Annotated in this window: 95 protein-coding genes and 3 rRNA genes; 65 read left to right on the top strand and 33 right to left on the bottom strand. The window is 59.1% G+C overall.

Annotation, left to right across the window (positions count from 1 at the left end):
• Positions 1-178 precede the first annotated feature (178 nt).
• From FJE54_RS00485 to FJE54_RS00470, 4 genes are all read left to right on the top strand, one after another.
• A complete protein-coding gene (locus FJE54_RS00485; protein WP_139650589.1) occupies positions 179-541 on the top strand; it encodes an arsenate reductase family protein in 363 nt (120 codons plus the stop codon).
• Between the two features lie 21 nt (positions 542-562).
• Complete coding sequence (locus FJE54_RS00480) at positions 563-1,189, top strand: IMPACT family protein (protein ID WP_139650588.1); 627 nt, start codon at positions 563-565, stop codon at positions 1,187-1,189.
• Positions 1,190-1,266: 77 nt separating this feature from the next.
• Positions 1,267-1,779, top strand: coding sequence for a flavodoxin family protein BilS (gene bilS, locus FJE54_RS00475; RefSeq protein WP_139650587.1), 513 nt, complete (start codon positions 1,267-1,269; stop codon positions 1,777-1,779).
• A gap of 2 nt (positions 1,780-1,781) precedes the next feature.
• Positions 1,782-2,033 carry a TfoX/Sxy family protein gene (locus FJE54_RS00470; protein ID WP_139650586.1) on the top strand — a complete coding sequence of 84 codons (252 nt, stop codon included), beginning with the start codon at positions 1,782-1,784 and terminating at the stop codon, positions 2,031-2,033.
• Between the two features lie 20 nt (positions 2,034-2,053).
• Here FJE54_RS00470 and FJE54_RS00465 read toward each other — a convergent pair whose 3' ends face one another.
• On the bottom strand, positions 2,054-3,148 hold the full coding sequence (locus tag FJE54_RS00465) for a response regulator transcription factor (RefSeq protein WP_180326476.1): 1,095 nt from the start codon (positions 3,146-3,148) through the stop codon (positions 2,054-2,056).
• Positions 3,149-3,762: 614 nt separating this feature from the next.
• On the bottom strand, positions 3,763-5,655 hold the full coding sequence (locus tag FJE54_RS00460) for an FAD-binding protein (RefSeq protein ID WP_180326475.1): 1,893 nt from the start codon (positions 5,653-5,655) through the stop codon (positions 3,763-3,765).
• A 179-nt stretch (positions 5,656-5,834) separates the two neighbouring features.
• Between FJE54_RS00460 and FJE54_RS00455 the strand changes: the two genes are divergently transcribed.
• Together FJE54_RS00455 and FJE54_RS00450 are read left to right on the top strand one after the other, a co-directional pair.
• Positions 5,835-7,163: an HsdM family class I SAM-dependent methyltransferase gene (locus tag FJE54_RS00455; RefSeq protein WP_139650583.1), complete on the top strand. Its 1,329-nt coding sequence runs from the start codon at positions 5,835-5,837 to the stop codon at positions 7,161-7,163.
• Entirely contained in the window at positions 7,156-8,220 is a 1,065-nt protein-coding gene (locus FJE54_RS00450; protein ID WP_139650582.1) for a restriction endonuclease subunit S domain-containing protein, read from the top strand. The genes FJE54_RS00455 and FJE54_RS00450 overlap by 8 nt, the downstream gene beginning before the upstream one ends.
• Before the next feature lie 110 nt (positions 8,221-8,330).
• On the opposite strand, the gene FJE54_RS00445 is transcribed toward FJE54_RS00450, so the two are convergent.
• Both FJE54_RS00445 and crcB read right to left on the bottom strand, forming a co-directional pair.
• Positions 8,331-9,254 carry a DUF368 domain-containing protein gene (locus FJE54_RS00445; protein WP_255467141.1) on the bottom strand — a complete coding sequence of 308 codons (924 nt, stop codon included), beginning with the start codon at positions 9,252-9,254 and terminating at the stop codon, positions 8,331-8,333.
• A complete protein-coding gene (gene crcB / locus FJE54_RS00440; RefSeq protein WP_139650581.1) occupies positions 9,251-9,655 on the bottom strand; it encodes a fluoride efflux transporter CrcB in 405 nt (134 codons plus the stop codon). The genes FJE54_RS00445 and crcB overlap by 4 nt, the downstream gene beginning before the upstream one ends.
• A gap of 92 nt (positions 9,656-9,747) precedes the next feature.
• Between crcB and FJE54_RS00435 the strand changes: the two genes are divergently transcribed.
• Positions 9,748-10,197 (top strand): GNAT family N-acetyltransferase, encoded by a 450-nt coding sequence (locus FJE54_RS00435; protein ID WP_139650580.1) that lies wholly within the window; start codon positions 9,748-9,750, stop codon positions 10,195-10,197.
• Between the two features lie 507 nt (positions 10,198-10,704).
• Here the strand turns inward: FJE54_RS00435 and FJE54_RS00430 are convergent.
• Genes FJE54_RS00430 through FJE54_RS00410 form a run of 5 tightly spaced genes read right to left on the bottom strand, consistent with a single transcriptional unit; the run spans position 10,705 to position 15,739 of the window.
• Entirely contained in the window at positions 10,705-11,517 is an 813-nt protein-coding gene (locus FJE54_RS00430; RefSeq protein WP_139650579.1) for an energy-coupling factor transporter transmembrane component T family protein, read from the bottom strand.
• Between the two features lie 9 nt (positions 11,518-11,526).
• Complete coding sequence (locus FJE54_RS00425) at positions 11,527-12,192, bottom strand: Gx transporter family protein (RefSeq protein WP_139650578.1); 666 nt, start codon at positions 12,190-12,192, stop codon at positions 11,527-11,529.
• A 24-nt stretch (positions 12,193-12,216) separates the two neighbouring features.
• Complete coding sequence (locus tag FJE54_RS00420) at positions 12,217-12,723, bottom strand: NusG domain II-containing protein (protein WP_139650577.1); 507 nt, start codon at positions 12,721-12,723, stop codon at positions 12,217-12,219.
• A 36-nt stretch (positions 12,724-12,759) separates the two neighbouring features.
• Positions 12,760-13,809, bottom strand: coding sequence for an FAD:protein FMN transferase (locus FJE54_RS00415; RefSeq protein WP_139650576.1), 1,050 nt, complete (start codon positions 13,807-13,809; stop codon positions 12,760-12,762).
• 28 nt (positions 13,810-13,837) lie between these two features.
• On the bottom strand, positions 13,838-15,739 hold the full coding sequence (locus tag FJE54_RS00410) for an FAD-dependent oxidoreductase (protein ID WP_139650575.1): 1,902 nt from the start codon (positions 15,737-15,739) through the stop codon (positions 13,838-13,840).
• Between the two features lie 391 nt (positions 15,740-16,130).
• Here FJE54_RS00410 and FJE54_RS00405 point away from each other — a divergent pair, with 391 nt between their 5' ends.
• The 4 genes from FJE54_RS00405 to FJE54_RS00390 all read left to right on the top strand — a co-directional run bounded on the left by FJE54_RS00405 (position 16,131) and on the right by FJE54_RS00390 (position 21,108).
• Positions 16,131-17,567, top strand: a complete 1,437-nt coding sequence (locus tag FJE54_RS00405; protein ID WP_180326473.1) for a helix-turn-helix transcriptional regulator — start codon at positions 16,131-16,133, stop codon at positions 17,565-17,567.
• A 127-nt stretch (positions 17,568-17,694) separates the two neighbouring features.
• Positions 17,695-19,212 carry an efflux RND transporter periplasmic adaptor subunit gene (locus tag FJE54_RS00400; RefSeq protein ID WP_255467140.1) on the top strand — a complete coding sequence of 506 codons (1,518 nt, stop codon included), beginning with the start codon at positions 17,695-17,697 and terminating at the stop codon, positions 19,210-19,212.
• A 4-nt stretch (positions 19,213-19,216) separates the two neighbouring features.
• On the top strand, positions 19,217-19,915 hold the full coding sequence (locus FJE54_RS00395) for an ABC transporter ATP-binding protein (protein ID WP_139650573.1): 699 nt from the start codon (positions 19,217-19,219) through the stop codon (positions 19,913-19,915).
• Positions 19,912-21,108, top strand: coding sequence for an ABC transporter permease (locus tag FJE54_RS00390; protein ID WP_139650572.1), 1,197 nt, complete (start codon positions 19,912-19,914; stop codon positions 21,106-21,108). Before FJE54_RS00395 ends, FJE54_RS00390 begins: the two co-directional genes overlap by 4 nt.
• Before the next feature lie 52 nt (positions 21,109-21,160).
• Here FJE54_RS00390 and FJE54_RS00385 read toward each other — a convergent pair whose 3' ends face one another.
• Positions 21,161-21,730, bottom strand: coding sequence for a TetR/AcrR family transcriptional regulator (locus FJE54_RS00385; RefSeq protein WP_139650571.1), 570 nt, complete (start codon positions 21,728-21,730; stop codon positions 21,161-21,163).
• A gap of 134 nt (positions 21,731-21,864) precedes the next feature.
• On the opposite strand from FJE54_RS00385, the gene FJE54_RS00380 reads away from it, so the two are divergent.
• Both FJE54_RS00380 and FJE54_RS00375 read left to right on the top strand, forming a co-directional pair.
• Positions 21,865-22,836, top strand: a complete 972-nt coding sequence (locus FJE54_RS00380; RefSeq protein WP_139650570.1) for a poly(ethylene terephthalate) hydrolase family protein — start codon at positions 21,865-21,867, stop codon at positions 22,834-22,836.
• Positions 22,837-23,100: 264 nt separating this feature from the next.
• Positions 23,101-23,742, top strand: coding sequence for a MerR family transcriptional regulator (locus FJE54_RS00375; protein WP_139650569.1), 642 nt, complete (start codon positions 23,101-23,103; stop codon positions 23,740-23,742).
• A gap of 210 nt (positions 23,743-23,952) precedes the next feature.
• Here the strand turns inward: FJE54_RS00375 and FJE54_RS00370 are convergent, their stop codons facing one another.
• Positions 23,953-24,351: a YbaN family protein gene (locus FJE54_RS00370; RefSeq protein WP_139650568.1), complete on the bottom strand. Its 399-nt coding sequence runs from the start codon at positions 24,349-24,351 to the stop codon at positions 23,953-23,955.
• Between the two features lie 234 nt (positions 24,352-24,585).
• On the opposite strand from FJE54_RS00370, the gene recN reads away from it, so the two are divergent.
• The 7 genes from recN (at position 24,586) to FJE54_RS00335 (ending at position 31,788) form a co-directional block, all read left to right on the top strand.
• On the top strand, positions 24,586-26,268 hold the full coding sequence (gene recN / locus FJE54_RS00365) for a DNA repair protein RecN (protein ID WP_139650567.1): 1,683 nt from the start codon (positions 24,586-24,588) through the stop codon (positions 26,266-26,268).
• Between the two features lie 339 nt (positions 26,269-26,607).
• The gene (locus tag FJE54_RS00360; RefSeq protein ID WP_139650566.1) at positions 26,608-27,081 is read left to right on the top strand and encodes a MarR family winged helix-turn-helix transcriptional regulator; all 474 of its coding nucleotides are present in this window, start codon (positions 26,608-26,610) and stop codon (positions 27,079-27,081) included.
• A gap of 588 nt (positions 27,082-27,669) precedes the next feature.
• Positions 27,670-28,290 carry a tryptophan transporter gene (locus FJE54_RS00355; RefSeq protein WP_139650565.1) on the top strand — a complete coding sequence of 207 codons (621 nt, stop codon included), beginning with the start codon at positions 27,670-27,672 and terminating at the stop codon, positions 28,288-28,290.
• A 38-nt stretch (positions 28,291-28,328) separates the two neighbouring features.
• On the top strand, positions 28,329-29,189 hold the full coding sequence (locus tag FJE54_RS00350) for an energy-coupling factor ABC transporter ATP-binding protein (protein WP_218971879.1): 861 nt from the start codon (positions 28,329-28,331) through the stop codon (positions 29,187-29,189).
• On the top strand, positions 29,186-30,040 hold the full coding sequence (locus tag FJE54_RS00345; protein WP_139650564.1) for an energy-coupling factor ABC transporter ATP-binding protein: 855 nt from the start codon (positions 29,186-29,188) through the stop codon (positions 30,038-30,040). The genes FJE54_RS00350 and FJE54_RS00345 overlap by 4 nt, the downstream gene beginning before the upstream one ends.
• Positions 30,040-30,786, top strand: a complete 747-nt coding sequence (locus FJE54_RS00340; RefSeq protein ID WP_139650563.1) for an energy-coupling factor transporter transmembrane component T family protein — start codon at positions 30,040-30,042, stop codon at positions 30,784-30,786. Before FJE54_RS00345 ends, FJE54_RS00340 begins: the two co-directional genes overlap by 1 nt.
• Positions 30,787-30,954: 168 nt before the next feature.
• Positions 30,955-31,788 (top strand): deoxyribonuclease IV, encoded by an 834-nt coding sequence (locus FJE54_RS00335; RefSeq protein WP_139650562.1) that lies wholly within the window; start codon positions 30,955-30,957, stop codon positions 31,786-31,788.
• A 134-nt stretch (positions 31,789-31,922) separates the two neighbouring features.
• On the opposite strand, the gene FJE54_RS00330 is transcribed toward FJE54_RS00335, so the two are convergent.
• A complete protein-coding gene (locus FJE54_RS00330; protein ID WP_180326472.1) occupies positions 31,923-32,834 on the bottom strand; it encodes a LysR family transcriptional regulator in 912 nt (303 codons plus the stop codon).
• A gap of 318 nt (positions 32,835-33,152) precedes the next feature.
• Between FJE54_RS00330 and FJE54_RS00325 the strand changes: the two genes are divergently transcribed.
• The 6 genes from FJE54_RS00325 to FJE54_RS00300 all read left to right on the top strand — a co-directional run bounded on the left by FJE54_RS00325 (position 33,153) and on the right by FJE54_RS00300 (position 40,111).
• Positions 33,153-34,811, top strand: a complete 1,659-nt coding sequence (locus FJE54_RS00325; protein WP_139650560.1) for an FAD-dependent oxidoreductase — start codon at positions 33,153-33,155, stop codon at positions 34,809-34,811.
• 239 nt (positions 34,812-35,050) lie between these two features.
• On the top strand, positions 35,051-35,929 hold the full coding sequence (locus FJE54_RS00320; RefSeq protein WP_139650559.1) for a response regulator transcription factor: 879 nt from the start codon (positions 35,051-35,053) through the stop codon (positions 35,927-35,929).
• Between the two features lie 258 nt (positions 35,930-36,187).
• A complete protein-coding gene (locus tag FJE54_RS00315; protein WP_255467139.1) occupies positions 36,188-37,099 on the top strand; it encodes an ATP-binding cassette domain-containing protein in 912 nt (303 codons plus the stop codon).
• Positions 37,092-37,976, top strand: coding sequence for an ABC transporter permease (locus FJE54_RS00310; RefSeq protein WP_139650557.1), 885 nt, complete (start codon positions 37,092-37,094; stop codon positions 37,974-37,976). Before FJE54_RS00315 ends, FJE54_RS00310 begins: the two co-directional genes overlap by 8 nt.
• A gap of 4 nt (positions 37,977-37,980) precedes the next feature.
• Positions 37,981-38,868 carry a sensor histidine kinase gene (locus FJE54_RS00305; RefSeq protein ID WP_139650556.1) on the top strand — a complete coding sequence of 296 codons (888 nt, stop codon included), beginning with the start codon at positions 37,981-37,983 and terminating at the stop codon, positions 38,866-38,868.
• Positions 38,869-39,370: 502 nt separating this feature from the next.
• Positions 39,371-40,111, top strand: coding sequence for an alpha/beta hydrolase (locus tag FJE54_RS00300; RefSeq protein ID WP_139650555.1), 741 nt, complete (start codon positions 39,371-39,373; stop codon positions 40,109-40,111).
• 46 nt (positions 40,112-40,157) lie between these two features.
• On the opposite strand, the gene FJE54_RS00295 is transcribed toward FJE54_RS00300, so the two are convergent.
• From FJE54_RS00295 to FJE54_RS15905, 5 genes are all read right to left on the bottom strand, one after another.
• Positions 40,158-42,596: an ABC transporter permease gene (locus tag FJE54_RS00295; RefSeq protein ID WP_139650554.1), complete on the bottom strand. Its 2,439-nt coding sequence runs from the start codon at positions 42,594-42,596 to the stop codon at positions 40,158-40,160.
• Between the two features lie 9 nt (positions 42,597-42,605).
• Positions 42,606-43,376, bottom strand: coding sequence for an ABC transporter ATP-binding protein (locus FJE54_RS00290; protein ID WP_139650553.1), 771 nt, complete (start codon positions 43,374-43,376; stop codon positions 42,606-42,608).
• 66 nt (positions 43,377-43,442) lie between these two features.
• The gene (locus FJE54_RS00285; protein ID WP_180326471.1) at positions 43,443-44,660 is read right to left on the bottom strand and encodes a sensor histidine kinase; all 1,218 of its coding nucleotides are present in this window, start codon (positions 44,658-44,660) and stop codon (positions 43,443-43,445) included.
• Positions 44,657-45,352: a response regulator transcription factor gene (locus FJE54_RS00280; RefSeq protein WP_139650551.1), complete on the bottom strand. Its 696-nt coding sequence runs from the start codon at positions 45,350-45,352 to the stop codon at positions 44,657-44,659. The genes FJE54_RS00285 and FJE54_RS00280 overlap by 4 nt, the downstream gene beginning before the upstream one ends.
• 71 nt (positions 45,353-45,423) lie before the next feature.
• Positions 45,424-45,588, bottom strand: coding sequence for a hypothetical protein (locus tag FJE54_RS15905; protein WP_180326470.1), 165 nt, complete (start codon positions 45,586-45,588; stop codon positions 45,424-45,426).
• A gap of 177 nt (positions 45,589-45,765) precedes the next feature.
• Between FJE54_RS15905 and FJE54_RS00275 the strand changes: the two genes are divergently transcribed.
• From FJE54_RS00275 to FJE54_RS00265, 3 genes are all read left to right on the top strand, one after another.
• Positions 45,766-46,119 (top strand): hypothetical protein, encoded by a 354-nt coding sequence (locus tag FJE54_RS00275; protein ID WP_139650550.1) that lies wholly within the window; start codon positions 45,766-45,768, stop codon positions 46,117-46,119.
• A gap of 6 nt (positions 46,120-46,125) precedes the next feature.
• A complete protein-coding gene (locus FJE54_RS00270; RefSeq protein ID WP_139650549.1) occupies positions 46,126-46,317 on the top strand; it encodes a helix-turn-helix transcriptional regulator in 192 nt (63 codons plus the stop codon).
• A 197-nt stretch (positions 46,318-46,514) separates the two neighbouring features.
• Entirely contained in the window at positions 46,515-46,949 is a 435-nt protein-coding gene (locus FJE54_RS00265) for a YjdF family protein (RefSeq protein ID WP_139650548.1), read from the top strand.
• 125 nt (positions 46,950-47,074) lie between these two features.
• On the opposite strand, the gene FJE54_RS00260 is transcribed toward FJE54_RS00265, so the two are convergent.
• The 3 genes from FJE54_RS00260 to FJE54_RS00250 all read right to left on the bottom strand — a co-directional run bounded on the left by FJE54_RS00260 (position 47,075) and on the right by FJE54_RS00250 (position 49,646).
• Positions 47,075-47,959 carry an SPL family radical SAM protein gene (locus FJE54_RS00260; protein WP_139650547.1) on the bottom strand — a complete coding sequence of 295 codons (885 nt, stop codon included), beginning with the start codon at positions 47,957-47,959 and terminating at the stop codon, positions 47,075-47,077.
• Between the two features lie 548 nt (positions 47,960-48,507).
• Entirely contained in the window at positions 48,508-48,855 is a 348-nt protein-coding gene (locus FJE54_RS00255) for a nuclear transport factor 2 family protein (RefSeq protein ID WP_139650546.1), read from the bottom strand.
• 11 nt (positions 48,856-48,866) lie between these two features.
• Positions 48,867-49,646 (bottom strand): SDR family oxidoreductase, encoded by a 780-nt coding sequence (locus tag FJE54_RS00250; protein ID WP_139650545.1) that lies wholly within the window; start codon positions 49,644-49,646, stop codon positions 48,867-48,869.
• A 254-nt stretch (positions 49,647-49,900) separates the two neighbouring features.
• On the opposite strand from FJE54_RS00250, the gene FJE54_RS00245 reads away from it, so the two are divergent.
• Together FJE54_RS00245 and FJE54_RS00240 are read left to right on the top strand one after the other, a co-directional pair.
• The gene (locus FJE54_RS00245) at positions 49,901-50,230 is read left to right on the top strand and encodes a TfoX/Sxy family protein (RefSeq protein WP_139650544.1); all 330 of its coding nucleotides are present in this window, start codon (positions 49,901-49,903) and stop codon (positions 50,228-50,230) included.
• A complete protein-coding gene (locus tag FJE54_RS00240; protein WP_139650543.1) occupies positions 50,227-50,646 on the top strand; it encodes a pyridoxamine 5'-phosphate oxidase family protein in 420 nt (139 codons plus the stop codon). Before FJE54_RS00245 ends, FJE54_RS00240 begins: the two co-directional genes overlap by 4 nt.
• Positions 50,647-50,778: 132 nt before the next feature.
• On the opposite strand, the gene FJE54_RS00235 is transcribed toward FJE54_RS00240, so the two are convergent.
• The 5 genes from FJE54_RS00235 to FJE54_RS00215 form a co-directional block, all read right to left on the bottom strand.
• Positions 50,779-51,669, bottom strand: coding sequence for an SPL family radical SAM protein (locus tag FJE54_RS00235; RefSeq protein WP_180326469.1), 891 nt, complete (start codon positions 51,667-51,669; stop codon positions 50,779-50,781).
• A gap of 161 nt (positions 51,670-51,830) precedes the next feature.
• A complete protein-coding gene (locus FJE54_RS00230; protein WP_139650541.1) occupies positions 51,831-52,502 on the bottom strand; it encodes a GyrI-like domain-containing protein in 672 nt (223 codons plus the stop codon).
• A 28-nt stretch (positions 52,503-52,530) separates the two neighbouring features.
• Entirely contained in the window at positions 52,531-53,001 is a 471-nt protein-coding gene (locus tag FJE54_RS00225; RefSeq protein WP_139650540.1) for a GyrI-like domain-containing protein, read from the bottom strand.
• A 96-nt stretch (positions 53,002-53,097) separates the two neighbouring features.
• Positions 53,098-54,012, bottom strand: a complete 915-nt coding sequence (locus FJE54_RS00220) for a helix-turn-helix transcriptional regulator (RefSeq protein ID WP_139650539.1) — start codon at positions 54,010-54,012, stop codon at positions 53,098-53,100.
• A 3-nt stretch (positions 54,013-54,015) separates the two neighbouring features.
• The gene (locus FJE54_RS00215; protein ID WP_139650538.1) at positions 54,016-54,639 is read right to left on the bottom strand and encodes a GNAT family N-acetyltransferase; all 624 of its coding nucleotides are present in this window, start codon (positions 54,637-54,639) and stop codon (positions 54,016-54,018) included.
• 311 nt (positions 54,640-54,950) lie between these two features.
• On the opposite strand from FJE54_RS00215, the gene FJE54_RS00210 reads away from it, so the two are divergent.
• The 6 genes from FJE54_RS00210 (at position 54,951) to FJE54_RS00185 (ending at position 65,748) form a co-directional block, all read left to right on the top strand.
• Positions 54,951-56,066, top strand: coding sequence for a serine hydrolase (locus FJE54_RS00210; protein ID WP_180326468.1), 1,116 nt, complete (start codon positions 54,951-54,953; stop codon positions 56,064-56,066).
• A 607-nt stretch (positions 56,067-56,673) separates the two neighbouring features.
• A complete protein-coding gene (locus FJE54_RS00205) occupies positions 56,674-57,672 on the top strand; it encodes a serine hydrolase (protein ID WP_180326467.1) in 999 nt (332 codons plus the stop codon).
• A 557-nt stretch (positions 57,673-58,229) separates the two neighbouring features.
• The gene (gene pheS, locus FJE54_RS00200) at positions 58,230-59,291 is read left to right on the top strand and encodes a phenylalanine--tRNA ligase subunit alpha (protein ID WP_139650535.1); all 1,062 of its coding nucleotides are present in this window, start codon (positions 58,230-58,232) and stop codon (positions 59,289-59,291) included.
• Between the two features lie 13 nt (positions 59,292-59,304).
• The gene (pheT, locus tag FJE54_RS00195; protein WP_139650534.1) at positions 59,305-61,800 is read left to right on the top strand and encodes a phenylalanine--tRNA ligase subunit beta; all 2,496 of its coding nucleotides are present in this window, start codon (positions 59,305-59,307) and stop codon (positions 61,798-61,800) included.
• A gap of 1,103 nt (positions 61,801-62,903) precedes the next feature.
• On the top strand, positions 62,904-63,653 hold the full coding sequence (locus FJE54_RS00190; protein WP_139650533.1) for a DUF2087 domain-containing protein: 750 nt from the start codon (positions 62,904-62,906) through the stop codon (positions 63,651-63,653).
• A 973-nt stretch (positions 63,654-64,626) separates the two neighbouring features.
• Complete coding sequence (locus tag FJE54_RS00185) at positions 64,627-65,748, top strand: helix-turn-helix domain-containing protein (RefSeq protein ID WP_139650532.1); 1,122 nt, start codon at positions 64,627-64,629, stop codon at positions 65,746-65,748.
• Between the two features lie 52 nt (positions 65,749-65,800).
• Here FJE54_RS00185 and FJE54_RS15900 read toward each other — a convergent pair whose 3' ends face one another.
• Positions 65,801-66,052 (bottom strand): hypothetical protein, encoded by a 252-nt coding sequence (locus FJE54_RS15900; protein WP_180326466.1) that lies wholly within the window; start codon positions 66,050-66,052, stop codon positions 65,801-65,803.
• A 268-nt stretch (positions 66,053-66,320) separates the two neighbouring features.
• Between FJE54_RS15900 and FJE54_RS00175 the strand changes: the two genes are divergently transcribed.
• The 6 genes from FJE54_RS00175 to FJE54_RS00150 all read left to right on the top strand — a co-directional run bounded on the left by FJE54_RS00175 (position 66,321) and on the right by FJE54_RS00150 (position 73,289).
• Positions 66,321-67,001, top strand: coding sequence for a response regulator transcription factor (locus FJE54_RS00175; protein WP_139650530.1), 681 nt, complete (start codon positions 66,321-66,323; stop codon positions 66,999-67,001).
• Positions 66,989-68,602, top strand: a complete 1,614-nt coding sequence (locus FJE54_RS00170; protein ID WP_139650529.1) for a sensor histidine kinase — start codon at positions 66,989-66,991, stop codon at positions 68,600-68,602. Before FJE54_RS00175 ends, FJE54_RS00170 begins: the two co-directional genes overlap by 13 nt.
• 57 nt (positions 68,603-68,659) lie before the next feature.
• The gene (locus tag FJE54_RS00165) at positions 68,660-69,478 is read left to right on the top strand and encodes a TVP38/TMEM64 family protein (protein WP_255467138.1); all 819 of its coding nucleotides are present in this window, start codon (positions 68,660-68,662) and stop codon (positions 69,476-69,478) included.
• Positions 69,479-69,815: 337 nt separating this feature from the next.
• Entirely contained in the window at positions 69,816-70,958 is a 1,143-nt protein-coding gene (locus FJE54_RS00160) for a class II glutamine amidotransferase (RefSeq protein WP_255467137.1), read from the top strand.
• On the top strand, positions 70,951-72,456 hold the full coding sequence (locus tag FJE54_RS00155) for a glutamate synthase-related protein (protein WP_139650527.1): 1,506 nt from the start codon (positions 70,951-70,953) through the stop codon (positions 72,454-72,456). Before FJE54_RS00160 ends, FJE54_RS00155 begins: the two co-directional genes overlap by 8 nt.
• A gap of 5 nt (positions 72,457-72,461) precedes the next feature.
• Positions 72,462-73,289, top strand: coding sequence for a GltB/FmdC/FwdC-like GXGXG domain-containing protein (locus FJE54_RS00150; protein WP_255467136.1), 828 nt, complete (start codon positions 72,462-72,464; stop codon positions 73,287-73,289).
• A gap of 275 nt (positions 73,290-73,564) precedes the next feature.
• Here the strand turns inward: FJE54_RS00150 and FJE54_RS00145 are convergent, their stop codons facing one another.
• From FJE54_RS00145 to FJE54_RS00135, 3 genes are all read right to left on the bottom strand, one after another.
• A complete protein-coding gene (locus FJE54_RS00145) occupies positions 73,565-73,993 on the bottom strand; it encodes an FKBP-type peptidyl-prolyl cis-trans isomerase (RefSeq protein ID WP_139650526.1) in 429 nt (142 codons plus the stop codon).
• 123 nt (positions 73,994-74,116) lie between these two features.
• The gene (locus tag FJE54_RS00140) at positions 74,117-74,548 is read right to left on the bottom strand and encodes an FKBP-type peptidyl-prolyl cis-trans isomerase (RefSeq protein ID WP_139650525.1); all 432 of its coding nucleotides are present in this window, start codon (positions 74,546-74,548) and stop codon (positions 74,117-74,119) included.
• 113 nt (positions 74,549-74,661) lie between these two features.
• The gene (locus tag FJE54_RS00135; RefSeq protein ID WP_139650524.1) at positions 74,662-76,098 is read right to left on the bottom strand and encodes a response regulator transcription factor; all 1,437 of its coding nucleotides are present in this window, start codon (positions 76,096-76,098) and stop codon (positions 74,662-74,664) included.
• Positions 76,099-76,325: 227 nt separating this feature from the next.
• Here FJE54_RS00135 and FJE54_RS00130 point away from each other — a divergent pair, with 227 nt between their 5' ends.
• The 4 genes from FJE54_RS00130 to FJE54_RS00115 all read left to right on the top strand — a co-directional run bounded on the left by FJE54_RS00130 (position 76,326) and on the right by FJE54_RS00115 (position 82,966).
• Positions 76,326-78,971, top strand: coding sequence for a molybdopterin-dependent oxidoreductase (locus FJE54_RS00130; protein ID WP_139650523.1), 2,646 nt, complete (start codon positions 76,326-76,328; stop codon positions 78,969-78,971).
• Positions 78,972-79,033: 62 nt separating this feature from the next.
• Positions 79,034-79,861 (top strand): 4Fe-4S dicluster domain-containing protein, encoded by an 828-nt coding sequence (locus FJE54_RS00125; RefSeq protein WP_139650522.1) that lies wholly within the window; start codon positions 79,034-79,036, stop codon positions 79,859-79,861.
• 90 nt (positions 79,862-79,951) lie between these two features.
• Positions 79,952-81,439, top strand: a complete 1,488-nt coding sequence (locus tag FJE54_RS00120; RefSeq protein ID WP_139650521.1) for a uracil-xanthine permease family protein — start codon at positions 79,952-79,954, stop codon at positions 81,437-81,439.
• 207 nt (positions 81,440-81,646) lie between these two features.
• Complete coding sequence (locus FJE54_RS00115) at positions 81,647-82,966, top strand: uracil-xanthine permease family protein (protein ID WP_139650520.1); 1,320 nt, start codon at positions 81,647-81,649, stop codon at positions 82,964-82,966.
• A 129-nt stretch (positions 82,967-83,095) separates the two neighbouring features.
• Here the strand turns inward: FJE54_RS00115 and FJE54_RS00110 are convergent, their stop codons facing one another.
• Complete coding sequence (locus FJE54_RS00110; protein WP_255467135.1) at positions 83,096-84,406, bottom strand: glutamate-cysteine ligase family protein; 1,311 nt, start codon at positions 84,404-84,406, stop codon at positions 83,096-83,098.
• A gap of 127 nt (positions 84,407-84,533) precedes the next feature.
• On the opposite strand from FJE54_RS00110, the gene FJE54_RS00105 reads away from it, so the two are divergent.
• From FJE54_RS00105 to FJE54_RS00060, 10 genes are all read left to right on the top strand, one after another.
• The gene (locus tag FJE54_RS00105; protein ID WP_139650519.1) at positions 84,534-86,381 is read left to right on the top strand and encodes a nucleoside-diphosphate sugar epimerase/dehydratase; all 1,848 of its coding nucleotides are present in this window, start codon (positions 84,534-84,536) and stop codon (positions 86,379-86,381) included.
• Positions 86,382-86,522: 141 nt separating this feature from the next.
• The gene (gene argC / locus FJE54_RS00100) at positions 86,523-87,587 is read left to right on the top strand and encodes an N-acetyl-gamma-glutamyl-phosphate reductase (protein WP_139650518.1); all 1,065 of its coding nucleotides are present in this window, start codon (positions 86,523-86,525) and stop codon (positions 87,585-87,587) included.
• 22 nt (positions 87,588-87,609) lie between these two features.
• Positions 87,610-88,887 (top strand): bifunctional glutamate N-acetyltransferase/amino-acid acetyltransferase ArgJ, encoded by a 1,278-nt coding sequence (gene argJ / locus FJE54_RS00095; RefSeq protein WP_139650517.1) that lies wholly within the window; start codon positions 87,610-87,612, stop codon positions 88,885-88,887.
• Positions 88,884-89,882 (top strand): acetylglutamate kinase, encoded by a 999-nt coding sequence (argB, locus tag FJE54_RS00090; protein WP_139650516.1) that lies wholly within the window; start codon positions 88,884-88,886, stop codon positions 89,880-89,882. The genes argJ and argB overlap by 4 nt, the downstream gene beginning before the upstream one ends.
• Before the next feature lie 100 nt (positions 89,883-89,982).
• Positions 89,983-91,197, top strand: a complete 1,215-nt coding sequence (locus FJE54_RS00085; protein WP_139650515.1) for an acetylornithine/succinylornithine family transaminase — start codon at positions 89,983-89,985, stop codon at positions 91,195-91,197.
• Positions 91,198-91,402: 205 nt separating this feature from the next.
• Complete coding sequence (locus tag FJE54_RS00080; protein ID WP_139650514.1) at positions 91,403-91,831, top strand: arginine repressor; 429 nt, start codon at positions 91,403-91,405, stop codon at positions 91,829-91,831.
• 235 nt (positions 91,832-92,066) lie between these two features.
• The gene (locus FJE54_RS00075) at positions 92,067-93,425 is read left to right on the top strand and encodes an argininosuccinate synthase (protein WP_139650513.1); all 1,359 of its coding nucleotides are present in this window, start codon (positions 92,067-92,069) and stop codon (positions 93,423-93,425) included.
• Positions 93,426-93,461: 36 nt separating this feature from the next.
• On the top strand, positions 93,462-94,853 hold the full coding sequence (argH, locus tag FJE54_RS00070) for an argininosuccinate lyase (RefSeq protein WP_139650512.1): 1,392 nt from the start codon (positions 93,462-93,464) through the stop codon (positions 94,851-94,853).
• A gap of 304 nt (positions 94,854-95,157) precedes the next feature.
• Positions 95,158-97,473, top strand: a complete 2,316-nt coding sequence (locus tag FJE54_RS00065) for a transglycosylase domain-containing protein (RefSeq protein ID WP_139650511.1) — start codon at positions 95,158-95,160, stop codon at positions 97,471-97,473.
• 34 nt (positions 97,474-97,507) lie between these two features.
• Positions 97,508-98,011, top strand: coding sequence for a hypothetical protein (locus FJE54_RS00060; protein ID WP_139650510.1), 504 nt, complete (start codon positions 97,508-97,510; stop codon positions 98,009-98,011).
• A gap of 412 nt (positions 98,012-98,423) precedes the next feature.
• Here FJE54_RS00060 and FJE54_RS00055 read toward each other — a convergent pair whose 3' ends face one another.
• Positions 98,424-100,658 (bottom strand): penicillin-binding protein, encoded by a 2,235-nt coding sequence (locus tag FJE54_RS00055; protein ID WP_139650509.1) that lies wholly within the window; start codon positions 100,656-100,658, stop codon positions 98,424-98,426.
• Between the two features lie 191 nt (positions 100,659-100,849).
• Here FJE54_RS00055 and FJE54_RS00050 point away from each other — a divergent pair, with 191 nt between their 5' ends.
• The 5 genes from FJE54_RS00050 (at position 100,850) to FJE54_RS00030 (ending at position 106,925) form a co-directional block, all read left to right on the top strand.
• A complete protein-coding gene (locus tag FJE54_RS00050; RefSeq protein ID WP_139650508.1) occupies positions 100,850-103,309 on the top strand; it encodes a U32 family peptidase in 2,460 nt (819 codons plus the stop codon).
• Between the two features lie 218 nt (positions 103,310-103,527).
• Positions 103,528-104,745, top strand: a complete 1,218-nt coding sequence (gene tyrS, locus FJE54_RS00045) for a tyrosine--tRNA ligase (RefSeq protein WP_139650507.1) — start codon at positions 103,528-103,530, stop codon at positions 104,743-104,745.
• 261 nt (positions 104,746-105,006) lie between these two features.
• Complete coding sequence (locus tag FJE54_RS16120; protein WP_218971878.1) at positions 105,007-105,585, top strand: hypothetical protein; 579 nt, start codon at positions 105,007-105,009, stop codon at positions 105,583-105,585.
• 15 nt (positions 105,586-105,600) lie between these two features.
• Entirely contained in the window at positions 105,601-106,089 is a 489-nt protein-coding gene (locus FJE54_RS00035) for an RNA polymerase sigma factor (protein ID WP_180326465.1), read from the top strand.
• On the top strand, positions 106,086-106,925 hold the full coding sequence (locus FJE54_RS00030) for an anti-sigma-I factor RsgI family protein (protein ID WP_139650505.1): 840 nt from the start codon (positions 106,086-106,088) through the stop codon (positions 106,923-106,925). Before FJE54_RS00035 ends, FJE54_RS00030 begins: the two co-directional genes overlap by 4 nt.
• A 19-nt stretch (positions 106,926-106,944) precedes the next feature.
• Here the strand turns inward: FJE54_RS00030 and FJE54_RS00025 are convergent, their stop codons facing one another.
• Entirely contained in the window at positions 106,945-108,369 is a 1,425-nt protein-coding gene (locus tag FJE54_RS00025; protein ID WP_139650504.1) for a TfoX/Sxy family DNA transformation protein, read from the bottom strand.
• A 142-nt stretch (positions 108,370-108,511) separates the two neighbouring features.
• The gene (locus FJE54_RS00020) at positions 108,512-109,276 is read right to left on the bottom strand and encodes an SAM-dependent methyltransferase (RefSeq protein ID WP_139650503.1); all 765 of its coding nucleotides are present in this window, start codon (positions 109,274-109,276) and stop codon (positions 108,512-108,514) included.
• A 486-nt stretch (positions 109,277-109,762) separates the two neighbouring features.
• Here FJE54_RS00020 and FJE54_RS00015 point away from each other — a divergent pair.
• The 3 genes from FJE54_RS00015 (at position 109,763) to rrf (ending at position 114,743) form a co-directional block, all read left to right on the top strand.
• A 16S ribosomal RNA gene (locus FJE54_RS00015) occupies positions 109,763-111,270 on the top strand.
• 293 nt (positions 111,271-111,563) lie between these two features.
• A 23S ribosomal RNA gene (locus FJE54_RS00010) occupies positions 111,564-114,529 on the top strand.
• 100 nt (positions 114,530-114,629) lie between these two features.
• Positions 114,630-114,743: ribosomal RNA gene (rrf, locus tag FJE54_RS00005) — 5S ribosomal RNA — on the top strand.
• The 16S, 23S and 5S rRNA genes sit together here, the layout of an rRNA operon.
• The last annotated feature ends 600 nt before the right edge of the window (positions 114,744-115,343 follow it).

Here is a 115,343-nt window from a genome sequence, read left to right as displayed (position 1 = left end):
TACTTTGCTATCATGAAAACCAAAAGCAAGGCGGGGTTCGCCCCGGTTTTACGCGGAATAGAATCGGGCGATCGAGACGAGCCGTGCGTAAGCGGCCTCGACCGGGCGATCGAGCGAGCTGTACGTAAGCGGTCTCTCCCGATCGGCCCCTGAGCCCCGTATCGAAGAAAGGATCGAAATGGCCAATATCGCCTTTATCTGCTATCCGAAATGCTCGACGTGCAAGAAGGCGCGAGCCTGGCTCGATGCCCATGGCATCTCGTATACCGAACGCGACATTTCGCTCGAAAATCCCACAGCTGGCGAGCTCAAGGAGTGGCACGCTATAAGCGGGCTTCCCATCAGGAGGTTCTTCAATACGAGCGGTATGCTGTACCGCGAACAGAATATCAAGGCAAAGCTCGATCAGGGCATGACCGATGAAGAGGCCTTTGAGCTTTTGGCTACGAGCGGCATGCTCGTCAAGCGCCCGCTTGTGGTGGGCGAGGGACTCGTGCTCGTAGGCTTTCGCGAGGCCGAATGGGAGCAGGCGCTTTCGTAGCGTCTCGAAGCAGGAACGCGAATGGCCGATCAATCGTACAAAACCATCGAGAGCCGCGCTGAGGCGGAGCTTATCGAAAAGAAAAGCCGCTTCATCGGTCAGATTGCTCCTGTTAAGACCGAGCAAGAAGCGCTGGCTTTTCTCGAAGAGGTGAGGGCCGCCCATCGCATGGCGCGTCACAACGTGTACGCCTACGTGCTGCGCGAGGGCGGGCGCGTGCGCTATTCCGACGACGGCGAACCACAGAAGACGGCCGGTTTGCCGACGCTTGAGGCCCTCATGCATGCGGGGCTCGTCGATGTGGTGCTGGTGACCACGCGCTACTTCGGCGGGGTGCTGCTCGGGACAGGCGGCCTCGTTCGAGCGTACACGGCTGCCGCCCAGGCTGCCGTCGCCGCAGCAACCGTCAAAACCATATCGCGCTGCGTCGATATCGAGACGACTATTCCCTATGCGCTTTATGATCAGGCTATACGCATTGCCGATGCAAGTGGTGCGAACGTGGAGCGCAGCGAATTCTCCGACGAAGTGTCACTCGCGTTTCGCATGCTCGACGGCACGCAAGCCCCTTTGATCGAAAAGCTCGCCGAGCTTTCGCGCGGACAATCCCCGATCGAGGTGAGCACGCCGTTCGACGCCGCCTTTTGATGCTCGGTTAACGATTGGGTTGCGTGCGTTCCCCTTGTTTCACGACGCTGCTATCATAGCGATGTTAGGAGCAAACCATGAAATACCTCATCACCTATGCAAGCGCCACGGGCAATACCCAAATGCTCGCCCAAGCTGTTCGCGACGCGCTGCCGCCGGGAGACCTCGTAAACTTCGGTTCCACCATGATGATCGGGCCGCACGATATCGTGGAGGCGAAGCGGGCCTATGTGGGCTTTTGGACCAACCGCGGCACCTGTCCCGATGCGGTTGCGGAATTCCTCCAGAGGCTTGCGGGCAAAGAAGTGTTCCTATTCGGAACCGCAGGGTTCGGTGAAAGCCAAGATTACTTCGACGGCATCCTTGCGCGCGTGCGGGAGCACGTGCCGAACAGCGCACGCATTGTCGGCGAGTTCATGTGCCAAGGCTCGATGCCCTCGGGCGTACGGGAGCGCTATGAGAGGATGCTCGACGATCCCGATCAGGAAACGAGAGCGCGGTTTCTCATCGAGAACTTCGATCGGGCGAGCAGCCATCCCGACGAAACGGACCTTGAGAATCTCAAGCAGGCGATAGAAAGGGCACGGTAGCTATGAAGCTGACCGATCTTCCCAACATCGGACCGAACGCCGAGAAGCAGCTCACCGAAGTGGGTATCGCAACGGCCGAAGCGTTGGTCGAGGCAGGTGCCGAGCAGGCGTGGTTGCAGGTGAAAACCATCGATCCGGGTGTATGCCTGCATATGCTCTATGCGCTCGAAGGCGCTGTTGAGGGCATTCCGAAAAAGGAGCTTTCCCCCGAACGCAAAGCCGAACTCAAGGCGTTTTTCGACGCGGAGAAGTAAGGGGAGCGCAGCAAGGGCTTCTATATCGAATCAAGAAAGTCGTCGCTTTTCACAAGTTCTAGTTCGCGATTCACTCGATCGACGAGGTCTTCGCGTGTATGGATCGAAAGTTTTTGGTAGATGTGCTTTATGTGCGTCTTTACGGTCTCGTCGCTGATGACGAGCAATTCGCAAATTTGAGGACGGTTGTATCGTTGTGCAAGCAAGCTGAGCACCTCGATCTCTCGATCTGACAGCCCGTTTGTCCGCCCGATTGCCGTACAGCATAAAAGCAGGTCAGCTTGTCCGTACTCGCACGGATTCTGCTGTTTGATCCCAGGCTTGATGAGGCTGAATCCCATCTGGAAATCTTTGCTGCCAAGAAAAAACAAAGCCATGATGAGAATGCTGAATAACGTGAGCAGCGAAAGAGTGCTCAACGCTTCGTGGCTTGGCCATTGGCTGGTGAACAGATGGCCGAGTTGCGATCCGACTATTTGGCCGATCTGGAGAAACAGCATACCGCAGGCGAACATCCAGCTAGCCGGTATGTCTTTTCTGATGCCGAGATATGCCCAGAGTGTCCAAAGAATAATGTAAAAATGTTGGAAACCGAGATTGTGCACAGGCATAGCCCAGCCTTGCATACCGCTTACGGTGAGGAAAATGAATCCGAGGGCCATCAAGGGAAGCGCAATCTGATAGGTAAGCCTTCGAAAATCAAGTTTAAATATCACAGCGGTCACCAGCACGATAAGGCCGGCTGCAACGAATGCAAGCATGTTCATGACCGTATCGGGATGGTGGCTCACAAAATACTCAGAAGAGAACAGACCCCTCATAAGCCCGAAACAGCAGCCGAAAAAAACCGAGGTGACGACGATGCGAACGGGTAGTTTGATAGGGGGCCGAACGTCGATAACGGGCTTTTCCGACTGTTCAAGGCATCTTTTTACGGCAACGAAGAATGCGGCAGATACGATCGGCAGCGCTATGGCTATTCCTCGGCCCCCCATGCGGGGAAGCCATGTGACAACAATGCTGATAAGCCCCCCGATAATCGAGGAAAGAACGCAGCACAAAAGCACCTGCCGTGTCTTTACCCGACTGAGGTTTTCGCCCCACAGCACCATCATCGTAGCACTTCCAATGCCAGTGGTAACAGACCCCGCAAGCGTGCCGAATCCGGGTTGATCGGCCGACAAAAGCAGGCATCCGACACTCATGAAAGCACATGAGGCTATCGGGAGCCAGGTGAAGCGATAAAGCGGATTGACATACCGGCAAAACGCGAAGAAAAAAGCAAGGGTTGCGGCATTGGCAACGAGCGAGAGGAAAAAAAGCGTCGAAGACGAATCTGCCTCGTCGAAAATCGTGGACCCGCTGAATGTCGGAGACCAGAACACCATCCAAACCCATATTTGAAACGACATAAATCCGAAGAGCTGGCAGGTTGATTTACGGCTCCATGGGAACGTCGCGATTTGGTCCGTTACGTTCGACGCAGACGATTTCTGCGATGTGTGCAAAGGCGGTGCTCCGCCCCTGTTTGCGGAGCCGCGAACAGGCTGTTTCACGGTGCATTACCCCCTGAACATGCATCATCATCCCCTATGAAGCATCCTTGTATCACATTATAGGGCACCCCGCGTAAATTGCCAGCAAACAAAGTCTGGGTGTGCGGCAAACGAAGGCGGGCCGCCGAGGCGACCCGCCGCGCAAGGTGCACTAGCGCGCGCCCTTCCGTCTGCTACAGCTCCGCAAGCTCCTTGCCGAGTTCGCGTCCCAGCGTGAGCGCCATGCCGATGCTTACGCCCGGCGAAGGCTCGGAGTACTGGATGGAAAAACGCCCGCCTGAATTGTTCCCGGTAGCGTACAGGCTGGGAATCGGTTCGCCTTTTGTCGAAAGGACGTGTTGCTGCACATCGATGTTGAGGCCATTCAAGGCGCACGTGCCGACCATCGGCTTCTCGCTCACGTTGTACATGCCGTAGTACGGAGGCTGATCGATCGACATGAGTAGCTGCGGGTCCTTGCCGAAATCCTCATCGACTCCGTTGGCGCAAAAGCCGTTGAATCGCTCGATCTCATCGAGAATTTTTGCTTTGATATCGCCTTTGACTCCCATGTAGTCGAGCAGTTCCTCAAGGCTGTTTGCCGCCCAACACGTTACTTCGCCGTCGTCGGTTCGCGGTTCGCCTGCCGCACCGGCTGCGATCCAGCCGTCGAGGCGCTTGCGCCAGCGTTCGATCTGATCAGGCGTTGAGTACGGCATGAAGTGCTCGGCAGACATGCGCGGCAAGAATTCGGGCCACTTATCGTCCCAGATATGGATGTACTTTTCTTCAGGCAGGTGCTCGACGCGGTTCGTCATGCCTACGATGCCCATCATGCCCTCGTCGGTAAAACGGCGTCCGTCAGAGGCCCTTACGCAGAACCAAGCTGTTCCGATAGGATCCATGTCGGCATGCTCGGGGTTCGGGCCTAGATCGTAGCTTGCGCCCCATTTGAGCTCATTGGGGGCATACGTCTGGCTGTTGAAGACGATGTCGGGCCAGATTTTGCAATGGGGGCCAGGCTCGATTACGCCGCCTGCCCACATACCCATCTTAATGCCGCTTCCATCGCGGCCGAATGCGCTCGTGATGCCGGTCGGGTCGAGTCCGCGCGCCTGCCACTCCTCGCGCATTTCGTTTTGCAGCGATACGTACATTTCGGGATTGCCGCCGTAGTCTCCGCCGGCGAGCACAACTGCTTTACTTGCGTTGAACTGCTTGTACGCTCCGTCTGCATCCTTCGCGATGACGCCGGTCGCTTTGCCGGAGTCATCCTGGACTACAACGACGCCGGTGTGCTCCCAACGCCAGTCAACGCCACGATCGACGGCTTTCTGCACGAGCACCGGCCAGCCGTTCGGGGCCGATGCGTTGATGAGGCGCAAGCAGGCAACCCAGGTTTTGAAACCGTGGATATCGCCTCCGTTTTCAAAGTACGTAGCGTTGCCTCCGGGGAAGTTCGGTACTTGTGCCGACGCTACGAATTCGGGGTCGAGTTCGCTTACGAGCCAGTCGAGCATGCTGCCGCTGTGGTCGATGTACTTTTTGATGATGCGGGGGTCAGAACGGTTTTGAGTTCTCTTCTGAATGTCGACGAGGAACTCCACCGGATCGATGTGCGGTACTCCCATGCTTGTCATGAAGTCAGAGTTGAGCGTTGCGATGTCGGCCATTCCATACCACGACATCGAATCCTGCGGCTGTGTCTCAAGTACAACCACTTTCGCACCGCCGTCGACGGCTGCAAGAGCACAGGGAAGCCCCGAGTTGCCGCCGCCTACGATGACGATCTCGGTATCGACCGTTTCTGCAATGTCGGCAGAATCGATCTCGGGTTTTTCCCCAAGCCAAGGATGCTGCGCCGAGAACGAAACGCTTTCAGGTGCGTTCGACGCTGCTGTTTTGCCCCCATCGGAAGACGGTGTTTGTTCCGATGGGCTGCAACCCCCGAGAATTCCAGCGCCGGCAGCTAAAGCTCCGAACCCTGCCGCCGCTTTGAGGAAGTCGCGTCGTTCAAGCGAATGCCTCTGATCTGGTACCGTTATTCGTTCTTGATCTGGCTGGTGGTGTCTTCCTTGTGCATCCATGATGCCCCTTTCTCCCTTGGCCTGAAACGATCCCCTCATGAATCGGCGGCCTTTCCGATATGGTAGGGGTGCTGAGTAAGCCTTTCGCCACCCGCAGACGGGGGATATCACATTGATTTGCCAATCCCCCGTCGCGGGGGATTGGAATTCGTCGGCAATTCCATAAGCTTGAGAGTCGAATGGGAATCGGGGTGAATTCGATGATTTCGTATGTTGAAGAGGTCCTTACAGACTATGCCGACGCCGCTGAGACGGTGAACGAATTTTTCGGACAGCTGCTCGATGCATTGTCGGAAGAAGCGCTGCGGATGCACGGAAGCGAAATCATAGACATGCTTTCGGCGAGGCAACGAGATAGCGGAGTCGATGCGGAGCGGGCTTCGGACTGCGGAGCGGGTGTGTTGAGATCGGACTTTCGCTCTCTCAGCCTTGCGAAAATAGCCAAGTCGATCGAGTGCCTGCCAAAAGAAGCCCTATCCGAACTTGTTATGAACTCCGTCAAACGAAGGCTTTCGCCCGATGGTGCGGAAATGGGCTCTCCTTTGTGCGTTATCGCCCTTACCGAGTGCATGGCCTCGGTTATTTGTGCGAGAGTGTTTGCGATGGATGCCGAACGGCTGTGCGCGACGGACTTCGGAGGCGATGGCGCGGCCCTGCAACAAGAGCAGCCGGGTCCCGTCGTATTTGATTGCTATCCGCGGGATGGGCTGTTATTGCAGCGCGTCGGACGGCGCATCGGTGCTCGCGAGCTTAACGCGTCAAGCGGTTGCGCATTGCGGGAAGCATCTTCTACGGTGTTCGATCTTGTTGTATCAATGCCGCCTTTGAATCAAGGTTCATGGTGCGAAGAAGAGGCGGGAGTGCTCCACGAAGGAGATGGAACGTGGCTGTTCGGGCGACCTCCTGCGCATAAGGCGAATTTCGCTTGGATCGAATCGGCTGTATCGCAGATTGCCGATGGTGGGAGGGCTTGTCTGATCATGCCGAACGATGTGATGTGGACGGTGCAACCAGAGGAGTCTGAGATAAAAAGAAGGTTTATCGAGACTGGCTCTCTCGAGTGCGTGGTGGCGCTTCCTTCGCGCTTGATGCCCGGCACATCGCTTGGGTTATGCCTTTTGGTTCTTGCGAAAAAACGGCGTGATCGTTCGGTCTTGATGGTCGATGCAAAAGACCTGATATGTCGTACGAGACAAGGATCGCCTCGAACTATGTCCGATGACGGCATCCGTATATGCTCTAGCGCATACGACTCATGGCTGGCGGCAGACGGATCGTACGCCGACAAAGTGGGTGTATGCCGATCTGTGGCTCCTGAATCGGTTGTACGCAAGAAGTTCCTGCTTGCTCCCGAGCTCTACGTTTCAGAACGCTTTGGCGAAGAGCAGGACGGTAGTGGATCGGTCGATACACGTCTCGCTGCACTCCGCGAGATCGATGCACGCATTGAATCGGCGAGTTCAGACCTCTACGATGCAGTTCGAAAGTTGAGGGATGCCGATGCGTAAGCGGTTGTCCGAAATGGTCGTTTTCGTTGATCCCGACCGAGAGCTTCCTTCGGGGTACCGCATCGAGCAAGGATCGGGCCCTTACCCTTATTATGGCAAGGCATCCGACCGAGGACTAACGACGGTCGACGATTGGAATATAGACGGCGTCCACCTTGTGATAGCGGATGGAGTGCGGAGCAGATCCCAGAAGAACACGTTTCTCACCCATGTCGTGCGGGGAAGGGCGTTTGTCGACAGCGGTTATCTTGCGTATGGAATCGAGGCAGCAAGCGACGCGGCTTTTCTGCAGCGGGTGCTTGCAAACACCGATACGACGGGGATTCTGCTTGACTATTTCTCTCCGAATTGTCATATCGATCGGGATGCGCTTATGGGGATCGAGTTTTACTATCCTGGTGAACAAGAAGCGGCGCACCTCGCCTGTGCGTTTTCTTCATGTAACGCAATCGCGCAGGGGGCAGCGGATTTCGAACGGAATGCGTTGCTCTTCCTTGACGATGCCTATACGGCGCTGATCAACCGCTCGAGTTCGCTTTGTTCGAACGTCTCGCCGCGCACAGTCGCGTTTCGTGAGGCGGTTCTTCCATCGTCAGGGCGCGACTTGCCGCTTTGCGATCGCGTTACGGGCTGTTTTCCTATCGTATCTCCTTTCGGTGTGATGGGCATGCATAATCGGGCGCTTGCTTCTGGGCCCGCGATCGTTTTGGGCCTTAAAGGTTCTTTGCCATGGATCCTGTGGTCCGAGAAACCATGCTGGCCTGTTGGAAAGAGCATGTACGTTGACGATTCGTCGACCGACCTGCCTTTGGCGACCGTGTTCTGCGCGCTTCGCGCTTGGGCGAATGAGATACGGGCGGGAGATATCTCCGATCTCGATCATCTTAAGCAAACGCTTTGCGCCGTTTCTTTGCCGACAGCCGATGGTGCCGTTGAGCGTTTCGAACAAGCAGTTCGGGCGGTGTTGCACATGGTCGAGCTTTACCGCGAGAAAGCTCAAGCGGTAACGGGTGTGCGCAAAAACTATCTCGACCTTAAGGCAACCGGATTGATGTAATGTATTGCCTATCTGTTTGTGCATGTTTGGGTTGCTTGCCGAGGTGCGGGCGCTGTAAAAACGAATGTGCGTTGCGCTAGTCGAGGATCGCTATTGCGTTCTCGGTGGACTCAGTGCAAGCTTTCCTCTGCAGGTGAATCGTCGAGCTTCCTCTTGAGCAATTGCAGCCCGCCCACTACCAAGCCGCCGACAATGAAGAACACGATGCTGAACTCGGCGACGCCCATGGCTGGTTCGGGGATTTTCAGCGTGAGCGGCCCTTGGGTGATCGAGTACAGCGAGCCTACCATCATGCCGATGATGAAGTAGATCGTCTGCGATCGGTACTGCCGCAAGCAGAACCGGATGAGCCGCACGAACAGTAGCACTCCGCAGACGACGCCGAGCACGAACACGAGCAGGATGGGGGCATAGGCGAAATCGAACCCCATAACGCTGCGGACGGCACCCATGATGGGGACGTAGAGTCCGAATATTAAAAGGAGCGTCGAACCGGAAATGCCGGGCAGCACCATGGCTGAAATGGCGATCATGGCGGCGAAGAACACGTACGCGACAAGCCCGAAGTCGAGGTGCGCGATAGACACGTCGACACCGGCACCCGAAGCGGGGCTCAGTACGGTCACGATGACGACGAGCGCGATGCCGCCGAGTGTGAACAGGAGGTTGGCCAAGCGTCCCTTGAGCACGCCTTTCTCCTCAAGCGCGACGATCGGGATCGCGAACACGATGAATCCCATGAACAGCGAACTCACCTCGTAGATGTGCGAATCGAAAAATCCGGTGAGCACCGCCGCCGAAACGCCGAACCCGACTATCCAACCGAGGGCGAGTTTGGCAAGAAACTTCACCGCCTCGATGCGACCTTGCTTCGTGCCGTGAAACAGATCGTCGAGCGATCCGATGAAACGGTCGTAGAATCCGAGCAGAAACGCGACCGTTCCGCCCGAAACGCCCGGCACGCTGTCGGCAAGGGCCATGCAAAAGCCCCTGATGAAGTTGATGACGACCCCTTTGAGCGTCCGCATGTTCATGCTTTCCAGATCATCTGTGCGAGAAGGCGTCCGGCGACTACTCCGATGAGGCAGAATGCAAGGCTCGCGGCGACGTAAACGAGTCCGAGGCCCGTTGCTCCCGATTGGATGAGATCGATGCTCTCGAGGCTGAAGGTTGAAAAGGTGGTGAAGCCCCCGAGTATGCCGGTGATGCAAAAGAGCTTCCATGTTCCGCTTGCCGCAAACTCGTTCTGCATGAAGAAGTGCGAAGCGAAGCCAATGGCGAAGCATCCGAGAACGTTGACGAGCATCGTAGCAACGGGAAATCCCGCAAGCGCGTGTTCGGTTGGGATGAGCGTTTGCGTTGCGAGTGCGGCGCCGTAGCGTGCCGTGGCGCCTAAGGCGCCTCCGGCTGCAACGGCGAGAATGTTGAAAAGCATAGCCTAAGCTTTCTTGTCATAGGGTACGATGCAGCCTAGACATTGTAGACGAAGACTCGCGGTCGCCACGCTTTTTGACGAAAGAGGATTAAATGGAGATAAAACCGGTAGCGAAACCCGAGCGCACCGAGCGGCTCGTCGAAGAGCTCGCCCGTCTGTGGGAGGCATCGGTGCGTCCGACCTACGCGTTCTTATCCGAAACCGATGTCGTAGACCTGCGTCCGGAGGTGCGCGCGGGGCTTGCTGCTATCGATTGCCTTGCGGTGGCGTTCGACGACGAGGCGCACGTGATCGGCTTCGTCGGCGTCGAGGGCGACAAGGTCGAGATGCTGTTCGTTGCGCCCGAAGCGTTCGGCGCGGGAGTCGGCAGAAAGCTGCTTGAGCGCGCAACTCGGGAGCTCGGTGCGCGAAAACTCGACGTGAACGAGGGCAATCCCGGTGCCCGAGGCTTTTACGAGCATCTGGGTTTCGAGGTGGTAGGCCGCTCTGAAGTCGATGATCAAGGAAGGCCGTTTCCGCTGCTGCACATGGAGCTCCGGTAAGGCGCTTGCACCTGAGGCATGCGCGGGTATCGGCTTAATCCGACGCGCATTCGGGCGAGACTGACAATGCAAGCGCCTCTGCGGCCGATCGTTCGCAGAGGCCGCTCGAAGCGTTCAAGCTTTCTGCTACATCCCGAAAACGCATTCATGTTGGCAGAGATTTACGATTGTGAACCCATGAAGGTAAGAAGAGAAGTTGTTTACCTGCAACTCTCGTGCAGATGAACAAAAATATCAGTTGGAAACGAGCCCCAATCACCGCTTTGAGAGTTCACGATCGCAAATCTTTGCCAATTTTTAAGGAAAAACGAGATTTTCCCTCCGAGTCATGAGCGAAATTATGCCCGATGCGGAAGACATCACTTCGAATCGCGAGGTGAAACTGTGCTCACAGCGGAAGCCATCGTTTGGCGACGATGCCTTCCAAGATCCGCCTGCGCGCGCCTTTGGCAGACGGACGAATCCTTCGCCGTTTGCTCAGAGTGCGCACCGTCCCGCGCATCCGTCTTACAGGAACACCGCGATGCAGGCGAGCAACGCAACGCCAAGCGCTCCGATAAACGAATCGGCTCGCTTGATTCGGGCAACGTGCAGATGGGTGCGCGCATTGCCCGTATAGCAGCGGGCATCCATGGCTGCTGCGAGGGTATCGGCGCGCCGAAACATGCTGATGAACAAGGGAGTTACGATAGGGATCCAGGCTTTCGCCCGTGCGAGCAAACCGCCTTCATCGAGGCGAAGGCCTCGTGATTGCTGCGCTTTCGCAATGCGCTCGGCCGCTTCAACGGTCGAAGGGATGAACCGAAGCGTCATCGCGCAGACGATGGCAACATCCTCAACGGGAACCTTGAGGCGGGCGAGGGGCCTCAAGAGCGAGCGGATCGCGTCGACGATATCGACAAGCGAACTCGTGTAGGTGATGAGCGAGGTGGCGGCTATAAGCAGCACGATGCGCAGCGCGAAGAAAAGCCCGCTCGCAAGCCCCTGCAGGCTGATCCCGAATGCTCCGATGAGCGCGACGGCGCCGACGTCGGCACCTGCCGAGGTTCCGGCATCGAACGTGATTGTGTTGAGGGCGATGGTGAAAACCAGGATGCAGAGCACCGGTTTGAGACCGCGGAATGCGAGCGAGAGCGGAAGGTGCGCAAGCGCGTATCCCACACCCGCCAATGCGCCGCAGATGGCGAGCCCGATCCATCCATTTGCGAGGAACAGGGCAATCGCATACGCACCAGCGAGGACGAGTTTCACGCGCGTATCCGTGCGATGCACGGCGCTTTCGCTCGCTACGTACTGTCCGATGGTTATGCGTGCACCCATGCCGATGCCCTAGAAACGTTTCGAGGCGACTGCAGCCGTCTGCCGTTCGGGTAGGGCTTCGCTCGCAAGTGCTGCTGTCCGCAGTTCGTCCGAGGGGCGTTTCCCTGCGATGGCGGCTGCGTGCCGTTCGGCCAACCGCCCGCTGTCTTTTCCGGCGGCTTTCTTCGAGTCGGCGGCGCCCTTCACGGCCGGGATCGCCTTGAGAACTCCGAGCGCAATCGTGCCGGTGGCGACTCCGGTTATGCAGGCGGCGATGACCATGACGGGCAGATTCACGAGCAGTGCGGTCGTCTGCATGACGGCGATGGCGACGCCCATCTGTCCGAGGTTATGCAACAGCGCCGCGATAACGCTCACGACGACGAGCGAGAATCTGCCGAAACGCCATGCGGCAAGCATGCCGAGGTAGGCGAGGGTGCTCCCGGCGAGACTGTAGAGCGCCATCGAAGGAGCTCCGACAATGAGCGAAGTCACGCCCACTTTGAGCAGCATGACGGCGAACGCCCAGCGCGGACCCATCACGTACAGCGCGATGAGCACCGCAACGTTGGCGAGTCCAAGCTTTACGCCGGGTATGGCAACGGGGACGGGGATCATCGCTTCGAGGTATCCGAGCACTACCGTGAGTGCTACGAACAGTGCGATATAGGCCAGATGCTTTGATTTTTCGCTCATGGGTTCCCTCCAGAATGCTTTCGCTTAGCCCGCTATGCCGTCGATCATCGGACTGCCTGTGTGGTCGCGGTCGTTGAGCGCAGAGGCTTCGGCGTCGCCGTTTGCGCTGCCCGCATCGCCTCCGCCTTCGATCGCCGAAACTGCTTCGTCGTCGGTGCCTTCAACCGTCACGATGAGCTTATGGGGCAAGCACACGATGATCTCTCCCGGATTGCTGATCGCCCCTTGCTCGATGCAGTCGTGACCGGGACAGTCGGCGTCGCCCATATGGGCCTCGCCGTGCTCGACGACAATGACGTTTGTACCCAAATCGGTTTTAATCGGGTAGGTTCCGTCTTCATCGAGCGAAATCCGATGCGTTCCTCCTATGCCGTCGGTAACGATGGCGAAACGCGCATCGGCACCGGCCGCGAAGGCGAACTGCATGCAGCCCCATGCCGCAAGGGCGATCGCAAGCAGTCCCGCCACGAAAAGCAGGCTGCGCCGCGTACCGCTCTTTACCGTTGCCGTGCCCCCCTCGTTTCCGTTCATAGTCCTATCAGCTCCTCATCTTTCCTATCGTGCGTGTTACGCGATAGCTTCCCACGCCATGCCCGACGAAGCCGTCGTTGAGCCGTCGGTGCCGACGAACAGCGCTTCGAGCCCCTCGTGCGCCTCGATGAACTCCATGCCCGCATCGAGCCCGAGCAGAAACGCGGTCGTCGTGTACGCGTCGCCGTCAAGCGACGAGGCGCTCGTGATGGTCACGCTCGCGAGCCCGTTGTCGGCGGGCATGCCGGTGGCGGGGTCGAGCAGGTGATGGTACGTGCGGCCGTCGAAGGTGAAGCTGCGCTCGTTGACGCCGCTCGCCACCACCGAGGTATCGGTGACGGAAATAACGGCGAACGCTTCGCCGCGCGCTCTGTTCGGATCCTGCAAGCCGACCTGCCAGGGTGAGCCGTCGGGCTTCGTGCCGAGCGCGTAAGTGTTGCCGCCGAGGTTGATGAGCGCGCTTTCGCAGCCGTTATCGGCAAGCAGGCGCGCGATGTCGTCGGCGATGTAGCCTTTGGCGATGCCGCCGAGATCGATGCGGGCTAGGGGATCGAGCACCCTCACCGTGGTGCCGACCAGCTCGATCGCGCGGTAATCGACGTGGGTGAGCGCCTCGTCGAGCGCGCTCTGCTCGGGCACGATACCCTGTTTGAAATCCCACAGATCCACAACGCCGCCTATGGTTATGTCGAAGAGGCCGCCCGATGCCTCGCTGTATGCAAGCGCTTGCGCGATAACGTCGGCCGTTTCGGGATGCAGCTCGATTGCGTCGCCCGCAGCGTTGTCCACGAGGTCGACGTCGCTTCCCGAAACGGTCTTCGAGAAGATGTTCTCGAAATACATGAGGCGCTTTTCCGCTTGCGCGAGGACGCTCTCAGGACAGCATGCCTCGATGCGCACAAGCGTATCGAACAGAAACGCCTCGAGTTTCGAAAGGCAGCTCGCGCTTGACGGCTCCCCTTGAGAGGGAGCGCCGAGCCCCGCGGCACTGGCAGCTGCTGAAGTGCAGCCGCCGAGTATGCCGGCGAGGCCCGCCCCCACAAGGGAGTAGGTAGCAAGCGAGATGAATGATCTGCGGGTTAGCATGCTCGCACCTCTGCTCACTCGTGTGTGCTTACTGCTCGGCGATGGCTTCGGCAGCGAGTTTGCCCGACGTCAAGGCCCAGCCGTTGTTCGCGCCAGAGGGGGAGTTCGATCCCATGACGCCGCCGACGACTTCGCCCGAGGCGTAGAGGCCCCCGATGGGCTCGCCGCTCTTGTTCATCACCTGCAACGAATCGTTGACCACAAGCCCGCCCATGGTGGTGGCGTAGCGGGGCTTCTGCTCGACGAGGTAGTAGGGGCCTTCGCCGATCTTCATCTGGAGGTACTCGCCCGTACGGCCGAATTCATCGGTACCCGCGTCGACGCCAGCGTTGTACGCATCGACTGTAGCCTGAAGCGTGGCGGGATCCATGCCGAGCACGCCTGCAAGCTCCTCTATCGTCTCGCCGTGGGCGAAGATGGGGGTGGTGGAACCGTTGGCCTCAAGGTAGCTTTCAACGGCCTGCGTGTTGAATCCGGTGTCCTTGAGCTTAGTGCTCCACACATCGAAGTTTTCCTGATCCATCAAGAGGTAGAGCATGGAATCGGTCTGCTCGAGCTCGACTTCGAGGATCTCGTGGTTCGAAGCCTTCTCGTTCACGACGCGCTCGCCCTCGGCGTTCACGAGGATCGTGCTCATGGGCCACACGAGCAGGTTGCCGTCGATCGTGGACTTGGCGCGTCCGGGTGAAACCTCAGCACCGTTCGGATAGAGTTTCGCATACTCCATAAGACGCGTGTCGGCGTCGATGCCCGCGGCGGTGGCCATCGTGAGACCGTCGCCGGTTGAGCCCATGAGGCCGTAGTACAGCGAATTCTGCAGCTCTTCGGTCAGGTACTCGTCGCTGTTGCCGTAGCCGCCCGTGGCGAGTACGACCGAATCGGCTTCGAGGACGTAGGTTGTACCGTCTTTACCGACTGCGTTTACGCCGACGACCGCACCGTTCTCTTCGATGAGGCTTTCCGCAGTCGTGTCAAGCAGCACGTCGGCACCCGATGCGCTCACAGCTGCACGAAGCGACTCGGTAGCTCCTGCGCCGCCGCCCGCGTAAGCGAGCTCGCGGTTATGGCTGTATTCGGCCAGATCGTGCAGGCCGCCTTCCATGTTGTACTCGACGCCTGCGTACTCGTGGATCCAGTCGGTGGTTTCGCCGACGTTGTTCGCGTAGAGCTCGATGAGCTCGGGCACGCAAATATCCTCGCCGTTTTTCTGGAAGTCTTCTACCATCGATTCGGCGCTGTCATCGGTGACGCCTGCTTCGGCCTGCAGTTTGCTGCCCGTGACGACCTGGTTGCCGCCGCTTACGGATATCGATCCGCCGAGGCGGTAGGTCTTCTCGACCAAGATGACGCTCTTACCGAGTTCCTGCAGGCGGATAGTTGCGGCCATGCCTGCACCGCCGCCGCCGATCACGATGGCGTCGGCTTGCTTCTCAACGGTTTCGGTCGACTTCTCTTGGGCAGGCACCTTTTGGAGCTTGCTCGCGTTGCCGCCGGCCTGTTCGACGCAATCGGTGATGGCCGCCATGAGCCCGAGGCTCGATACCGTCGCGCCCGACATCGTGTCGACGCCGAGGCTCTGGTATTCGATGACCGCCGCCGGGATGGTCTCGAGTGCGCCTGCGGCTACGGTTTCGGTTTCGGATTGGGAGACGACCTTGATGTCGGTGATGGCGTTTTCGCTGAACGTGACCTCGACGGTGATGTCGCCGCCGTTGCCGGTTCCCGTGCCCGTGTACGTGCCGGGCGTGTAGCTTTGCTCTGCCGCCTGGCCCGATCCCGTGTCGCTGCCGTTGTTGCCGCTCGGGGCGCAGGCGACGAGCCCGGACAAAACGAGCACCAAACTGAGCGCGAGGGCCGCGAAACGCGGAAGCGCGCCTCGGGCGGTTCCATGCGGTGTGCGGCTGTGCGCCGTTCCCTGTTCGGTCTTCATCGTACCTCCTTATTGCTTTCTTACCTTCGGATTGCTTCCCTTCTTGCGGCGGGTTTCCGCCGCGAGCCCATCCTAGGGGCGTACGGGATCGGCGGTAAGAACCCCAAACGGGTCGAATGCGGTATTTCCTCCCACCCGAAACGGGTCTTATTGCGAAAAAGAGCAGGTAGTTTGAAAGTCTTTAGGGTTGCTTCTGTGATCCTCGAACGTGACGCACATTTCTCTAATGCGCCTTCGGCTTAGCTTCCGGCGCGGCTTACGCGGTGCCGTTTCCCGTCGCGTCAGCTTTCGCTCTTGTCGATGGCGCGGGACGGTAATGGTACAATCGTGCGCGATGCAAACGCGAGCCGCCAAGGCGGATTCAGCGCGACGGCACGAGAGATGGGAACCGATGCAGTTCGTCAGAACAATACGCCCGTGCAACCTCGGATTGATGTGCATCCATATCTGGATCTACTGTTCGACGCACCGTACGGTTCCAAGCGACGGCATGCCGCTCATGACGGTCATGTACCTCGTGCTGTCGGTCTCGCTCGTTGCGATGGTGTTTCTCGGGAGCACGCGAACCCTGTCCGAACAGATGAAGCACCGCATCGATGGGGCATCTGCCGTATGCATGGCGGCTGCGGCCGTGCTGCTTACCCTGCACCTGCCTGTGTCGGGCGCGGCGACCACCTTCGCCGGTGCTGTGCTCGGCGGCCTCGGAGCAGGGTGGACGTATGCGCGTTGGGCCGAATTCTACGCCGAGCTCGACATCCACTATGCAGCTCCGCTCGTGCTGCTCACCATGGCGCTCGGTTCCCTTGCGAAAACCGCGGTCGACCTGCTGCCTCCCGCGCCCGCAGCCGTTATCCTTGCCTGCATGCCCATCGCGGCCTACGTGACGCTCTACCGCTCGTTCGGCACCGCGCGCCCCGCGCCCGAACCGTACCGCTATTACAACAGCCGCACCGTTCGGTCGCTGTGGCGCGTCGGGTTCGGCGTTGCGGTGTACAGCTTCACCGTCGGGGTCATCCAATCGACACCGCTTGCGCAGATAGCCTCGACCGGAACCGTCGCCATCGTCGCCAAGCATGCAGGCGAAATCGTCGTGGCGCTTGCGCTCTTGGCGTGGGTGGTTGCACTCAAGCGGGGGCTCTCGTTCGGCAGGATATGGAATCTTGTGCTCGTGCTCATGGCCACAGCGCTCATCTTCGCCCCGTATCTCGACGAGGCGCTCGGCGGCTATCTGTTCACGTTCGTCGGCGTTGCGCAAACGTTTGTGATCATCATCTTGTTTCTGGCGCTCGCCGACGTGGCACGGCACAGTTCGTACAGCACTATCACCGTGTTCGCTGCCGGATGGCTCGCTTATACCCTCCCGTTTGCGCTCGGCGATATTTTCGGCGAATCGATGCAGGCTCTTGCTCCCGATGCCACGCTTGCAATGGCCGCTATCGTATGGGTGCTCGTCATCGTGACGCTTCTGTTCTTCGACGAATCGTCGGCGGGCAAACGCCTTATCTTCACCGAGCTGAACGATGGGGGCGACGAGGATACGCCGGCGAAACGCTTCGGCGCCCAGCAGCAGGCGCTTAACGAAGAGAAGGCGGCCGATATGCTCGCGCTGCGCTGTGCCGCCCTTGCTCAGAATCTTAAGCTGACGCCGCGCGAGCACGAGATCCTCGAATTGATGGCACGCGGTAGGAGCAAAACCTACATCGCCGAGGCGTTCTTCATTTCCGAGAATACGGTGCGCGGCCACGTGAAGCACCTGTACGCGAAGCTCGACGTGCATTCGAAGCAGGAGCTCGTCGATCGGGTCGAGCAGGTCGAGGTTCGTCTGTAGCCTTGTGGCCCTCGGGCTGCGCCCGGCGTCCAATCTGGCACGGGGGCTATCTTTTTCGCGTACAATTCTCTATGCTTAGCGCAATGGCGCTATGCGCGAACCGACGCTGCGCGAAGAGGAGATGCCTGTGACGACGCCCTACGACCATGCACGTGCCGGGAAGCAAGACGAGGGCGATATGATCGATATCGAACCCGTCGCAGAAGGAATCGAGTGGAACCCAGAGGTTGGGCCGGGCGGACAGGTTTCGTTCGCCGACGGGGGAGCGGGCTGGACCGAAAGCGCCCTCGACAGCGCGGCGCTTGCCGATATGCAGGCGTTCCGCGATCTTAAAACCAAGCGCAAGAAGCAACGCAAAAAGCGGATCATCGCGGCAGTATGCAGCGTGCTCGCCCTCGCCGTGCTCGCGGCGGGCGGCGTCGCGTGGTACATGGCCGATCAAGCGAGCAGGGCGGTTGACGATTTCGCCCTGCAAACCGCGTTCGTCGAGCGCGGGACGTTTACCGATACCGTGTCCGCATCGGGCAGCTTGAAGCCGGTTGCCTCGGTAAGCGCTACGCCCGAAATAGACGGAAACATCGGGGAAGTGTACGTTTCCGAAGGCGATACCGTTTCGGAGGGCGATGCGCTCTATACGATCGTGAACGACGATCTCGACAAGGCCGTCGCCCAGGCGCAACAGGGCATCGACGAGGCGTACAACGGCATAGCCCAGGCTCAAAACGCCGTCAACGACGCGTACCGCGCGAAAAGCTCGGGGGAGCAGCAGGCCGCTTCGCAGGCGAAGGCGCTTGCTGATGCCAAGGCGGCAGGTGTCGAGGGAGCTGCCGATATGGGAGAACCCGTGTTCGACGCGGCGAGTGCCGATGCGGCCATCAGGCAGGCGGAGCTTGCCCTCAACAGCGCGAACCTCGCGCTGCAGAGCGCGCAGACTACCTACGACGAAGCGGTTGCCCGAGCGGCTAAGCGCACGGTCACCGCATCGATCAGCGGTAGCATCATCGCCGTCAACATCGAGCCGGGCGAAGCGCTCGGCGCTGCTGCGGGATCGTCTACCACGCCGGTCCAGATAGCAGACCTTTCGCAGATGACGGTGTCGATAGCCGTGAGCGAGGTCGATATCCTCAAGGTGAGCACCGATCAGCCGGCTACCGCCACGTTCACGGCCGCCCCCGATCTCGAGTTGCCCGCGCAGGTCATGCGTATCGCCACGGCCGCCATCGGCTCGGGCAACTCGCAGGATATGTACGGCTCGTACGGCGGCGCGGTCACCTACGGGGTCGATCTGCTCATCGACGAGCCCGATCCGCGTCTCAAGCCGGGTATGACCGCGAAGGCCACCATCGTTACAACCACGATCGAGAATACGCTGCTCGTACCCATCTCGGCTCTGCAATCCGGGGGCACGGGACCGAACGCGGTCTTGGTTGTTACCGACAGCGAAACGATGGATACCAAGCTGGTGGAGGTGGAGGTGCTCGCTTCCGACGGAATGATGGCTGCCGTGAAAGCTTCGGCGCTGAGCGAAGGCGATATGATCGTCGCTGGCGGCAGCATGGGCGGCAGCATGGATGGGGGCATGAACGGCGGCATGAGCGGCGGGGTGGTTGCCGAGCCTGCAGGTGTCGAAGTCATGGTAGGGTAGCTCCATGCCGAACGTTGTCGAAGCGCACGGACTTCATCGCATATATGAGAGCGCATCGGGCTATACGCACGCGCTCAGAGGCGTTTCCCTCATCGTCGAGCAAGGTGAGTTCCTTGCCATCATGGGGCCGTCGGGCTCAGGCAAATCGACGCTTATGAACATCCTCGGGTGCCTTGATACGCCCACATCGGGACGCTATGTGCTCGAAGGTATCGATGTATCGGTGTACACGCAAGACGAGCTTGCCGAGGTGCGGGCGGCCCGGCTCGGGTTCGTGTTTCAGTCGTTCAACCTCCTGCCGCGTGCGACCGTGCTTCGCAACGTGATCGTACCCTTGCTCTACACGGCGTGCCCGCGCAAAGAGCGCGATAAGCGGGCGCGTGCGGCGCTGCGCAGCGTATCGCTCGACGAAACGCTCTACGATCACCGCAGCAACGAGCTTTCGGGGGGTCAGATGCAGCGCGTTGCCATCGCGCGGGCGCTTGTGAACAACCCGGCGCTCATCTTGGCCGATGAGCCCACGGGCAACCTCGATACCGCGACGGGAGAGATGGTGCTCGATACGTTCAAAGGATTGCGCGATCAGGGTAAGACCATCATCCTCATCACCCACGAACCCGAAGTGGCCGCCCATGCCGACCGCATTATCCACATCCGCGACGGCAGGCAATCCGAAGAGGGAGCAGCAGGAGGACCGCGATGAAGTTCCTCGATCTGCTGTACGAAACGTGGCATGCGCTTGCGGCGAACAAAGGGCGCTCGTTTCTCACGGTGCTCGGCATCGTCATCGGTATTTCTGCGGTTATTGCGATGACCTCGCTCATCGGGGGCATCCAGAACATGCTCCTCGGCGAACTCGGGTTTGCGCAGGCCAGACAAGTTTCCATTAGCGTGCCCTCGCCCCAGCCGATCACGTTCGACGATCTCGACCACCTTGCCGAAAGCCTGCCCGAATACGAGTTCATCACCGGCTCGACGCAAACCTCGGGCGGCGAGATGACGCTTGCCGACGGGCAGATGACCTATCCTATGGTCGTCGGCGTGAAGCCCGATTACTTCACGGCGAACGGATCGAAGCTCAAAGCGGGCCGGTTCTTCTCCGAGAGCGAAGAGGCGAACGGCGCGCGGCTCGTGGTCATCAATGCGGGGTCGGTCAAGGATCTGTTCGGCAGCGCCGATGCTGAAGCGGTCGGGCAGACGGTGCGCATCGGAAACGACGACTTCACGGTAGTCGGCGTTCTCGAGAGCACTTCGTTCATGTCCTACGGCCTCGCATTCTACATGCCCTACACCACCACCGAAACGCGTCTCGGCAACACCTACGGCATCTCCGAGATCACCGGGTTCGCCCGAGAGGGCGTCGATATGGAAGCCCTCACCGTGAACACGCAAACCGTCGTCGCCCGCTACTTCAACCTGGATTCCCCTGAAGAGGTGTACGTGTTCGCGCTCGATTCGATCATCAAGGAGATGGAAACTACCATGGCGTCCTTCTCGCTTCTGATGGGGGCGGTGGCATCGATTTCGCTGTTCGTCGGCGGCATCGGCATCATGAACATGATGCTTACGAACGTGACTGAGCGCATCCGTGAAATCGGCCTCCGAAAATCGCTCGGTGCGCGCCGCCGCGACATCACGAAGCAGTTTCTGCTCGAATCGATCATGCTGTGCATCTTAGGCGGCGTGTTCGGCATCGCATTCGGGTTTTTAGGAGCCTGGGGCTTAAGCGGCATCATAGCCGCCGTACAGCCCGGCATGACCATCTCTCCGACGCTTTCGGTTGGGGTGGTTGCCGGGGCGGTGGGCGTGTGCGTGCTCATCGGCGTGGTATTCGGCTACTATCCCGCCCGCCGCGCCGCGAAACTCGATCCGGTGGAGTCGCTGCGGTACCAGTAGGGCTAATCTGAAGGTCTGGCGGCGGCGTAATGTCATGCGAGTTCACGCGATTTTACGATACTCGAGACAAAAGCGTATCTAAGACATGCTTTTGTAACTGATCGGGGGTTTCATCGAAATCGTATTGCATCCATCGGTGAATAATTCCAAAATATCCATAGGTAAAAAAAGACATAAGATAAGACTGGCTTTTGCTGCTGGTTTCGTTCATCGGCATCAACGAATCGAACGCCCGCATAATCGCAGTAATGAGTCCGTGTCGGTTAAGCAAGGAGAAGAGCTCGCGATTTTCGTAAACGTAATTCGTGAGTGCAAACCCCCTATCCTCTTTCACCTCTTCTTCACGCAATTCCGCATAGCACTCCCATTCGTAGATGATTTTGAACACTAGCAAAACCTCTTTGCTGTCTTTATTGCCGAAATGCCGATAGAAAGTTGTTCTGCCGACATCTGCCGTCGCGCAGATGGCGCTAACGCTGATGCTTTCGAAATCTTGCGACTTCATAAGCTTTACGAGAGCGTCAGCGAGGCAGAGCTTCAAAAACGCTGTCTGATTCCTTTTCACGAAGACACAAACCCTTCTCTTTTGTTCCGCATAATGATCGGTGATCGTCTTTCTCATCTCATTTTGTTGACAATCGACAAGTGCGGCGTTATAACTCGACAGTACTGTTGATCAGGTGCTGCAAAGAGTATATCTATTTCGCACGCGCTTCAATCTTTAGCGTTTCATTTTCTGTTTCTGATTGGGAGATTATGTCCAACGCGGTAAAGATCGCACTAGCAGTCCTCGTAGGCATCATCGGTCTTGTTGTGCTTCTGGGCGCGGTGGTTCTGGTTAAGAATCAAATAGAATCGCGAACGCCTTGGCTTGCGGATGATTATTATGCAAAGTTCCAATCCGACATGGATATTGAGAAACGGTATGCTGCCTTCGGTTCCCATGATATATCCCATTTAGTGGTGAAATCCGACGATGCTGCGATAGGGAATATACGCATCTGGTTTCCAAGCGAGCTCAAGCACAGCACCCTTGAATACCCCGTGGTTGTCGTTGCTAACGCAAGCAACATGGCTGCCTTGAATTACGAGCCCTTTTTCGAAAGACTTGCGTCATGGGGGTTTATTGTTGTCGGAAACGACGACCGGCAAGCGGGAACAGGGCTATCAACCTCTAAGACCCTTGAGTGCGTTTTGGAATTGGATGGGAATCCCGAAAGCGTTCTCAACGGGAAAATCAGTCATGAGAACATAGGCGCAGTTGGATACTCTCAGGGGGGCGCAGGTGCGATAAATGCGGTTACTGCCTATGAAACGAGCAGCAAATACAAAACGCTGTTTACGGGAAGCGCAGCGTATTCTTTGCTCGCCGAGAACATGGGGTGGAGATACGATGCTTCTAAGATAACGGTACCTTACTTTATGGCGGCGGGGACAGGCGCTTCTGATGACCGAGGAATCGAAGATGTCGAAGCGGAATACGGCGGTGTTGCGCCACTGGCTTCTCTTGTCGAAAACTATACTGCGATAACCGACGATGTTTTCAAGATCCGCGCGAGGATCGCGGGAGCTGAGCACGGTGATATTCAGGTACGTGCGGACGGGTACATGACAGCGTGGATGCTTTACTGGCTCCAAGGAGACGGAGAGGCAGGCAAAGCGTTTTTCGGGGATTCCGCCGAGATTGCGAGAAACGCAAATTGGCAAGATGTTGAGAAAAATCATTAGCATGTGCTGCGTTGCAAGGTGACGCGCCGCTCGGTGCCTTCAACATTTTTACGCTGGTTCTCGCTGTTTAATCCCAACCTGGATTTGTCGTGTAAACGGTACCAATCGGCTTTCGGACAAACATCATGCGTTGGTGTTGACCCTTACGTAACGTTATAGATTATGCTTAGATGCATGGATGGACGATGGTGCTTTTCGGCGCTGCCTTACTTCCATCTAAATCGTATGGCGAAAGACTGAATTACTAAGGAAAGAGCAACTGTAATGAGTGGAAGTCCTTGTACGGCGCATGAGGCCGGCGATCCCGTGCGCTACTCGGTGCACGAACTTGCGAAGCTTTCGGGCGTGAGCGTGCGCACGCTCCATCACTACGACGCCATCGGGCTTCTGTGCCCGAAACGCGCCGAGAACAACTACCGTGTGTACGAGGCGTGCGAGGTGGATCGGCTTCAGCAGATTTTGCTGTACCGTGAAGTGGGCCTCGGCCTCGCCGACATCAAGGCGCTGCTCGACGACCAGGCGTTCGATGTCGAACGTGCGCTCGAAGATCACCTCGCCCGCCTCGTCGAGCAGCGCGAACGAACGGATGCCCTGATCGCAAGCGTTGAGAAAACGCTTGCGAGCAAGAAAGGAACAATAACGATGAACGATACGGAGAAGTTCGAGGGCTTCAAGAAGAAGCTCGTCGAAGAGAACGAACGTACCTACGGAAAAGAGGCGCGCGCAGCAGACCTTCATCGACAGTGGCTCACGGCGTTCTGGAAAGACGGCCAGTACAGCGCCGAAACCCATAAGGGCATCACCGAGATGTACGTTGCTGATGAGCGCTTCAAGCGCTACTACGAAGCGATCGCGCCGGGTGCCGCCGAGTTTCTCCGCGATGCCGTGGCAGCGTACTGTTCGTAGGCTTGACAATCGGGGGGCTGCAGGCTTCCTCGCGATCGCGCGAGTCGGGCTTTTCCGCCGCCAAACCATACTTGGGCGGTGGCGGACGGCCTTTATCCGGATCGCGGCTGCCTCGAAAAACATCGTCGCCCGAAAAACACGCTTTTGGCGGCGAATCCGTGTTTTTCGGGCGACGATGTTTGTGCGTCGAACGTTCGCGCAGCTGCCTGCCTATTCCGCCTCTTCCTTCTCGAGATCCAGCTTAGGCAGCGATGTCGTGGGGATCTTGAAGCACATGAGGTACAGAAGCCACAGCGCCACCAAACCGAGCACGAGCCAGATGTACCAGCGCTGGACGAGAAACGCGCTGATGCCCATAAGTAAAAACGAAATGGTCAGGATGCGCACCTTGACCGATGCGGGGATGCCGCCTTCTTCTTTGAACGGGACGACGTATTTCTTGTACACCTTGGTGGATTGAATCCACGCGTGGCAGCGGGGCGAAGACTTCGCGAACAAAAACGTTGCCAAGAGCAGAAACGGGGTAGTCGGCAAAACGGGTATGAACACGCCGACGAACCCGGCGATGCAGGCAATCCATGCGCAAGCGAGAAGGAGGTAGCGTTTCATGGGTTCCTTTCGTCGGGCGGGCAAAAGCGGCCTCAGCGGACTTCGAGTATAGCAAATGCCGCGTGGATTCTCATCGGGGAAACCCCGCGAGCGGTCGTATCCTGCTAAACTTCCTCTATCTGAAAACTAAACCCGCCGCACATGCACCCGAGAGGTTTCGATGCGGAGCGGCTCGACCGTTTCGGCCCAGCGGATACGCGGCGCCGGGGCACCGCAAGTGTGAGGAGTCACGGAATGATCGACGAGATACATGTGCAGAATGTCGCGTTGATACGGGATGCCCATCTCGTGCCCGCGCGCGGGCTGACCGTGCTTACCGGCGAGACGGGTGCAGGCAAGACGGCGCTCCTTTCCGCGTTGAAGCTCTTGTGCGGTGAACGTGCCGATGCGGGCTTTGTACGGGAGGGATCGCGCTCGCTTCTCGTCGAAGGTCGGATGTTTGCGGAAGGCGACTTGGACGGTACGGTGGTGTCGCGCAAGGTGGGCTCCGACGGCCGCTCGCGGGTTTCGATCGATGGCTCGATGGCCAGCGTGGGCGAGCTTGCCGAGCGCGTAGGGGCTACGGTCGATCTGTGCGGCCAACACGAGCATCAGCGCCTGCTCAAGCCGCAGACGCACGTGGGCATGCTCGATGCATGGGCTGCCGATTCTATCGGGCCGGTGCTCGCGGCCTACCAGGAGGCGTTTTCCCGGGCGCGGGATGCCGCAGATGAGCTCGCCCGTATCGAGGAAGCGGGACAGGCTTCGTCGGCGAAGCTCGAAGAAGCGCGTTTCGTGCTTCAGCGGATCGACGAGGTGAATCCGATTGCGGGGGAATACGAGGAGCTCGCAAGCGCCCTCGCACGCTCGGAGCATGCCGAATCGCTTGCGCGAGCGGCCGATACGGCGCACAAGGCGCTTGCGGGTGAAGCAGGGGCCATCGACGCGGTGAACGCCGCCGCCGCGGCGCTCGATTCGATGAGCGGCGTTGACGAGCAGTTCGGGGCGCAGGCATCGAGTTTGCGGGAAGCCACCTACGTACTCGAAGATGTCGCCCGCGAGGCGCTCGCGTATCGCGATTCGATCGAATACGATCCCGATATCCTTTCAGAAAACCAGGATCGCATGGGTGCCCTCCAAGGGCTCATGCGCACGTACGGCCCGCGCCTCGAAGACGTACTCGAGCGCCGTGCAGAAGCCGCCGAGCTGGTATCGCTTGTCGACCGCTCGGCAGAGCACATAAGCGCCGCCCGAAAAGCGCTCAACGAAGCGGAATCGGTGCTTGCCGACGCCGCAAAAGCGCTCGACGCCGCCCGCAAGAAGGCCGCGCCCCGTTTCGCCAAGGCGGTATCCAAGCAGATGGCTCGCCTTGAGATGGGCGGAGCCGCTATAGAATGCGCAATCGAAGCACTCGAGCGCAGCCAATGGACCAAAACCGGACCGTCGCGGTTCGAGTTTCTTTTCAAGCCGGCAGAGGGACTGACGGCGCGCCCGCTTGCCCGTATCGCGTCGGGCGGCGAGGTGAGCCGCGTCATGCTCGCCATCAAAGTGGTGCTCGGCGAAACCGACGAGGTCGAGACGCTCGTGTTCGACGAGGTCGATGCGGGGGTGGGCGGAGCCACCGCCGTGGCGCTCGCGTCGGTGCTCGCCGATCTGGCTCAAACGCATCAGGTCATCGTAGTCACGCACCTGCCCCAGGTGGCGGTCATGGGGCGGATCCACTACCTCGTTGCGAAGCGCGAGGACGGAGGCGACACGGACGGTAGCGCTGCGGAAGCCTCGGTTGGCGGCGAGGGTGCCGCCGTTCCCGAAACGGTGCTTGTTGAACTCGAAGGACCGAAGCGTGTCGCCGAGGTAGCCCGCATGCTTTCGGGGGATGCGTCCGAGGCGTCGCTCGCACATGCGCGCGAAATGCTCGAGCGGGCATCCGTACGCTAACGGGGTTTGCTTCCACCGCACGTTACAACAGCCGCAACCGAGCTTTCCGCGCATGCCCGCGATGCCGCGCTGAATCCTGCATGTCCCGCACCGGGACAAACCCCGTTGCGCGCGCTTACCGATGTGTCGGGTCATCTCGGCAAAGAGGGCATCCTGCATCCATCTATGCGTTCGATTCCTAAAACTGAGTTTTTCGCCCTACATTTGCAGTGGTATGTAAGGTAAACAATTATATATACGGTATGAACTGATAAAAAGTTCTTGTCGCAGGTCTGTCCATGTATTATGATACCAATCAGTGACGTAATGACTTACCATTAGCGATTTGATAGGAGCATCATGAAAGATAGCGACCACGTATCCGAATACAGCCCCGACTACCTTATGCTAAGGATGTTGGTTGGCTTCGGCAACAAGCTCGGAACCATCGACCGTATGACGTTTCGCGAACTGACGGGCCGCCAGTGCACGCTCATCGCGTCGATCGGATCGTTCGAAGAGCCTCCGACGCTCGGTCAGCTTGCCGAGTGCGAAGGCAGCTCCCATCAAAACATCAAGCAGATGGCTTTGAAGCTGCAGGAGAAAGGCTACGTAAAGCTGCTCTCCGATTCGAGCGATGCGCGTAAGATCCGTGTGACGGCAACGAAGAAAGGCCACGAGTTCTGCAAAAAGCATCACGAGGCCGAGGTGAAGTTCTTGGAGCGCCTGTTCCAGAATGTCAACGAAAAAGAGGTTGCAAACGTGTCGAAGGTCATGAGCAAACTCAACGAGAACCTCGATTCCATGGTGTGCGACGGCCTCAAGCTGGAGTAGTAACCATTCTTTACCAGCGCATTCGCAGGTTTCGATAGCAAAGCGCGAAGAGGCGCGGGCGAACAGGCTCGCGCCTCTTTTGCAAAAAACCGTTGACAGCTTCAGGGGAGCATGTGCTATAGTGCATCCACAATTGAATACCTCAAACCGATGAGGCGAGAGTCAAGCCATCATGAGCACTCACAGAGAGCGGGCGTTGCTGGGAGTCCCGTAGGAAGCTGGATGGTAAATGGTTCGCCGAGGGAAAGGGGAAAGGCCGAGGTTTTACCGAGGCCGAGTATCTGGACCGTGAGCCTGCGTTAAGGGCAGAAAATGTGTTGGCATTTTCGTGAGAGGGCTCTTTTCAGAGTCAAAAAAGGTGGCACCGCAGGTACAAGACCTGTCCTTTTCTCGAAGGACAGGTCTTTTTTGTTACCGCGGCAGCGCGAATGCCGATGAAACCGTACGCCTCGCGTGCGAATTCGTCGGATACGCATCCCGCCCATTTGACTGCCGAAAACCTCAACCGAGCTCGTGCCGGCCGCAAGCAAAGTCCGGGGACGGACGAAGAGAGCGGGTTAGGAAGCCCGCACGAAAGGACTGAGGAACATGGCAGATCAGATCAAACGCGAAATCGCAGCGGAGGCCGTATCGGGCAAAGCTCCCAAAGCGCAGAAGCGCAGCCTCGCGACCGAGGAAAAGAAGGGCTTCGACATTTCGGCACTTATTTTGGTTGCAGTGCTTTTGGCGGCAGGGGCGGTGCTCAAGATGACCGTCGGCAGCTTCGTCAACTTCTTCGGCATGAAACCGAATTTCATCATCGCGATGTACTGCCTGGCTATCCTGCTCGTCCGTCCGAACCTCGGTCAAGCAGCCATTATCGGCCTCATCGCCGGTGCGGTATGCCAGCTTCTGCCCGGCACCCCCTACATCAACTTCATCTCGGAATTTCTCGGTGCGGTTGCCATGGCGGCGCTCATCCGCATACCCATGAAAATCGGGAAGGCGAACTTCTCTACCATCGTGAGCACGTTCTTGGCAACTGTCGTATCGGGCAGCGCGTTCACCATCTGCCTGTTCCTCTTCATCGGCGCCGATGCCTCGAGTTTGGTCGCCTACGTGCCGATCGTTCTGTTCACCGCGCTCATCAACTGCGTGATCGTACAGATCCTCTACGTGCCGCTTGCCAAGATCCTGAAAAAAGAGGCACCGCAGACGGCGCTGGCGTAACCGGCGAAGAACGTACGCGACGCGAAAGGGAAAACGGCATGACGGCGGAAACGAAACCCATCATCACGGTCGAGAACGTGAGCTTCACCTACGACGGCTCGGATAAGCGCGCCCTCGACGCGATCGATCTTTCGGTGGGCGAAGGCGATTTCCTCGGCATCATCGGGGAATCGGGTGCCGGTAAATCGACGCTGTTGTACAGCATGAACGGCATCATACCCCACTACTGCAAGGGCGATTTCTACGGCTCGGTCGCGCTTGGCGGCAACGACACGTTCGAAACGAGTCTGACCGATCTTTCGCGCAAGGCGGCAACGGTGTTCCAGGACATCGATGCGCAGATGGTCGCCTCGGTGGTGGAGGATGAAATCCTGTTCGGCCTTGAGAATTTCGGTGTCGCGAAAGGCGAGATCGAGGCGCGCTTGGCCGAGGCGCTCGATCGCGTGGGCATCGCCGATTTGCGCACCCGCGCTATCTCTTCGCTTTCGGGGGGTCAGAAGCAGAAGGTGGCAGTTGCCGCCGTACTTGCGCTCAAGCCGCAGGTGCTTCTGCTTGACGAGCCCACCGGTGCGCTCGACCCCGCGAGCTCGCGTCAGATATTCGAGCTCTTGCGCGAACTCAACGAAAGCCATGGCATCACGGTTGTCGTGGTGGAGCAGAAGATCGGCCTGCTCGCCGAGTTCGCCAAACGGCTCGCGGTGCTTGCCGACGGAAAACTCGCGTATTGCGGGGCCACGCGCGACGTGCTGCGCAACGCCGCCGAGCTGCTTGCGATCGGCGTGAACGTGCCGCGCGTGACCACGCTTTCGGTGCTGTTGCACGAGAAGGGCTACGCGATCGAGCGGTTTGCGGTAAACGTCGACGAGGCGAAAGACATGATCGAAGGGATCGTCGCATGAAAGCGGTACTCGAATTAATCCGGGCTAGCTACGTCTATGGGGCCCAGGCCAATGGACATGCGGTCGTAAACGATCTTTCCCTCTCGATACATCAAGGTGAGTTCGTAGCGATCATCGGTGAAAACGGGGCGGGGAAAACCACCACGTCCAAGCTCATGAACGGCCTTCTCAAGCCGACCGAGGGAAGCGTGCTTGTGAACGGCGTGCCCACAACAAAGCTCAAGACGAGCGCGATCGCGCACGCGGTGGGCATGCTCTTCCAGGATCCCGATCGGCAGATCTGCCAGAATACGGTGGCCGAGGAGCTTGCGTTCGGGCTCAAGATACGGGGGCTTTCCGACGAGGAGGCTGGTGCGCGGGTCGCCCGGGCGCTTGAGGATTTCGGGTTCGACGGCGAGTCCGCCCCGTTCATGCTCTCGCGCGGCGAGCGCCAGCTGCTCGCGCTCGCGTCGGTCGTCGTCTGCGAGCCCGATGTGCTCATCTTGGACGAGCCGACCACGGGCCTCGATTACCGGGAGTGCATGCACATCATGAGCCGCATCGAGACGCTCAACCGCGCCGGTACGACCGTCGTCATGATCTCGCACGACATGGAGCTCGTGTTCGATTTCGCCAAGCGTGTGGTAGCCATGGCGCACGGGTGCATCGTGGCCGATGGCGCGCCCGAAGCGGTGTTTCGCGATCGCTTTGTCATGGCGAAGGCGTCGCTCGTGCCCCCGCAGATGATCGAGCTTTCGCTGCGGCTTTCCGAAGACTCCCGAAACAAGGGCGCGTTCGACCACGTTACCTCGTCATCTGATATGCTCCGAGCCCTTGAAGCGGCCGGGTTCGAAGGAAGGATGGTGTCGTAATGGCTGGAATGCTGGATTACGCAGCGGGCTCGACGGCGCTCCATCGGATGAATCCCATCGCGAAGATCGCGCTCTCGCTCGGCATCTGCATAGCGGCGTTCATGAGCGACAACTTCGCGTTCCTCCTCGCGCTCCTCGCTTTCAACGTGGCACTCGGCTTCATCGGCGGCATTGGCAAGCGCACGGTATCGTTGCTTATCGGCCTCGTGAAGATATGCGCGTTTCTGTTCGTGTTGCAGGTGCTTTTCATTAGGGCGGGCACGCCGGTGTTCCTCTTCGTGACCGACGAGGGTTTGCGTATCGCGTCGCTTGTGGTGCTGCGCCTCATCGACGCGACGATGCCGCTTGCGCTGATGCTCGCCCTCACACAGATGAGCGATCTGTCCAATGCGCTTGTCAAGGTGCTGCACCTGCCCTACAAGTACGCGTTCACCGTGACGACGGCGCTTCGCTTCATCCCGGTGTTCACCGACGAGATGTCCTCGATTATGGAGTCGCAAACGGCTCGCGGCGTCGATTTCGATACGAAGAACCCGTTGCGCAAGCTCAGGCTTATGCTGCCCTTATGCGTCCCCTTGCTCATCACGTCGGTGGGCCGTACCGAGCAAGCCGCGATGGCAGCCGAGGTGCGCGGCTTTTACCTGCGCGACCGCACGTCGGGTAGCAAGAACTATCCGTTTCGCGCGATCGATGCGCTCGCCGCGGTAGCGATCGTCGCCCTTGTAGCGCTCGCAGTGCTGGTGTAGGAACGAGTACGGCTCGCAAGAACCGAGATGGGAAACACCAACCCGACGGTGCGGACGCTGGGGCGTTTGGCGAAAGGGTTCGGAAAGAAGCTCGAAATCAAATTCGTGTAGCGCATCTGCTACCATAGATGGCCATCAATGACGAAGAAGCATACGGAGGTTCCGTACATGTTCACCATAGGATGCCATCTATCGAGCGCGAAAGGCTACCTTGCCATGGCGAAGGATGCCGTTTCCATCGATGCGAACACGTTTCAATTCTTCACGCGCAACCCTCGGGGAGGAAAGGCCAAGGACATCGATCCCGACGATATTCGGGCGTTTGTCGCCTTTGCAGACGAGCACGGCATACAGCGCATTCTCGCGCATGCGCCCTATACGCTCAATCCGGCAGGAGCCGAGGATCGCGTGCGGGAGTTTGCGCTTATGACCTTCAAGGACGATCTCGCGCGGATGGAGAACACGCCGCACCAGCTGTACAACTTCCATCCCGGCAGCCACGTGAAGCAGGGTATGGACATCGGCATCGAGAAGACGGCCGATGTGCTCAACCAGGTGCTCAACGAAAGCCAAACCACCACGGTGCTCCTCGAGACCATGTCGGGTAAAGGGACCGAGGTCGGCGGCCGTTTCGAAGAACTCGCAGCCATTATCGATCGGGTTGAGCTAGAGGGCCATCTGGGCGTATGCTTGGATACCTGCCACGTGTGGGATGCTGGCTACGATGTCGCGGGCAATCTCGACGGTGTGCTCGACGAGTTCGATCGGGTCATCGGGCTTCGCCGCCTCAAGGCCATCCATCTCAACGATTCGCTCAATCCCCTCGGAGCCCGCAAAGATCGTCACGCGAAAATCGGGAGGGGAGAAATCGGGTTCGATGCGCTTGTGGCGGTGATCAACCACCCGCTTTTGCGCGAACTTCCTTTCTATCTCGAGACGCCCAACGAGCTTGCCGGACACGGCGAAGAGATCGCGCGCCTGCGTGCTGCGTATCGCGGGTAGCGTATCTAGCGGCCCCTGATGGCGGGAAAAGCGCCGACTTTCGCGATGCGTGCTAAGACGGAAAGAAAAACGCATCGCGATGAGTGCTGGGGGGGGGACGCCCTTTGCGTCGTGCGCATGGCGTGCCCAGCGGCTTACGCCCAGATGCCTCCCTGGGCGATGGTGCGAGCGAACTCGATGGCGTAATCGCGAAACGCCTCCTCGTGAGGGGTCAGGTTTCGGGATTTCACATGCGATATTCCGAATCGCCACGACAGCCCTTCGCAGGGCAGTGCAACCACGGCATCGCTCGTTTGGAACATGGCCAGCTTGGTGTGGGGCTCGATCGTGAAGCCGAGGCCGTTTCCGTGGAGGGCGTACTCGTACAGCCAGAATATTTCCGACGAGGGTACGATTTCCGAGATTTCGATGCCATCGGCTTGGCACGTCGAAAGCAGGCTGCGATAGCATTTGTAGTCTTTTCCCGGTATGGCGATTGTGTGCCCGGCGAGATCGGCTACGGATAGCGCTCTTTTTTGGGCGAGGTCGTCGCAAGACGGTACCCAAAAGCAGACGCGGGTGGCGAAGAGCTTCTCGGTTTCGAAGTCGGGATTGTAGGGGGCGAGAGTGAACGCCAGGTCGTAGGCACCCCGAGCAAGGTTTTTCTCGCAGACGTCATCGCTATCCTCATTGACCGTCACACGGATGTCAGGGTTGGCGCTGTGAAACGATTCGAGGAAGTCGGGTCCGAGCAGCCCGATGATGCCGAGCGAGGTGCCCAGTCTGATCTCATGACGTTCCCGTGCCCGGATGCGCTCGAACGATTCAGCAAGGCGTTTGCGATTCTCTTCGAACTGGGTTGCGAACGGTGCAAGCTCTTCAGCGAACGGGGTCGGTTTGAGGCCGCCGTTGGCATCTACGACAAACAACGTTACGCCGAGTTCGTTTTCGAGCGCGCGTATCGATTTCGTGAGTCCTTGCGACGACATGGGCACCTGCTTTGCCGCCGCAGAGAAGCTTCGGAGCCGATAGGCGAGCATGAAATAATCCAGCTGTTCGGTGTACATCGCGGTCCCTCCTGTGGCTGCCAGAACGGTTCGCATCCCTTCGAACCGTGCAGTGCATGCGACGATCATACCGCATTTCCAGTTTTCGTGGGTGCCTGAAAAACCAAAACGGTCGTTTGTTTTTGCAGGTCATCGCATTGCTGAAACCAGTGGTTTCAAGCTGAAACGGCTGGCTGGCGCTCTAGATCTTGTCTGCGCGCGGCCTTGGAGCGCACAATCATGCCATGCAAGGCGGAGTGATTCGGGATTGTCCTGCAGCGTGCAGGATGGATCGTCGAAGCGAAGCCGCCGAAACAACCGAGAGGGAGGATGCATCACATGGGAAATCTTGAGAACACCGACGCCCTGCAAACCAGCGGACTTTCGCGCCGAAGCTTTTTGGCGGGCGCATCGCTTGCCGCGATCGGCGGAGCCGGGCTTGCGTTGTTCGGATGCAGCCCGGATGCCAAGGACGGGCAGGGTGGCGCACCGAGTGCTCCTGCTGCTGCCTCGGGTAGTGCCGAGCAGGCGAGTGGCATCTGGGCAATCGACGAGCTTGCCGAGCCGAGCGAGACTGTGCAGGCCGATGTGGCAATCGTCGGCGGCGGCGGTACCGGCACGGCGGCGGCGATCCAGTGCAAACAGCTCGGTCTCAATCCGATCGTCGTCGACTGCGGGCAGAACTACGGCGGATCGTTCATCGGGACCGAGGGCATGTTCGGTGTCGAGACGCATTGGACCAAGGAAGCGGGCGAGGACCTCACGCTCGAAGAATCTGTGCACGCGTGCCTGACGTACCATCACTGGATCCCGAACCACCAGCTCTACATGAACTTCTTCGGTCAAACGCCCGAGACCGTCGAATGGGTCGAAGCGCTCGGCGTGAAGTACCGCGATGTCGTTTCCCTTGGAATTTCCGATACCACGTGGCATGTATACGAGCGTACCGCCAAATCGAGTCCTGGCGCAACGTTCATGGAGGGCCTCGGCAACGCGGCAAAAGACCTCGGCGTAGAAGCGTATTTCGAGACAGTCGGCAAGAAGGTCATCGTCGAGGACGGCAAGGTTGCGGGTCTGCTTGCCGAAAAGAAGGACGGCTCGGTTCTGAAGATCGAAGCCCCCGTGGTTATCATCGGCTCGGGCGGCTACTCCACCAACACCGATATGATCTACGAGCTTTCCGAGCTCGTGAACGAGAACATCTTCTCGGTCGGTGCCGAACAGCGCAACGGTGACGGGCTCAAAATGGCGAAGGATGCCGGTGCGGCGTTCGCTGAAAGCCCGGGAACGGTTATGTGGTGCGGACCGTGGATCATGGGATCTGCCTGGGGTTCCGACGGCTACTGCGCATCGGTGCAGCCGACGCTGTGGATCAACCAGGATGCCGAGCGCTTCTGCAACGAGGATCTGTGGCTTGACGACTTCGCCGCCGCCGGCATGGCGGTGCGCAACCAGAAGCGCACGTACGCAGTCATGTCGGATGCCGATATCGAGTACTTTGTGAACAACGGCCCGTACGGTCCCGTGTTCACCTTCGGACAGGTCGGAACTCCCATGGCTGATGCGCGCAAGCAGCTCGAGGACCTCGATGCCGTGCATATCGGCGATTCCCTTGACGATCTGGCCAAGGAAGTCGATCTTGACGCTGCGGCGCTCAAGGCGACGGTCGAGGCGTACAACGCCGCGTGCGAAGAGGGTATCGATAAGAATTTCGGAAAAGATGCCGCCTACCTCAAGAAGATCGAAGCACCGTACTGGATCTGCGAAGTTGCCGACGGGTACTACACCACGTGCGGCGGCATCAAGATCACGCCGAACACCGAGGTTGTCGACATGGACGGCGAAGTCATCCCCGGGCTCTATGCCGGAGGCTCCGATGCAGGCGGATTGTACGGCGATTCGTACGACGTAAGCCGCGCGCCGGGATCCCAGGCAAGCTGGGCCATCAATTCGGGCCGTCTGGCCGCTAAGCACGCAGCGGAGTATCTCGGCAAGTAGAACGAGTAGGTCGGGTGACGGCGCCTCGGTGGTCCGAAGGATCGCTGGCGAAGGGCGCACGTGCGGCAAGAGCGTCGCCGATTGTGCACCGTATAGGCCAAAGCTGGTCGCGTACGTAACGCCGGAGCCGCACCCTGTACCCTGTTGATCATCCCCGAGCCGCCCAGTTCCCTTCCACTGGGCGGCTCTTTCTTGCGCGATTCCGCTCCCAAGCGGCGCATGTTCGCTACAATAGGCCCATGAGCGACAAACCTTCCATACTCATCATCGAAGACGACGCCGACATCAACGAAGTGCTCGCGGCGTTTCTTTCGCGGCACGGTTTCGCGTGCACGCAAGCGTATTCGGGCAGCGAGGCGCGGCTTCTCCTCGGGCTGAATCCCACGAGCGCTACGGACATTCGGGGCTCTGCAGGCTCCCCGTGCTTCTCGGACCAGCCTGATGCCGTTGGGCCTTCGGACTCCGCAGGCGATTCGGGCGCCGCGAGCTTTTCGGATGCGGCTTCGCCTCGCACCCGGCCGCTTCCGTTCGATCTCGTGATCACCGATCTCATGCTGCCGGGGATGTCGGGCGAAGAAATCGTGGCCGCAATCCGCAGATGCGGCGATGTGCCCGTCATCGTGCTTTCGGCGCGCGGAGCGGCGGCCGACAAGGTGGAGCTTCTCGGACTCGGTGCCGACGACTATCTCGCCAAACCCTTCGACCTCGACGAAGTGCTCGCGCGCGTGCTCGTGCAGCTGCGCCATGCGTCGAAGGCGGCGGCGGTTGCTGCGTCTGCGCAAGGAAGCGGCGAAGCCGAACGGGACGCCTCGGGACGAGGCCAAACCGTCCGGTTCAAACTTTGGGAAGTCGATCCCGAATCGCGCACGCTTGCCGCTGCGGGCGAGCCGGTAAAGCTCACGCGACTCGAGTACAACATCGTCGAAGCGCTCGTCCGTCGTCCGAAGAAGGTGTTTACCAAGCGCGAGCTGTACGAAGCGGCATGGAACGAAGATTGCTTCATCGAGGAAAAGGCCATCAACGTGCACATCAGCAACATTCGCAGCAAGCTCAAGGCGACACACACCGATTCCTACATCGAAACGGTGTGGGGTATCGGGTTCAAACTGGCGGAATGAGGCGCATGGTTCTCAGCGAACTGTGGGCACCCCGCACCGTTTTCCCGTTGTGTACAGTGGGCGCGCAAATCGGGCGGAACCGCGGGTGTTTCGCGCCGCTTTGTTGTTGCGGCACGAGAGGCGCACGAATGTTGGACGGAGCCCGCGAGTGTTCTATGCCGCTTCTTTACCCTTTCTTAAAGATTTCGAGACGATTGCTGAACACCCTTTCCGTATCGTGAAAGCATACCGAAACGGAAACGAACGAGAAAGGAGCGGATGGTGAACGTAATCGAAACCTACGGGCTTGAGAAGACGTACGGCGGCAAGCGCGCCGTCGATCACTTCGACATGCACGTGGCGAAAGGCGACATATACGGATTCGTCGGCCTGAACGGGGCCGGTAAATCGACCGTCATGAAGATGCTGGCGGGATTGGCGGCCCCGACGGGAGGCGACATCAAGCTGTTCGGCGGCGAGAGCGGCGGTGAAGCTATCAGGCGCATGGGCGTGCTCATCGAAGCCCCCGGTTTGTACGGCAACATGACCGCGTACGACAACATGATGATGAAGGCCCTGTGCCTGGGTCTTGTCGATCCGAAGCGCAAAGTGGAAGAGCTGCTCGGGTTCGTCGGTCTCGGCGCCGTGGGCAAGAAGAAGACCAAGCAGTTCTCGATGGGTATGAAGCAGCGCCTCGGACTCGGCCTTGCGCTGTTGGGCGATCCCGACGTGCTGCTGCTCGACGAGCCCCTGAACGGGCTCGACCCCGAAGGCGCTCGCGAAATCCGCGAGCTCATCGTTCGGTTGAACGCCGAACGGGGCATTACGGTGGTTATCAGCTCGCATATTCTCGAACAGCTCGGGCGCATGGCTACGCGCTACGGCGTCATCCGCAACGGGCAGATGGTGCGCGAGCTCACCGCTGCCGAAGTCGAGCAGGAATGCAGCGATTGCCTGCAGCTTTCTACGGTCGACCCTACGCGTTCGCTCGCCGTGCTCGAAGAGCGTTTTCCGCAGGCACGGTTTGTGGTCATGCCCGACAACTCGATCAGGATCTTCGGTATCGCCGATGCGGCCGCAATCGGCGGCACGCTTAACGATGCCGGCATCGCCGTCCAGGGGCTCTACGCCCACCGGCGCGATCTTGAGGAGTTCTTCGTAGGTTTGATGGGGGCTGAGTACCATGGTTAATATCTTGAGAATGGATTTCTACCGCGCCGTCCGCAGCAAGTCGCTTTGGATACTGCTCGGGTGCATCGTGATCCTCGGTCTCGTCGCCATGGGCTCGATCAGCTATATGCTCTCTCCGGAATTTTTGGAAACGATGCAGAACGCAAGCGGTGCAGCGGCGAGCTCGGGATTTCATTTCGGCATAACAACGCCCGGCGGCGATCAAGTGGATATGGGCGAGGTTAGCCAAAGCATCGAGCAAGCGCAGTACATGCTCTCGGGGCTCACGCCCATGGCGCTTGTCGGCAATATCTTCATGAACGGCGGGGGATTGGCGTGCCTGTTCGTGGTGTTCATCGGCATCTTCTTCGCTGCTGAGTTCGAGAACGGCTTCAGCAAAAACGTGTTCACCGCCTTTCCGAACCGCGCGGTGTTCCTCATAACCCGTGTCGTTGAAATCGTGCTGTTTGCCGTTGTATTCACGCTCGTTACCGTAGGTGCCACGTTGATCGGCGCTGCCGTGTTCGGGATAGAAATGCTCGCTGCGCCCATGGGCGACATGGCGTTATGGTTTGCGCTTGTGGTGTTGGTGCTTTCGGGCATGGGCATGCTCACGGCCCTGTTTGTGTGGCTGACCCGCAAGATGGCCGCAGCTATCGCCATCGGCATCGTAGTGGGAAGCGGTATTATCGTCTCGCTCGTCCAAGCGGTGCTTTCGCTCTTTCCGAGCATCTCCGATCTCGGGAACTTCACGTTATACGCCTGCATGCGCTCGCTCGGCTCCGGCATCGATTTCACCGGCGGGCTCACGAGCGTGCACATAGCAGCCGTCGGTCTCGTGTTCTTGGCCGGATACGCCGCTTTGAGTCTGCTCATACTCAAGAAGAAGGATATCTAAGCCCATGGAAGCTCTGGTGGCGATCATCGTTGTTCTTGTCGGCGCGATCATCGTGCTTGCGATCCAGCTCGTCCGCTCCGAACGGGAACTGCGCGCTTTCGCGCGGTTCCTGAACCGGCGGGATTCATCGAGCAACGCGCGTACGACCACCTCGGTGCATACACGCGGTTTCGTGCAGCTGGGTCAGGCGATCAACCGTCAGCTCGACCGCCACCAGGGCGAGCGCATCGCCGCCGACGAGCATGCGGCCGAGATGCGCCGCGGGCTCACCTACCTTTCCCACGATATCAGAACGCCGCTTGCGGGCGCGAAGGGTTATGCGCAGCTGCTCGAAGGGGAGATCGATCCCGCAGTGCGGCAGCGCTATCTCGAGGCGATCGATCGCAGGATCGACGATGCGTCCAAACTCCTCGATCAGCTGTTCGCTTTCGCGCAGGTGCAGGACCCCGATTATCGGCTCGAACGCGAACCGCTCGACGCAAACGAGGTTTTAGCTGAAACGCTCGCGTCGCTCTATCCGCAATTCCAGGAAAGGGGATGGACGCCTGCCATCGATTTGGCCGACGAAGAGCTCACGGTGCTCGCCGATGCCGATGCGCTTGAGCGGACGTTCCGCAATCTTGCCGTCAACGCTCTGCGCTACGGTGCGGCAGCTCCGACAATCACGCAGCGAGGCTGCGCGATAACGTTTGCGAATCGTGTGGCCGATCCGGCGTCCCTCGACGTTGAGCGGCTGTTCGAGCGATTCTACCAGGGCGGAGAGGTGCGTGCCGACGGCAGCGGGGGCCTCGGGCTCGCCATCGTGTCGCAACTGTGCCGCGCGATGGGCGCTACGGCGCGCGCGACGCTCGAAGGCGATCTGCTCGCGATTACGGTCGAGTTCGAGGCGTAAGCGGCGATCGTACGAGCGCGAATCCCCGGCGAGCCATCGGTCTGCCGGGGCTTCGCGCTTGCTGCTTTGTCGACTCTGCGCCGATGACGGGAAGGCGGCACATCCCATCTGCCGAGACCAAGCCCGATACGCCTTACTGGGTGCGAAGTCCAGGCAAACTTCCGACCAAAATCGTGCCACATGGCACGGTCCGTGTCGGAGAATATTATTCTTGAATAAGAAGCATACTGCTCTGATCAGGCGCTCTGCAAAAATGTTATTCGCATGCCGAAACGCGACGCGACAGGCGTGACAACAATCGTGCCATATGGCACGATTTCTGCAACACGGACCGCCCATCGAGAGCAAATCGAGGATCCAACAAGGGCAAATCGAGAATCTGGCGAGAGAGAACCGAGCGCCGGGCGCTGGACGTTCGGAAAAGAATCGGAAAAATGCTCGTCGGTGACAAATGAACGTCGAGATTTCAGCATGAGGCGTCAATCTGGTATCGTAGGCCGCTATGGACAAGAAGAAACGACATATCGGACGGTGGATTGCCATCGCGTTGGCTGCCCTTGTAGCCGTGTGTGCGATCGGATTCGCCGTGTACGTGAACGATTACTACCATGCTGCTCCCGGAAACGAGGCCTACACCGAATCGTCTGCCGATGCAGCGGTCGAGCGCGGTGAAGGCTACCTTGCTTTCGGTGATCCGGATGCGCAGGCGGGCTTCATTCTCTATCCGGGAGCCAAAGTTGCCTTTGATGCGTATGCGCCTTTGCTCGACCAGCTCGCGGCCGAAGGTGTGTTCTGCGCCGTCGTCGAGGTGCCGTTCAACATCGCGTTTTTCGCACCCGATGCTGCCGCGAAGGTGATCGAGGCGTATCCGAATGTGAAGTCGTGGTACGTGGGCGGCCATTCGCTGGGGGGCGTGGTCGCCTCAGGGTGGGCTGCCGATCATGCCGATACTCTAAAGGGCGTCGTGCTGCTTGCCTCGTATCCCACCGCTGATCTTTCCCAAAGCGGCCTTCGCGTGCTCTCCCTCTACGGAAGCGAAGACGAAGTGCTCAACCGTAGGGCCTACGACGAAGCCGCCCCCAAGCTGCCTGCCGATTTCCAGGAGGTCGTCATCGAAGGCGGCAACCACGGCCAATTCGGCAATTACGGCGAGCAAGCGGGCGATGGGAGGGCGGCTATATCCCCCGAAGAGCAGTGGGAAGAAGCCGCCCGCGCCATCGCGGCGTTTATCGAAAGCACGTGAGCCCAGGCGGCGAGCCGTCGCGCGAACGCCGCAGGCTCCCACGCGTTCAGTCCATCACGAGTTCGCGCACATCGATGCGCTTCACCTTGCGCGCCGATACATAGGCCGCAGCAAGGAACACGAGCGCAAGCCCAAGCGTCAAGCCACAGACCATGACGGGGTTTGTGTCGATGGCGAATTGGGTGACGCCGAACATGCCGAACAGTTGGCTCGCGAGCCAGCTGCCTCCGAGCGAGGTCGCGAGTGCGCCGAGCGCGCAACCTGCGAGCGCCACGAGGAAAAAGCGCAGGGCGAACTGAACGCGTAGCCTCGTCGAAGTGAACCCGAGCGCGCGGTAGACGCCGAGATCCTGCCGCTCCACCAAGAACATGCGCCCGATGATGAGCGACACGGCTAGGAAGACGAGGGCCGCCGCGATGGCTGCCATGATGTAGCCCATGGTGGTGAAGAGCATCTGGATGAGTTCGATGATTGTGCTGGTGTTGCTGAACAGCCCGCTCGCGCGAAGGTCGATGCGATCCCCGAACCGCGCTTCGAGCGTTGCTTTCACCTCGTCGATCTTTGCGGGATCGTCGAGTGTGTACTGATGCCCGATCGCAGGATCGGTTGCGTCCATGCCGAACGTCGAGCACAGCCCGTCGAACGTGAGGATGCACCCGTAGCCGGCGTTGAACATGGCGGAGAGCTTCCCGCATACGATGAGCATATGCTCCGTGCCGTCGGGGCTGGTAACCGGGAATTCGTCTCCGATCTCCAACTCCTTCGCCGAAGCAAGGTTCATGCCCACGAGCACCTCGTTGTCGAGTTTCGGCGCCCTTCCTTCGGCGATGCCGAGGGGGATGGTGGGGTCGCTGAGTCCGACGAACGAGCGGCTTTCGCCACTGAGGTTCACCATGGTGAACGATTCCTGCCACGTGTTCTTGATGCCGGCTGTTTGCTCGACGATCGAATCCACCTCATCGAAATCAAGTGCGTCATCGGCGGTCGCGGCCACGGCAGACAGATCGCTTTTCCACATGCCGAAGGCGTCATACACGGCTCCGGGTTCCCTTAAAGCGCCGCCGATGCCGAAAATGAGCACGATGAACGCGCACATGAGGATCGAGCAGGCAAGCAGGCCCACGTAGCGGCGCTTCGCCGAAAGGACGGAGCGAACGGCGAGCTCGAGATTGAGACACGATCCCGAAACCGTGCGGGAGGCGCGGCTCTTGAAGTGGACGTCGGCCTTTCCGCTCCTGAACGCTACGAGGGGAAAGATGGCTCCAAGCTTGCGCGCCTTCCACGCGATGACGGCTAGGACAAGCGCCATGAGCGCGCCGAGGCACGCCATCGAAGCGAGCGGGACGGCGTTGTTGTTTGCGAGGATGCCCGTGAGCTGCGCGAAGAAGGGAAGGCCGAGGGGGACGAGCGCCATCGAAGCTATGAGGCCGACAGCGAGGCCGATCAGGCTCGTACCCGCATATTCGATGACGAGCACGCGGGCGAGGGCGCGGTTGGGAACGCCGAGGGCCTTGAGCGTTCCGTAATCGGCGTAATCCTTCTCGATGGACGATGAGATGGTGTGTGTGCAGATAACGAGCGCAACAACGAAGAGCATGAGTGCGAAAACTGCCATGATGGCCGAGCCGATGATGACGACGATCATGGCGTATCCTGCAAGCGTGGTTGCGCTGAACATTCCCGACGTCGATGCGCCCCATGCGGTTTCTTCGGCGATCATGTGGGTGAGGTCGTTGGGGGTCATGCCCGTCGCCCGCGCCTCGTCGGTCATGGTTACGTTCAGCTCGACGAGGCGGCAGGGGATTTGCGCTGCGGTAAACACATCTTTGGGAGTGCCTTGTTCGTAGGCCAGGGAGTCAACCGTGTCGGCGAGTTCGTCAAAGGTGTTCGGATCCATGATGAGTCGCTTGCTCTCCATGAACGGGGTGCCGATTTGAGGATCTTCGATAAAACCTGCGATGGTGAGGGTTTTCGTGCGATCGCCCATTTTTAGTTCGACCGTATCGCCGATGTCGACGCCCGGCGATACGAGAAACGAGATGGGAGCGTAGACTTCGTCGGTTCCCGGGGCCTGAGGGTTGTCGACGAGCGACGCTCTGTCGTCTGCGAATACCCGGTAGTCCAGTCCCTCGCCCCATGCCGCGTACAGCGTGGTGGTCGTCGGATTATGATCGACCGCACCCTCGCTGGCAAGGTACTGCGATGGAATGCTGAGCGCTTCGTTCGTTTCGGCCGAGGCCACCCCGTCGATGGATTCTATCTCGAAGATAACGTCGTCGGTGAGGTTGCTTGCAAGGTCGTAAGCGTACACATCGCCGGCTCCCGCTTCCGCTAAGGCCATTTCCTCGCGAACGTTGAGGTCGACGTAGAGCGAAAGGGTGAAGCACAGCGCCGTTGAGGTAAGCGCCATGAGGAAGAACAACCCGAGAAAGGAGCCTTTACTGCGTTTGATGCCGGCGCTCGCCAGCGTTCGTATGAATGCCATGGCGCGCTCCTACCACGAAAACGACGAAAGCCAGGCGCTAACCTGCGCCTCGCGCGGTTTGGCGGAATCGGTGCCGCTCGCCACCCAAGAAGCGAGTTCGAGCTCTCCTTTGATCGCACCGTCTTCAAGGTAGAGGATGCGGTTCGCGCGTACAGCGCACTGCACGTCGTGCGTGACCATGCAGATGGTCTGTCCCGCTTCGTTGAGCTCGCCTAAAAGCGCGAGCACCTCGAGTGTGTTCGCGCGGTTGAGGGCGCCGGTAGGCTCGTCGGCGAACAGGATGTCGGGATCGTTTACGACGCTGCGGGCCACGGCGCAGCGCTGTTGCTGACCGCCCGATGTCTGGCTGGGAAGATGATGGGCGTCAGCGGCAAGCCCCATGCGCTCGATGAGCGCTTGGGCGACCGTGCGCGTTTCGGCGGCGCTGCGGTTTTCTTTGAGGTATCCGGGTACGGCGATGTTCTCGAAAAGCGTGAGGTTCGATACGAGATGGGCTTGCTGGAACACGAATCCGAAGTGCTGGGAGCGCAGGTTCGCCATATCCTGTTCGCGCATGCCGACGATGCTTGTTTCTCGGTAGCGAACGTCGCCTGCCGTGACGGCATCCATGCCCGAAAGGCAATAGAGCAACGTCGATTTTCCAGAGCCCGACGGCCCCATGATGGCGGTGAAGTCGCCTTCGTACAGCGAGAGGTCGATGGCGCTGAGCACATGGGTCTGCACCCCGTCGGAGGCGTAGCTCTTCGAGAGCCTGTCGGTTTGGAGTATCGTTCGTTTCACGGGTTTAGCCTTTCGGTTCGCATTCGTTCTGAAAGGCATGGTATGCGCCCCAACATTAAGACGTCCTTAAGAAGCCGCGGGAAATTCAACGGAAACCCGCAGCCCGGGCCGCGCATCTTCGAGCGCTATGGTTGCGCCCATGCGCAAGGTAAGGTGTTGGGCGATGAACAGCCCGAGCCCCGCTCCCGGCGCGTCGCCTGCGTTTGCGCCACGGTAGAAGCGGTCGAATGCGAACGGCAGATCTTCGGGCGCTATGCCGAGTCCGAAATCGCGCACTTCGATGCGGTAGGCATCCGGCGTGTGCATCCCCGAGATCTCGATCGCCGAATCAGGCGCGTACTTGCGGGCGTTCGCGATGAGGTTTTCGAGCACCTGGCCGAGGCGCTTGGGGTCGTGGGCGACGATGGCTTCGTCGAGGCGCGTGATAACGATGGTTCCCGTTGCGTCGAAGTCTTCTACGGCGCGTCGCACGGTTGTATCGACCGATGCGTTTACGGTGCCGACTTCGATGACGTCGAGGTCGGCGAGGGCGTGGAGAAACAGGTCGTCGGTAAGCTCGGATACCTCGTCGCACTTGCGCATGATCGTTCCCGCGTAGGAAGCGCGTTCTTCTTCGCTTCGCGCGAGGCCGAGCTCGAGCGCTTCGGAGTAGGCTCGGATTGAGGCAATGGGCGTTTTGATATCGTGGGAGAGCGCGGCGATCATGGTCTTGTTCTGATCGATGGCTTCGGCTTCGGCGGCGCGTGCCCGCTTTATCTCCTTGCGCATGTTATCGAACGCCCAGGTGAATCGGCCGAACGGATTGCTGCGTTCATAGGCGAGGGGCGCATCCAGATTGCCGGACGCCACCTCGTCGGCGAACGATTCGAGCCGCATGAACGGCCTCACGACGCTCGCGTACACATACGCCGCTACCGCGCATGCGGCGAGAATGCCTGCAGCGCATACGATCCATACGAGTGCAAGTGGCTTCAGGCTCTGCGCGCTGGCCGCCGCCCGCAGAGATTCCTGGGCCCGTGCGAGCGAGTCATCGGCCTCCTGGAGCGCATTCGCGCCTTCGGCGCCGTGCGCGTCGGTTGCATCGGCCAAGAGGGCGCGGGTTTCGTTGAGCTCGATGATGCGGCTTCTGGTCTCGGAGGCGGTCTGGTCGTTTCCGAGGATCACCGTCGCGGCGATTGCAAGCGCGACGAGCACAAGCGACGCGCATGCGACGAAGCCGACGAGCCTGCTGGTGATGCGGCGAGCTTCGCGGGACGTTCGGGGATGTGCAGCGGGTTTCGTCACGATGCCGTCTCGCACGGGTCGAACCGGTAACCCTTTCCGCGTACGGTGACGAAATGGCGCGGATGCTGGGGATCGTCCTCGAGCTTCGTGCGCAGCCAGTTCATATGGACTGAAACCGTCTGCGGCTCGACATCGGAAAACGGTCCCCACACATCGCCAAGGAGCTGCTCTTTGGACACCGCGGTACCCGGCGCTCTCATGAGGCGGCAAGCGAGAGCGAACTCCTTCGGCGAAAGCGCAACAGGCTCGCCGTTCTTGGCAAGAATGCCTGCGGCTTCGTCTATGGCAAACGGCCCGACGGTGCGGGACGTCGCCGTCGGGTTCGAGAAATCGGACGCTCTGCGCAAAAGAGCCTTCACGTGCGAGAGGAGCTCGCGCAGGGAATAGGGTTTCGGCAGGTAATCATCCCCACCGATGTCGAACCCGGTTATGCGGTCGGTTTCGCTTGTGCGCGCGGAGGCGAAGATAAGGGGAACGGTGCTTGCGCGTCGGATTTCCGAACAGATAGCGAATCCGTCTTCGGTTGGGAGGTTGATGTCGAGCAGCACGAGATCAACGGGGTGGCGGGTGAGGAGATCGTACGCTTCCTCGGCCGAGCCCGCCCGCGTCGTCTCGTACCCTTCCGACTCGAGAAATCGCGCTGTTATGGCCGAGAGATCGGCGTCGTCGTCGACAATGAGAATGCGTGCCATGTATCGCCTTTCGTAGCTTGCGATGGCACTATACCATGTCGGTCCCGTGCGGTTGCCAGCGAGGCCGTGCTTTACCGGCAACGCCTCATCTCTTTCGTGCCGATTACGACGACAACGGCGGTTGCTGCAGCGATGGTGAGGAAAAGTGCTTTCGGGAGTACGTGCATGGCGTGTCCTTTCGCCTGGGTGTTTTGCGCTTGAGCCGCGTTCTTTCCCGGCTCGTTTCCATCGTACACACGCCGCCTTGCATCCACCTTCGGCAAACCTTGCGGTTTCCTTACGATTGGGCCGGGCGGTTTTGCGCATACGGCATATGTTGCGGTTGCCGAGCTTTGTTCAAGGGCAAAATGTAAAAAGTATTTGACATTTTCTACGGATCATGGAATACTCAAAATGTAAAGGAAGTTTGACATTTGAGTATCGGAGGCAAAGGTATGAAGGTGAAGATGGATGAAATGGAACGGTCTATCAGAATGAGGTCCGAGTCTCTCGGATTCAAGTTCGTCCTCATTGTCTTGATCGCTTGGACGATTGTAGAGCTGGTTCTTTATCTCGGGTTCAACCGTGTCTATAACTACGTGCCTTCGCTTTTCCTGATAGCAGCCTTGCTCGTCCAAGGTTTGTACGAGCAATCGATGAAACGCAAGATGGTAGCGGGGGATGACGAATACCAAGAGCCGAGTCGTTTAATGCAGGGTCTCGTAACTGCAGTCGGCGTCATGCTTGTGACGTTCGTCGTGGGCTTCATGGCCCTGTATATCGGGTAGCTCGCTATGAGAAACGATATTAAGGCCTTGCGCAAAGCAGCGGGCCTTCGTCAAGAAGACCTTGCGAATCGCTGCGACGTAAGCCGCCAGACGATTATCGCCATCGAAAACAACCAATACGATCCCTCTCTTTCGCTTGCCATACATCTGGCGCGCGAGCTGGAAACAACGGTGGAAGAGCTTTTCCACTTGGATTAGCTCACGCTTGTGTCCGAAGAAAGTTCGCAGTGCGCTATACTGGGCGTTGCGAAGATAAAAACACGATCCGGCCGGTAGTCCGGATGCGGTGTTTGCCCGGGTTTGCGTTTCGTGGAGCGCGCCTCGAACGAATTCCGTCAGTAACCTGCCTCCTTGGTTGTCCCTTCTTCGCGCACTACCGTGATAGAGGAGGATTCATGCAGGTCAATTCATCATCGACATTGACGATACTTCACGACGGCCAATTTTGGGTCGGCATCTGCGAACGCGAGGAAGACGGGCTCTACGGTGCCCGTCGCATCGTGTTCGGCCCCCATGAGCCGACCGATGAAACCGTGCTCGCATTCGTATGCGCTCGTTGGCACCGGCTTGCGTTTCGGATGGGGACCCGCGAAGGGCGGGAATCGCCGGTTCGGCGCGGCAAGATCAACCCCAAACGTATGCAGCGCATCGTGCGCCGTACAATAGAAGACCGCGGTGTCGGCACGAAGGCCCAGCAGGCTGTGCGCGAAGGCTACGAGGCGGCGAAGACCGAGCGCAAGAAAGAAGATCGCGCCGAGCGCCACGATGAGGCGCAGCGCCGTTTCCAACTCAAGCAGCAGAAACGCAAGGAGAAGAAGCGAGGGCATTGAGAACGCTTTCAGATCCGATTCGTCCGTGTTAGCATCGGTTGCTCGTTGCTCGTTGCTCGTTGCTCGGGTGCGCCGCATCGAAACGGGCCGCCCTGTTCTCCATCATCGAAATTGCAGGGCAGGCCCTACCACAGCCCCATCTGGTTCGGTTCCTGCTTCTTGTACGCCTCGATGATGTCGGGCATCCGATAGAGGATGCCCGCTTCGTTGCAGCGCTTGCGAAACAGGGCGAGCGCTTCGCGTTTGCGCGGCGAGTTGCACAAGTATCGGTCGCCGAACGTGCTCGTGTAGCGTTCGGGCAGGTCGGGTGACACATCGGCGAGGCGGGCAAGGAAGTGCTCCTTCTGGCCGGCGCGCATCGTTACGCCTCCGAGCGTATGGATGAACTTCGCACCCGCTTTCGCCGCAGCGGCCACCAGGGCTTCGATGCTCTCGTCGTTGTCGGTGATGAACGGAAGCATTGGGGAAAACAGCACGCCGCAGAAGATGTTTGCGCGGGCGAGCTCGGCGAGCGCTGCGAACCTTTCGCTCGGAAGGGGCGCGCCCGGCTCGAGCAGGCGGGCGAGTTCGTCGTCGACGGTGGTTATCGTGAGCTTGGCTATCGCCGAGTGCTGCTGTCCGATGCGCTGCAGAAGGTCGATGTCGCGGGTGATGAGCGTGCTCTTCGTGTCGATCGACACGCCGAATCCGTACTGCTCGATGAGTTCGAGGGCACCGCGCGTTACCTTAAGCTCGCGCTCGAACGGATTGTACGTGTCCGACATGGCACCGATGCCGACGACGCCCTTGTTCCTGCGCGAGCGCAGCTCGCGGTTTAAGATGGCGAGCGCGTCGAACTTCACGCGCACCTCGTCGAAGGTATCGATGCGGTAGCAGTCGCTTCGGCTGTCGCAGTAGATGCAGCCGTGCGTGCATCCCCGGTACAGGTTCATGGTGTAGTCGATGCCGAACCACTGCGACCCGTCGTAGCGGACTTTTTGGAGAATACTCTTTGCCTTGATCGTTTTCATAAGGCAAGCATAGCAAAAAGAAGCGGACAGATTGCGTCCGCTTTATGAACGCAAATGGAACAAACCCGAAAAATCCAGTTCATATTCTCTAACAATGGCGCGGGGTTTTTCGACACAGTTTCTCGCGTTGTGTTGCGCTTTGGGCGCCAGCGAAGCTGTACGGCCGCTACCCGGCGCTGACCTGGGAGCGTTTCCCCCGATGACTAGAAAGAGCAACCTGATCGAAGCGAAACATGCTGCCGAAAAACGCAACACAACGCGAGAAACTGCGCATATCGGGAGCGTTTCGCTGCTAGAGGATGTCGAGTCATGCGAGCGATTGCCTGTATGGTGCGGCAAGCATCAAACGTTGACCGTTGTTTCGTTTTGCCACTCTCATGGTGTCGAACACCCATCAAAGAAGAACCGTCACCGAACTAGGCGAAAAGGGCGCTCCGCCAAACGCGCGGTTTGAAGGAGCGCATCGCATGCATGATGGAAGGTCGAAAGGGGAATCCCGAGTTTTCCTTCGGTCCTGGATGAATGCTGGTTAACCGCAGGCGGTGCACCTACGCCGGGCGAATCACGAGCTCTTGGATGAGGCTGTTGTCGAGCGAGCAGCTCGAGTCGTTGCAATTCTCTATCGTGGCGATCGCATGCACAACGGTGCCGTTGTAGTCAGCGTAGAAATTAACGGTTCGCTCATCGATAATGCGGGGGTCGAGCATTGAAAACCCGCTTAAGACGAACTGGTTGTGGTAGAACATGTCGATGGCGCGCTTGCCGTAGGTGAAGAAGTTCTCAAGGCCGACGAGCTGAGGGCAGTAGTCGAACAGACGGCATGAATCGGTGAAGCACGCCGCCAGAGCTTCATGGTCTTTCTTCAGCATTGCATCGACGAAAGCGTTGACGATCATCTCGGAACCTCCTAGTAGACTTTCTCGGAATGCAGCAGCGCATCGGTTCCGCCGTCGACGAACAGCACGACGCCGTTGATGCCCCGCGCTTCGGGCGAAGAGAGAAACACGATGGCGTTGGCTATTTCGGTTGGGTCCATGAGCGGATCGCCGCCGTAATTTGTGGGCACGGGAAGCGCACGGACGGCAACGAGCATCTCATCGGTCAACTGGTCGGTCATTGCGGTGCGCACGTTTCCTGGAGCGACAACGTTCATTCGGACTCCGCGAGCGCCCCAGTCGGCACTCACGCGTCGGGCCCAGCGGGCGAGCGCGTACTTGGTCGCCGCGTAGAACGCGTGGGCGGTCGAAGGATCGTAATCTTTGACGAGTTCGAGGATGCGGTCTTCGTCGGCGTGGTTGTTGAGCATGCCGACAACGTCCATGCGTGCCGCGCCCTGCGCGATCGTGTTCGACGAGATAACGACGCAGTTGCCGCCTTTTTTCTCGAGCAGATCCCTCGCCCCGATTGCCATTTCGGTGGCACCGAAGTAATTGAGGGAAATGATCAGCGGGATGTTTCCGTTGGCCGCCGACACGCCTGCGTTGCAGATCATGGCGTCGATGCCTTCGGGATGCAGGTCATGCAGTTCGGCGAGCGCTTGCTGTCTTCCCGCCCTCGTGGCGAGATTCGCGTCGATATCGCCTCCTTTGAGGTCGATGTTGACTACGGTGTGCCCCTGATCTTTGAGGATCGAGGCCGTTCTGGCACCGATGCCGCTTGTGGCACCGGTTATCACGTAGATACCCATGCGATAAAATCCTTGTCTCGTTTTGGTTTCCCTTTGCGCGCTCAGGATCGCGCTCTGCGGGTGAGCGCATGATAGCATGTCGGCTCCAAGCCTTCGGTTTCCGTTCGATAACAGTGGGATGAACAGCCTCGTTCGGGCGGAATTCGGTAAGCTACGCCATGTGTGGTTACAATTGACAAACATATGTTCGCTATAGTATCATCGTCCGAACGGTTTCAGCTGGGCTCGCGCGCAGCGTGTTGCGAGGAGGTTTTATGGCTTCGAGTCCTGAGTTCGTAGCGTACGTATGCGACCAGCTTGCACCTTTAGGGCAGGTGCATACGCGAAAGATGTTCGGCGAGTACGGGGTGTACTTCGGGGGAAAGTACTTCGGGCTCATATGCGACGATCGATTCATGATCAAAATCACGGAAGCGGGCAGGGCCCTCGTGCCGCACTGCCCGCTCGGCGTTCCGTACGAAGGCGCGAAAGAAGCGCTGCTCATTGAAGATCTCGAGGACCGAGATCTGCTGGTCGAACTCGTCAAGGCAACGTGCGCCGAGCTTCCCGATCCTAAGCCGAAGAAAAAGAAGGTGCAGCCATGAGGGATATCGAAGCGACCATCGGAAAGCTCATCGATCATCAGAATACGTCGTTTCTCGGGTCGGTCGGCGAAGACGGCTACCCTGGCGTCAAAGCGATGCTGCCTCCGAGAAAGCGCGAAGGCATCAAAACGTTCTACTTCACCACCAACACGTCGTCGAGGCGGGTGGCCGATTTTCGTCGTGACCCGAAAGCGTGCATCTATTTCGTCGATCGGCGTTTTTTCCGCGGTGTCATGCTTCAGGGCATGATGGAGGTGCTCGAAGACGCAACCTTCAAAGAGATGATCTGGCAACCGGGTGATACAACGTACTATCCCGAGGGCGTGACCGATCCCGATTACTGCGTTTTGCGCTTCACCGCCGAGCGTGGACGCTACTACCGCAATTTCTCGTCGGAAGATTTCACGGTGGAGTAAACGCGCATGCGGCCGCACCTTGCTCTGCGGCCGCATGCTGGCAGGCGGAAGCACATCTTTCGTTCTCCAAATGTGTCTGCATACGATAGGCGATGCGCTTCGTCTGCTGTCCCGAAAGCGATAGCCGAACGATCAGAACAGGGTTGCCTGCTCCCGATCGGCTTGGCATTTGCTTGCTTTGATGATGTCGTCCATGTGATACGCGATGTTCGCCTTATCGCACAGCTCTCTCATGCGCTTGAGAATATCGTTCAATTCGAGGCTGTAGCAAAAGTACGACGCTCCGTACACTTCCTTGAATTGCCGGGCGAGCTTCGGCGATATGTGCTTCAGGTTATCGAGGAAGAATTCTTTCTGCCCGTCGCGGATGGAAATGCCGCCGAGCGTGTAGATGAACTTCGCGCCGCCTTGATGGGCAAGCTCGACGATCTGCTCGATGTTTTCCCTCGTGTCGGTGACAAACGGGATGAGAGGGGTGAGCATGATGCCGGTGAACACGCCGCCGTCGCTGACTTCTTTCAGAGCGGAAAACCGCTCGCTGCTTGAAGGCGCATGCGGCTCTACCGTTTTCGCCAGCGCATCGTCCGCAGCGGTGACGGTGAACCTGACCGATGCCGAATTCGCCCACGATATTCTCTGCAGCACATCGATGTCGCGGGTGACGAGTGGGCTTTTCGTGTTGACATCGGCCCCGAACCGACAGTCGGCGATGATGGAAAGGGCGCTTCTCGTCACGCGGAGGTCTTGCTCGTGTATGTTGTAGCAGTCGGAAACGACGCCGGTGCTGATGACGCCGCTCTTCTTCTTTGCATGGAGCGCTTTCGCCAAAAGTACGTCGGAATCTTCCTTGACCTGCACGTCTTCGAAATCCTTTATCCCGTAGCAATTGCTTCTGCTGTCGCAGTAAATGCATCCGTGGGTGCATCCGCGGTACAGGTTAATAACGTAATCGACGCCGAACCATTCAGAAGGTTCATATCGGGACTTCTGAAGAATCGTTTTGGCGGGAATCGTGCGAACCATACGCTGCGCTCCTTCGCTATTTCGGCTTGCAGCCGCGTGGCTGTCTACATAACTCATTACCGAAATAGTATAGCGAAGGAAGGCATCGCACCTATGGGGTTCGTGCGGATTCGAAGTGATGAAGCGCGTGAGCGGTGGGCGTCAAGTCTTTCGAGCGAACGTCAAACCTTTCGGATAGGATGGCGGATGACCGTCTTAAGGTTCTCAGGTTTCGACTTGCGTGGATCGCCTAAATAGATCTCGTGATGCCTGCGGGCAAGCGGGAACGGTTCACGTGCTGACGAAATATCGGTATCGTAGCCTTCGGCTTCGATGAAGCGGTTCAGTTCGATGATGGTCGCAGGTTCATCGTCATAGGGCCCTTTATGCAGAATCTGGGCGCAGAGGCCTTCTTCGAACACTTCGAAGCGCGCACGGGAAAGGTCGAGTTCGGGCTTTTTCCGTGAGAGTTCGCCTGCCGCCCATTCGAAAACGGCGGGGGTTACGAAATCGGGCTGGCGAATCATCGAGATCCACGTAAACGCGCTTTTGTCCTGAATCGGCATGCCCTCGAAGGGTACATCATCGGTCCACCACAGACCTTCGAGCGGACTGACGACGTACTCGAAGTACCCTTCCGGTTGCGTTCCTGCCATTTTAGACATTTTGATGGTGAACGAAAGGCCGTAGAGAAGGCTCATTGCGTGCTCGTATTCGCCGCCTTCGACGTTGGGGTCTCCTGTGCCGGGCACCATGATGAAGCCCATGGCAGGTACTTCGACGATTGTCGGTTTCGTTTTCGAAGGATAGAGATCGGGGTATTCCTTCTTGAAATCGAATTTCTTCTCTGCCATGGGTTTCCTTTCCTAAAGAGTATGTGGGCTACTTCGCAAGTGCGATGTAGAGATCGATGTCGGTATCGTTCTCGTCTTCCATCGCAGGATACGCTTCGAAATCGACGGTCCAGGCGCGCCGCGCCGTCAGATCTTCCATCGCCCAGATCTCGTTCCATGCCTGGACGACCGTGTTGACGCAATCGCCGTGCACGGTGAACTTCGCATACGTGCCTGCCGGTATCACGAGTTCCTCCATGGTTTCGGGAACCGGTTCGCCTGAAGATTCGCACCCGACCATCATCGCGTACGTTTCGTCGTCCATGGCGTAATCATAATACAGGCCGAAGCATGTATAGGGTTCGGTTACCGCATCGGGTACCGATTCGGCCATGCCGTTGCCCATGAACGCCTGCCAAAGACCGCCGATCTTCTCGGAACAGTCGGGAGCTCCGTTCGAGGTGCGGATAACGGGTCCGACAACGCGGCGCTCGGGGAGTTCGACGATGGTGTATTCCATAGGTCATTCCTTTCGATTGATGGTGACGGGGCAAGCGTACCGCGAGTAAGAGGACAGGGCATGTCCTCTTTTAAGAAAGAAATCGAAAACCGTCGTTTACTGCGCACGGTAGCGGTTTGCGATGCGCTGCGCTTCGTCAATAAGCCACTGCCTCGCTTCAGCGGGTGCGAGCACCTCGACCATCGAGCCGAACGAAAGCAGATAGAACCTCGTGCGTTCGTCGAGCGTACAGGCAAGCGCGACGTCGAGGTATCCGTCTTCTCGAAACGTGATCATTTCGGGCGCGAACTCCTCGCGAACGCGCTCCTTGGCTTCGGGGTTGAAGCGGAGTTTGAGCTCGGTTGTACCGCGCGGTCCCGCCCCTGATTCTCCGAGCGTTTCGGGTACGGGCCGGTAGGCGAACGTTTCGGGAAGGATCTCCATGTCTTCCCAGTTCATGCGAAACAGCTTGAAGGTGCGCCAATCCTGCCTGGCAAGGCAGTACGCCCGCAGGTACCAGCACGACTCCTTGAACACAAGGCGAGCGGGTTCGACCGTGCGCACGCTTGCGTTGCCCGCAGCGTCGAAATACGAGAACCTCAAAAGATGCCGCGTGCAGATGGCTGTGCGAATCAGATCGAATGCGTGTTTGTATTCGGGCGGAGCTCCCCAAAACGAGAAGTCAATGTCGACCCAATCGACCGGTTCCCGTTGAAACACGCGTGCGAGCCGGTCGCGAGCCGCGTCGTTATCGACCGCCCCGGTCCTTCCGAGGGCCGAGAGGGCGGCAAGTATTGCTTCCTGCTCCGATTCCGATACGAGCGATTTGTCAAGCACGTAGTTGTCAAGCAGGTGGATGCCGCCGCCTTTGCCGCGCGTCATGTATACGGGCACGCCTGCCGCCGAAAGCGCTTCGACGTCGCGGCGGATGGTGCGCGACGATACCTCCAGTTCTCGGGCGAGTTCTGAAGCGGTCATGCATCGCCGGTCCATGAGAAGATAGACGATCTCGAACAACCTGCCCGTTTGCATGGCTTACTCGCTTGGAAGCGTACGGTGCTGCGCGGGCAGCGCTCGCTCGAGCAGCGCATCGACGGCGTGCGCATCGAGTGCGGGGAAAGGGACGATCGGCGCTGGTTCGCCCGAAAACGAACCGATCTGCTTTTGGTACCAGGCAACATCGTGCCAGGCGCCGCATTTGAATCCTGCCTGACGTTGCACGCCCATGAGGTTGAACCCGAGGGCTTCGTGCAACCCGACGCTTGCCTCGTTGGGAACGGTGATCAGGCTGAACACGTTGCGGATTCCCTGGATGGCCAGAAGGTCGAGCACCGCGGTGCTCAGCGCCCGCCCGAGCCCTGCGCCTTTGCTGGACGGTCCGAGGTATACGGACAATTCGGCGTTCCAGGCATATGCAGCTCTCTCGCCGATGGGGTGCGCATAGGCGTACCCGACAATCGCACCGCTCCTTTCGGCTACGAGGTACGGATACTGGTGCACGATGTCGGCCATTCTCGCTTCGAACGATGCGAGGGGGGGCACCTCGGTTTCGAATGTGATGGGGCTATCTTCCACGTACGGTGCATACAGGGCAAGGATGGCCCGGGCATCCTCGATGCATGCGGGTCGCAAGCGGACGTTTTCGGGTGTTCGGCTCATCGAGATGCGTGCCTCCTTTGCGCACGCATGTGCGGCGCAGTCGGTGTTCGGGTGCAATTCTACCCGATAGTCGGTTCTCGCGACGCATCGACGTGCAAACAACAGCAGATCGAACCTTTCCCAGCGTTTCGGTGCACCTTGTCTGTGTCGCGCCCTTTTGTCGAATACCCCAGATTTATGTGGAGATTCGCAGCGCAGTGCATCACCGGACAGCGTTATTTGCCACAATATTGCCTATGAGCAGAATCGCTCGATGTACATTTACTACCTGTGATCAGCAGGTTTTTTATTTTGAAAGGCCGGGACGCCGCATGGCGAGAAACATCTACGTGGGCGGTAAACCGCGATGGTATGAGATCCTGCCGGTATCCCCGGCCCTCCTCGCTGCCGCTCTGGCGGTATTGGTGCTCGGTGGGGGAATCTGGGGCGTTTCGAGCATCCTTGCTCAGGGCGAGCCGGATACGTCCGACCCCGATGTCGGCGCCGTTCTCTCCGAGCCGAGCGATGCTCCTGCGGTCGACGTGCCCGCGGTCGAAGAACCGAGCCTCGCCCTCGATCCGGCTTCCGTTGATGCCGCTTCGAGCGCGGCGGACATCAACCTCTTCTCGGCGCTCGATGCCACGTCTGAGCTGCTCGACTCATCTCAGGTTGCCGCAGTCGAAGACGCTATCGGAGCCATCGCTTCGTACGGCTATCGAACAGGCTTTGTCGTACTCGACCTTTCGACGGGCAAAGGCGTTGGATACAACGCCGACGACGAGTTCTTCTGTGCGAGCACCGTTAAGGCACCGTTTGCCGCCTACGTGTATCAGAATCTGATCGATCCGGGCGAAATCAGCGTGTCGGAGGTATTGGAGAAGGATGTCGAAATCGGCGGCACGGGCGTCATGCTTACCGAGGATAAAACTGAATACGAGCTCGAAGAGGTGTTGGCCGATGCGATCGTGTATTCGGACAACATCGCCTACGCGATGCTGCGCGAGCACTACGAAGGGCCCGCATGGGACGAGTGGACAGTTGCGGCGGGGGTCGAACAGGGCGTGAGCGTAGAAGGGTACTACCCGTTTTGCAGCGCGAAAGATTTAGCGCAGTACTGGATAGCCGTCCAAACGTACCTCGAATCGCAGAGCGCAGGTGCGCAGAGTTTGAAGAACCTGCTCGGAACAACCGAGGTGTCCTTTTTGCGCGAAGCGCTCGGCTCCCGTGCGAGTGTGTACGCCAAAGCGGGTTTCGAGGTGGATTCCGAAAACGGGGATCTAGGGGCCATCAACGATGCCGGCATCGTTTCGGGCCCTTCGGGCGATTACCTGATCGCCGTCATGTCCGATATCGACTACGATTCGGAGTGGCTCACCGATAACGCGTGGCTTATCGTCGACCTCATCGAAGCTCTCGACGATCTCCATACAGCCGTACTCGCTGCGTAGATGCGCCGGTGTCTATCTGCCGCGTTTACTGCTTGAGTTCAGGGCTTCCGACGCTGTTCAGGGTAAGTTTTTGACCGCGCTTGGAGAAATCTATTTGAAGGATTTCAATATATGAGTATCATGCATAGATATGAGCGAACGATACCCATATGGCGAAACACCTCGGCCTCGCGACGGCATTGCGGGGCCTGATCGTGCAAGTGTGCGTTCCCGCCGTACGGTGGAGCGGGTGTCGGTCTCTTTCGGGTCGGGACGCTCGGTGCCCGGCGGTTTCGAGGATGAAGATGCGGGCGATCGCGCAAGCGGCATGCCGCGCGCCTCGAAAGCTCCACAGCGGACGGAGCGCGTCCATCTATCCGATAACCGCTCGGCGGTATACGCGGAAAAAAGGCACGCTCGGGTTGAAGGCGCCGCGCAGCAACGACGGGTTCCCGCACAGGATCGAGGCGCCCGCATCTCAGGACGCTCTTCCAACCGGACTTCGCGAAGCTCTGCAACGCCGCTGTTCGTCGAGGCCACCGCATGCGGCGGGAGACCTCGTGGGTTCTCGCTGTTTCGGGGTTTGGTTGTTGTAGCGGTGGTGTGCTGCGTATGCGCGGGAGGAACGATGCTGTTCGGTGCGCTTGCTTCCGGCGGCCAGTACGACGGTCGTGCCGAAGGCCCATCAGATCTGAGCGCGGCGATAGACGGCGCACTGTCGAGGATCGTGACCGATGCGCCGCATCTCGCTTTGGATGCGGCGGACCTCGATATCGTACCGAGTGGACGCGAAATCACTGCATTCTCCGTGCTTACCGGTACTTCAGAACCCCTTGCCGAAGAGCACGCAGCCGTTCTGCAACGGGCGATTTCGGCGTTCGGCGATTCCGGCTACCATACGGGCTTTGTGGTACTCGACCTCACAACGGGCAGGGGCGTCAGCTACAACGCCGATGAGAATTTCTTCTCGGCCAGTACCGTCAAGGCTCCGTTTGCCACCTTCCTGTGGCAAGAGCTCATCGAAACGGGCGAAGCCGATCTCGGCAGCACGCTTGTCAAAGACGATGTGCGCGGCGGCACGGGCATCATGGCCTTGGAAGAAGACAAAGACGAGTACACGCTCGAGGAGGTCGTGGCTAACACGATCATGTATTCGGACAATACGGGTTACGCGATGCTGCGCAACCACTACGACGGCGATAGCTGGGATGCGTGGACCGCAGGGGCGGGCGTTCCCGAGGCGGAAAGCGAGGCCGGCTGGTATTACAATTACTGCGCGCGCGACCTTGCAAAGTACTGGATCGCCATCGACGCGTACCTTGAAACGAACACCGAGGGTGCGCAGAGTATCGAAAAGCTGTTCGGATCAACGGAGATCTCGTTTATTCGGCAGGCGCTCGGATCAGAGTGCGAGGTGCGTGCGAAAGCAGGGTTCGAGTCCAGCTTCGTTGGCAGTGCGGCTGCGCTCAACGATGCGGGCATCGTGGAAAGCCCGACGGGCGACTATCTCGTCGCTGTCATGTCCGATGCCGATTACTCCCATCCCGAGGCAACGGAAAACGCGACGCTCATCATCGACTTGATCAAAGCGCTCGGCACCGTGCACGACGAGGCGCTGGTCGTATAGCGCGAGAACGTTCCCGTGCTCTGATCGTGCTTGAGACATCCGCGCATTTTGGCAGACGAACCATACCGTTTTTCGATGCGGTGTTCGATCCGCATGCTTGCGCCCATTGCGCTCAAAGCCTCGGTTCTGCTCTGTGAAACCTCGGGGCCTCTGTGAAAATTTTTTCGCACGAGGCGCGCAATGGGTTATACTAACGCGTTACAACACCATACAAGAAATGCTATGACGAAGACAGCATCGCGACACCATGACGCAACCAGAGAAGGGTCTCACCGGCTGAGAGGACTCGGCGACATGCGCGATGATTCACTTTACCAGCAGCGGGGCTGAACGGTCGGATTGCACGACGCCAGTAGGTTTCGCCGGGCGCTCCCGTTACCGGGCAAACGAGAGGGCGGATAGCTTGGCTGCGCAGTGCGCGTAGCGAGCCTTCGCCAACCGAGGTGGTACCGCGAGAGCTTATCTCGTCCTTGGATGCAGGGATGAGGCAGGCTCTTTTTTATTGCCCCGGGTACGGTATGGGTCGTACGCGGGAAGCGAAGACGGAAGGCAGGAACATGGCACTGACAGACGAATTGGGAGCGCTGCGCGAAGAGACGCTTGCGGCTATCGCTCGGGCTGGAGATTCTGCGGCGCTCGAGCAGGTGCGCATAGGCGTACTCGGAAAGTCGGGAACGCTCACCGGGTATCTGAGATCGATGGGCAGCGTGCCGAAAGAGGAGCGTGCTGCCGTCGGCAAAACCGCTAACGAAGTGCGCGTTGCAGTCGAAGGGGCGCTCGAGGCGCGCAAAGCCGAACTCGCTTCGGCCGAACTTGCGGCGAAAATCGATGCGAGCGCGGTCGATGTGACACTTCCCGGCCGTGCGCAGCAAATGGGTACGCGCCACCTTATCAGCGGCATCATCGACGAGATCTCCGAAATTTTCCTCGGCATCGGCTACACGGTGGCCACAGGCCCCGAAGTGGAAACCGACTACTACAACTTCGAGGCGCTCAACGCTCCCGCCGACCATCCCTCGCGCGGTTTGGCCGATACGTTCTACGTGCGAGACCTGTCGGGCGATGTGGCCGCCGTCAAGGGCGAGTCAGACGTGCTTCTGCGCACGCAGACCTCGGGCGTGCAGGTGCATGCGATGGAGCAGCAGAAGCCGCCCATCTACGTGATCGCACCCGGCAAGGTGTACCGCCGCGACGTGGCCGATCCAAGCCATCTTCCGCAGTTCACCCAGATCGAAGGGCTTGTGGTGGACAAGGGCATCACGTTCGGCGATCTGAAGGGCACGCTCGACTACTTCTGCAAGCAGCTGTTCGGACCCGAGCGCAAAACGCGCGTACGTGCCCATTACTTCCCGTTCACCGAGCCTTCGGCCGAGGTCGACGTAAGCTGCGGCATCTGCAACGGCGAGGGCTGCCGTTTCTGCAAGGGCACCGGTTGGCTCGAGATACTCGGTTGCGGCATGGTCGATCCGAACGTGTTCGGCTACGTGGACATCGATCCGGACGAATACTCGGGCTTCGCGTTCGGCATGGGCGTCGAGCGCGCGGCATGCCTCAAGTACAACGTACCCGATCTGCGCATGCTGCTCGAAGGCGACATGCGGTTCCTCCGTCAGTTCTAGGAAGGCGATTCACTTGAAAGTATCTCTCAAATGGCTTAGCGAATACGTCGACGTACCGACGGATGTGAAAGCGTTCTGCGACCGGCTCGATTTGACCGGCACGGGTGTGGAGGGCGTCGAAAAACTCGGGGCGAACTTCGATAACATCGTTACGGGCCAGATCATCTCGAAGGAGAAGCACCCCGATTCGGACCATATGTGGGTCACGAAGGTCGATGTGGGCGAGTGCAATCTCGGGGATGACGGCACGCCAGAACCGCTTCAGATCGTATGCGGTGCGCAGAACTTCAACGCCGGCGATCATGTGGTCGTGGCGATGGTGGGCGCGGTGCTGCCGGGCGATTTCAAGATCAAGAAATCGAAGCTGCGCGGCATCGCGAGCTGCGGCATGAACTGTTCGGAGCGCGAGCTGGGGCTGGGAGCCGATCACGACGGCATCATGATCCTGCCCGAAGATGCCCCCATCGGCGTACCCTTTGCCGAGTACAAGCAGATGGGCGATACCGTGCTCGATCTCGAGATCACGCCGAACCGACCCGATTGCCTCTCGATCACGGGCATGGCGCGCGAAGTGGGAGCGATGTACGGAATCGATTCGGCGAGCCCGCTTGCCGATATGGCCGCCAAGCTCGAGCTCGATGCGGCTGCCGTGGCCGTTGACGAAGCGGTCCGTGTGACGATCGACGATGCGGTGCGCTGCCCCCGCTACACGGCGCGCGTCATCCGCGGGTGCAAGGTGGGGCCGAGCCCCGATTGGATGGTCGAGCGTTTAGCGGCCATCGGCCAGCGCTCCATCAACAACATCGTCGACGTGACAAACTACATCCTGTTCCTCTTCGGCCAGCCGCTGCATGCGTTCGACCTCGATAAACTCGTCGATGGAAACGGTCTTGCCTCTATCGTCATCCGTGCTGCCGCAGAAGGGGAGAAGCTCGTGACGCTCGATGGCGAAGAGCGCACGCTCACCTCCGACATGACCGTTATATCCACGCCCGATCAGGGGGCCGTTGCGCTTGCGGGCGTGATGGGCGGACTCGACACCGAAGTGACCGACCAGACGGTGAACATCGTCCTCGAAGCAGCAACGTTCGAAGCAGGTCGCGCGAGCCGTACGAGCCGCAACCTCGGGCTCATCAGCGAAAGCTCGATGCGCTACGAGCGCGGCGTCGATGACCACGGTATCGATGCGCGATCAGCCGCAGCCTGCGCGCTCATCGTCGAAGTGGCGGGCGGCACCGTGAGCGCGGCGGTAGGCAACGACGCTGGCATCGTAGACGTGTGGCCCGATCCCTCCGAAGCGGTTCGCCTCGAATTCCGCATCCCGCGCTTCTGCGCGCTTATGGGTGCCGATATCCCGCGCGAGGACATTGTGAGCATTCTCGAACATCTCGGCTGCGAAGTCGCCGATGCGGCCTGCGCCGATGCGCTTACCGTCGTTGCGCCGACGTTTCGTCCCGATCTCGTGCGCGAGGTCGATCTGTACGAAGAGGTGCTGCGCCTGTGGGGCATGGATCGCATCGCTCCGACGCTTCCCGGCGGCCGTGGGCGCATCGGGACACGCAGCGCCTTCGAGCACGCGGTTGCCACCCTGCATGCAGCTATGCAGGCGAGCGGTCTGAACGAGACGATGACCTATTCGCTCGTCGAGCCGACCGAGCTTGAGCGCCTGCGGATGAAGACCGACGACTTGGGCGTAGCCGTCGAGCTTATCAATCCGATGAACGCCGATCAGTCGGTCATGCGCCAGAGCATCATCCCCGGGCTTTTGCGCTCGGTCGCTTACAACCAGAGCCATGGCGTGAAGAACATCCAGCTCTACGAGATCGGCGCAGTGTTCTTCGGTGCCGAGGGCAGGAAAAAGCCCAAGGAGAAGCAGAAGCTTGCAGGTGTGCTCGCGGGGGCGATGGGTGACGCGGCATGGAACGTCCAGCCTGCGCCGTTCGACTTTTTCGATGGCAAAGGTGCGATCGAGAACCTTCTGCGCGAGCTCGCGGTGCCGAAGGTGCGGTTCAAGGCGCTTTCCGCCGACGAGGCTCCCCATCTGCAGCCCGGGCGCGCAGCCGAGGTGCTTGCGGGCGGTGCAGTGCTCGGCTGGGTGGGCGAGATTCATCCACTCGCAGCCGAAGCCTACGAGGCGACGGGCCCCGTGGTCGCATTTGAGCTTGACGTGGACGCGCTCGTGAAAGCGAGCCGCCCCGCGCGCGATTACGTAGACGTACCGGTGTTTCCCGCCGTGTCGATGGATGTGGCGCTGGTGGTCGATGAGGCCGTGACGCACGAGAAGCTCATGCAATGCATGTCGTCGGCCGGCGGAAAGCTTCTCGAGAAAGCCGAACTCTTCGACGTGTATCGCGATGAGGAGCGCGTCGGTGTGGGCAAGAAATCCATGGCCTACGCGCTTACGTACCGGGCAGCGGACCGCACGCTTACCAGCGAAGAGGTCGACAAGGCCCACGCCCGCCTCATTCAGAAGGTGAGCGCCGCCACAGGTGCCGAGGTGCGCGGGTAGCAGCAAAGGTGACTGTCGCCCGTGTAAGCTGACGGGCGGCAAGAGGGAAGCGAGTAGGGGCGGCGCGCATTGCCGCCCCTTTCTTGCGCGGACGCATGAATGCCCACGGAGCGCTACGCCGCTGCCTGTCGCCCGTAGCGCTCCGCGGCCGTTTCGCTGTCTGCACCTCTATTCCTGATAGGTACCCTATGACTGGTCAATAGGGTTCCGTTGCGAAGGTTTAGTCGAGACTAACTTTTGTTGTGCTAATGAATGAGATCGTGATCTGGGTATACGCTAGAGATCGTATCCGTGATGGAAGCTCGACTGCAAAAACTTGGCTAAACGAAGGTAGACTGCCCACCGGGTATTTGCACACAAATGGCTCGGCTCGCCTTTCGCTTCGCGGCGGGAATGATCGCTGGTATCAGCATCGGTTAGGCGACAACGATGGGAAAGATTGTGGGCGAGGCGGTGACTGCGCTCCGATGCGCTCCGAGCGGGAGTCGTCCGCCCCCGCCGTCTAACCGGGATCGGCGTGCTTTCCGTAGAGCTCGCGACAGCAGCCTTGTGCATCAAGTCGCCAGAGACTTGCGTCAGTGACGCTTGACGGCGAAAAGAGCCCCGAATGCACACTTTCTCTCGATGTGTTGCGCTTTTGGGCCTCCGAAGCCTTCTCGGAAGTCTGGCGGCGGATCCCTTGTCTGCGTGCGGATAGTTGCAAGTCTCTGAGCAGGTAATTTACTCGGAGCGGAAAGAGCCGATCTCCCGTTACGTCTTTCAAACGCAACACAAGGGCAAAAACTGTGCAGGGTTGCTTGATTTTCGCTGTAGACCAATATTGGCGCACGTCTGCTCGGAGCACTGATGCGCTGGTATCGCCATCGGGTGCTATTCGGGCTAGCATCGATTTCTTTCGAAGAGAATTGATGCAAAGGTATTTCGTTCAGCAATATGCGTTGGCGCAGCTTCGCAGAAGCGCGCTTCAGGGGCCTCGGGTTACTGCGAGGTCCTCTTTATGGATGCGATATGTATTATGTTGACAAATATGATAAACACAACAATAATGCGTTTACGAAATTGGGTTCAATACACGCACGCTGGATACGAATGGAGTATACGCAATGGACTACGCCACATTGACGATCGAAGAAATCAAAAACGGCTACCGCTACGATGAGGTCGAAAAGGCCTACGTCTGCAATTATTGTGGGCGCAGGTTTGACGAAGGGCAGGTGTTCCCGATGGGTGATCGGTTCTATGTACCCGAATACGCGGCACGGGAGCATATCGCCGCCGAGCACGACGGTGCGCTCAAAAAGCTCATCGAGGGTGGCGCGAAGTACAACACCTTTACCGATACCCAGAAAGAGCTGCTCGGATTGTTCGCCCAAGGCTTGAGCGACAATGAGATCGCTGCAAAGCTCGGCGTCAAAGCCTCCACGGTGCGCCATCAGAAGTTTACCTTCCGCGAAAAAGCCAAGCAGGCGAAGTACTATTTGGCGGTTTACGACGAGGTATTCGGTGAAGGCGGCGCACGAAAAGCCGACGACATCGTGGATATTCCCAACACGGCTACCATGTTGGACGATCGCTACGTGATCACCGAAAAAGAACGCGAGCGCATTCTCCGAAGCGAGTTCGAGAGCATGAATCCCTTGCGTTTGCGGCACTATCCGCTCAAGGCGAAGAAGCAGGTGGTCGTTTTGAGCGAAGTCGCGAAACTGTTCGAATTCGGACGCACCTACACCGAGGCCGAAACGCGCGAGATGCTCGGCGCGGTCTACGGGGATTACAGCATGCTTCGTCGCTACCTGGTGGATTACGGTTTCATGGGCCGGACGAAAGACGGTTCGGAGTACTGGTTGAAGTAAGCATGCAGCGAAGCTGACTAAGCTTCACGTCCAAGGCAGCTTATGGAAGCGGCGTGCTTGGCGGGGTACGATGCGTGAGCGACGGGATTGGATCCGAGGGCGGCCTATAGGGTCGCCCTCGGTTTCCTGTACCGTTTCGCATCGAATACCAGTAGAGGGATCATCGGAGGGATGTATAATGAACCTGACTGTGCATGGCGTACCGGGCATGGAGGTGCTGTATGGGCAATCGCGGAAGCTCTGGTAATCGAGTTGTTGTGGTATGCCGGTGGGCGGAGGCGGCTTCTTCCCTTATCGGTTCGTTGCTGCTGATTGTCGTAGCGTACATTGCGGTGGCTCTTGTCAACATTCTCGTCAGCCCGAAGGCAACTGGTTGGGAAGCGGCAGCTGTGTGGTGCGCGCTCTCGGTTGTCGGTATCGTTCTGCTGTTGCTCGCCATTCATCTCTTTTCCACTGTCTGCAGATGGACGCGGAAAACAGGGCTCTTTTTCGAAGCCGATAACATATCCAGCCTCAGAAGCGTCAGCTTGCTGCTTTTCGTCCTTTCGCTGTATACCGCCGCTGGATGTGCTGGGCTTACCATGTTTGCAGGGTATTCGGAAGAAGGCATGCTTCGTCCCCTAGTGGTTTGGATAGCGCTTTCCTGTCTCATCCTGGCTTCACTGCACGTTCGACCGCAGTCTGCGTTACGATGCGGCGCGGTTGGCTGCCTCGAGGAGAGCAGCTGACGTATTCGAGCTGAGCTTGGCGCGAATGTGATACTGCTTTTCAAGTCTGGTTTGCAGCGAGAAGCGAGCAGGCACGCAGGTGTTTCAGTGCGAAACCGTTTTTTTGAGCCAGCGGCATTTCCCTCAGTTGATCTTGTTCCCGCGTAATCAACCAATACTCCATTGCGTCAACCACTTGGATATCCCATACTGAGGAACATCGAGCCGAACAAACCACTCGGCAAACTTTCATCCATAGGGGTACCATGAACGACATCAACCTCGGCACCACGATCGCGCGCCTGAGAAAGCAAGGGGGTCTTACGCAGAACGATCTTGCAGAGCATCTCGGGGTTACTAAAGCAGCGGTCTCGAAGTGGGAGGTCGGGCAGAGCCTGCCTGATGTGGCGCAATTGCCGCGGATCGCCGCGTTTTTCTCGGTCACTATCGACGAGCTGTTCGACTATCGCCCGCAGATGTCCGAAGCTCGTGTGAAAGAGGTTGCCGTGAGGCTTTCGAACATGCTCGGCGATGACCCCGATGCCGTCATTGTCGAGTGCAGACGCTATATCAAGGAATACTATTCCTGCTGGTCGCTTGTTGTCATGCTTTCGAATCTCATGTATACAGCAGCGGTTCACGTGAGTCCGGTAGAACCCGACCCCGCTATCATCGACGAAACAATGGGGTATTACGAGCATGTGGCAGCGCATTCGGATAACGTCGAGCTAATCAGAGCTGCGAAGTTCGTCATTGCGGGCATGGCGATGGCGCAGAAACGCTATGAAGAGGCTATCGAGCGCTTCGAAGAACTCAAACCCGCTCAGCCCCTTGAAATCGAATCGTCGCTCGCCTCGTCGTATCAAATGATCGGTGAAACCGAGAAAGCAATCGAAATAAACCAAGAGCACCTGTACTGGAGCATTTTCGGTGTGGTGAACAGCTGCACGGCCCTTCTTTCGCTTTGCGGCAATGACGGGGAACGCCTTGAGATCCTTATCCATGCAACGGAAAGCGTGATCGATGCATTCGGCCTTTCGGAGACGAGTCCAGCCCATGAGCTTTCGTTTCACTTCAATGCGGCAACCGCGTACAAGGAACTCGGCGATCTCGATGAAGCGTACGCCTGCCTCGATCGTTATGCCGAGCTGGCCGCTCGGGCAGACGAGATGTTCGCCGTCGACCTTGAACCCGGTGCATTGTTCGACAGGCTCGATCATCTGTTTCGCCCCGATGCCGATGACGCTGACCGTATATATCTTGAGAACACGATGGCGGGACTCGGAAAAATCGGGCTCGTCCAGATGCTCGCATTCAGCCCCTCATGGGCCGATGCGCACGATGATCCGCGCTATCAAGCGGTATTGGCAAAAATCGAAGCGGCATAGCGCGTATGTCGCGCCCATCGCAGAATCGCACGATAGTTCCGGGCGAGTTTGCTCACAGCCAGCCGAATGGGTCGATCCTAAAGCAGATGCAAAATATCAGGGGAATTGCGATTGTGCCGGCAACGATGACGAAGTATCTGAGCGGCGACTGCTTGCGTTCGACGGGCTTGCCCTGAGCCGCAGCGGTGTCGGCAAGAAAGCGCATGTCGTCGAACAGGCAGGCCAGACGAAAAAGCATCCACGTGATCACGGTGCCGAGCCCTACGAAAAGGATGAAAATCAGCAGTAACCATATCATGACCATCGTACGCACCTGCCTTCCGTTGGGTGTAAAGCTTCTGGGTGCCCACCTATCGTGTTGACCAGTATAGCAAGTTAATGATCTCGTGCAGTACTGTATCTGCACCAAAGCAATATCAGCCAAAGCGGTTTGCCGATATGGGTTTAATCGGATCGCCGCTTGTGCGGGTGTTGTTCAAGGGGTTCGGGTGCATCTCGAACCCCTTGATACTTTTTTGACATTCGTCTGGTATCGTTCGCTTGGTAGGGCAAAACACACGAGAGCGAGGTTCATGGACGACAAGCCCCTCATACTGATAGCGGACGACGAGCGCGATATCGTGAGCATGCTCAAAAGCTATTTCGAGTTGAACGGATACTTGGTGGCAACCGCTTTCGACGGCACGCAGGTGCTCGAGCGTGTTGCGAAGCACGTTTTCGATGTGATTCTGCTCGATGTGAACATGCCCTCGCTCGACGGCATCGAAGCGTGCCGGAAAATTCGCGATACGGTGTCGTGTCCGATCATCTTCCTCACGGCGCGAGTCGAGGACATGGACACGATCGATGGGTTTGCTGCAGGTGGCGACGACTACGTGACCAAGCCGTTTTCGCTCGATGTGCTCGGCGCTCGGGTGGCAGCGCATCGTGCGCGCGATAGACGAAAACGCACGCAGAGCACCGTGCGAATCGACGAGCGGCTATCGATCGATTTCGCACGCCGAGCGGTGCTTTCCTGCGGCGTCGAGGTGTCGCTCACGAAGAAAGAATACGAGATCTGCGCGTTGCTCATCAGGCATGCGAACCAGACGTTCGATCGCGATCGCATCTACGAGCTTGTTTGGGGTGAACCCGGCGACGGTTCGGTGGTCACCGAACATATCCGCCGACTGCGCAAAGCGCTTGCAGAAGCGGGCGCCGAGGTCGATTACATTAAAACAGTGTGGGGGGTGGGGTACCGATGGGAGGCATAGAGTGCCCCGACATCCCGTGCGTATCGGTCGACGGCCCCGAGCGCGAGGCGTCTTCCGCATGTGATACTGCCGAGTCCAAGCCGAGTTTGCTGCACCCGATCAGGTGCTTTCGCCGCTTCATGCGTTCGTGTTCGCTCAAAACCGCGTTCGTTGTCTATGCGGTCGCCGCGACAATCATTGCTCTTGTCGTATCGACGTTTGCGGCGAGTTTGCTCGCAAGCCAAGCGTCCGAGATATGGTATACGTACTCGGAGCGTTCGGGCATGTACCTCTATTCGGAAGCGAAAGACGCGCTGGTGCCTGCGGAATCGCTTTCCTGGTACACCGAGGGGGGCGATCCGGTATACGTGGAAGCATCTGGTCTCGATGAGCCCGATCCCATCCCGATTGATAAGGCCGCTGAAGCAGAGCGGGGTATGCGGGTGTACGACGGGCGCATTTTAAGCGACGAGCAGCTTGAAAACGGTGCAACCGAAGGTTCTCTCGAACTATCCTCTCTTCCCGCCTACAACTCACGTCAGCTTTCGTTGCTTGGGGACGGCGCTTCCTCGGATGCAGAAGCGCTTGATATGCTGCCGCCCAACGACGAGGGCGAAGTGCCCGCTTGGTCGCCCGTCTCATACTATGTGACCTTCCAGTCGACGAACGGGGCCTACGATGCGCTGCAGCTCATGGCGTTCTTAGTGTTTCCCGTGGTGTTCGTCGCCGTGTTCGTGGTGGCTGCCCGCCTGTTCTACCGCAGCAATTTGAAGCGGCCGATCAGCGCGATGGACGATGCGGCGCAGCGCATCGCTTCGAGCGACCTCGACTTCAAGCTTGTTGCGGATAGCGAAAACGAGCTCGGGCATCTCGTCGGCAGCTTCGAGGACATGCGTTCGGCACTCGAGGCGAACAACCGCGCGATGTGGCGTATGATCGAATCGCGCAAGCAGACGAACGCCGCCTTCGCACACGATCTGCGAACGCCCTTGACGGTACTCAAGGGCCATGTCGAGATGCTCTCCACCTATGCACGCAAAGGTGCGCTCTCTCCCGAGCAGATCGAGGACATGGCTCGCGCATGTCAGCGCCAGGTGGTGCGCATTGAGCGTTATGTCGGGGATATGAGGGATTTGGCAAAGCTCGAAGACGCAGCGGTGGTCTCCGAGGACACCGCTACAAGCGAGCTAATCGAGCGGCTGGCCGAATCGGCACGAGCGCTGGCAAGCGAGAACGGTAAACGGTTCGAAGCTATGGCGTCCGCCCTGCCCGACACGGTACACCTCGATGCGGCCGTCGTTTCCCGCATCGTTGAGAACCTACTTGCGAATGCCGTTCGGTATGCGGAGGGCTCCGTTGTCCTGAGCTGCTCTGCCGCAGGAGCCGATCTCGTCGTGACGGTGGAAGACGACGGGCCGGGCTTTTCCGACGAAGCACTCAGCCGCGGGCTCGAGCCCTATTATCGCGACACGTCCCGCAGCGATTCGTCGGAGCATTTCGGATTGGGACTCGGCATCTGTGCTGTTCTCGCTGCGAAGTGCGAAGGAAGCGTGTCTCTTTCGAATCGGGTTCCGCACGGCGCGTGTGCGGCGGTTCGTTTTCCCGGTGTTTTCAAACGTTGATACTTATTTGAGAAGTGCGCCCGATGATGGTTCTTAAGCCGTTTTGAAAGGACCAACATGGGCAAAGACGTTGTTGAAATAAAACCGAAGGCGGCACCCGCTTTACCGAGCGCTCTCAATAGGCTGCGCACGAGTCGATGCGGGGAGCGCGAGCAGGGGAAGGGCGATGCCGCTTCGTGCAGCGCAAGCGGGCGGGGCGCCCTCGTAGCGAAGCGCGTCGCAGTCGTGTTGGGCATGGCGGCGGTTCTCGCGGCCACGCTTGCGTGGATGGCAGTGTACGGAAAGGATGCGCTTTCCCTGTTCACCGACGGACCGCGTCTACAGGCTTGGGTGGGCGAGCGCGGACTATTGGCTCCTGTGCTCATGGCGCTCCTCGTGGTTGCGCAGGTAGTTGTAGCCGTCCTTCCAGGTGAGCCGCTTGAACTCGGAGCAGGCTACGCGTTCGGCTTTTGGGAAGGGACAGCGCTTTGCCTCGTCGGCAGCTTGATCGGAACGGTCATCGTCGTGGCGCTTACGCGCACGGTGGGGATAAAGGTTGTCGAGCTGTTCTTTTCGCGCGAGAAAATCGAATCGGTGTCGTGGTTGCGCTCGTCGAAGCGCTTCGAGCTCATCCTGTTCGTGTGCTTTCTCATACCCGGCACGCCAAAGGACATTATGACCTACGTTGCAGGACTCACTCCCTGCCGGGCATCCCGCATCGCGGCCATCACCACGATCGGACGCATTCCCTCGATCATCTCATCGACGCTCGCCTCTGCGTATGCAGCCGAAGGCAATTGGGCCGCAACGGCTATCGTCGCCGGCTTGACGCTCGTGCTCGTCGTGATCGGAGTCGGAGCCTATGCGCTCGTCGCCAAGCGTGAGAAGTCTTCCTGAAGGCATCGAATTCGAGGATTATTCATGCGTGGTCGGGTGCAGCGGCACTTAAGCCTTAACGCACTTGAAACAAGGCGCATACTCCCCCGAAACAAACCGCCTATACACTCAAAGCACCACAGATGCGGGTGCTCGGCACCTGGAAGCCTGCCGTACGGATCTGCAAACTCATCCGACGCGATCGCATCGCTTCCACCGCTTTCGACGCTCTGCCGAAATCGGCGGTGCGGTGCGGGGTCCCGTATCTTCGTACAACGAGGAAAGGCGAGGTGTTCGGTATATGCCTCTACGTGAAGGTGACATACGAATCCCTTCCGGCTGTGCCATTGCGGGGATTATGGATCGAAGCGGCGGACTGCACGACGGAAGCGACATTCTGAAGGCCATCGCCTTGATGCACGATCGCAGCAACGGTCTCGGAGGCGGATTCGCTGCATACGGCATATACCCCGAATACAAGGAGCTCTACGCGTTCCACATCATGTACGAGAGCAAAGAGGCGCGCAGCGCTACAGAAGCCTATCTCGATCAGCACTTCATCGCCGAGAAGCAGGAACGTATTCCCACCGAGTCGGTGCGTAGCATCCAGAATCCGCCCGACATCTGGCGCTATTTCGTGGCGCCGCACCCGGTCAAGCTCACCATGAGCGGGCTCGATGAGGCGGAATACACGATGCAGCACGTGTTTTACGTGAATGCATCGATTCGTGGGGCGTTCGTGGCGTCGTCGGGTAAGAACATGGGAGCGTTCAAGGGGGTCGGCTATCCCGAGGAGGTGGGGGAATTCTACCGCATCCGCGAGTACAAGGCGTGGCTGTGGACGGCTCACGGGCGCTTTCCCACCAATACGCCCGGCTGGTGGGGCGGGGCGCATCCGTTCACGCTGCTCAACTGGTCGATTGTGCACAACGGCGAAATATCGAGCTACGACGCGAACCGCCGTTACGTCGAGCAGTTCGGATACGACTGCACGCTCATGACGGACACCGAGGTTATTACCTACCTGTTCGATTTGCTCATCCGTCGCCACGGATTCTCGCAGGAAACGGCGGCTCGCATCATGTGCGCTCCTTTGTGGGACGAGATCGACGCGATGCCGCCCGAATACGCCGCGTATCAGACGGCGCTTCGGTGCGTGTATTCGAGTGCGCTTGTGAACGGACCCATGTCGGTCATCCTCGGTTCCGATGAGGGGCTGCTCGCGTTGAACGATCGTTTGAAGCTGCGGGCGCTCATGGCGGGCGAGAAGGGCAGCATGGTGTATCTCGCAAGCGAGCAGGCCGCCATCGAGATCGTGTGCCCCGATGTGGAAAACGTCGCTCCCATCGACGGAGGCGTGCCTTTCGTCGTGCAGCTGGACGAGGTGGCGGCGCGCAAAGCGCAGGAATCGCACGAGAACACGCCCGTGAGGGATCGGCCGCTCGATCATGTGACTGGTGTGCTTCCCGCTTCGAGTAAGGGGGTGGCACACTATGCTTGATTGCGTGATTCCGCGTTACAAAGTGCTGCGCGAAGCCGATCTCTGCACCTCATGCGGCGTATGCGAGCGCTCGTGCTCACATGAGGTGCATAAGGTTGACGATGCGCTCGGCCGAGTTACCGCCCATCATGCGAAGTGCGTGAACTGCCAGCGCTGCGCAGTCATGTGTCCGACGGATGCACTTGCCATAACGAGATGGCCGCAGGTGGCAAACGGCTCCAATAACTGGACGCTCGGCGTCATGCAAGACATTGCCAAGCAGGCGCAAACCGGTGCCGTGCTGCTCTCTTCCATGGGCAATCCTCAGCACTATCCCCTCTACTGGGATCATCTGCTCCTGAATGCGAGCCAGGTGACGAATCCCTCGATCGATCCTTTGCGCGAACCCATGGAAACGCGGGTGTTCTTAGGCAGCCGTCCTGATAAGCTGGTAGTGAACGAGCGCGACCATACGCTCGTGTCGCCCGTGCCGCCGCAGCTCAAACTCGATATCCCCGTGATGTTTTCCGCGATGAGTTTCGGGTCCATCTCGCTTAACGCCCAGAAGTCGCTTGCGATGGCGGCACAAGAGCTCGGTACGTATTTCAACACGGGGGAGGGAGGCTTGCACAGGGATCTCGAACCGTACGCCGATCACGCGGTGGTGCAGGTGGCGTCGGGACGGTTCGGGGTCGATATGCACTACCTCAACGCTGCTTCGATGATCGAGATCAAGATCGGGCAGGGCGCCAAGCCCGGCATCGGCGGACATCTGCCTGGCGAAAAGATCGACGAGGAAGTGTCGTGCACGCGCATGATCCCGCAGGGCACCGACGCGATCTCGCCTGCGCCCCACCACGACATTTACTCGATCGAGGATCTGCGTCAGCTCGTGTTCTCGCTCAAGGAGGCCACGCGCTACGCCAAGCCGGTCGCCGTCAAAATCGCCGCCGTCCACAACGTGGCGGCCATCGCAAGCGGCATCGCTCGGGCAGGGGCCGACGTGATCGTGCTCGATGGCTTCCGCGGCGGTACGGGCGCGGCGCCAACCCGCATCCGCGACAACGTGGGTATCCCCATCGAACTTGCGCTTGCGGCGGTCGATCAGCGGTTGCGCGACGAGAGCATCCGCTCGCAGGTAAGCCTCGTGGCTGCGGGCTCCATCCGATCGTCGGCCGATGTAGTCCGTGCGGTCGCGCTCGGGGCCGATGCCGTGTACAGTGCTACCGCTGCGCTTATCGCGCTGGGATGCCATCAGTGTCAGGACTGCGCAAGCGGGAAATGCAGCTGGGGGATTGCGACGCAGAGGCCCGACTTGGTGCGCCGCCTCGATCCTGAGACGGGGGCCGAGCGCGTTGTGAACCTCATGCGGGCGTGGAACCGCGAGATCGAGGAGATGATGGGCGGCATGGGTATCAATGCAATCGACAGCCTTCGCGGAAACCGACTCATGCTGAGAGCGGTGGGTTTGAACGACAACGAGCTCGACATCCTCGGCGTGAAGTACGCAGGGAGGTGATGCAGGTGAACGATCTCTCGACCGAAAATGCTGCAGTCCACGTGTCCGAAAGCGCACCCGTGCAAACCGCATCCGATGCGGGCATGGTGCTCGGGAGCACAGGCGGACGTATAGGGCAGGTGGTGACGCTTGGAACCGAGCACTTCGCCGAGGCGAACGCCATGGTGCGCGAGGCGCTCGAACGCGCCGACACTGTGGAAGTGCGCGATGCGTTCGCGCAACGCTATCTGGGGTGCGGCATGTCCTCTGGCAAGACGCTGCTCATCCACGGCGTGCCGGGCAATGACATGGCCTGTTATCTAGATGGCGGTGCCGTCGAGGTGTTCGGCAACGCGCAAGATCAGATCGGCAACACCATGGACGACGGCAGCATCGTCGTGCACGGGCGTTGCGGCGATGCGGCGGGCTACGGCATGCGCGGGGGCACGATTCTCGTGCGCGACGGGTGCGGGTGGCGCGTGGGAATCCATATGAAGCAGTTCAAAGGTAAGCGCCCAGCCATCGTCATAGGCGGCGATGCGGGGAGCTTTCTCGGCGAATATATGGCGGGAGGCGTAATCGTGCTTCTGGGTAAGCCGGGCAATTACCTGGCCACGGGCATGCACGGAGGAGTCATGTATCTCAGGTACGAGCTTGCCGATGCCGATGTTCCCGGTGGGCTAGTGCAAAAAGCAGCCGACGATGCGGATAGGGCCGTCATCAAACCGCTGCTCGCCGAATATAATCGCTGTTTCGCTGATGAGCTCGGTGCGTCCGTCGATGAGAGCGGCAAGGGCTTTTTCTGCCTCCGCCCCGCAACGTCGCGGCCGTATGAAAGCATGTATGCCAACTGATTCGCGCTGCGCGATCGCGTGCGCGATGCTATGACCCGCTGCCTAGTACGGGGGCCGCGCGGTTTCGGGCCGGACTGTATCTGTGGCAGTCCGGCCCTTTTACATGGGATAATACGACTTTTGGCACACCCGGCACCTATGCGGAGCGGACACCGCGTTGACCGCCATCGCGTCGGCCGAGGCGGCCCGCAAGTACGTCCCGTACCTGCGGGCCGCTATAAAAAAACGAGCCCCGCTCTGGGGCTCGCAAAACAGGGTAAGCGCATCGGTCGAAATTAGTCCTCGCACTCCACAAGCTCGATCTCGAAGTTGAGGTCTTTGCCGGCCAACTCGTGGTTCATGTCGAACGTAGCCACGCCGTCGGTGATATCCTTCACGAAAACGGGGAAGGGCTGGCCGCCGGGGCCCTGCATGTAGATGGTCTGGCCGACGGGAAGCTGTTCACCGTTGGGAATTTGGGATACGGGGATCTTCTGAATCAGCTCTTCGTTGTACTCGCCGTAGGCGTCGGCGGCGGGGATGTGAACCGTTTTGGTCTCGCCGACTGCGAGGTCTTTTACGGCGGCATCGAATCCGGGGATCATCATACCGGCCATGCAGGTGAATTCGATGGGTTCGCCGCGGTCCACGGAAGAGTCGAACTTGGTACCGTCGTCAAGCGTTCCGGTGTAGTGGACCTTGACCTTTTTGCCCTCGTTGCTCATAAAAGAGCTCCTTTCAAAAGAAAACAGTGGGTTCAGTCTACCTGAACGGCCAGCCCGCACTCGCCCGCAGCGACCAACCTGCGCCGCTTCGTCACAATTTCGTAATCGCGCGGTGCCCTTGGTTCAGCACCGATCGAGATCGGTCACCGCAAGCAGGGTGATCGTGAAGTTGAGCGCCTTGGCTATCGCGTCGTGGTTCATATCGAACACGGCCTTCTCATCGGTTACTTCAATGACGCGCGCGGGGAAGGTCTGCCCCGTGGGATCTTCGAGGTTCACCATCTTGCCCACGGGAAGTTTGAGCCCAGGCGGAATCTTCTCGCGTGGCACTTCGAGAATGCGCTCGTCGGTGCGCTCCTCGTACGCCTCGTTCGCTCCGACGTGTGCGGTACGCGTCTCGCCGATTTCCATGTCGCGTACGGTGTCGATGAAGGCGGGCGGCATCCATCCGTCGATGCACGGAAACTCGATCGGGGTGCTCTGGTCGATGAACACGCTACCATCATCGAACGTGCCCACATAGGACACCTTCACCATCTTGTTGCTGTTATCCATGGGTACCCGCTTCCTTGCTGCACGGGAGCTCGAAGATGCCGCAAGCTCGTGCTGTATGCGCACCTGCTTGCAGCGCATCCCATCATACGCCATTGCGATTCGGAAGCTTCGGTTCAGGGCCGTTCTTCTCGAAAAGCATCGAAGAGGTCGAGCAATTCCATTTTAGTGTGAATGCCCATTTTCTTGTAAATGTTGTAGGTATGGGTCTTGACGGTTCCGGGAGCGATGAAAAGATTCTGCGATATGTACTGGGTCGTGCGACCTTTGAGAAGCAGGTCGAGCACGTCCGTTTCTCTGTTGGACAGCTGCCATGCGATTCCGAACTGCTGGATGCTCTCATCTGTCGTATGGTGCGGGTTGTTGTTCAGCGCAAGCTTCTCTTCGAAGCCTCGCTCTTCGGCTACGCCGCTGAGAGAGAACACCTCCTTCTCGGTGAACACGAGGGTCGACGCGATGACAACGATTACGATGCCTGCGCCTGCGGCTACGGCAACAGGCGAGAACGATGGCGGCAGCGTCGCCGTCGCCATGCCGAACACCCAGCCGAGCAGCATCCCGATCGTAATCGCGAAACGGGCAATGCCAAACGTCCGCAGAGGCGGAAGGTCGTTCATCTTGATCGCATTGCAGAAGTCGTTGAGGATCAATATCTCAAACGCGAGGTATGCGGTCATGATGAACGCGTTCGCCGCGAAGAATCCCCCTTGGCTCACGAGCAAAAGAAGCGCCAACCCAACGGAGAAGGCAAAGGGCACGAATCGGTACAGATAGTATATGCCGCGTGCTTTCTTCTTCGAATTGTATATCAGGGCGAGCGCGATTCCCAACCCGATACAGCAGGGGGCTTCAATGTAGGGGCCTGCTATGCCTCCGCTCAAGCCGTTGCACACAGCCATGCTGGTGATCAAGCCGAAGACAAGCGCATACAGGCCGAGCGCGGTCGTCATCCTGCTGATGTAGGGAAAGATGGGAGCCTCCCTGTGTCCGTTCGCCCTAATCTCGCTCAGCATCGTGCCGGACGATCCCGTTTCGTGTTGGTAGAGCTTGTTCGAATAGAAGAACGTAATGCCGGAAAGCAGGGGAAGAAGCAGAGCGCATACGTTTGCCGCTTCCGCTCCGGCCCACGCGATGCAGACGAAAAGAATCGAGCCGACAGCATACGACAAGGTCATGTACAGCGCCGTTTCTCCGAGTTTCATGTGGCCGAAAAAGCTGAGCCACAGCATGAATATCGAAGCGTCCGCACAGGCGACGAGGGCGATCGTAAGCGGCGAAGCGCCGAACGTGATCAGTGCAGCGGAACCGAGCGACCCGACGATGCTTCCTACGCAGAGAAGAAACAGGCGTCCTTTTGAGGACGAGAGCCATGCCGAGAACACGATGATGAGAACGATACCGAGCAATCGGAACAGAAGCTCCATCGCCTCGATCGGTTGCTCGGGCTGCAGCGCTCCGAGAATCGGCGTCGGTGATACTCCGACGAGAAACAGCCATGCCCAATAAAACCCGAACCCGAGCATGCGAACCGGAAAGAGCGTCTCAGCCTTCATGGTGTCCCCCTGACACGATTGGCCGCCTCTGCGGCCCAGCTATGTACTTTCTTACCCCATCTCAGTGTAAACGGTCGAGGCCGCATATGACATAAACCAATAGTCGTAAAGACACTTTCTACCCTTTTGCCGATTCGAAAACTGCGTCGAGGCACCTACGATTCCGCATGAAGCGTCCTCGCTGAAGTTTGCGGGGGTACGGATTGCGTAGGAGGAGATGAGTGCTTATGGGTATCGAAACGCGGGGCGAAACGGTCTACCGCGGCATCGCGTGGTCGGCGTTCGCGTGCAGTGCGAACACAGCGGCCGTAGACGTGAAGGACGGAAAGATACTGCGTATCCGACCGCTGCACTACGATGAGGTATCGACGGAAGAGGATCGAAAGCCGTGGCGCATCGAAGCGCGCGGCAAAGTGTTCGAGCCGGGCGAGAAGACGCTGCTTCCGCCGCTTTCGCTCACGTACAAGAAGCGCATCTATTCGAAGAACCGCGTGCTGTATCCTTTGAAGCGCGTGGACTGGGATCCGAACGGCGAGCGAAATCCGCATATGCGCGGCATCTCCAAGTACGAACGGATCAGCTGGGACGAGGCAACTACCCTCATCGCTTCGGAGATCAAGCGCATTCACGATACGTACGGCCCGCTCGCTATCATGTGCCAGGCCGACGGCCACGGCGAGACAAAGGTCGTGCACGCCCCCCACGGCGCGCAGGCGATGATGCTCGAGCTGTGCGGCGGCTACACGCTGCAGGCCCGTCAACCCGACAGCTGGGAGGGCTGGTACTGGGGTGCGAAGCACATGTGGGGTATGGACCCGGTAGGCATGCAGGTCAACCAGAGAAACCTGTACAAAGACGTATGCGAGCACGGTGATGCGGTATTGTATTGGGGCTGCGATCTCGAAACCACGCCCTGGGGCTGGGGCGGGCAGCAGCCGAGCCGCATGGCGTACTTCTTGGAAGAACTCGGTTTGAAATCGTTCTTCGTTTCTCCCGACCTCAACTACACGGGCGCGTGCCATAAGGGAAAATGGATACCGGTGCTCCCCAACACCGATGCGGCTTTGCAGCTTGCGATCGCGTACGTGTGGATTACCGAAGGAACATACTACAAAGAGTACGTCGAGAGCCATACGGTCGGATTCGACTGGTTCGAGTACTACGTGCTCGGCAACGAGGACGGTGTGCCGAAATCGCCGAAGTGGGCGGAAGAAAAATGCGGCGTGCCAAGCTACACCATCAAGGCATTCGCCCGCTATTGGGCGAAGCACGCCGTATCGATCGCGCATGCGGACGGTGGCGGCATGATCCGCTCCCCGTTCTCGCACGAACCGGCGCGCTTGGAGATCGTGCTCTTGGCGATGCAGGGGCTGGGCAGACCGGGAACCGGCCAGTTGCACCTGATCGAATTCGGCCAGTTCGGCTTCGACGAGTGGAACCCGATGCCGCGTTCGGAGAAGTACTTCGAGGTGCCTGGAGCCTACCACGGCTGGATGGAGACGATCGGCAGGCAGAACTTCTTCCCGAAAACTATGACGCCGCAGGCGCTTACCTTGCCCGAGGGAGAGAAGCTTCGCTGGTACGGCCATGTTGTGTGCACGGCCCCGCGTGCCGATCAGTTCGTTCCGTTCGAGTTCCCTGCAGACGGTGCACCCATGATCCATATGATCGTATCCGATTCGCCCAGTTGGACGACCTGCTGGAACGGCGGCTTTACCATGCAGGCAGCTTTGCGCAACGAACGCGTGGAAACCATCGTGATGCAGCATCCGTGGTTCGAGAACGATACGGTGTTCGCTGATATCATCCTGCCTGTGAACACCATGTTCGAGGAGAAGGACGTGGCGGTGGACAACTGGTCCGGCCAGTTCAACATGATGTACATACAAGACGACTGCATCGAGCCGTTGGGCGAATCGAAATCCGACTACGAATGCGCAATCGAGGTCGCCAAGAAACTCGAGCCCTACGGCGGTCCCTACGAGAACCTCGTCGAGCGTTATACGCAGGGCAAGTCCGTCGACGAGTGGATCGAAGCGGGTTTCGAGAGCGCGCAGGCAGACGGCCTCATAAGCTACGAAGAATTCGCGGAAAAGAAGATGTGCCTGGCTCCGACGGCTGACGGATGGGAGGACGATCCCGTTGCGCTAAGCGCCTGGTACGACGACCCCGCTTCGCAGCCGCTTTCGACCCCCACCCAGAAGATCGAGATCTACTCAACCGGCTTGGCAGAGCATTTCCCCAACGATACCGAACGTCCCATCGTGCCGCACTGGATCGAGGAGACCGAGGAGCACAAGGAACGCATCTCAAGCGAGCGGGCAGTGAACTACCCGTTTCTCATGGTTACGAACCACCCGCGGTGGCGCGTTCATTCCGAGCACGACGACGTGACGTGGATGCGCGAAATCCGTACCTGCAAGGTCGAAGGCCCCGACGGCTATCTGTACGAACCGGTATGGATGAACCCGGTGGACGCCGGCAAGCTGGGGCTTAAGGATGGCGATGTGGTCCGCATCTACAACGAGCGTGGAAGCGTTCTCGGCGGCATGTACGTCAACGAGCGCATCATGCCCGGAGCGGTGTACCAAGACCACGGCGCGCGCGTCGATCCGATCGTGACGGGGAAGTGCGGACTCGATCGCGGCGGCGCCAACAACCTCATCTGCCCTACAGCAACCACGTCGAAGAACGCCGCCGGCGAAGCCACCAACGGCTTTCTCGTCAACGTCGAGAAAGTGGATGTGTTCGCCTTGGCGCAGCAGTACCCCGTCGAGTTCGGCCGCGAATACGACCCGTCCGACGGCCTGCGCGTTGCAGCTTGGATGGCTGACGGGTGTGCGGGCGATGTGAGTACGAAGGCCGAAGCGTAAACACCGCGCCGGGCTCCCACGGGGCGAAATACGACGTGAGACGAGACGAAATCGGAGATGCCATGAAAGTTTTTGTATTTGATCTCGACAGGTGCAACGGCTGCCACAATTGCCAAGTCGCCTGCAAAGACGAGCACTGCGGCACAAGCTGGCTTCCCTATGCGGCCGAACAGCCCGAGACGGGGCAGTTCTGGTGCAAGGTCGATGAGGAGGTGTGCGGGAAGGTGCCGCATGTGCGCGTGAACTACCTCCCACGCCTCTGTAACCATTGCGACGACGCTCCCTGCATCGCCGCGGCCCCCGATGCGGTGTACAAGCGGGAGGACGGTCTTGTGGTAATCGATCCTGCTTCAAAACACGATCCAGAGGCCTTGGTTGCATCGTGTCCGTACGGCGCGATCTACGTGAACAAAGAGCTCGGGATTGCGCAGAAGTGCACGGGGTGCGCGCATCTGCTCGACGACGGCTGGGCGGAGCCGCGCTGCGTCGATTCCTGCTGCACGGGTGCCTTGCGCTTCGGCGAAGAGGGCGATTTCGCTGACGAGATCGCACAAGCCGAAGTGCTGATCCCCGAAGCGGGTACAGCACCGCGCGTGTACTACCTGAACAAACCCCGCCGCTTCATTGCGGCAACCGTAGTCGATATCGAGGCCGATGAGGTCGTGGAAGGTGCGGCGGTCACGCTGATGCGGGTCGCTGACGAGGCAACGGTCGCGACGGCGAGAACCGACGAGTTCGGCGACGTCTGGCTTGAAGGCCTCCAGCCCGATCGTTATCGCATGTCTATTCAAAAAGAGGGGTATTTAGAGCTGTTCCAGGAGTTCGATCTGTCCGAAAAAGACGGTTCGGTTCCCGAAATGAGGTTTTACCGGATGCCTGTCTTAGCGTAGCCGCCTTGGGCGCAACCGTCCGACCCCGATTCTCGTACGCGAGGATCGGGGCCTTGGGGCGTATCGAATCGATTCTATAAGGAGGTATGTATGAGTTCGAAATCTGGGGGAAAAGAGAAAAAGGCTTTACAGCGTGGGTACGGGATGAACGAGCTGCCGAAAGTGGGCGAGCTGGGCGCTTTCGGCTTACAGCATGCGTTGCTTATACTGTTCCAGACGCTGCCCGCCCCGCTTTTGATTGCGGGAGGTTTGGGCATGGGCCCGGTCGAGACATCTATCTTGATTGCCTCTGCCCTGTTCGTCAGCGGCATCTGCACGTTCGTGCAGAGCTTCGGCGTCGGCCCGCTCGGCGCAAAGATTCCCATGGTCATGGTAGGCAGCTTCGTGTTCATCGCGCCGGCTCTGCTGATCATCCCGCAAGCGGGATTCGGCGGGTACATGGGTGCGTGCATCGTGGCCGCCATCATCTGCGGCATCGTGTTCGTCCTGTTCTCCGATTGGCTGAAGGTCATATTCCCGTCCTTCGTTTCGGGAGCAGTGCTGCTCGTGCTGGGAACCGGCCTCATCGGCAACGCGCTCGCTAACTGCGCGGGCGGCAGCGGAGCGGCTACGTTCGGCGACCCGATCAACCTAGCGCTTGCAGGCGTTACGTTTCTCATCACGCTCGTGCTGAGCGTCTTCGGTAAAGGCTTCATCCAGGGGGCGGCGCCGCTTATCGGCATGGCTGCGGGTTTCGTCGTCGCCATCGCCATGGGTATGGTCGATTTTACGGCTGTCTCTGAGGCTGCTTGGTTCGGCTTGCCGCAGCCGCTCTACTGGGGCATATCGTTTCCGATCGATGCCTGTCTTGTTATGACGCTCATTGCGGTGTGCGGCGTCGTCGAGATACTCGGCACCACCGCCGCTACCACTACCGTAGCCGACAACCGTATGGCGACGCCTGGCGAAACGAAGAAGACCGTCCTTACCCAGGCTGTCACGAGCGTGTTCGCCGGATTGTTCAACGCGGTTCCCACTATCTCGGGCAGCGCGAACATCGGACTTATGGATGTGACCCGCGTGTTCACGCGCTACGCAGTCGCCGTTGCGGGCGGGTTCGTGCTTCTGATGGGACTGTGTCCGAAATTCTCGGCCATATTCTCGGTCATACCGAACCCCGTGTTCGGGGGCGCGGTGCTCATGCTGTTCGGTTCCATCCTCGTCAACGGCATGAAGATCATCATGGATTCCGAGCAGACGTCGCGCACCCAGACCATCCTTGCGGTTTCCCTCGCAGTCGGCATCGGCTTCAACTCCGTGGCCGGTGCGCTCGACCAGTTCCCGTTCTGGGTGTCCACCATGCTGTGCGGCGTTCCGGGCACGGCGTTCGTGGCGGTAATTCTCAACGTCATCCTGCCGGGTCGCAACCTCAAAAAGCAGTCCGTGTATGCCTACGAAGCCTCGCTCGGCAAGGTTGAGGCCTCGGCGATAGCGGCAGAGTACGGAAGCATCGAGGCGGGCGAGGGAACGGGTTCGGCTCAGAAGGCGCAAGCGGTACCTGACGCGACTGCCGATGAGCCGCCTATGAACAAGAGCTGATGCATGCAGGCGGGCGCGGCGTGCGCTTCGGCGGCGCCGTGCCTGCTTCGCCTGCAGCCGAGGGCTCGAAAGCTTTCGGCCGCGGGCTGGCTGCACTCGGAAGCCTCGCTGCCCTTTGTCCCGCCTTCAGCGGCGTGAGGCGTATACCAGCGGCCCAATGTTGTGGCCAGTACTAAGGGGGAGACTATGAAATCGCAAGGATATGGGATGAACGAGCGCCCTCCGGTGCACGAGCTTATTCCGTTCGGCATCCAGCATGCGCTTCTCGTAGCGTTTCAAGCGCTGCCGGCGCCGCTCTTGATTGCGGCGGGGCTCGGCTTCGATCCCGCTCAAACGACGGTGCTCGTTGCCTGCGCGCTGTTTGTGGCGGGAATTGCCACTATCGTCCAAACGCTCGGAATCGGCTCGGTCGGCGGAAAGCTGCCCATCGCCATGGTGTGCAGCATCGTGTTCGTTTCGCCGGCGCTCTTCATCGCGCCGCAGGTCGGATACGCCGGCTATGTGGGTGCATGCCTTGTGGGGAGCATCGTGTGCGGTGTGGTGTTCGTCGCGTTTTCGGACAAACTGAAGACCATCGTTCCGTCGTTCGTTTCGGGGGCGGTGGTGTTCGTCTTGGGTACGACGCTCTTGGGCGTTGCATTGGGGTACTGCGGCGGAGGATCGGGCAGCGCCGATTTCGGCAATCCCGAAAACTACCTGCTTGCGGCGATTACGCTGCTCACCGTATTGGCATTCAACGTATTCGGCAAGGGTTTTCTGCACGGAGCTGCGCCGCTGATCGGGCTTGCTGTCGGATTCAGCGTAGCGGCTTTCATGGGTAAAGTCGATTTTGCGCCTGTCGCCGAGGCGGCATGGTTCGCTTTCCCCGAGCCGCTCCACTGGGGAATCGAGTTTCCCCTCGAGGCATGCATAACGATTGCCTTTTTGGCGATCTGCGGTATCGCTGAGCTTCTTGGAGATACGTCGGCAACGACGATGATCGCCGAGAAGCGAATGCCCACGAAGAGGGAAACGCGCGGCGTCATCTTCACGCAGGCCATCACGAGCGCGTTTTCGGCCGTCTTCAACAACGGGCCGACGATTTCGGCAAGCGCCGATGTGGGGCTTTTGGGCATCACGAAGGTGTTCAGCCGCTATGTCGTCGCCGTTGCCGGCGTGATCATGGTGCTTGCGGGCCTGTGTCCGAAGGTCAGTGCTCTGTGCTCGGTGATTCCGACACCCGTGTTCGGCGGAGCCGTGATCCTCACGTTCGGCATCGTCATGGTAAGCGGCATGCAGATCATCATGAGAAGCAAGCCCAAGGCGCGGACGACGACCATTTTGGCTGTCTCGCTCGCCGTCGGCCTCGGCTTCAGCGCTCAGCCCGAAGCGCTTGCAAACTTTCCCTTGTGGGTATCCATGTTTTTGAGCGGTGTGCCGGGTACGGCGTTTACCGCGGTTGCCTTGAATCTGATTCTGCCCGGCAGAAGCAAGGGGCACGATGCCGAAGAAAATGCCGATTTGACGGCTCTCGATCAGATGGAGTAGGGCTGCGTTTCGTCCCGTGTTTTGACGAAGTCGGGCCGACGCTGTAAAAACGAGCGCATCGCACGTTCTGCGCACAATGGCCGGTCACCCATTGGGAACCGGCCATTTAGGCTTTCTTGCGTTCGGGTTTTACTCGGCTTCCGCCAAATCCGCAAGCGTTACCCGGTCGGCGACCAGGCGGGCGAGCGGTTCGAGAAAGTGCGCTTCGTCGTCTGACAGGCCCATGCGAGCGATGGAAACCACCTCGTCGCACAGCGCGGCAACAGGACGGCCGTACACATCGGCCTCGTAGCCGCGGGCCATCAGGGCTTCTTTTGCGGTTTCGATATCGGGGCCGCTCACACCCGCGAGCAGCGCATCGAGCGCATCGAGCGTTTCGGGCGTGGCGAACAGCCCTTTGACGAGCCCTGCGTACGCGATCACGTACGGGATGGGCATTGCGTCGGCCGGGCGGATTTCGATGTAGGTTTTGAGCCGTACGTCGTTGAAGAACATCGACAGGGCGTGCTCCACCTCGGCGCGGGTCATAACGGTGTCGGCGTACAGCTCGCCGAACGTCTGCTCGGAGTAGCACCAGCCATGCTTCGCGCACGAAACGAGGATCGCAGGCGTATCGAGCACGTATTCGGCGTAGGCGCGCATGGTGAAGCTCTCGTCCATGACTCCGGGTACAAGCCCGCAGCGATCGGGATCGCAGTACTTCCAAATCTCGGTGCGCATGAGCTCATGCGGGCGCTTTTTTCCCTCGAACACAGGGGAATTGTCGCAGATAAGCGAGAAGACGGGCACGAGCGCGTAGGCGAGGCGCAGCTTGCGCAGGCAGTCGTTGACCGACGAAAAGTCAATCGAGACCTGCGTCGAAGCGCTGCCGCGCATCATGCGCGGCCCCCACGGGCTGATTTCGCCCAGGTACAGGTTCATGAATTTGTAGCGGCGCTTCGGAATGAGCTCGAGGTCCTGAGCGCGCGCCGTCGGGTGGTAGCCGATGGTGAGCGCTTCAAGGCCTACGGGCGAAAGCGTCTGCGCAAGCGTGTTCTCGAATGCGTTGAAGCACGCTTCGGCAGATGCGAGGCTCTTGAACGGGCCCGCCGAAAGCTCGAGCTGCGCGGCCGGTTCGAGCGTGACGGCTTCGCAGGTGCGGCTCACGCCGAGCAGATCGCCGTCTTCGGCGTAGGTCGCTTCGGGGTAGGCGGAGTTGAGCTCTTCAAGCAGCCAGTGCACGCCGTGCTCCTCGCTGTAGGAGACGGGTTGGAGGCCGTCTTGTTTCACGATCGTATGCTCGAGCTCGATGCCGACTTCGCCCGTTGCGGATTTGACGCCGCTTTCGTAATACGCGATGATCGCCTGTATGTTCTGCTCCCGGGCAGGTTGTTCGACGGGGGCTTTGCGAGAGCTTTTCTCGCGCTCCATAACCGCCGATGGTGTGGCTGTAATATTCATGTAGCGAACTCCTGAAACCGTATCGGTAGCTTTCCATGGTAATCGATTTGTGTACAATACTCCTTCAGCGCATAAAACCTGTAGTGATTCTGAAACCAAACACATTTTTCGCTGAAAGCAAGGCGCAATGGACTTCCGTATAACCAAACGAACAGCACTTTTGCTGTTTTTCGATATCGCGGCCACGTATGCCGCGTATTGGCTTGCGTCACTTCTGACCGATGTGGTCGGGGAGGTCTTCTACAACAACGAGATCTATTTCATGATCGGCATCCTTGCGCTCATCAACGTGCTCGTGCTCGGCGTATTCCACCTCTACAATAACCTCTGGGAGTATGCGAGCGTCGACGAGGCGATCCAGATCGTGCTTGCGGTCGCGCTCTCTACGTTCGTGGGCGCGGTGTTTCTCTGGATCATCGACGTGCGCCTTCCCATCCGCGTGTTCTTCGTGGCTTTGTTCCTGCTGATATTCTTCTGCGGCGGTATGCGTATGGTATACCGCGTCGCGCGCCGTAAGAAGCGCGCGTTTACGAATCCCACCCGCGAGTGCGACCGTTTGCGCACGCTCATCGTGGGCGCAGGTGAAACCGGCTCGCTCACGATCGACCGCATGGCAAGCAAGGATCCGCTCATGCCGGGCATTCCCATCGTGGCCGTCGACGACGATCCGGCAAAGCGCCGTCTGCGCATCCATGGCGTGAAGGTTGAGGGCACAAGCGACGATATCCTTGATCTTGTAGACAAGTACGACATCGAGCAGATCGTCGTGGCCATACCCTCGTCCACGCTCGAAGAGCGCAGGCGCATCTTCGGCATCTGCACCAAAACCGATTGCAAGCTGCGCACGCTTCCGAACATCCGCGAACTGCGCATCGACGAGCTCGGCGATGTGTCGCTGCGCGACGTCGATGTGGCCGACCTTTTAGGTCGTGAGGAAATCGTGCTCAACACGCGCACGGTCTCGGGCTACATTGCCGGCGAAACGGTGCTCGTTACCGGCGGGGGCGGCTCGATCGGCAGCGAGCTTGCGCGTCAGCTCTGCAAGGTGGCACCTGCACGCATCGTCATCTTCGACATGTACGAGAACGACGCCTACATGCTCCGAAACGAGCTTCTTTCGGAATACGACGACATCGACATCGTCATCGAGGTCGGCAGCGTCTGCGACATCGCGCGCATCAACGAGGTGTTCGCGAAGTACCGCCCCGGCGCGGTGTTCCACGCGGCCGCCCACAAGCACGTACCGCTCATGGAGGTGTGTCCGCGCGAAGCCATGCAGAACAACGTGTTCGGTACGCTCAACACGGTGCGCGCGGCCGATGCGTACGGCGCAGACAGGTTCATCTTCATCTCGACCGACAAAGCGGTCAACCCCACCTCGGTTATGGGTGCGACCAAGCGCCTCGGCGAAATGGTCGTGCAATACTACGCCCGCACGTCCAAAACGGTGTTCTCGGCGGTGCGCTTCGGCAACGTGCTCGGGTCCAACGGCAGCGTCATCCCCGTGTTCAAGCGCCAGATCGCCGCGGGCGGGCCCGTTACCGTAACGCATCCCGATATCGAGCGGTTCTTCATGACCATTCCCGAAGCATCGCGGCTCGTCATCCAAGCGGGCGGCCTTGCCAAGGGCGGCGAGATTTTCATCCTCGACATGGGCGAGCCGGTGAAGATTGTCGAGCTCGCGAAAAGCCTCATCCAGCTTTCCGGCCTCACGCCCGATGCCGATATCGAAATCGTATTCACGGGTCTGCGCGAAGGGGAGAAGCTCTTCGAGGAGCTGTTGATGGACGAAGAATCCACGCTGCCCACCACCAACTCCTCGATCATGATCTCGACCGGCCAGGAGATCAGCTACGACGAGGTGGCGGCCAAGCTCGACGAGATCGAAGCCGCCATCGCGAAAACCGACGCCGAAGCCATCGCCATTCTCGAAGAGGCCGTACCCACCTACACCCATACGACGAACCGGGGCTAAGGGCACAGTTTGGAGGCATCCCGCCTACCGATTCGTGACTTTTCGAATGCGCGTTGTATGGTTGCCTTGCAAACAGACGGGCACTTACCGTAGGATGGTTTCCACGGTGGACAGGTCATACACGCGAGTCGAGGAGCGAAGATGACGATTAGAGCAGGTATCGTAGGGGCGGCGGGGTTCGCTGGAATCGAACTCGTGCGGCTCTTGAGCGAACACCCTGAATTCGAGCTTGTCGCGGCAACCTCCGATTCGCTTGCCGGTACGCGGGTTTCCGAATTGTATCCAGCGCTCATCGGGCACACCGAGCTCGTGTTCACCGAACACGGCGCCGATGCGCTTTCCGAGTGCGACGCCGTATTCCTTGCCGTGCCCCATACCGCCGCTATGGCTCAGGTGCCTGCGCTGCTCGAAGCGGGTATAACGGTATTCGACCTTTCGGCTGATTACCGTCTGCATGATCCGGAAGTCTACGAGCGTTGGTACGCGACCGAGCACACATCGCCGGAGCTGCTCGAAAAGGCGGCGTTCGGCCTTCCCGAACTGTTCCGCGACGATCTTGAGCGACGCGCCGCCGAGCGCGAAGCGGGCCGCCCCGCACTCGTCGCGTGTGCGGGCTGCTATCCCACCGCCACCTCGCTTGCGGCGTATCCCGCAGTGCATGCGGGCATGGTTTCGGGAACGCTCATAGTCGATGCGATTTCGGGTGTGACCGGGGCGGGCAAGAAGGCCACCGAACGCACGCACTTCTGCTTCGCGAACGAAAGCGTCGAAGCGTACGGGGTGGGCACGCATCGCCATACCCCCGAGATCGAGCAGATTCTTAGGGTACCGGGCCGCGTCGTGTTCACGCCGCATCTGGCACCGCTCAACCGCGGCATCCTTTCGACGGTGTACCTGCCGCTCGATGCCGCATGTGCGCACGCCGCAGACATCGAGGCCATCTATGCGCTCTACACCGAGTTCTACCGCGACGACGAATTCGTGCAGGTGCTGCCGCTCGGCAGCATGCCGAAAACAAGATCGGTTGCGGGCAGCAATTCGTGCCACATCGGCCTTGCGCTCTCGCAGGGCGGCGATATGCTCATCGCCGTCGGTGCGATCGACAACCTCTGCAAAGGCGCTGCGGGTCAGGCCGTGCAGTGCGCCAACATCGTATTCGGCCTATCCGAGGGTGCGGGCCTTACGGCCTCGGCGCTTCCGGTGTAGCGGTATCGAAGGGAACGGTTATATGGACAAGGATTGCATACGGCTCGAGCCCCCGTGCGGCATCGAGGCCATCGAAGGCGGCGGCGTTACGAGCGCATCCGGCTTCAAAGCGTGCGGCATCCATGCGGGTATCCGCAAAAACCGCGACCGCCTCGACATGGCGATCGTCGCGAGTGACGAGCCGTGCGCCGCAGCGGGCATGTTCACGCAAAACGTGTTCTGCTCGGCACCGGTGGCGGTGTCGCGCGAGCACCTCGACGGCGTATCGTACGGTACCGCTCGCGCCGTGATCGTCAACTCCGGAAACGCCAATGCAGCAACGGGTGAAATCGGGCTTGCCAATGCGCGCGCATCGGCCCGCCTTGTCGCCGATGCGCTCGGCTGCCCCGAGAACGAAGTGCTTGTAGCATCGACGGGCGTGATCGGCGTGCACCTGCCCATGGAGCCGTTCGAGCAGCATGTGGGCGAAGCGGTGGATGCGCTTTCGGTTGACGGAGCTCACGATGCGGCAGCCGCCATCATCACCACCGACACCTACGCCAAAGAGTACGCGGTAGCGTATACGAGCACATCCGTTGGATTCGAAGGCGTGCGCATTGCGATCGGCGGTATGGCGAAGGGCTCGGGCATGATCATGCCCGACATGGCAACCATGATATCCGTGCTTACGACCGATGCCCCGCTTGCTCCCGACACCGCTCACCGCGCGCTTGTCGAGGCGGTTTCGGTGAGCTTCAACAAAGTGACCGTCGATTCGGATACGTCCACGAACGATTCGTGCTATCTGTTCGCGAGCGGCAAGGCGCAGGGTGCATCGGGCGCTATCGCGTACGAAAGCGAAGCGTACCGCGAATTCGTGGGCGCCCTCACCCATGTATGCACGACGCTCGCCCGCGAACTGGCCTGCGACGGGGAAGGGGCAACCCGCCTTATCACCGTGCAGGTGACGGGTGCTGCCGACGACGCCGATGCCGATACAGCGGCCCGCGCCGTTGCGAACTCGCCGCTCGTGAAAACGGCTATCTTCGGACACGATGCCAACTGGGGGCGCATCGCCATGGCCATCGGCAAGTCGGGGGCGAAGTTCGCCCAGGAGGATGTGTCGATCGACATCATGGGCATCCCCGTCTGCCGCGACGGCCTGACCGTCGAGTTCGACGAAGACGAGGCGCTTGCGCGCTTCGAGCACCCCGAAATAGTCATCGCGGTCGATCTCGGCGCCGGAGCCGGATCTGCTACGATGTGGACCTGTGATTTCACGCACGATTACGTTACGATCAATGGAGACTACCGAACATGAAGTACGCGAAGGACACGAGACCCAAGCCCGTATCGTCAAGAACCGCCGAGGTTCTCGTCGAGGCGCTGCCCTGGATCAAGAACATCACCGGGAAAACGGTCGTTATCAAGTATGGCGGCTCGGCGATGGTCGATGGGCAGCTGCGTACCGACGTGATGAACGATATCGTGCTCTTGAAGATCATCGGCATCAACCCCGTCATCATCCACGGCGGCGGCCTCGCCATCACCGATGCTATGAACAAGTTCAACATCCCCGTCGAGTTCAAAGAGGGGCAGCGCGTCACAACCGACGAAGCCATGGAAGTTGTGCGCATGGTACTCATGGGCAAGGTGAACCAGGAGCTCGTCGAAGCCATGAACGAGCACGGCAACCTCGCCGTCGGCGTGAGCGGGTCTGATGCGGGAACGATCATGGCCGAGCAGAAATCGCCCGAACTGGGACGGGTGGGGCGCATCACGCGCATCAACTCGGGGTATCTCGAGGATCTCATCAACGCCGATTACATCCCCGTCGTCGCCTCGATCGCCATGGGCGAAGAGGGCGGCTACTACAACGTGAACGCTGATTTGGTTGCGGGTCACATCGCCGCCGCCATCGGAGCGCACAAGATCGTGTTCCTCACCGACGTTGACGGGCTGTACGAGGATTTCGAGCGGAAGGATTCGCTCATATCGAACCTCACGATGTTCGAAGCGCAGTACATGGTGGAGAACAACGTCGTATCGACGGGCATGATTCCGAAGCTGCAGTCCTGCATCTCGGCGCTCGAAGCGGGCGTGTTCAGGGCGCACATCATCAACGGCACGACACCGCATGCGCTTCTGCTCGAGCTGCTCACGAACACCGGAGTGGGAACGACGCTCCATAGCACCGAGGAATCCTGCACGTTCGATGCCCACCCGCTCGGCAACTTCGCCGCGAAGCTCATCGAGAACCGGCAGCATCCGGTGCTTCTGAGCGAGCAGAACGGGGTGCGCACGCCCAACCGCTAAAACCCGTCTTTGCCCGACGCGCGCTGCGCGGCGCATCGTCGGGCGGGTATCGCTACGTACTGAAACGAGAACTCGAACCAAGCAGGAAGAAGGCGCTCCTATGAGTTTGGCACAGCAGCAGAACCTCGAATCCACGTATCTCTTGAACACGTATGCTCGCAAACCCGTCGAGCTCGTTTCGGGCGAGGGCATGCGCGTGTTCGACGACGAGGGGCGCGCCTATCTCGATTTCGTATCGGGCGTGGGGGCGGTAAGCCTTGGGCACTGCCACCCCGCCGTGGTCGAAGCTGTGGCATCTCAGGCAGAAAAGCTCATCCACGTGAGCAATTACTACTACATCGAAAACCGCGGTCAGGTGGCAAAGCTTCTGTCGGACCTGCTCAATACGCGCGTCGAGCAAACCGAGCGCACGCCATGGAAGAGCTTCTTCGCCAATTCTGGTGCCGAGGCTAACGAGTGCGCCATCAAGCTTGCGCGGCTCTGGGCGAAAAAGCACAAGGGCGGAGCGCAGACAATCGTCACGCTCGACTGCGGCTTCCACGGAAGGACGCTCGCAACCCTTGCCGCGACCGCCCAGCCTGCCAAGCAGGAGGCGTTCCAGCCCCTGCCAGCGGGCTTTGTCCATACGCCGCTGAACGATATCGCAGCTCTCGAAGCCCTGTTCGCCGCAGAGGGCGAGAACATCTGCGCGATCATGCTCGAGTGCGCGCAAGGGGAAAGCGGCGTGCACCCGTGCACAGCCGAATTCCTCGAAGCCGCACGCCGGCTGACGGTCGAGTGCGGGGCGCTGCTCATCTGCGACGAGATACAGTGCGGCATGTATCGCTGCGGCACGTACCCGTTCGGCTTCCAGCATTTCGCCATCACCCCCGACATCGTGACCATTGCCAAAGGGGTCGCCTCGGGCGTTCCGACTGGCATGTGCGCCGCACGCGAAAGCGTCGCAGCCGCCTTCGAGCCGGGTGATCACGGCTCCACGTTCGGCGGAAGCTGTCTTGCCGTTGCGGCCGCACAGGCCACGATCGAAACGCTTGCTTCCCTCGAGGTGGCCCGTAGCGTCGAAGAGGTGGGGTCGTATCTGCGTAAACGACTCGCCGAGCTTCCGGGCATCGTCTGCGTGCGGGGCCTCGGCCTCATGTGCGCGTGCGATCTCGATGACGCGCTCGATGCCCCCGCACTCGTGCTGCGCGGGCTTGAAGCGGGGCTTCTGCTCAACAGCACCGGTCCGCACACGCTGCGCTTCCTGCCGCCGCTCGTGTGCACGCAAGCGGATGTCGATGCGCTGATCGAGGGTTTGAACGCTCTGCTCGCATAGCTCTGTATGTGTGCGGCTTCAAAGCCGACGGGGCCGAAGCGCAGAAACTTTTGCGACTTTTGAGATTCTTGTCGCGCTGGCTGTAGTTTTACGTTAAGATTACCTGCATAAATCGCGAGGGTATTGCACTTTTCTGCATATGCTCACGCGAGGATGGTAGACCGTATGTGTTTTACTGCTCGAGTGAAGGACTGAAAGCGCCTACATGAGAAAGCGGCAACAGAGGCATGACGTCATTCGCGACATCATTCGCGAGTATAACGTCAAAACACAGCGCGATCTGGCCGAACAGCTGCAAGCTGCCGGGTATGATTGCACGCAAGCCACTATATCCCGCGACATCATGGATATGGGTCTCGTCAAGTCCCGGGAAGGATTTTATGTTCTTCCTGAAGAGATGCGGTTGCAACGTATGGTCTCGGAACTAGTCGAGGAAGTACACTTAGCCGGTAATATGGTAGTTGTGAAGACATACTCAGGTGGAGCAGCAGGCGTTTCAGCCGCGCTCGATAAGGCAGCCCTTAAGGGCGCCCTGGGTACCGTTGCCGGCGACAACACCATTATGATTGCCACACCCACCTCCGAAGCTGCAACGGAAGTAGCGGGCGCAATCAACCGACTGCGACGACGTTAGTCGTCTATTTTTCTTTGGGGACGTACGCGCCCCTACCCTCATCCCCGCTCTACGTTTGTGTGTCCGATTAAGATGCGAGCCGTCTTTTCGGAGGCGATCCGTGCAGGATCGTTTAAGGCAAAGCTGTACGATTTTCCGTCCGCGATGCCGAAAACCCAAGGGAGCGGCCTGCCGCAAGGCATCTTCGGGCTCATCAAACCACGGTATTAAGCCAGCAAGGAAGGAAACTAGAACAATGGCTAAGGATAAAGTTGTACTCGCGTATTCCGGTGGACTCGACACGTCGGTGTGTCTCAAGTGGCTTCAGGACGAGAAGAACCTCGACGTCATCGCGGTAGTCGGCGATGTGGGGCAGGAGCACGACGGGCTCGAGCAGGTCAAACAGAAGGCGCTCGATCTCGGCGTGCTCGATTGCCTAGTCGTTGACATGCGGCAAACGTTCGTCGACGAGTACCTGAGCAAGGCGCTCTTCGCGAATGCGATGTACGAGAACAAGTACCCGCTCCTCTCCGCGCTCTCGAGGCCTGCCATCTCCAAGCATCTTGTCGATGCGGCGCACAAGTACGGTGCGAAGTACATCGCGCACGGCTGCACCGGAAAGGGCAACGATCAGGTGAGATTCGAAGCCTCCATCATGATGCTCGATCCGACGATCGAGATCATCGCCCCGGTGCGGGAATGGGATCTCAAGACCAGGCCCCAGGAAATCGACTGGGCGCTCGCGCATGGTGTGCCGGTGCCGGCTACGAAGGACAACCCTTACTCGATCGACGACAACCTGTGGGGTAGGGCCATCGAGTGCGGCGTGCTCGAAGATCCGTGGGCCGAGCCGCCCGCGGACATCTACACGATGACTGTCAACTCCGAAGACGCCCCCGATGAGCCCGAGTACGTGGAGATCACATTCTCCAAGGGTCTTCCGTATGCGGTAAATGACAAGCAGATGAGCTTCATGGGGGTCATCCTCGAGCTCAACAAGATCGCCGGTTCGCACGGCTTCGGCAGGATCGACATGATCGAAAACCGGCTCGTCGGCGTGAAGAGCAGGGAATGCTACGAGGTCCCCGGTGCACTTGCGCTCATCGAAGCCCACAAAGCGCTCGAGGATCTGTGCCTTGAGCGGGAAGTGCTGCACTACAAGCTCGGCATCGAGCAAAGCTGGGCGACATCGGTGTACAACGGGCTGTGGTTCTCTCCTCTGAAAGAGGCGCTTGATGCCTTTCTCGCCTCCACCCAGCAGTGCCTATCCGGCACTGTGAAGATGAAGTTTTACAAGGGCTCGTGCACGGTAGTCGGCCGGAAGAGCGCCTACTCGCTCTATGACTTCGCGCTTGCAACCTACGACGCCGATGACGCGTTCGATCACGGTGCGGCGAAGGGCTTCATCGACCTGCATACGCTCTCTGCAAAAACGTGGGCATCGAATCGGAGGCAGGAGGGTGCGCCCGCCGATGTGTTCAACGCTGAAAAGGCGCAGGGTCCGCTTAAGAAGGGAAAATACGAAGGCGTTACCGAGCTTTCCAAGGACGAGGGCCATTCGGACATCGTCGAAGAGGCCGAGCAGGCCATGTACGCCGCTGCGGTAAAAGCGTAAACGCGGCGCATGACGGATTCGAAGAAAGGTAAAACGATGGCATTGTGGTCTGGGAGATTCGAGCAGGGCGTCGATGCGTTCACGCAGCGTTTCGGCGCATCGCTGCCCGTCGACAAGGCGATGTACAAACAGGATATCGCCGGCTCCCGCGCCCATGCGAACATGCTGGCGGCCCAGGGGGTGATCGCCGAAGACGATGCAGCTGCGATCAGCGCTGGCCTTGAGAAGATCGAGCATGCGATCGATGCGGGCGCGTTCACGTTCGACATCAACGACGAGGACATTCACATGGCCGTCGAGAAGGTGCTCACGGCCGATATCGGCACTGCGGGAGCACGTCTGCACACAGGTCGTTCGCGCAACGATCAGGTGGCTACCGATGCGCGCCTGTTCGCCAAAGGCCTTTGCCTTGAGCTCATGGCCCACAACGTGTCGCTGCGCCGTGCGCTCGTCGCGAAAGCCGAAGACGAGTTCGGATGCATCATGCCGGGCTACACGCATCTCCAGCACGCTCAGCCCGTACTGTTCTCGCACCACATGCTCGCGTACTTCTGGATGCTCACCCGCGATTTCGGACGCCTGGAATCGGCGTTGCAGGCGGCCGATGTGAGTCCGCTCGGTTCAGCGGCACTCGCCGGCACCACCTATCCGCTCGATCGCGAGATGACGGCCGCCGAACTTGGGTTCGCAGGCGTGATACCCAATTCGCTTGACGCGGTGTCGGACCGTGACTTCCTGCTCGACCTCGACTACGCATGCGCGGTGTCGATGATGCACCTGTCGCGTTTGTGCGAGGAAATCATCCTGTGGTCTTCCTCGGAGTTCGGGTTCATCACCTTGTCCGATCAGTATTCGACCGGCTCATCCATCATGCCGCAGAAGAAAAACCCCGATTTCGCCGAGCTCATCCGCGGTAAGTCGGGGCGTGTGGTGGGCGATCTCGTAGCGCTGCTCGTCACGATGAAATCGCTGCCGCTCGCGTATAACAAAGATTTGCAGGAAGATAAGGAAGGCGTCATCGACGCGGCTCATACGCTTGCCGACTGCCTCGTGTGCATGGAAGGCATGATCGAAACCATGCGCGTCAACGAGGATGCGATGCGCGAGCAGGCCAAGAAGGGGTTTCTGGCCGCAACCGATGTGGCCGACTACCTCGCGAAGAAGGGCATGCCGTTTCGCGAGGCGCACGAAGTGGTGGGCAATCTCGTGCTCACCTGTGAAAAACGAGGCTGCGACCTCGACGATCTTACGCTTGCGGATTTCAAAGCTGCAAGCGGGCTTTTCGAAGAAGATATCACCTCCGCGCTCGACCTCGAGAGCATCGTGGCCGCGCGGACGACGATAGGCGGCACCGGCCACGAAGCCGTGCACGTCCAGTTGGCTCAGGCGAAGGAAACGCTTGAAGCCGACGCCCAACGACACGGATAAGCCCTCCGGGCATATACCGCATGACAGGGGCGGCCCCGCACGCAGATGAGCGTGCGGGGCCGTCGCCGTTCTCAAGGCGGCTCCAGCAAACTACAGAGCGATGATGGATGCAGTATCAGTGCACTCGTTCGGCTGTCGCAAAAGGAGCGGGAGTCCCGCAAGGGCTTTCTTCTCTACACCGGGCGGGGTACGCTTCGACGACCTCGTGTCTGCCCTATGGCCTTTTTTCAACAAACTTATGTACTTTCATGAGGGCAAGAGGCCTGATGGTAAAATGGGCGAAGTTTTTTCCTGGAGGTGACCCGTGGCTTCTCGCTCTATAAAGAACAGGCCCGATGTTAAAAAGAAGAATAAGTGGACCGTGCCGCTTGCGGTGCTCGCAGTCTTAATCACCCTCGTGCTCGCAGGTGTGGGTGGCGTGTGGGCGCTCGGAGAATCGTGGCTCGACCCCGATACGCTTCCCGAATACGAAAACGTCGATCAATTCAATTCGGCGCGCAAAACAACGGTGTATGCGAGTGACAGGTCGACGGTCCTGGCCGAGTTTTACCTCGAAGACCGCGAACCGGTGGAGATCGACCAGATCAGCCAGTACGTGCTCGATGGGACGGTGGCAACCGAGGACGAGCGCTTTTACGAGCACGGCGGGTTCGACCTGTGGGGAATCGCGCGCGCGGTCGTGGTGAACCTCACCGGTTCGTCGCGCGAAGGCGCTTCCACCATCACGCAGCAGTTCGTGCGCAACACGATCCTCTTCGACGAGGCGACCGACATCTCGATCAAGCGCAAGGTCCGCGAAATGTATCTTGCGATGAAGATCGAAGAGGTGTACAGCAAAGACGAGATACTCCTCATGTACCTCAACACGATCAACTACGGGTCGGGTGCCTACGGCATCGAAGCCGCTTCGCAGCGCTACTTCTCGAAGAGTGCAACCGATCTCACGCTTGTGGAGGCGGCAACGCTCATCGGTATTCCGCAGTCGCCCACGTACAACAACCCCATCGACTATCCCGATAATTGCCAATCCCGCCGCGACCTCGTTCTCGATCGCATGCTCAAGAACGGCTACATCACGCAGGCGGAGTATGACGAGGCGGTTGCGACCCCGCTCGAACTCAACGTCACCGAGCGCTCGAACGACGGCATCTACGCCTATCCGTATTTCACGAGTTACGTGCGCGAATACCTGCTCGACAAGTATTCGAAGTCCGAAATCTTCGAAGGTGGCTGGACCGTGTACACGACCATCGACATTGACTTGCAGGAGAAGGCTGAGGCTGCTGCGCAGGCAAAGCGCGATATGCTCGCCGACAACTTCGACGTTGCGATGACGGTGGTCGATCCCGAAATGGGCTTCGTGAAGGCGATGGTGGGTGGCAGGGACTATTACGCCAACCAGTGGAACTTCGCCACGCAGGCAGAGCGCCAACCGGGCTCTTCGTTCAAAACGTTCACCCTGATTGCAGCGCTTGAAGCGGGCATCAACCCCCAGACCATGGTGGACTGCTCGACGAGCATGACGGTGGAGGGCCACAAGATTTCGAACATCTACAACATCAACTACGGAACGCGCAGCATAGCGCGCGCTTTCGCGGTATCGTCGAACACGGGGTTCGTGAGGTTAGCGATGTCGGTCGGTCCCGAAAAGGTTGCCGAAGTAGCCAAGCGCATGGGTATTTCCACGGAGCTTCGCGCCTTTCCTACGCTTACGCTCGGCACGAGTGAAGTGACGACGATCGATATGGCGGAAGCGTACGGCACGATTGCGAACGGGGGAGTGAAGCACGACGCGATCGGCGTCGAGCAGATCCTCGACCGCAACGGCAACGTGATCGAAGATAATTCAACCGATCCTGGCGAACAGGTGATAACTCCCGAGATCGCTTACGCGGCCACTCAGGTCATGCAGGGCGTCATCAACACGTCGGAGGGTACCGGTACCCGCGCCGCTCTGCCGTCGGGGCAACCCGTAGCGGGCAAAACGGGTACGGCCGATGATTACAACGACATCTGGTTCTGCGGGTTCACGCCGCAGCTTTCGGTCGCTATCTGGATCGGCGATCCTCGTGATATGAATGAGCGACAATCGCTTTCTAGCGATGAGACGGCGACAATCGTTTTCCGCGACTTCATGAGCGCTGCGCTCGACGGTCAGCCGATCGAGCAATTCAAGACTGCCAAGGCGCCCACGTACAAGACGTACTCCGATTCCAAGTGGAACATCGGCGGCACGTACTCGAGCTCGGACGACGATGAAGACGAAGAGAAGAAGAAGGCGGAAGAAGAAGCCAAGAAGAAGGCAGAAGAAGACGAGAAAAAGAAGGCCGAGGAAGAAGCGAACAAACCCGACCCAACTCCCACGCCCGATCCGACGCCGACCCCTGATCCGACGCCGACACCCGACCCCGACCCAACTCCCACGCCCGACCCTAACCCGACGCCGGATCCTGGTACGACTACGTCTAGTGCCTCGTCTCGCATGGCGGGTGGCTCGGTGAATGGGGCGGGTCTTTCCGGAAGTTCGTGGACTCCGTATGCAGTCCGTAACGATTGGTTATCAGAGTTGTCGTCAGGCAACGGGATTTCATTTCGTACAATAAGCTTAACGGCAGCGTAGCGTATAGCGCGCAGTATCAATACGAAAGGTACTCATGAAACGAACGAACCTTGTCAAAATCCTCACGATCGCCCTTTCGGGTGTTCTCGTCGCGGCGGTTTTGGGCGGATGCATGGCCCAGAACACGGCCAATACCGAGCAGACCGCCAATCGGCAGTATATGTCGCAGGTCAATCAGGCGATGGAGGATCTCACCAACCGTCTCGACGGTTTCAATCAAGCGGTAACCAACAACGATCTGGTTGGCATGAAGACGCAGGCCGACAACGCCTTCAAGGCGATTGACGATCTGAATGCGCTCGAAGCTCCCGAGGGGCTTAAGGATATCCAGACCGCATACGTCGACGGCTGCAACGACCTGAAGGATGCCTTAACCAAGTACATCGACCTGTACACCGAGATCGAAAGCGCAACTGAAGAGGAGCCGTTCGATTATGCGACGTACGATGCCCGTCTCAAAGAGATTCAGGATACGTACGACAGCGGCATCGAGCACTTGGAGGAAGCCGACAAGAAGGCAACCGAAATGCCCAACTAGGTTGTTTTCGGCAGACATTCGACGCTGCGTGGGCAGCTGACCGACCGATATGAAAACGACCCCTTGCCGGGGTCGTTTTTTGGGCCGTCATAGGATGTCCGCCAAGGCCCGCTAGACGACATTCCATTCATGCAGATTCCGAATAAAGCCTGCTCGTGAAATCTCAGCCTGCAAAATGACTTCAAAAAATGTCGTATAGCGGGCCTTGGCGGACAGTCGGGCGCGCGCTCGACTGTCAAGCCGGGATCGACACGGCTCCCATAGCACCTGATGACGATCAGGAGTATCGGTGCTCCAAACGAGCGTATGCCAAGTTGGTTTCAGCGAATCACGCGATCTTTTGAAGATGAGCCTCAGCTCCGATCTGCTCGAACTGTTGGCGTATAGGTTCTCGCTATGAGCTCGCGAAACGTCATCCGCCGGGAGCAGGCCCCAAAGATACGTGGAGCCGCACTTTTCCTCCGACCACCTCTTGGCTGATGACGATGCCCTTCGGTACGGTTGCGTGGTACTCTTCCACGTATTCTGCGCTGAATCCGGCAAGGGCACCTGATGCCTGATCGAGCGTCATGCCTACGACGTTAGGGGGAGATGCCGGGGGCGGGGGATCGACGGGTTTGTTTGCTTCTTCCTCTTGCTTCTTCTTGTCCGCCTCTTCCTTTTCCTTCTTCGCTTTCTCCTCCTCCTCTTTTTTCTTCTTTTCAGCCTCTTCCTTTTTACCCTCTTCGGTTTCCTTATACAGCTTGTCGTTTTGCTCTTTGTTGAACTTGTTTCCGTATGCGGGGTCGGCGGCAGGCGTAAAATCTTGGTATTCGTAGCCTTCGAGTGCCATGTTCATGAAGTCCTGCCAGATGGCGTTGCAGGAAAGGTATTGGTTGCCCGGTTGCAGATAGTCGGGGTTTCCGATCCATATGGCGCAGGAGAGGTGCGGCGTGTATCCAACGAGCCAATGGTCTTTGAAATCATCCGAAGTCCCCGTTTTCCCCGCAACGGGTTGTCCGCTGTATGGCATGTACCCCGCAGCGGTTCCGTCCCCTTGCGTGAATACCGTTTTAAGCACCTTGGTGACGGCGTAGGCGACTTCCTCGGAAATGACCCGCTCTCCTTCGGGGTTGCTCGCGTCGATTTCGTTGCCATTGCGGTCGAGGATTTGCGTGATGGCCTCGGGCTGATGCCTGATGCCGCCGGTTGCAAACGTGCCGTACGCGCTTGCCATTTCAAGCGAGGTCACATTTCCGACGCCGAGGGTCGAGGTCAGCACTTCAGGCTGCTCCGTCGTTATTCCCAGTCGGTATGCCGCTTCGACGGCGTTATGGGGCGTTACTTCCTGAACCAACCGAATGAAGCCAGTATTCGATGACACGGCGGTCGCACTTTGAATCGAGCGGATGCCGTAGTTGATGTTGCCGTAGTTTTCAAAGCGGTCGTTGCCGACCTTGTACGGCGACGTGCAATCGATGAGTGTCGAGGGGTTGATGCCCTGCTCGATGGCTGCAGTCAAGGTGAACGGCTTGAACGACGATCCGGCGGGCCTGCCGCCCTGCGTTGCGAGGTTCCATTCCTCTTCCTCGTAGTTCTTACCGCCCACCATCGCAAGGATGTAGCCGGTGTTCGGATCGATGCAGGTAAGCGACACCTCGTCTTCTTCCGCCATGCGCGCGTACTGATTCTCGCACGCAAGCTCGGCTTTCGCCTGTATGCCCGGATCGATCGTCGTGTACACGGTCAGGCCGCCTTTGAACACTTCGGCTTGCGAGTATTCTTCGAGCAGCAGTTGGCGCACATAGCTCGTGAAGTACGGATACGCGTAGATGCCGTCGCTCGCGCGCGGGGGAGCAGGGTCGAGCACGAGTTCTTGCGCGATCGCTTCGTCATATTCTTCTTTGGTGATGCTGCCTGCGGAAAGCATGCGGCTCAGTACGGTGTTGCGGCGGTCGAGGCAGGCGTCGGGATTCGTTTTAGGGTTAAGGTAGGTGGGCGATTGCGGGATACCCACGAGGGTGGCCGCTTCGACGAGCGTCAGATCGGCAGCTGGTTTCTGAAAGTAGTTCTTAGCTGCGGTTTCGATGCCGTAGCAGCCGTCGCCGTAATTGATCGTGTTGAGGTACATGAGCAGTATCTCGTCTTTGGAGTACTGCTTCTCAAGCTGAGTCGCCAACTCGGCTTCGCGGATTTTTCGCTCGAAGGATATCTCGGTCGCCTCGTCGGCTAAGAGCGTATTGCGCACGAACTGCTGCGTGATGGTCGAAGCACCTTCGAGCGCGCCCCCGCGCATATTGTTCACAAGGGCGCGGGCGATGCCCTGCGGATCGACGCCGTTGTGCTCGTAGAACCGCACGTCTTCGGTGTCGACCGTACCCTCGAGCACGTACGGGCTTATCTGGTCGAGCGATACGGGCTCGCGGTTCTCCACGAAGAACTCCGCCAAAAGCGTGGTACCGTCGCTTGCGTACACGCGGGTTTTCTCGGCGAAGTTGAAGGCATCGGAATCTTCGATGCTCGGCAGTTCCTCAAGCCATGAATTCATAACGCCGAGCGCACCCTGCACGGCTCCGTATACAACGAAGCTCACGGCGATGAAGGCGATGACGAAGCTCCATCCCGTTGCATGGGAACGAACTTCGCGTTGTTTCCTTCGGTTTTTCATGCGAACACTATACTAGAAAACGGCAGCCCATGTACCTTCACGCGGCTTTCTGCTTTATTTGGGCGAAGGTTACCGCGTCAGGCTTCCATTCGCTATCATGTGCTCTGCACTGATTGTCACGTTTGCAGCAGGTTTCGGGAAGTGCCCGAAACCCCGAGCTGTTTGAATCGATACGGATGGATAGGGAAACGATGAACCGCGAACCGCTTCGCAGAACCCCCGAGCTTCTTGCCCCCGCTGGTAGCATCGAAAGCTTGCATGCAGCTGTAAGGGCAGGGGCCGATGCGGTCTACCTCGGCGTCGAATCGTTCAACGCCCGCCGCGGTGCGGATAACTTTACGCTCGACGCGCTCGCCGAGGCGTGCGATTACGCTCATCTGCGCGGGGTTTCGGTGTACCTTGCTCTGAACACCGCCGTGCTTCCGGACGAGGCGATGGAGGCGATGGAGCTTGCCCGGCAGGCGTATCGCGCGGGAGTCGATGCGTTCATCGTGCAGGATATCGGCATCGCATCCGAACTCGGCCGCACGCTTCCCGAAGCGCGTGTGCATGCGTCTACGCAGATGAACACGCATTCGGTTGCCGGTGTCGAGGCAGTGCATGCGCTCGGGGCCGCGCGCGTCACGTTTGCCCGCGAGCTTTCCCTCGAAGAGGTCGCGCGCCTGACGGCACGAGCGACCGAACTCGGCATGGAGACCGAAACGTTCGTGCACGGCGCGCTGTGCGTGTGCTACTCGGGGCAGTGCTTCATGTCGTCGATGATCGGGGGGCGCTCGGCAAATCGCGGGCTCTGTGCCCAAGCGTGCCGTTTGCCGTACACGCTGCACAACAAAGCCCTCAGGAAGACACTCGACGCGCCAGGCGAGCATCTGCTTTCGCCGAAGGACCTCTGCGCCATTGAGCTCTTGCCCGCACTCGTCGATGCGGGCGTGACTTCGTTCAAGATCGAAGGCCGCATGAAATCGCCCGATTACGTGTACGCGGTCGTGTCGGTGTATCGGTGTGCGCTGGACGATGTGCTGGCTGCGCATGCCGATCGCACGTCGTCCGAGCGGCATCGGGTGCCCGAAGAGGATGCCCGAACGCTTGCGGAAGCGTTCTCGCGCGGGTTCACGACGGCGTACCTCGAACAGGATCGCGGCAACGACATCATGAGCTACGGGCGTCCGAACAACCGCGGTGTGTTCGTCGGCCGCGTTACGGATGTCCGCAGCGGAGCAGTAGAGATAGCCGCGGATGAGCGCATCGTCGAAGGCGATGTGCTCGAATTTTGGACGAACAAGGGCCATTTTGCCCACACGGTCGATCGCCTTGAGCGCGATCGGTCGGGAGCCGTTGTGCTGCCGGTTGCGAAGAAGGTGGGCAAGGGCGATCGCGTATTCCGGGTGCGAAGCGCCCAGGCGGCTTACGCTGACGATCCGCTTGAGCCGCGCATCGTGGTAAAGGGAAGAGTGTCTTTGCGCGTGGGTGAGCCCCTCTGCATGAGATTCGAGACCGCATCGGGCACCTCGATTGAGCTCGAGGGCCCTCTCATCGAACCGGCTCGCACGAAACCGGTCACCGCCGACGAGGTGCGCGAGCACATCGACCGCCTCGGCAACCTGCCGTTTTCCCTTGCGGCGCTCGATGTTGAGGTTGGCGAAAACGCAGGCATCGGTTTCTCGCAGCTTCATAAGCTGCGAACGCGGGCGCTTACCAAGCTTGCAGAGGCGATGCTCGAACCGTATCGGAGTCGCAGGCTGCCTCGCATCGAGGTGTGCGCGCCGCTTGCAGCGCGTGCGACCAACCGCTGCGACGTAGCGGCGCTCGCGACGAACCCCGCATGCGCCCGCGCGGCTAAGCGGGCAGGTGCAAACCTGATCTACGTGCCCGCTCTCAACTACAAGCGGGGCGAGGCGGTGATAGCCGGGCAGCTTTCCGGCACCGCCGAACAGGCGGGTTATCCGAAGCAGGCGATTATCGCGTTGCCGACGGTTGAACACGACGGCGAAGGAAGATCGCGCGAGGAGGCGGTCGGCTTCGATGCATGGGCGTACGTGAAAGCGGGCAAGCCCGTGCTTGTCGAGAACCTCGGGCAGCTTGCGCGCGCGTTGGCACTCGGCGCCCTTCCCGAAGTAGGGCCTCATCTTCCGGTATTGAACCGTCTGGCGCTTGAGGTGGCGGTACGGCTGGGGGCCGAAAGGGTGTGGCTTTCTCCCGAGCTTTCGCTTCGCCAGATCGAAGCGCTCGGAAAAGAAACCCCCGTGTCGTTAGGCCTTACGATCATGGGATCGCAAGAGCTCATGGTAACCGAGCATTGCCTGCTCATGAGCCAGGGCCCGTGTAGCGAATCGTGTGCGTCGTGCGCCCGGCGGAAAAGCCCGCACTACCTCAAGGATCGGAAGGGTTACGAGTTTCCCGTCGTTACCGATTGCTGCGGCAGAAGCCATCTGTACAACGCGGTTTCGCTCGATGTCGCGCACGCTCTTCCCGACCTTATCGATGCGGGGGTCTCGGCGGTTATGGTGGATACCTCGCTCATGAACGTCGAGGAAACGACGAAGGCGGTCCAGCGGGCTGTTCGTGCACGCGACATCGCGCTTTCGGGCGGCAACAGCGTTTCGAAGGCTGCGGAGGCGACAAGCGGGCATCTGTTTAGGGGTGTGAAGTAACCGCTTACCTATGCGTGCGTGAGTTCGCGCACCGTTGCTCCAGCGTTCGGCGTCTCGGTCCGCATGCGTGCGCAAGATCGCAGCGCGCTGCGATCTTGCCTGCGGCTTCGGCCCTTCCTGTGCGCTTGCACGAAGCCAAACGCGGCACTATGTGCTACCATAACAAACCATCGCGCGGCCGAGGATCGCGCGATGCAAAACAACCGGTATGTAAGGAGATGAGTTCGATAACCCCCGAAGAGCAGTTGCATATCATTCAGTCGGGCACGGCGCAGATCGTCCCCGAGAGCGCTTTGCTTGAAAAGCTCAAGCGAGGACGAAGCCTCAACATAAAACTGGGCGTCGATCCCACGGCGCCCGACATCCATCTCGGCCATGCGGTACCGCTGCGCAAGCTGCGCGCCTTCCAGGATCTCGGCCACCATGTGACGCTCATCATCGGCGATGGTACGGCGTTGATCGGCGATCCCTCGGGCCGCAATACCACGCGTCCGCAGCTCACGCAGGAACAGGTGAAGGCGAACGCGCAAACGTACGTCGATCAGGCGTTCAAAATCCTCGATCCCGAAAAGACAACGCTTCGCTACAACGCCGAGTGGCTGCTTGCGCTCGATATGGCGGGGCTTCTTGCGCTCGCATCGAACTTCACTGTCGCGCGCATCCTCGAGCGCGACGATTTCCATAACCGCTATACGTCGGGCCAGCCCATCAGCTTGCACGAGTTCCTCTACCCGGTCATGCAGGCCTACGATTCGGTCGTTATCGAGGCCGATGTGGAGCTAGGCGGCACCGATCAGCTGTTCAATCTGCTTGCGGGCCGCGAGCTTATGGAGAAAAAGGGCATGGAGCCCCAGGTGTGTCTGACGCTTCCGCTTTTGGAGGGCACCGACGGCGTGCAGAAGATGTCGAAGAGCTACGGCAACTACATCGGACTCACCGACGAGCCAGCCGACATGTTCGGCAAGGTCATGTCGATCCCCGACGAACTCATGGTGAAGTATTACCGGCTCGCATCAACCTGCTCGGTCGACGAAGTCGATGAGATAGAGCGCGCTCTGGCAGCCGACGAGCTCCATCCCAACAAGGTGAAGCGCGCCCTTGCTCGCAACATCGTTGCGGCGTATTACGACGAAGCGGCTGCGGTTGGTGCCGAGGAACAGTTCGATAAGGTATTCAAGCAGCACGAGATGCCCGACGACATCCCCGAATTCGCCTGCGACCTTGCACCGAACGACGAAGGTCTCGTGTATCTCGCAAAGCTTCTGGCTGATGCGGGGCTCGCATCGTCGGCTGGCGAAGCACGCCGCCTCATCGACGGCGGCGGCGTGAAGATCAACGGCGAACAGGTTGCCCCGAAAAGCTATAACGTTTCACCCGAGCTGCTCGAAGGAGCCGTGCTGCAGGTGGGAAAGCGCAAGTACGCGAAGCTGGTGTAGGCGGGTTCTCCGCATAGCGCAAACAAGGCCCGACTGCACTACGCGGTCGGGCCTTTTCGATTGCTGCATCGTCGGCGATGTACCCACCCCCGTCAAGGGTGGCGCAAGGGAGCTTGAATCGCTGCCGTAGAAACCCGTTCGCGCAGGCACGGCCGCACGGGAGGTAGAGGTTTGGCCTCTCGAGAAAATTTTTAAACTTTCTTGCAAGGATTCCCTTTGCTCGATCGTTTTGGTAGTGTAAGACGAGAAAAGGAGTCAGGAATGAACAAGAAAACGATAGTGATGATTGCAACGGGTGCCCTTATTGCGGCGCTTGCATTTCCCATGGCTGCGTTTGCGGCTCCCCATGGGGGGCTCGGCGTGAAAACGGCGGCGTGCCAGGGTCGCAGCCTCGGTGCCATGATCGCGCAGACGCAAAGCTACATGGGCCAAGTGTGCGGTCGTGCGTTCGTCGATGCCGACGGTGACGGTATATGCGACAACTACGCTGCTGGTCGCGGGGGCGCCTACGTCGATGAAAACGCCGATGGCGTTTGCGACAAGTACGCGGGCAACGGGTGCGGTGCCTACGTCGATGCGGATAACGACGGAGTGTGCGATGCGTGCGGGTCCGGCCACGGGCATGGCTATACCGATGCCGATGGCGACGGGGTGTGCGACTACTACGGCGAAGGCTGCGGCCATGGCTACGGTCAGGGTTACACCGATGCCGATGGCGACGGCGTCTGCGACAACTACGGAAGCGGTAGGTGCGGAAACGGCTACGGCGCGGGTGCGGGATCGGGTTCCGGTAACGGCCAGGGTAACGGCCAAGGATACGGTCGCCACCACCGAGCGTAGCGACCGCTCTTGCGAATGAGGGATCGGACGGACATAGAGCGCGCTATCGAGGCGCATGGCGATACCGTATGGCGCGTCTGCGTGCTCTATTTTCGGCAAGGCCCTGATGCCCAGGATGCGTTTCAGGAAACTATTATCAAATACGCGTCGTACGACGGGGCGTTCAACGACACCGAGCATTGCAAGGCGTGGCTCATCCGTGTGGCAACCAATGTCTGCAAGGATATGCTGAAAGCCGCTCATCGCACGAGGGCGGTTCTCGACGACGGCACCATTGCTCAGGCGGCGGTTTCCTGTGATGAATCATCGCAGCCGGGTTCGGCTTCGGGCGAAGTGCTCGATGCTATGCTTTCCCTCACCGATCCGCCGCGAACGCCCGTGTACTTGTCCTTGTACGAAGGGTATTCGGCACCCGAAATTGCAGATTTGCTCGATGCTCCCGTCAACACGGTGTATTCATGGATTTCACGCGGGAAAAAGCTTTTGAAGGAGGCGCTCGCATGAATGATTGGGAAAACAAAGTCCGCGAGGCCTTCGACGACATCGTGCTTCCCGAAGCGGTAAAGGCGAAAACGCTGCAGGCTGTCGAGGAGCGTGCCCTCGAACCCGAACCTGCGGTTTCCGCCTCGGTTGCCGCTGCTGCGCGCCGCGCGAAAACGCCACGTACGCGAAGGTTCGCGTTTGCGCTCGCTGCCTGCCTCGCTCTTTGCGCTATCGGTTTCGGGGGATTCACTGCGTTTGCCAGCGAGACGGCGCAGGTGGGTATCGATGTCAATCCATCGATCGAGCTCGGTCTCAACCGATTCGATCGCGTTGTGGCAGTTCGTTCTCTCAACGATGACGGGCAGCGGCTGCTCGATGGAGTGGAGCTTGTTGGGAAGAGCTACGACGAGGCGATGGCGGCGTTGACCGAAAGCGAGCAATTCAAGGCGTACGCTACAGCCGACGGGTATATCGAAATCAGCGTTACATCGAACGATGCCGAGCAAGCAGAAACGCTCACGAGGAAAAGCGACGCTTGTTTACAGGCAATGCCGGGTCACGGTGCCTGCCATACCGTTTCTGCTGAAAACCGCGACGAAGCGCTTGCTGCGGGCATGGGGGTCGGTCGGTACAACGCCGCTCTCGAGCTTATGGAACTCGATCCGAACGTCACGCTTGACGAGTGCCGTTCAATGAGCATGCGCGAATTGCGCGACCGCATCGCCGAGGCGGGCGGTGAACCCTCAGAGGAATCCGGCCAGCATCATGGGCAGGGCATGGGCGGCGAGCACGGGCAAGGCATGGGCAACGGGCAAGGTGCTGGCAATGGCCAGGGAAGGCAGCGCGGACGTAGCTGATTGCGCTGCGGACACGCTTCTATTGAGCGAGCTTGCTGAACGATTTCAGCGAAGTTTTCGTTTCTTCGTCAAGCTCTTTCACGGCGATGCCCATGACGGCTCCTTCGAGCGCGTACAACCAGTTGATCGACGTTGCGGGGTTTTGTTTTTTGAGCAGAACCCATGTGGCCCTGCTTCCCTTGCTTTTCAGCTCATCTGCAGAGGCGATACCCACTGATTCGAGGCGCGAGGCGAGCGCCTTGCCGATTCCCGGAAGCCCCATCAGCGATGCAGTGCTGTGCGTAAGCTTCGGTTCTCTTACGGCAGACTTGGCGGCAGGTTTCGCGTTCGTCTGATCGTTCGCTGCGCGTTTTCGATCGCCGCCCTGTTCGGAGCGCTCAGCTGGTGTCGAAGCTTCCGATGCTGCCTGCTTTGCGGCCCGGGGCTTGCGCGTCGTTCGCTTTTGCTGCGGCTGTGCTTTCGGGTGCTCGGTCTCGGCGGCGTTTTCAGACGGCTTCGAAGCGATGACGGCGGTGGATGCGACAGACGGCTCCGACGCATCGGACGTTGACGCTGCCGATTGCTTCGCTGAGCCGTGCACGCGTTTTACCCGCGTCGGCTTTGAGGGCTGGGCAGGCGCGGAGTCGATCTGCGGTGCGTCCGTTCCTTCAGTGCGATTGGCCGGTTGGGGTTTCGGCTCCTGCTTGGCTGGCTCATGCTGAGCTGCTTGCTCGCCCTCGCCTGCGGGTGTGGAGTTCGTTTGTTTGGCGCCCGAACGCGATTTACGGCGCTTGCTCGTCTTGCGGGCGCTTCCGTTGGCACCATTGGCCCCCTGTGCGTTCGCGCTTGCGTTGCTCTGCTTTTGGGGAGAGCCGTCGGGAGATTGCTCGGTGAAGAGGGGGGCGTCGGCAAAGGAGTAGCCTCCCTCGGGTTCTTCGGAATCGTCTGTCGCATCGAAGAGGTCACGGATGTGGCGATACATCGCCGTCCCGACGATCTGGCCCGCGTGCCGTACGAGCGCCTCGTGCACGTCCTGCCTCGATTCCGCCGAGATCAGCGCATCGGTCAGCATGAATTCGTCGATCGATTTCTTAAGGCCGATGAAGCGGAACTCGTCCGAATAGCGGTTGAGCAGATAGTGCAACGCAGGTTTGTACCCCTGATCCTGACTGACGATATAGCCGTTTTCGATCTCGTGGCACGCGATGCGCCTGCTGAGCTCGGCGATGAGCTGCACGTCGAGGCTGTTCTTCACGCCCGAATCCTGACACAGGATCCACTCGATGCGCGCCGGGGAATCCTTGATCGCATCTTTCTGTTTAGCCGATAAGTTGCTTTCGCGGTGGAACACGACCACGAGGTCGCGCTCGGTGAGCGATTCGATGCCCTGAAGGCACGTGTTGATATGGTTCTCGCTGTCGATGAAGAAGGTTCGCCGCGCACGGGCGGATGAATTGGTATCCATGGAGGTTTCTCTTTTCTATCATTATAAGGTATGCGGCAGACGGCGCTTCGAACCTCGCCGCTGCATGTCGGTATCGATAGGAAAAGAGTAACAGAAAACGAAGGGACTGTGTGCGTGTGCAAAGAAGCAACACGGTACGGTATCAGAGCGCTCTCAGCAACCACGTCGTACCGATGATTGCGGTATCGAGGGCATCGTATTCGCTTATCTGGTCGGCAAGGTAGCGATCGAAAAGATCTGCTCGCTCGGGATGAAGCGCGCGCAGCTCCTCGATTCGTTGGGTAATCCAGGTGATCTCTTGAGCATAGGTCTCGCGCGATTCGGCGGTTGCCGGGCGTTCGGCTTGCACTTCGAGTCCGTTTCGGTCGAACAGATCGAGCCATACGCCGAGCGGCAGCGTATCGTCAATGGGTTCGTCTCCCTCGACGTACGCATCGTCAAGCAGGATGTAGCCCCGAGCGCGGATCGTGCGCTTCAGCAAGGGGAGCATGCGTTCCGGCGATCCGAGGGCGCAGCCGACCGCGCCGTAGATGGTGCAGTCGTATCCCGATTCAACCGACACGGTATCCCGAATGTCGCCCGTATCGAACGTGCACAGGGCTTCGACTCCGTGATCGAGCGCGGCCGCACGTGCGAATTCGATGAACTCCGGCATAGCATCGACTCCTTTGACACGCATGCCGAGCCGCTTCGCCAAAGCGACCGCGATCGCACCCTTGCCGCATCCGAGATCGAGCGCGCGCATGCGTTCGCGTGCGGGCACATATTCAAGCAGAAGGCTCGTCATATCGTCAGGGGAGCTGCCGAGCGCCCAGAAATCCTGAAGCACGTAAGGGAGAAAAGGAACGATTTCGGCCGTATCGGACGTCATCGATTCTGCGACGCTCTGTTCGGTATGCCTATCCATGCCTTCAGTATAACGTATCGCAGCCCTCGCGCTTTACGAAGACGGGTATGCTGCGCGAGAGCCGGCGGTCTCCAAGCCAATGCGAGAAACTGAAAATTTCTCGTCTGACCCCCTTGTTTTTCGACAAAAGGTAGTGCTATTATATTTGGCCCGCACTTCAGAGTGCAGGTGTTCCAGGGATCATTCGGAAACAAGCGAACGTCGTCGGAAAAAGCAACGAAGAAAAAAAGTTGAGATTTCCGAAAATAGTTCTTGACTCCAATGATCGGGGGCAGTAATATATCTCCTTGCGCGTTTGCCTCCGGCGGACGCGGGAGACGGCCCGGAAGGGCCGCCGAGAACCTTGAAAACCGGATACTGTGATACGAACAAGCTAAGCAATGAACCTCGTCAGACGCCCGCCCCCAGAAAAGGGCTCCGGGCGCCTTGGCAGAAACCAGATTCAGATCTTTTCATCGAACGTAGGCGGGCTCGCGCCCGCTTGTTTGAACGGAGAGTTTGATCCTGGCTCAGGATGAACGCTGGCGGCGTGCTTAACACATGCAAGTCGAACGAATAACCCACCTCCGGGTGGTTATAGAGTGGCGAACGGGTGAGTAACACGTGACCAACCTACCCCTCACTCCGGGATAACCCAGAGAAATCTGTGCTAATACCGGATACTCCGGGGCCCCCGCATGGGGGCGCCGGGAAAGCCCCGACGGTGAGGGATGGGGTCGCGGCCTATTAGGTAGTTGGTGGGGTAACGGCCTACCAAGCCCGCGATAGGTAGCCGGGTTGAGAGACCGATCGGCCACATTGGGACTGAGATACGGCCCAGACTCCTACGGGAGGCAGCAGTGGGGAATTTTGCGCAATGGGGGAAACCCTGACGCAGCAACGCCGCGTGCGGGATGACGGCCTTCGGGTTGTAAACCGCTTTCAGCAGGGAAGAAATTGACGGTACCTGCAGAAGAAGCTCCGGCTAACTACGTGCCAGCAGCCGCGGTAATACGTAGGGAGCGAGCGTTATCCGGATTTATTGGGCGTAAAGCGCGCGTAGGCGGCCTGTTAAGCGGAATCTCTAATCTGAGGGCTCAACCCCCAGCCGGATTCCGAACTGGCAGGCTCGAGTTTGGTAGAGGAAGATGGAATTCCCAGTGTAGCGGTGAAATGCGCAGATATTGGGAAGAACACCGATGGCGAAGGCAGTCTTCTGGGCCAACACTGACGCTGAGGTGCGAAAGCTAGGGGAGCGAACAGGATTAGATACCCTGGTAGTCCTAGCCGTAAACGATGGGCACTAGGTGTGGGGAGGAGTACCTTTCCGTGCCGCAGCTAACGCATTAAGTGCCCCGCCTGGGGAGTACGGCCGCAAGGCTAAAACTCAAAGGAATTGACGGGGGCCCGCACAAGCAGCGGAGCATGTGGCTTAATTCGAAGCAACGCGAAGAACCTTACCAGGGCTTGACATTCAGGTGAAGCGGCGGAAACGCCGTGGCCGAGAGGAGCCTGAACAGGTGGTGCATGGCTGTCGTCAGCTCGTGTCGTGAGATGTTGGGTTAAGTCCCGCAACGAGCGCAACCCCTGTCGTATGTTGCCATCATTCAGTTGGGGACTCATACGAGACTGCCGGCGTCAAGCCGGAGGAAGGTGGGGACGACGTCAAGTCATCATGCCCTTTATGTCCTGGGCTGCACACGTGCTACAATGGCCGGTACAACGGGCTGCGAACCCGCGAGGGCGAGCGAATCCCTTAAAACCGGTCCCAGTTCGGATTGGAGGCTGCAATTCGCCTCCATGAAGTCGGAGTTGCTAGTAATCGCGGATCAGCATGCCGCGGTGAATACGTTCCCGGGCCTTGTACACACCGCCCGTCACACCACCCGAGTTGTCTGCACCCGAAGTCGACGGCCTAACCTTTCAGGGGGGAGTCGCCGAAGGTGTGGGGAGTAAGGGGGGTGAAGTCGTAACAAGGTAGCCGTACCGGAAGGTGCGGCTGGATCACCTCCTTTCTAGGGAGACTAACAGTAGTCAGGCTCGAGTCGAGATAACTCCTCGAGACCTAGAAGATTCTTATCACAGATTCACTTGAGAGGAATTGCCCGCTTGGGCGTCCCTCGCAGTATCCGGTTTCGAAGGCTCTCGGCCTTCGGGGAGCCCCGTCCGGGGCGCCCGCGCACCTTGAAAGTTGCATAGCGTTTAGTGAATCATCACTTCAATTCTAAAACGAATGGAAATGAGTGATTCGCATCACGATCGCGAATGATATTTGAAAGACCCAAATACTTTACTTGAGATTTGAGAAGATAAAGATATTAAGGGCACACGGTGGATGCCTTGGCATAAGAAGTCGATGAAGGACGTGACAAGCTGCGATAAGCTGCGGTGAGGTGCAAATTACCTTCGACCCGCAGATTTCCGAATGGGGGAACCCGGCCGGGGTCATGCCCGGTCACTCTGGCCTGAACACATAGGGCCAGCAGAGGCAACCCGGGGAACTGAAACATCTAAGTACCCGGAGGAAGAGAAATCAACCGAGATTGCGCCAGTAGCGGCGAGCGAACGCGCACCAGCCCAAACCCATGCACGTGTAAGCTTCAGGGCGTTGCTGCATGAGGTGTTGTGGGGCCGTCTATTCTTTCAACCTGAATTGACAGACGCAGTTACAAAGCGTCGCGGTAGCAGAACGGCATGGAAAGGCCGGCCAGAGCGGGTAAAAGCCCCGTATGCGAAACCGCGGCGCCTGCGAAGACGGTGCCCGAGTAATGCCGGACACGTGAAATCCGGTATGAATCAGGGGGGACCACCCCCCAAGGCTAAATACTCTCTTATGACCGATAGCGAACCAGTACCGTGAGGGAAAGGTGAAAAGTACCCCGAGAGGGGAGTGAAATAGTACCTGAAACCGTGTGCCTACAAGCAGTCGGAGCAGCGCTTGCGCTGTGACGGCGTGCCTTTTGTAGAATGAGCCAGCGAGTTGCGGTGTGCGGCGAGGTTAAGTTCTGAAACGAGCCGCAGTGAAAGCGAGCCTTTAAGATGGCGTTTAGTCGCATGCTGCAGACGCGAAGCCGAGTGAGCTATCCATGGGCAGGCTGAAGCGGGGGTAAGACCCCGTGGAGGGCCGAACCCACTTCGGTTGAAAACGGAGGGGATGACCTGTGGATAGGAGTGAAAGGCTAATCAAACTCGGAGATATCTCGTTCTCCCCGAAATAGCTTTAGGGCTAGCCTCGATCGTTCAGTTCCGGTGGTAGAGCACTGGATCTTCTAGGGGGCTTCACCGCCTACCGAAAAGAACCAAACTCCGAATGCCGGCACTTAAGAGATCGGGAGTCAGAATATGTGGGCTAAGCTGTGTATTCGAAAGGGAAACAGCCCAGACCGCCTGCTAAGGTCCCTAAATCCATGCTAAGTGGCAAAGGATGTGCGTTTGCCTAGACAACCAGGATGTTGGCTTAGAAGCAGCCATGCATTTAAAGAGTGCGTAACAGCTCACTGGTCAAGTGGACATGCGCCGACAATTCACGGGGCTAAGCATGGTACCGAAGCAGCGGACTGAATTATTTCAGTGGTAGGGGAGCTTTCCATACCGGGTCGAAGCCGGAGGGCAACCGACGGTGGACTGTATGGAAGTGAGAATGCTGGCATGAGTAACGAGAGAAGTGCGAGAAACACTTCCGCCGTAAGCCTAAGGGTTCCTGGGCAAGGCTAATCCTCCCAGGGTCAGTCGGGAGCTAAGGCGAGGCCGCGAGGCGTAGCCGATGCACAACAGGTCGATATTCCTGTACCACCGACGAGCGTTATCACCGACGGGGTGACGGAGAAGGGTAGCTGAGCGGGGTTCTGGACGTCCCCGTGAAAGCGCGTAGGGCGGCGCGTAGGAAAATCCGCGCGCCACGAGCCTGAGACGTTAGACGAAGCGACTGAGTGAAGTCAGTGAGCCCATGCTTCCAAGAAAAACCTCTAGGGAGCTTTGTTGGTGCCCGTACCAAAACCGACACAGGTAGGCGGGTAGAACATACCAAGGCGATCGGGAGAACTATGGTTAAGGAACTCGGCATATTGACTCCGTAACTTCGGGAGAAGGAGTGCCCCTGCTGGTGAAAGGACTTGCTCCTCGAGCTGTCGGGGGTCGCAGTGAAACGGCCCAAGCGACTGTTTATCAAAAACACAGGACTCTGCTAAGTCGTAAGACGACGTATAGGGTCTGACGCCTGCCCGGTGCTGGAAGGTTACGTGGATGGGTTAGCGCAAGCGAAGCTCTGAAACTAAGCCCCAGTAAACGGCGGCCGTAACTATAACGGTCCTAAGGTAGCGAAATTCCTTGTCGGGTAAGTTCCGACCTGCACGAATGGCGTAACGATTTGGGCGCTGTCTCAACCATAGACCCGGTGAAATTGTATTATTCGTGAAGATGCGAATTACCTGCGGAAGGACGGAAAGACCCCGTGAACCTTTACTGCAGCTTGACATTGGTTGTTGGTTCGGTGTGTAGAGGATAGGTGGGAGACTTCGAAGCAGGGACGCCAGTTCCTGTGGAGTCGCCCTTGGAATACCACCCTCATCGTGTCGGCAACCTAACGTGCGACCGTGATCCGGCGTGCGGACCGTGTCAGGTGGGTAGTTTGACTGGGGCGGTCGCCTCCTAAAATGTAACGGAGGCGTGCGTAAGGTCCGCTCAGAACGGTTGGCAATCGTTCGCAGAGCACAAGAGTATAAGCGGGCTTGACTGCGAGACCTACAAGTCGAGCAGAGAGGAAACTCGGTTCTAGTGATCCGGCGGCTCAGAGTGGAATGGCCGTCGCTCAACGGATAAAAGGTACTCCGGGGATAACAGGCTGATCTTGCCCAAGAGTCCACATCGACGGCAAGGTTTGGCACCTCGATGTCGGCTCATCGCATCCTGGGGCTGAAGTTGGTCCCAAGGGTATGGCTGTTCGCCATTTAAAGCGGTACGCGAGCTGGGTTCAGAACGTCGTGAGACAGTTCGGTCCCTATCCTCCGTAGGCGTAAGAGAATTGAGAAGGGCTGCCCCTAGTACGAGAGGACCGGGGTGGACGAACCTCTGGTGTAGCAGTTGTCGACCAACGGCATAGCTGCTTAGCTACGTTCGGAACGGATAACCGCTGAAAGCATCTAAGTGGGAAGCCGGCTTCAAGATGAGTTCTCTTTTCGGTAAGGCCCCTCGTAGACTACGAGGTTGATAGGCCGCAGCTGCAAGCGCTGCGAGGCGTTCAGGCGAGCGGTACTAATCGGCCGAGCTCTTTATCTTACACTTTCATGTCTTCGCATCGTGGAGACGGACGCTATGCAACCTTCAGGGTGCACGGGCATCGAGAACCGGGCAGGTTCCCGTGCGGAATATCCCGTACGAGCGCGACCATGGAGGCAGGGATCACCCGATCCCATTCCGAACTCGGCAGTTAAGCCTGCCATCGCCGAAAGTACTGCGGTGCAGTCCGTGGGAGGATAGGACGTCGCGCTCGTAGGGGATATTTCTCTTCTGCGACCAAAAGGGGCCCTCGGGGCCCCTTTCCTCGTTCCGGGGCGCCCCCGGCCCCGCCCGCCGCCCGCGGGCCCCGGGCGCCCCGCGGGCGTGTTGTTTCTGCGCGGCGGGGGCGGGGGCCATACTTGGGTATCGGAGGGCTTCCGACTGCAATGTAAGCCCCGGATTCGCTGTCGACGCGAGGCTCGAGCGCTCTAAAGGGGTGTGTTTGCGTCGGGCGGGCCCATAAGAACCTACTTGATGATTCTGTGATCCCGATTTTTCTGGTTGAAACCTCTTGTTTACCGAACCGTTGCTGTGTATTATGTTTCAGCCGCGCTCGTAAGGGCGCGGATTTCTGTTCGGATACTTCGTTGATCTGCGATGATTTCCGGTCACTTCAATGATTGTCAGAAGTGCACAGAAAAAGTTTTCAAAACTTTGAAAAAAGTTGTTGACAACGAGGTAACAGAACAGTAATATATCTCCTTGCGCGTTTGCCTCCGGCGGACGCGGGAGACGGCCCGGAAGGGCCGCCGAGAACCTTGAAAACCGGATACTGTGATACGAACAAGCTAAGCAATGAACCTCGTCAGACGCC

It is taken from the genome of Raoultibacter phocaeensis, from assembly GCF_901411515.1.
GTDB lineage: Bacteria > Actinomycetota > Coriobacteriia > Coriobacteriales > Eggerthellaceae > Raoultibacter > Raoultibacter phocaeensis.
The sequence above is the reverse complement of the archived record's forward strand: the minus strand, read 5'-3'. Positions and strand labels throughout refer to the sequence as shown.

Bases quoted from the DNA above. Each gene is read 5' to 3' on its own strand.
- FJE54_RS00485 (WP_139650589.1), top strand. From the start codon at position 179: ATGGCCAATATCGCCTTTATCTGCTATCCGAAATGCTCGACGTGCAAG.
- FJE54_RS00480 (WP_139650588.1), top strand. From the start codon at position 563: ATGGCCGATCAATCGTACAAAACCATCGAGAGCCGCGCTGAGGCGGAG.
- bilS (WP_139650587.1), top strand. From the start codon at position 1,267: ATGAAATACCTCATCACCTATGCAAGCGCCACGGGCAATACCCAAATG.
- FJE54_RS00470 (WP_139650586.1), top strand. From the start codon at position 1,782: ATGAAGCTGACCGATCTTCCCAACATCGGACCGAACGCCGAGAAGCAG.
- FJE54_RS00465 (WP_180326476.1), bottom strand. From the start codon at position 3,148: ATGATGGTGCTGTGGGGCGAAAACCTCAGTCGGGTAAAGACACGGCAG.
- FJE54_RS00460 (WP_180326475.1), bottom strand. From the start codon at position 5,655: ATGGATGCACAAGGAAGACACCACCAGCCAGATCAAGAACGAATAACG.
- FJE54_RS00455 (WP_139650583.1), top strand. From the start codon at position 5,835: ATGGGAATCGGGGTGAATTCGATGATTTCGTATGTTGAAGAGGTCCTT.
- FJE54_RS00450 (WP_139650582.1), top strand. From the start codon at position 7,156: ATGCGTAAGCGGTTGTCCGAAATGGTCGTTTTCGTTGATCCCGACCGA.
- FJE54_RS00445 (WP_255467141.1), bottom strand. From the start codon at position 9,254: ATGAACATGCGGACGCTCAAAGGGGTCGTCATCAACTTCATCAGGGGC.
- crcB (WP_139650581.1), bottom strand. From the start codon at position 9,655: ATGCTTTTCAACATTCTCGCCGTTGCAGCCGGAGGCGCCTTAGGCGCC.
- FJE54_RS00435 (WP_139650580.1), top strand. From the start codon at position 9,748: ATGGAGATAAAACCGGTAGCGAAACCCGAGCGCACCGAGCGGCTCGTC.
- FJE54_RS00430 (WP_139650579.1), bottom strand. From the start codon at position 11,517: ATGGGTGCACGCATAACCATCGGACAGTACGTAGCGAGCGAAAGCGCC.
- FJE54_RS00425 (WP_139650578.1), bottom strand. From the start codon at position 12,192: ATGAGCGAAAAATCAAAGCATCTGGCCTATATCGCACTGTTCGTAGCA.
- FJE54_RS00420 (WP_139650577.1), bottom strand. From the start codon at position 12,723: ATGAACGGAAACGAGGGGGGCACGGCAACGGTAAAGAGCGGTACGCGG.
- FJE54_RS00415 (WP_139650576.1), bottom strand. From the start codon at position 13,809: ATGCTAACCCGCAGATCATTCATCTCGCTTGCTACCTACTCCCTTGTG.
- FJE54_RS00410 (WP_139650575.1), bottom strand. From the start codon at position 15,739: ATGAAGACCGAACAGGGAACGGCGCACAGCCGCACACCGCATGGAACC.
- FJE54_RS00405 (WP_180326473.1), top strand. From the start codon at position 16,131: ATGCAGTTCGTCAGAACAATACGCCCGTGCAACCTCGGATTGATGTGC.
- FJE54_RS00395 (WP_139650573.1), top strand. From the start codon at position 19,217: ATGCCGAACGTTGTCGAAGCGCACGGACTTCATCGCATATATGAGAGC.
- FJE54_RS00390 (WP_139650572.1), top strand. From the start codon at position 19,912: ATGAAGTTCCTCGATCTGCTGTACGAAACGTGGCATGCGCTTGCGGCG.
- FJE54_RS00385 (WP_139650571.1), bottom strand. From the start codon at position 21,730: ATGAGAAAGACGATCACCGATCATTATGCGGAACAAAAGAGAAGGGTT.
- FJE54_RS00380 (WP_139650570.1), top strand. From the start codon at position 21,865: ATGTCCAACGCGGTAAAGATCGCACTAGCAGTCCTCGTAGGCATCATC.
- FJE54_RS00375 (WP_139650569.1), top strand. From the start codon at position 23,101: ATGAGTGGAAGTCCTTGTACGGCGCATGAGGCCGGCGATCCCGTGCGC.
- FJE54_RS00370 (WP_139650568.1), bottom strand. From the start codon at position 24,351: ATGAAACGCTACCTCCTTCTCGCTTGCGCATGGATTGCCTGCATCGCC.
- recN (WP_139650567.1), top strand. From the start codon at position 24,586: ATGATCGACGAGATACATGTGCAGAATGTCGCGTTGATACGGGATGCC.
- FJE54_RS00360 (WP_139650566.1), top strand. From the start codon at position 26,608: ATGAAAGATAGCGACCACGTATCCGAATACAGCCCCGACTACCTTATG.
- FJE54_RS00355 (WP_139650565.1), top strand. From the start codon at position 27,670: ATGGCAGATCAGATCAAACGCGAAATCGCAGCGGAGGCCGTATCGGGC.
- FJE54_RS00350 (WP_218971879.1), top strand. From the start codon at position 28,329: ATGACGGCGGAAACGAAACCCATCATCACGGTCGAGAACGTGAGCTTC.
- FJE54_RS00345 (WP_139650564.1), top strand. From the start codon at position 29,186: ATGAAAGCGGTACTCGAATTAATCCGGGCTAGCTACGTCTATGGGGCC.
- FJE54_RS00340 (WP_139650563.1), top strand. From the start codon at position 30,040: ATGGCTGGAATGCTGGATTACGCAGCGGGCTCGACGGCGCTCCATCGG.
- FJE54_RS00335 (WP_139650562.1), top strand. From the start codon at position 30,955: ATGTTCACCATAGGATGCCATCTATCGAGCGCGAAAGGCTACCTTGCC.
- FJE54_RS00330 (WP_180326472.1), bottom strand. From the start codon at position 32,834: ATGTACACCGAACAGCTGGATTATTTCATGCTCGCCTATCGGCTCCGA.
- FJE54_RS00325 (WP_139650560.1), top strand. From the start codon at position 33,153: ATGGGAAATCTTGAGAACACCGACGCCCTGCAAACCAGCGGACTTTCG.
- FJE54_RS00320 (WP_139650559.1), top strand. From the start codon at position 35,051: ATGAGCGACAAACCTTCCATACTCATCATCGAAGACGACGCCGACATC.
- FJE54_RS00315 (WP_255467139.1), top strand. From the start codon at position 36,188: ATGGTGAACGTAATCGAAACCTACGGGCTTGAGAAGACGTACGGCGGC.
- FJE54_RS00310 (WP_139650557.1), top strand. From the start codon at position 37,092: ATGGTTAATATCTTGAGAATGGATTTCTACCGCGCCGTCCGCAGCAAG.
- FJE54_RS00305 (WP_139650556.1), top strand. From the start codon at position 37,981: ATGGAAGCTCTGGTGGCGATCATCGTTGTTCTTGTCGGCGCGATCATC.
- FJE54_RS00300 (WP_139650555.1), top strand. From the start codon at position 39,371: ATGGACAAGAAGAAACGACATATCGGACGGTGGATTGCCATCGCGTTG.
- FJE54_RS00295 (WP_139650554.1), bottom strand. From the start codon at position 42,596: ATGGCATTCATACGAACGCTGGCGAGCGCCGGCATCAAACGCAGTAAA.
- FJE54_RS00280 (WP_139650551.1), bottom strand. From the start codon at position 45,352: ATGGCACGCATTCTCATTGTCGACGACGACGCCGATCTCTCGGCCATA.
- FJE54_RS00270 (WP_139650549.1), top strand. From the start codon at position 46,126: ATGAGAAACGATATTAAGGCCTTGCGCAAAGCAGCGGGCCTTCGTCAA.
- FJE54_RS00265 (WP_139650548.1), top strand. From the start codon at position 46,515: ATGCAGGTCAATTCATCATCGACATTGACGATACTTCACGACGGCCAA.
- FJE54_RS00260 (WP_139650547.1), bottom strand. From the start codon at position 47,959: ATGAAAACGATCAAGGCAAAGAGTATTCTCCAAAAAGTCCGCTACGAC.
- FJE54_RS00255 (WP_139650546.1), bottom strand. From the start codon at position 48,855: ATGATCGTCAACGCTTTCGTCGATGCAATGCTGAAGAAAGACCATGAA.
- FJE54_RS00250 (WP_139650545.1), bottom strand. From the start codon at position 49,646: ATGGGTATCTACGTGATAACCGGTGCCACAAGCGGCATCGGTGCCAGA.
- FJE54_RS00245 (WP_139650544.1), top strand. From the start codon at position 49,901: ATGGCTTCGAGTCCTGAGTTCGTAGCGTACGTATGCGACCAGCTTGCA.
- FJE54_RS00240 (WP_139650543.1), top strand. From the start codon at position 50,227: ATGAGGGATATCGAAGCGACCATCGGAAAGCTCATCGATCATCAGAAT.
- FJE54_RS00235 (WP_180326469.1), bottom strand. From the start codon at position 51,669: ATGGTTCGCACGATTCCCGCCAAAACGATTCTTCAGAAGTCCCGATAT.
- FJE54_RS00230 (WP_139650541.1), bottom strand. From the start codon at position 52,502: ATGGCAGAGAAGAAATTCGATTTCAAGAAGGAATACCCCGATCTCTAT.
- FJE54_RS00225 (WP_139650540.1), bottom strand. From the start codon at position 53,001: ATGGAATACACCATCGTCGAACTCCCCGAGCGCCGCGTTGTCGGACCC.
- FJE54_RS00220 (WP_139650539.1), bottom strand. From the start codon at position 54,012: ATGCAAACGGGCAGGTTGTTCGAGATCGTCTATCTTCTCATGGACCGG.
- FJE54_RS00215 (WP_139650538.1), bottom strand. From the start codon at position 54,639: ATGAGCCGAACACCCGAAAACGTCCGCTTGCGACCCGCATGCATCGAG.
- FJE54_RS00210 (WP_180326468.1), top strand. From the start codon at position 54,951: ATGGCGAGAAACATCTACGTGGGCGGTAAACCGCGATGGTATGAGATC.
- FJE54_RS00205 (WP_180326467.1), top strand. From the start codon at position 56,674: ATGCTGTTCGGTGCGCTTGCTTCCGGCGGCCAGTACGACGGTCGTGCC.
- pheS (WP_139650535.1), top strand. From the start codon at position 58,230: ATGGCACTGACAGACGAATTGGGAGCGCTGCGCGAAGAGACGCTTGCG.
- FJE54_RS00190 (WP_139650533.1), top strand. From the start codon at position 62,904: ATGGACTACGCCACATTGACGATCGAAGAAATCAAAAACGGCTACCGC.
- FJE54_RS00185 (WP_139650532.1), top strand. From the start codon at position 64,627: ATGAACGACATCAACCTCGGCACCACGATCGCGCGCCTGAGAAAGCAA.
- FJE54_RS15900 (WP_180326466.1), bottom strand. From the start codon at position 66,052: ATGGTCATGATATGGTTACTGCTGATTTTCATCCTTTTCGTAGGGCTC.
- FJE54_RS00175 (WP_139650530.1), top strand. From the start codon at position 66,321: ATGGACGACAAGCCCCTCATACTGATAGCGGACGACGAGCGCGATATC.
- FJE54_RS00170 (WP_139650529.1), top strand. From the start codon at position 66,989: ATGGGAGGCATAGAGTGCCCCGACATCCCGTGCGTATCGGTCGACGGC.
- FJE54_RS00165 (WP_255467138.1), top strand. From the start codon at position 68,660: ATGGGCAAAGACGTTGTTGAAATAAAACCGAAGGCGGCACCCGCTTTA.
- FJE54_RS00160 (WP_255467137.1), top strand. From the start codon at position 69,816: ATGGATCGAAGCGGCGGACTGCACGACGGAAGCGACATTCTGAAGGCC.
- FJE54_RS00155 (WP_139650527.1), top strand. From the start codon at position 70,951: ATGCTTGATTGCGTGATTCCGCGTTACAAAGTGCTGCGCGAAGCCGAT.
- FJE54_RS00145 (WP_139650526.1), bottom strand. From the start codon at position 73,993: ATGAGCAACGAGGGCAAAAAGGTCAAGGTCCACTACACCGGAACGCTT.
- FJE54_RS00140 (WP_139650525.1), bottom strand. From the start codon at position 74,548: ATGGATAACAGCAACAAGATGGTGAAGGTGTCCTATGTGGGCACGTTC.
- FJE54_RS00135 (WP_139650524.1), bottom strand. From the start codon at position 76,098: ATGAAGGCTGAGACGCTCTTTCCGGTTCGCATGCTCGGGTTCGGGTTT.
- FJE54_RS00130 (WP_139650523.1), top strand. From the start codon at position 76,326: ATGGGTATCGAAACGCGGGGCGAAACGGTCTACCGCGGCATCGCGTGG.
- FJE54_RS00125 (WP_139650522.1), top strand. From the start codon at position 79,034: ATGAAAGTTTTTGTATTTGATCTCGACAGGTGCAACGGCTGCCACAAT.
- FJE54_RS00120 (WP_139650521.1), top strand. From the start codon at position 79,952: ATGAGTTCGAAATCTGGGGGAAAAGAGAAAAAGGCTTTACAGCGTGGG.
- FJE54_RS00115 (WP_139650520.1), top strand. From the start codon at position 81,647: ATGAACGAGCGCCCTCCGGTGCACGAGCTTATTCCGTTCGGCATCCAG.
- FJE54_RS00110 (WP_255467135.1), bottom strand. From the start codon at position 84,406: ATGAATATTACAGCCACACCATCGGCGGTTATGGAGCGCGAGAAAAGC.
- FJE54_RS00105 (WP_139650519.1), top strand. From the start codon at position 84,534: ATGGACTTCCGTATAACCAAACGAACAGCACTTTTGCTGTTTTTCGAT.
- argC (WP_139650518.1), top strand. From the start codon at position 86,523: ATGACGATTAGAGCAGGTATCGTAGGGGCGGCGGGGTTCGCTGGAATC.
- argJ (WP_139650517.1), top strand. From the start codon at position 87,610: ATGGACAAGGATTGCATACGGCTCGAGCCCCCGTGCGGCATCGAGGCC.
- argB (WP_139650516.1), top strand. From the start codon at position 88,884: ATGAAGTACGCGAAGGACACGAGACCCAAGCCCGTATCGTCAAGAACC.
- FJE54_RS00085 (WP_139650515.1), top strand. From the start codon at position 89,983: ATGAGTTTGGCACAGCAGCAGAACCTCGAATCCACGTATCTCTTGAAC.
- FJE54_RS00080 (WP_139650514.1), top strand. From the start codon at position 91,403: ATGAGAAAGCGGCAACAGAGGCATGACGTCATTCGCGACATCATTCGC.
- FJE54_RS00075 (WP_139650513.1), top strand. From the start codon at position 92,067: ATGGCTAAGGATAAAGTTGTACTCGCGTATTCCGGTGGACTCGACACG.
- argH (WP_139650512.1), top strand. From the start codon at position 93,462: ATGGCATTGTGGTCTGGGAGATTCGAGCAGGGCGTCGATGCGTTCACG.
- FJE54_RS00060 (WP_139650510.1), top strand. From the start codon at position 97,508: ATGAAACGAACGAACCTTGTCAAAATCCTCACGATCGCCCTTTCGGGT.
- FJE54_RS00055 (WP_139650509.1), bottom strand. From the start codon at position 100,658: ATGAAAAACCGAAGGAAACAACGCGAAGTTCGTTCCCATGCAACGGGA.
- FJE54_RS00050 (WP_139650508.1), top strand. From the start codon at position 100,850: ATGAACCGCGAACCGCTTCGCAGAACCCCCGAGCTTCTTGCCCCCGCT.
- tyrS (WP_139650507.1), top strand. From the start codon at position 103,528: ATGAGTTCGATAACCCCCGAAGAGCAGTTGCATATCATTCAGTCGGGC.
- FJE54_RS16120 (WP_218971878.1), top strand. From the start codon at position 105,007: ATGAACAAGAAAACGATAGTGATGATTGCAACGGGTGCCCTTATTGCG.
- FJE54_RS00035 (WP_180326465.1), top strand. From the start codon at position 105,601: ATGAGGGATCGGACGGACATAGAGCGCGCTATCGAGGCGCATGGCGAT.
- FJE54_RS00030 (WP_139650505.1), top strand. From the start codon at position 106,086: ATGAATGATTGGGAAAACAAAGTCCGCGAGGCCTTCGACGACATCGTG.
- FJE54_RS00025 (WP_139650504.1), bottom strand. From the start codon at position 108,369: ATGGATACCAATTCATCCGCCCGTGCGCGGCGAACCTTCTTCATCGAC.
- FJE54_RS00020 (WP_139650503.1), bottom strand. From the start codon at position 109,276: ATGGATAGGCATACCGAACAGAGCGTCGCAGAATCGATGACGTCCGAT.